Raw genomic sequence first — 114284 nt, 5'->3', positions numbered from 1 at the left:
AGGGGCTTCGCCACACATTTTCAACTGCTTGTCAAGTTCTTTTAATCTTTTTCACGCAAAAAAAGAGCAGGCTATCTTTCGATAACCTGCTCTTTTACATAGTTATTTGGTTCAGCACCTTAACTTAATGACATTGGCCAGAAAGCTCGGTCTTTTTAGTTAACGATGAAGGAGAACTATTATCTGGATCAACATCTGATCAAAGTGCTAGTGAGATCATCGATCAAGTAAAACTTGAGAAGCTGAAAGGTTCCGAAGTGATAATTCGAAAAACCGATCATCACTATCTTTTCATGAAAAGGGTCGACGATGGCGAGCTTAAATTAATTAAAGCATTACCAATTACGACAATTACGAATAGCGCTCGGAATACCGTTCGGGCCGGGATTTTGACTGGTCTTCTATTTGCCGCTGTTTCTATCCTTTTATCGGTCGCCGTATCACTTCGAATTAGCAGACCGATCGTCAGCCTTGCAAGAACTATGCGAATGGCGCCGATCCATCAGTTTGAACTGACATCAGTAAAAAGCAATGATGAAATCGGACTGCTGGAACGCGGCTATAATTCCATGATAAAGCGGATGAAGGAACTCATTGAAAACGAGTATCAGAAAGAAATTGAAGTGAAGAATGCGCAACTAATGGCATTACAGGCACAAATTAATCCTCATTTTTTAAATAACACACTAAACTTAATTGGGGGAATGGCTCTTACTAAAGGAGCGCCTGAAATTTATAAAATCACTAAAAGCATTGGTGACTTGCTTCGCTATTCAATTAGTTCCGGGTCTGACTCAGCCACTCTCTATGAAGAGTTGAAGCATATTCGGAACTATCTTTTTATTCAAGAACAACGCTTTATGGGTCGGTGCAGCATTATTATTGCTAACGATGGATCGGGAGAAAATCTCAGACTTCCAAGATTTACGCTTCAACCTCTCGTAGAGAACGCATTTGAACATGGTCTTCAGCCGAAAGAAGGAGCTTGGCATGTTGAAATTCGGATCAAAAAGATAGGTAAGCATCTTGTTATTATGATCAAGGATGATGGAGTGGGGATCGAACAAGTACGGCTGCGGCTGCTTAGGATGGAGTTAAAGGAAGGGATTCCTTTGAGAACGGCTGCGACCGACCTGTATAAGGAGATACCGCGGATGCAAAAGGGAATAGGGATTCAAAATGTGGATTCGAGATTGAAACTGCATTTTGGGCTAAAAGCAGCCGTACGTGTATGGAGCAGACCTGAAAAAGGAACGGTTATATTACTGAAGTTACCTATGCAGGACGGGAGGCAAACCGTTGAATAACGTGTTGATCGTAGACGATGAGCCATGGGCAAGGGAAGTTATTAAGGCGCTGGTTGATTGGGATAGGCTAGGGCTGGCAATAGCAGGGGAAGCGGAGGATGGCAGCCGAGCGGTTCTTTTCATTAAGGAGCATAAGCCTCAGATCGTAATTACAGATATGAGAATGCCAGGCTTAGACGGTGTGGAGTTCCTCAAAGCGTTGAATGAACAATTCCCTTCTATAAAAATTATCGTTATGAGCGGATATGATGATTTCGTTTATTTAAAGCAAGCCATTCGTTCCCGGGCAGTAGAGTATTTGCTAAAACCTGTCGATGAAACAGAACTGAACGAGGCATTACAAAAATGTATTTTCGAATTGGAGAACGAGAAGCAGACGGTACACACGGCATTGATATCTCCGATCGTTTTTCCTAACGCCCAATCGATGGATCGTTATGGTGGATTGCGAAAACGAGTTTTTGGCACGCTGTTTGAACTTAGCAAACCGGCGCTTTTGCAGGCACTTGATAAGTTGGAAGCGCTTTTAAAGGATACGTTCTCGAATGGGATAGACTCGGCATTGTTGGCAAAGATCGGAGACGATTTTTTACGTATGCTTGGAGAGTTTGTAACCGAGAACGGTACTGAATGGGTAGCAACGGATTTGGAGTTAGAGCAATCCAAGCGTTATGAAAATGTAAGGGAGCTGATGAGATCGGTCGCGAATGCCTACGGAGCGGTAATCGACAAGATGGAGTCGATAAGGAAATCGAAAAATCGGCTAGTTATTTTAGAAGTTCAGCATTATATCGACCAGCATTATATGGATCCTATTTCGCTTGAAACGGTAGCGTACCGGTTTTATGTGACGAAAGAGCATTTAAGCCGAGCATTCAAATCAACGATAGGAGAGAATTTGACCGAGTATATGACTCGCAAACGTATGGAAAAGGCGAAGCATTTGCTTATGCAATCTGATGTCTCGATTAAACAGGCAGCCCAGATGACCGGTTATTCGGAACTTGCCTATTTTCATCGGGTTTTTAAAAAACACTTTGGAGTAACACCAGGAGAAATCCGAAGTGGCAGTCGATAAGTAAGTGTTATCAATATTGTGCAATAAATGTTGCTAATTGGCTCTAATGATCCTCCTTCAAACCTACTCTATACTTAGGATGTACGAATCATATAAGGGGGTTAAGCACAATGATGAAAGCGTTTTATTTGGGTCTTGTAAGTGTAATGTTGATGGTATCAATTACGGCTTGTAGCACTAATAACGCTAAAAACAGTGGAAGCAGCTCAGGCTACCAATGAAGGTGCATCTGGCGGAAACACGGAAGAACCAAAAGGGGAGGCACAGAAAGTCGAACTGAAAGTGCAAATAGGATCACCGCGTTTCAAGGTTCAATTTGAAAAATATTTTGAACAGTTTAAAGCCAAAGAATTAGCAGAGAAAAATATCAATGTTACGATTGATCTCGAAATGCCGAATCCAGATCAGGCTAAACAAGTACTTCAAGCGCGCCTGGCTTCCAATGATGCACCAGACATCTTTGATATACATGCCAACGATCTCCCAACGTATGAAAAAGCTGGTTATCTGGAAGATCTTACAAGTCAACCAGCAATTGCAACCTTATATGATAGCGTGAAAAGCACCGTAACGCTTGACGGCAAGGTTGTGGCCCTTCCACTTGAGAGTTTGGCATGGGGGTACTTGTACAACAACAAAATCTTTAGTGATGTGGGAATCACGCCTCCACAAACGCTTGATGAAATGAAAGCAGCTGTAGAAAAATTAAATGCGGCTAAAATAAAGCCATTCTTGCTTGCTTTCCAAGAGTCATGGGTGCCTCAGCTGATGACAGCTCTTTCTCTTGGTGGAATTATATCCTCTGAGAATCCGGACTGGATCGAAAAAATGAACAAAGGCGAAGCTTCTTATGCAGATGTTCAAGGGATATTCAATATTATCGACCTCATTAACGCAAACGGAACAGATAAACCTTTTGAAGTAGGCAATGAAGCGGGTTCCACAGAATTTGCGAGCGGAAAAGCTGCGATGTGGATACAAGGACCATGGAATGCAGAAACGCTCCTAAAAGTAAATCCGGATTTTGAATTTGGCGTAGCTCCACTTCCGGTTAGCAACAATGCCAGTGGAACGATGATCAACTTGTCAACCTCCACAACGCTTGCTGTATCGAAAACCAGCGAGAATAAAGAAGTGGCGCTTGATCTCTTGAACTATATCTTGGATGAGAAAGATTCGTCGGCATTGTTCCAAGAACTTAAGTTCAATCCCGTGTCCAGCGTTCACCAATATGAAGTATTCCCTTGGGTAAATGAAGCTTCAGAATATGTGGAGCAAGGTAAAGCCTATCAAGATCTTAAACTGCCTAATGGCGTAACAGACGAACAAGCCAAATTGCTTCAAAGCTATTACGTTAAAGAGGTTACCAAAGAGCAATTCATCAGTACGATGGATAAGGCATGGGCAAACGCAGTTAAAGCAGCGCAATAGGCATGACAAACGGGTGACCGGGAGTGAGGAATATGAACTATACAAAAATAAACAAGCAAACGGTCATCCTTCTCGCCTTCGTATTTCCGGCATTATTATTCTATGCTGTATTTACCATCGCCCCGACAATCGGAGGCGTGTTGTACAGTCTGACGAACTGGAATGGATTGGATCCCACCTATGAATGGGTGGGATTCTCCAATTATACTGAGGCGTTGAAGGATGCTTATTTCATTAAATCAATTTGGTTTACATTGAAATATGTGATTTATATGGTTGTGCTGCAAAATGTGATTGCTTTGCTCTTGGCAGTCTTCGTGGAATCAAGGAAAAGGAGCAAAGTATGGTTTCGGACCATATTTTTTATGCCGAACATGCTCAGCTTGATCATCGGCGGATTCATGTGGGTGTTCATCTTTACGAAAGTGTTGCCTTCTCTTGTTGAATCTACTGGTATCGGCTTTCTTGACCAATCCTGGATTGGTGATCCGGACTATTCCTTCTATTCCATCATCATCCTTTCATTATGGGGCGGGGTAGGGTATCAGATGGTTATCTATATAGCCGCTCTACAAGGTGTACCTGTGCAATTGAAAGAAGCAGCAGCTATAGATGGGGCTAGTGGAGTTCAGATCTTTCGTCATGTTACGTTCCCTATGATATATCCGGCATTAACAATCGGTATTTTCCTAGCGCTTAGCACTTCATTTAAAGTGTTTGACGCCGTATTTGCATTAACCGGGGGAGGGCCGGGAAGGTCAACGCAGGTAATCGCGATAAATATCGTGGAAGAAGCCTTTCGTTTCAACCAGCGTTTCGGATATGCAAGCGCAAAAGCTATTATCCTTTTCTTGATTGTCCTCTTCATTACACTCATCCAATTGTTAGTAATGAAAAGAAGAGAGGTTGAGGCATAATGGCACAGAGGCAATCGGGCAATAGATCGATCGGACGCGGGGCCGGAAATGCTTTTATTTTTCTCGTTTTAATTATTGCTTCTATTTTCACGCTTTTCCCCATTTACATGGCGCTATTAAATTCTTTTAAGCCGGATGGGGAAATGCTGTCGAATATCATGTCCCTTCCTACCCGATTAGATTTTGGGAATTATATTGATGCATACCAAAAGATCGATTATCTGAACAGTTTTAAAAATACAACTGTCGTAACCATTATCGGAGTAACAGGGATCATTCTTTTTGCTTCCATGGCCGGATATAAGATGTCGAGGACGCCAGGAAAGTTAAGCAGCTTTCTGTTCGGATTATTTGTTTTATCGTCATTAATCCCGTTTCATTCCATAATCATTTCACTGGTCAAAATCGCTAAGGAACTGAGAGTGCAAGGAACCTCTTACGGTCTGGGATTAATTTATATTGGTTTGGGAGTAGCTCTTGCGATATTCCTGTACCATGGATTCGTAAAATCGATTCCTAGGGATCTGGACGAAGCGGCGTTGATGGATGGGTGCGGTGAATTTCGGCTTTACTTTTCTATTATTTTGCCATTGCTTCTACCAATAACGGCTACAGTAGCTATATTAAATGCTCTATGGATGTGGAACGATTTCCTTTTGCCGCTGCTTATGTTAACGGACTCCAACTATTATACACTTTTGATTTCTACGAATATGCTATTTGGCGAGTATAACAACGACTGGTCGGCTATTCTATCCTCTTTGGTGCTGACGATGCTACCGATTATTGTCTTGTACCTGCTCCTGCAGAAATATATTTTAAGCGGCATAGCAGAAGGTGCAATTAAAGGCTAATAGGAAAGGATGAGGGTAGAGACAATGGGACAATCCATAGAAGTACAAGGTTTTGTAAAAGCCATCGGAAAAAAAATCATGAATGGCAACGGCCAAGAAATCCTGTTACGGGGTGTCGGCTTAGGCAGTTGGATGTTGCCTGAAGGCTATATGTGGCGGTTTCCTAATCAAGGTGACCGTCCACGACGAATCGAACGTATGATTAAAGAATTAGTCGGAGAAGAAAAATCCGCACAGTTCTGGGATAATTATTACGCAAATTATACATCGGAAAAAGATATACAAAAAATAGCGGCTGAAGGATTCAACTCCATTCGTGTACCTATTAACGCTAGATTCCTTATCGAGGATGGAATGCGTCTTATCAATGGACGTATCGAGATCATTGATAGAGTGATTGATTGGTGCCGTGAACACTCGCTTTATGTCATCCTTGATTTACATGGTGCTCCAGGTGGACAAACGGGGACGAATATAGACGATTCTGAAGAAGATAAGCCGGAACTGTTCATGGATGATAAGTATAAACGGTTAACGGTTGCATTATGGAAAATGCTCGCGGAACGCTATAAAGATGAATGGATCGTCGCAGGATATGACCTGCTGAATGAGCCGTTACCGAATTGGTTCTCCGTATATAACGATCAAGTTATGCCGCTTTATAAAGAGATCGTGAACGCCATCCGAGAAGTGGATGATCGGCATATGATTATTTTGGAAGGTGTGCACTGGGCTACCGATTGGTCGATTATCGACGAGAAGATTGACGACAATCTCATGTTGCAATTCCATAAATATTGGAATAACCCGGATACGGAAAGTATTCAGACATTTTTGGATACACAGGATGAGTGGAACGTACCGATTTTCATGGGTGAAGGCGGGGAGAACAACTGCGATTGGTTTGCAGGAGCATTCCGCCTATATGAAGATCACAATATATCCTGGAACTTCTGGACATGGAAAAAGATGGACTGTACCAATTCTCCTTGTTCTATAAATACGCCATATGACTGGCAGTTGCTTATTGACTATTTGGAGGGCGGCATTAAACCGAATGCGGAAACTGCAGAGAGGATTCTGTGGGAATACCTAAACAATATGTTGTTTGAGCATTGTATGTATCGATCAGAAGTCGTTAATGCTTTATTCCGTAGGCCTCCCGTTCGTATTCCTGCAATCTTTTATGGTTACAAAGGTGAGGGTGTAAGTTTCGGCATTGGGAAACCATGTGTTAAGAAGATTGGTTTTAGAGTAAATGACGGGGTAGATATCCGATTTGTTAAAGAACAAAGAGTAAAACCTCATTTTCAACATATGAAGGGTGAGGAATGGCAGCCGGATGAGCTTTTATATGTACAACTTGCTCCGAATGACTGGCTTGCTTATGAATTTACTGTTCCTTTATTCAGTTTTACATGGGAGTTCACCTTAGAATTATGTGTTCAAACAGGAGAATTTGGGGAAATTGAAGTTACTGTGGATGACGTCTTTATCAGTGTAGTCGATACGTGTGGAGATTCCTGGAACTCAATCAAACTTCACAAACATTTCAGAGCTAATGATGGTCTACATCGGTTAGTATTGAAGGCAAAAGGACAGCCGATTGCCATTCAATGGCTTCGAATAGTACCGAGCGGACAATAATCTCCAAACGAAAGAGCCCCGGTCAATCAACCAGGGCTTCTTTCGTTTTCTATGTTATGATCACGAGGACGTACGCACGCGGCCTTTGCCGCGAGGAACGCATAGCGGAGTGCCGAACAGAGGATCAGCAATAATCTCGCAATCGAGCTGAAACACGCTCAACATCAGCTCTGCATTAATGATTTCTTCGGGTTGGCCTTGTGCGGCAATGGTGCCTTTGCGGATAGCGACGATATGGTCCGCGTAGCGGCATGCCAAGTTAATATCATGCAGGACCATGACGATTGTTCGCTGCTCCTGTTGATTCAGATCATAGAGCAGATCCAATACCTCAATCTGATGCGTGAGATCAAGATAGGTTGTAGGCTCATCCAGCAGTATAATTGGCGTCTCCTGAGCAAGTGTCATCGCAATCCAAGCCCTCTGGCGCTGCCCCCCTGACAAGGAGTCGACCTCGCGCTCCTTGATTTCACTAAGTCCGGTAGACTCTAGTGCGGACAAGACAGCCTTCTCATCCTCATGAGACCATTGCTTCAGCCAATTCTGATAAGGGTAACGTCCTTGCTTGACGAGCTGCAGCACGCTCAGACCTTCCGGCGCTGATGGGCCTTGCGGTAATATCGCAAGCTTGCGGGCAACTTCCTTTGTCGTCATGCTCGCGATTTCGGTGCCATCTAGCACGACTGAACCGCGCTGCGGCTTCAGTAATCTAGCCATGGAACGCAGCAGTGTAGACTTGCCGCAGCCGTTGCTGCCGATTAGAACGGTGATTTTCCCCTGTGGTACAGCCAAGTTCATATTCTCAAAAATATAGTCGCCTCCGTAAGACAACCCTAGGTCCTTCGCTACTAATGTACTCATGGTGGTTATCCTCCTGTTCCTAGAATTGGTTCCGATTGCGATATAGCTGATATAAGAAGAATGGGGCGCCAATGGCTGCAGTTAACACTCCGGCAGGGATGTCCCTAGGCAGGAAGATAGTACGCGCTGCCAAATCCGATAGCAGCAAGATGATTGCACCAAGCAGAGCACTTACCGGCAGTACGCTGCCGAAGGAGGAGCCAACAAGCTTGCGTGCCATATGCGGTGCCATGAGGCCGATAAAGGCGATTGCTCCACCAATGGAGATTGCTGCTCCAGCAAGGGCAACGCTTAAGGCTAATAGAATGAAACGCTGGAGCTGGACTCGTGAGCCAGCACCATTAGCCACATCGTCGCCGAGCATCTGGATGTTCATGTGGCGGGCTTGCAGCCATGTAAGAGGCAGAAGAACACAAACCCAAGGAAGCAGCGTCATCACATCTTTGTCCCATGAGGCGCCGTAGATCGTTCCGGTCATGAAGGTAAGCGAGCGTTCGGCTAGCTGCATAGGACCACCAATAATGAACATATAAGAAATAGATTTAACGGCAGCAGATACCCCGATACCAATCAATACGAGTCTTAGGGGAGCGACTCCCTTCTTCCAAGCAAGAACATATAGAAGAGCGGTAATGGCAAAAGCTCCGATCATAGAAGCGACTGGCATCCAGAAGATGGATAACGTTCCGTTGAACAGAAACAGGAACAATACTGCTCCAAGTGAAGCTCCTTCCGTAATGCCTGTTACATCAGGCGAGGCCAGCGGATTGCGGATAATGCCCTGCAAGACAGCACCAGCAACAGCAAGCGATGCTCCGATAAGAACAGCTAGGATGACACGCGGCAGTCGAAGCTTGGCTACGATGACTTGGTTCATCGGATCAGCTTGACCGAATAATACTTTTATAACCTGCAGTGGTGAGACGAACTGGCTTCCAAGGCCAGTAGAAATGATGATTGCAGCAAGGCATATTAGCAATAACATCAAGGTCACCTTTACGGTTCGCTTCTCGATAAGCAAGGAAAATTTAGCATTCGCTGATCGCAGCGATTGGTATTTACTCATGATTGTTGTCTGCCTTTCCTTGCAATATAGACGAAGAAAGGAACGCCGATGACGGCTGTCATCACGCCTACAGGCACTTCCTTCGGCATGGCGATATATCTGGAGCCAAGATCTGCAGCAACCAGCAGCAATGCGCCAAGCACAGCACTGAAAGGTAGAATCCATCGGTAGTCACGCCCAACGAGGTGGCGGACGATATGTGGAATAATAATGCCAACGAAAGCAATTGGCCCCGCTGCAGCTACGGAAGATCCGCCTAGCAATATAATAGAAACAGCTGCGAATATTTTAATGTGGGCGGTTTGCTGCCCGAGCCCTTGAGCGACATCATCCCCCATAGCTAACACGTTCAAATGCCGAGTCAGTAGGAAGGCAATGACTAGCCCTACTCCCATGTAAGGAAGTACAGTTATAAGCTGATTCATCTCCCTGCCGGCTACGGAGCCGACAAGCCAGACCAGTACTTGATCGAACATTTTGCCATCCGATAGCATAAGCCCTTGTGTCAGCGAGCTGAAGAATGCGGTCATGGCCGCACCTGCAAGTGTAATTTTGACCGGAGTCATACCGTCTCTTCCGATGCTTCCGAGAAAGAATACAATTCCGCCGCTCACGGCTGCACCAAGCAGGGCGACCCATGTCGAGGCCTGCATACCGGATAAGCCGAACCAGCCTGTTGCGAGCACGATAAAGAAGGCAGCGCCGGAATTAACCCCAAGCGTACTAGGGGAAGCGATTGGATTACGAGTGATAGCCTGCATAACGGCTCCGGCCACAGCCAGGCTTGCACCTACGCAAGCGGCAATGAAGGCTCGGGGAACTCTTGCCGTGCGAATAATGAGATGCTCATTGCTGCCATTATTATGAAGGAAAGAATCCCAGACCGTCCGAATAGGAATATCTGTGACGCCGAAGGCGATACTGCACAGCATGGCTGCAGCAAGAATAACTAAGGAAATGAGTAGACCAATCGTTCGTATGATCATCTATGTCGCTCCTAAAATACTTAAATACGTATATGGTCATTATATTGTAAGTTATGAATCTCCATCCTGCATTTTAGTAGACTGGTAGTGGGAAGTCAATTCATTTTGATAATGATTATCAAAATAATCTTGACGTGATTTGGTTTAAGGTTTATAGTTTGTTGGGACAAATTGATAATCATTATCGTTATAATCATAGGGGGAATACTACAGATGACAGAAAAAGCACAACGATCGAACCGTAAATTTGCTTGGTGGGGAGCTCTAATAATGGCTATGGCCATTGTTATTGCGGGATGTGGCAATAATACCTCGAACAATTCATCGACTTCGAATAATAGCGGTGCGGCGAATGCAGGAGCTGCTTCAACTGAAACACGCACAGTCAAGCATGCAATGGGCGAGACTGAAATTAAGGGAACACCAGCCAAAATCGTCGTGTTGACGAATGAAGGAACAGAAGCATTGCTGGCACTAGGCATCACGCCAATCGGCGCGGTTAAATCTTGGACAGGCGACCCTTGGTATGATCACATTAAGGATCAAATGGAAGGCGTAACCGTAGTCGGCGAAGAAAGCCAACCGAACATGGAGCTTATTGCCGGTCTACAGCCTGATCTGATTATCGGGAACAAAATGCGTCAAGAAGAGGTATACGAGCAGCTCAAAGCGATTGCTCCTACCGTAATGGCAGAGGACCTGCGCGGAGATTGGAAGATTAACTTCAATCTGTACGCTGAAACGGTTGGCAAGAAAGCCGAAGGCGACGAGCTAATCAGTGCATACGATGCGCGTATTGAAGATTTCAAAACAAAAGCAGGCGACAAGCTGAGTGAAACGGTATCCGTTGTTCGATTCATGGGCGGGAAAACGCGTGTGTATCACACAGACACCTTCTCCGGCGTTATCTTTAATCAAATCGGAATTACACGTAACGACATGACGATCAATGCCAAAGAACAATTCGTCGATGAGATTACGAAAGAACGTCTTCCTGAAGTAGAAGCAGACCGTCTATTCTATTTCACCTATGAAACTGGTGATGGTAATGGCAATGCACAAGAACAAGAATGGCTGAATGATCCGCTATGGCTCAACCTTAACGTTGTGAAAAATGGAAACACGCATAAGGTTGATGATGCGATCTGGAACACAGCTGGCGGTATCTTGGCAGCTAACCTGATGCTGGATCAGCTGTATGATTTCTATGAAATTACGAAGTAAGCTATTTATATAGCTATATAACAAAAAGAGCTGCTGAGCAAATGAATTGCTCAGCAGCTCTTTTTGCGTTCGGAATGTGTACCTCCCACCCTATTAGCATCCGTCGGCCGCTCCCTTAGAGGGGGCGGCTTTTTGCGTTTGCACAGTGCAATTTGAACCGGAAAAGCTCGAACATTGAAATTAAAGGATAAAGGCCAGAAATAAAATGAATATGAAGCTGTAGCCTGTTGTTTTCCTATACTCCTGTATGTAAATGGAAGGTGAAATTCAATAAACTTAAATGCACGAAGTGAATTGTTGCTTAAGCGCGGAGCTAATGATTTGCGACATCATGAAAAAGGAGGCTTACAGAAATGAATCATCATACATCTGTGTCTGCACAGACTGCAGCTTCATCTACGCGCCTCCCATGGGCGGGCTTGCTCGCTCTGGCCATGGCTGGATTTATTTGTATCCTTACCGAAACGCTCCCGGCGGGTTTATTGCCGCAAATAGGGGAGGGCCTCGGCGTTTCTGAGGCACTTGCTGGACAGCTAGTTACGCTGTACGCGATCGGTTCCTTAGTGGCCGCAATTCCCTTAACGATTGCGACGCGAGGCTGGAGGAGAAGGCCGCTGCTATTATTGTGCATTATTGGTTTCCTAGTGTTCAATATCGTTACGGCATTATCTTTTCATTATGTATTGACGTTAATAGCTCGCTTCTTCGCAGGTGTAGCTGCAGGTGTGCTATGGGGGATGATAGCAGGTTATGCAAGGCGCATGGTACCTGATCCACTTAAGGGAAGAGCTATGGCAATTGCGATGGTAGGAACACCACTCGCATTATCATTAGGTGTACCGGCCGGAACCTTACTTGGCAACCTTGTAGGATGGCGCTATGTTCTGGGGATCATGTCACTGCTTGCGCTGGTATTAATATTCTGGGTGCTGTGGAAGCTGCCGGATTTTGCCGGTGAATCTGTCGATAAGCAGCTTTCTCTCCATCAGGTATTTGTCATCCCTGGTGTACGACCGATCCTGTTCGTCGTTCTAGCGTGGGTACTGGCTCACAATATCCTGTATACCTATATATCACCTTATCTTGCCCAGACGGATCTTGCGCAGAGAGTTGATCTCGTATTACTTCTTTTTGGCATCACATCGGTCATTGGTATTTGGGTTGTAGGTATGCTGATCGACCGCTGGCTGCGTTCATTGATTCTTATTAGTCTTGCCGCTTTTGCCTTGGTGTCTGTCACTTTTGGGATTAGCCAAAGTCAGACGGTTGTAATCTTGTTAGGGGTAGCTTTATGGGGATTAACGTTCGGAGGAGCGGCAACGTTACTGCAGACGGCAATTGCACAAGCGAGCGGCAAGAGTGCAGATGTGGCTCAATCGATGCTAGTGACAGCATGGAACCTGGCTATTGGCGGCGGGGGTGTCATTGGAGGGATTCTGCTAGCAACAGTAGGCGTCAGCTCGTTCCCATGGGCATTGACTATTCTAGTGCTTCTTGCGCTCTGTACAGCGTGGCTCTCTAAACAACATGGCTTTCTATCCAAATGAGGCATCCAATTGTTAGCGGCAGGAATGGAGCTAGCGCTCGATTCCTGCGCTCAACCCTCTTATTGTTAAGTTTCTTCAATAGATCCAATAAGCGATTTATAGTCAATGCTAGACGACATTGCAATTAGAATGGTATAGGTTCCGTATTTATCACATCGATCGCCGAATTCTTCTAGTGACTGAGTAGAGTCCGTCATAATTTTCAATAAATAGTTGTGTTCTCCACTAATGCGCGTACATTCGACGACTTCGGGAGAGGAGTGGGCAAATGCAAGGAACGCATTACAGTCTCTGGTACGGAATAGCATGTAGGCGATAGAACGCTTCCCGAGCTTGTCAGGAGATATAATGGTGCGATATTCCTGAATGGTTCCATTTTCCTCCATGCGCTTTACTCGTTCTGTTACGGCCGGCTGTGACAATCCGACGCATTTGCCCAGCTCAGTCATTGAGATTCTAGCTTGATTCTGAAGATAATAGAGAATTTTTGTGTCTATTTGGTCCATAATAGTTGGTCTCCTTTGAATGAAAGGGAATAGGGATGCACTTATTCGTATGGCTTGGTAACTATCTCGTTCTATAAATAATAAGCACATGTCACATGAATACACAATACTTTGAGAAGCTAGAGAGGATGAACAACATTGAATAATAATATTTCAAGCCATTTGAACATAGATAACTTGCAAGCACGCATTGATGAGGTAATCGATCGTACTCTCGCAGACAAAAGATTGGTAGGCGCTGTCGTGAAAGTGGCCGTTAACGGGGTACATGTCTATAGTCGAGCCGCAGGGTATGCAGACCGGGAGAATCAGCAGGTCATGCAAGGCAATACAATATTCCGACTTGCCTCGGTGTCCAAGCCGATTGTCTCCACTGCTGCTCTCGTACTCATCGCACAAGGACGCCTGCAGCTAGAAGACCGTGTTGACAGCTGGCTGCCCGAGTTTCAGCCCCGCCTGAGCAATGGTGAACCTGCTGTGATAACGATCCGACATTTGCTTACCCACACGGCAGGTCTAACTTATCGCTTCTTCCAGAAGGATCAGGATTCATATGAGATCGCAGGAGTATCGGATGGGATGGATATGTCCCATATTACTCTAGGAGAGAACATTCGCCGGCTTGCTTCTGTACCACTCCTCTACACACCAGGCACGGAGTGGAAATATTCGATTGCAACGGATGTGCTTGGTGCAGTGATTGCTAAGGTGACAGGTACAACTCTCGGCGCAGCTGTAAGTGAACTAGTGACGGTGCCGCTTGGCATGTCGGACACGGGGTTTGCGGCCATTGACCCTATGCGATTATCTGCAGCGTATACGAATGATATGCCGGAGCCGCGTCGGTTGCTTGATTGTGATGAAATTCCATTTATTGAAGGTACGGCGGGCTTCCGTCTGGCTCCAGTTCGAGCGCTTGATCATACGGCGTATCATTCCGGTGGGGCAGGTATGGTAGGCAGCAGCGGAGACTTCATGCGGCTGCTGGAAACCTTGCGGTTGGGTGGGGCACCACTGCTTCCAGAGAGTATGGTTCGTGAAATGACCACCAATCAGATTGGTGATCTTCCTATGGCTTATTGGCCAGGACGAGGGTTCGGCTTAGGATTTACACTCCTCCAAGATCCGATTGCCGCACAAACTTCTGAGTCGCCAGGAACGTGGCGAATGGGAGGGACCTACGGTCATTCATGGTTCGTTGATCCGATTCAGCAGCTAAGTGTCGTTGCCTTTACCAATACGGCTCTGGAGGGAATGTCAGGTCAGTTCACGGTAGACCTATGTGAAGCCATATACGAAGGCTTAGCCACTTAATGATTCTCTTGCTTGGCTGCCTCTTTACGATCGCGATATTGCTTGGGGGTAATGTCCGTATGCTTTTTGAATATTTTGTTGAAGTGGGTCTGGTCATAGAAATTAAGCCTCGATGCGATTGTGGATAGGGGCTCATCAGTCAATTCCAGCAGTCGCTTCGCTTCTTCAACTCTTTCCTTTTGAATGTAGAAGCTGATCGTCATACCGGTTTCTTTCCTGAACAGATGGGATAAATAGTTTCGGTTAAGGCCCACCAGATCGGACAGCTTCTGTAGCGGAATATCCTCAAATAAATGTGCGAAAATATAATCCTGGCAAGCTGCAATTGGCTTAGATGTACTATTCTTCTTGCTCTGGCTTACGCGATCAGTGAAATCGAGGAGAGCATCCTTCAGGGCAACCTCTACAGCTTGAGCATCTCTTAGCTCCTCAATATGTTGGATATGCAAATCGCTTAACGTATAGGAGAGCTCAGCATGCAGACCTCCAGCCATTGCTTCACGTGTTGCAAGTGAAATAGCGCTTATGGCTAGATTTTTAATGTTTCGCAGATGGCTTCGCTTAGAGAGTACCCCGGCATCCTCGAATGATAGCGTATTGATCATGCGAAGGAGGGTAGCTTTGTCACCTGTTCGAATATTTCTCATCAGCTGCTTTTCTGCAACCGGATCTGTATGGAATAGAGAGAGCTCTCGAACATTGGATAGTGTCAGCTCAATATTGTCTGCATAGACGAATCGCCGTTCGAAACGGAAGTTGTATTCAAGCACATCCTGAATGTCCAGCGCGACCCCATTCACGAGCAGATGAGACATCACGCTGATGTGAAACAAACGAAGTTTATGGATACCGGGAAGCTTACGAAGATAATCATTCCAGAGCAGCTGGTGCTTATACGGCACATTATTGTCATTAATGAGATTGCTGATAAGCTCATCAGTCAGCACCTGCGAGATAGCTGGACCAATAACAAGAGTGCCAGTATGCCTGTGATCTCTTTGAATAGGAAGCATAATAAATTGCTCTAGAAAATTCGTTGTATGGATAACCGGGAACGTAAATTCGCGGGATTGTCTAATGAGTGAGCTGATAAGCTCTTCTTGATCAAGGAACAGAGGGCTGGTCTGGAAATCATCATTTGAGGCTGAGAAAAACTCATTGTCATTGCTTTTATAGAAAACCGGCAATTGGATGCTCTCATAGATGAGCTTGCACAAATAGGACAGTTCTGATTCTGGCTGAGTGGCGCTCATGACCACACCTCACAATCATCTTATTTTTCTAACAAATATACCATAAAGATAGATCGTTGCTCATTTATAATCAACTACAGGATAACATTCAGGTTGAGAAATATGGATGAGGAGGATTTATAATATGAAACGTGATATACAACAATTGGTTGCTCAAATGACTTTGGAAGAAAAGGCTGGTATGTGCTCAGGTCTTGATTTCTGGCATCTTAAAGGTGTGGAGCGTCTAGGTATTCCTTCTGTAATGGTAACAGACGGACCCCACGGACTTCGCAAGCAGCAAGAGGGTTCAGACCACTTAGGCCTGCTGGACAGTGTTCCAGCTACTTGCTTCCCTTCTGCAGCTGGACTTGCCGGCTCATGGGATCGAGAGCTGATCAATAAAGTTGGGGTTGCTCTAGGTGAAGAGTGCCAAGCGGAGGACGTAGCTGTTCTGCTAGGACCTGGCGTCAATATTAAACGTTCCCCACTCAATGGACGTAACTTTGAATATTTCTCAGAAGATCCTTTCCTCTCCTCAGAGATGGCTGTTGGTCATATTCAAGGGGTACAAAGCCAAGGCGTTGGTACTTCACTTAAGCACTTTGCTGTGAATAATCAAGAGCATCGCCGAATGTCCGTAGATGCTGTAGTGGATGAGCGTACATTAAGAGAAATTTACTTGGCGAGCTTTGAAGGCGCTGTTAAAAAAGCACAGCCATGGACGGTTATGAGCTCCTATAACCAAGTGAATGGTACTTATGCTTCTGAGAACGAGGTATTGCTTACAGATATATTGAAAGAAGAATGGGGCCATGAAGGTATCGTTGTATCCGATTGGGGCGCAGTGGATAAGCGTGTCCCTGCACTAGCAGCAGGCCTTGAGCTAGAGATGCCAGCGAACAACGGTATCAGCGATAAAGAAGTGGTTGCAGCAGTGAACAATGGCCAGCTGTCTGTTGAAGCCCTTGATCGTGCAGTTACAAGATTGCTTCGTATCATCTTCATGAGCGTTGATCAGAAGAAAGAAAACGCTTCTTATGATAAAGAGGAGCATCACCAGCTGGCGCGTCAAGTAGCGCGTGAGAGCATGGTTCTGCTGAAGAACGAAGCCGGTTTGTTACCAGTTGCTAAAGGCAGCAAAGTAGCCGTAATTGGTGCGTTCGCTGAGAAATCGAGATACCAAGGCGGAGGCAGCTCCCATATTGTGCCTACTCGGCTTGATGTGCCGCTTGATGAGATCAAGGCACTTGCTGGCGATACAGCTTCAGTTGTGTATGCTAAAGGCTTCACTGAGGAGAGCGATAGCGTAGATGGCGTACTGTTTGATGAAGCTAAAAAAGCAGCAAGTGAAGCAGAGGTTGCGATCATCTTCGCAGGGCTGCCTGACCGTTATGAATCTGAAGGCTATGACAGAAGCCATATGAGCCTGCCGGACAACCAGAATCGCTTAATTGAAGAAATCGCTGCAGTACAGAGCAATGTCGTTGTTGTGCTGATGAATGGATCACCTATAGAAATGAAGTGGGTAGATCAAGTAGGTGCAATTCTTGAAGCTTACCTTGGCGGCCAAGCAGTTGGCGGCGCGATTGCAGATGTGCTGTATGGCGAAGCGAATCCAAGCGGCAAGCTGGCTGAGACATTCCCAGTAAGACTTAGCGATAACCCTTCATTCTTGTTCTTCCCAGGATCAGGAGATCGTGTAGAATATCGCGAAGGCATTTATGTAGGCTACCGTTACTATGATGCGAAGCAAGTGAAGCCTTTATTCCCGTTCGGTCATGGACTAAGCTATACGACATTCGAATATTCGAATCTAACGATTGATCGTAAGGACATCAAGGATACTGAAACGGTGAACGTTAGTGTTACGGTTACGAACACAGGACTACGAGCGGGTAAAGAAATAGTACAGCTGTATGTTAAGGATAGCGTAAGCTCGATTGAACGCCCGGAAAAAGAGCTGAAGGGCTTCGAGAAGATAGAGCTTCAACCAGGCGAGCACAAAATCGTATCGTTCCTACTAGACAAACGTTCTTTTGCTTACTACAACGTAGAGCTGAAGGATTGGCATGTTGAGAGCGGTGAATTCGCTGTATGGATTGGAAGGTCGTCGCAGGATATCGTGCTTAGCGATACGCTTCATGTAGAGTCCACTACCCAGTTGAAAGTTACGTACCACCGGAACTCGCTGCTTGGAGATCTGATGGCCAACCCAGCGCAAGCTGCAATCGCTCAACAATTAATGGCAGGCTTCCAAAAAATGCTTCCTATTGATGCGGATGGAGATGCGGCTACAGGCGATATGATGGCTGCAATGATGAAATATTTGCCTCTACGTAATTTGGTTGCATTCAGTCAAGGTGCATTTACGGATGAAATGCTGACGGATTTGCTTGATCAGTTGAACCAAGCTTAGTATTACGATGCCGGCTGACGGCTTTCATGTATTGTTCGCCAATATGGTTTATTACAAGATGATATAGCTTATTGATCGGAAAAAGAGGTATGCTTATCCTTGCTGGTAATTGGTTTAATTACTAATCAATGGGAGTGAGTATATTGAATCTTTTTGAACAATGCATCCATCATACGATGACGAATGAGCTGCAATGGATCAATGAGCCTAAGCAATGGAGCTTCAATGCAGAGGGGGGCTTGGTGGTTGAAGCCCCTCCTATGGGGGACTTTTTCATCGATCCAGCGGGAGGAAACACGAAGCTATCGGCCCCATTTCTATACACAACGGTGAAGGGCGACTTCAACATAACAACTAGAGTTAATGTAGACATGAGAGTAACGTATGATTCGGGATGCATCATGGTCATGTCCGATCTGCAGAACTGGGCGAAGCTTTGCTTCGAATTCTTCGACGGGCTGCCCTCCATTCTTAGCGTCGTAACGAGGAATACGTCAGATGATGCCGTTTCTAGTCAAATAGATGTTACAAGGCCCTATCTGCGATTGGCAAGAGCCGGACAATGCTTCGCCTTCCATTATTCTCTTGACGGGATGAGCTGGAAGCTGGCAAGGTATTTCGGAATGGATGTACCAGAGGAGCTGAAGGTTGGTGTTGCCGCGCAGTCGCCAATCGGTGAAGGGACTCAGGTCACGTTCGAGAGCTTGACGATCGGCACGAACGGAGAGTCGGACATACGGGTTGTAGTCTAGTTGTATAGGAAAAGGTGGAGGTGGAACAGCTGCTAGCTGCTCTGCCTCCACCTTTTCTTATAAATTGTAATTATCGGCAAAGCCTCGGACGAATTCCGATGACATGCTAATTGAGCCTTGGAGTGTGTCGTAGTCCTTCTGCTCTAGAGCCTTGAGAATCATGGCATTAGCAGGAGTGGAGCGGAAATGTGGGGAGAAGGGTGTTCGTCTCCAATTCATAACGGCGAATAGAGTTGCTCTAGCTTGGATGGTCTCTAAGGTGGCCAGCATATGATCGTTGCCGATAGAAGCGACGAAGCAATAGGCGAATTTCATACTGTGATGGATATATGCCAGATAATCATTATTGTCGGTAGCGACGAGCTGATTGCTGTAATGCTCCCTTAATTGCTCCAGACCGTTGAATCCTGTTCGTCTAATAATAGATGCGGCATAATATTGCATCGCGATCATCGATTCAATTAACTCATAAGAATCTTTATAGGACATCTCCTTTACGAGTACCCCTCTTTTTTGAAGTGATTGCAGGAAGCCTTCAACTTCCAGCCGCGAAATAGCACCTCGAACGGGCGTTCTGCTCATCCCGAATTCGACAGCCAGATCATTCTCGGACAGCAGCATTCCGGGGACAATTTCGCCATAGAACATTTTATTGCGCAGCTTCTCATAAGCAGTTTCTACTAATGTTGTTTCTTTCATAACAAGTACGCATTCCTTTCCGTAGCAACATGTGACATGTCGCTAGTATAGAACGAATCATAGGATGCGAAAAGTTAATGTATTGTAAACGAACATGAGTATAAGTGAAAAAAACCTTTACAAAAGGTATATGTGATGATGACACGGCGTTAACACGAAGCATCTAGTATTCTAGTTGTATTCAACGCGTAACAATCCCACAAATCACTGGAGGAAATTGTAATGAAGAAATCGATTAGCTTACTCGTACTTGTTATCTCGGTCGTAGCGCTGTTATCTGCTTGCGGTACGGATTCGGGAGCAATGAAAAAATTTGTTATCGCCTACTTGCCATCAGAATCTAATGATCAGGCTGCCAAATTAAACAAAGATTTCGAGGACAAGCTATCCGAAACGATAGGGCTACCGGTTGAATCGTATAAAGCGACCAGCTATAACGCTGCTATCGAAGCCATGAAGAACGGCAAGGCGGATATGGCTACATTCGGTCCATTCTCTTATATCGTAGCGGTAGATCGTGCGAAGATCGAACCTGTTGTAGGGATTAGTCTTCCATCACTAGAGAATTCGCCGGCATCGGTCATTATTGTGCCGAAGGACTCTGATATACAATCGCTAGCAGATTTGAAAGGCAAGACGATAGGGTTCGTTGATCCAGTATCCACTACGGGCCATTTGTTCCCGAAATCAATGATTGTTGATGAGCTTGGTTTAGATCCAGAAGAGCTCGAGACGAACTTCTTCAGCAGCATTCAATTCGCCGGCAAGCATGATACTGCCGTGCTGGGTGTAGTGAAGGGACAGTATGATGCAGCTGGGGTATCGGGTATGTATCCGGATATGCTCGCACAGAAGGGTCTTATTGATAAAGATTCCTATCGCATCATTGCAAGCTCAGGGCCGCTGAACTCGACGCCAGTAGGTATTCGTTCTACAGTACCGGCTGAAATGAAGGAGAAAGTGAAGTCCTTCCTGCTGGGCTACAATAATCCGGAATATTTCGAGAACCTGTTCGGCATGGCAGATGCCAAGTTCATTGAAGTGCAGGACAGCGACTACGATAATATCCGTGACATTTCCAAACAGCTGAACCTTAGCCCTGAAGAGCTAATGGAATAAGAAATGCGCTTGAATAGGAGGACGAGGCAGAGTGTATAACCAACCGACTATGTACCGGAAACAAAATAAAGCGAAACGGCTAATGTCACTAGCTTTATTCGCAGCAGTGCTGGCCGTCTCCTTCTGGTATATCAAATTCGACATGGTCGAGTTTATTACAGGGATACCGATATTTCTAACGTTCTTGTTTACCGATTTTCTACCACCTAATGTAACGAATATGAGCAGCTATATTGGCCCTGTGCTGGATACACTCATTTTTGCAGTCGTGGGAACCTTCATTTCAGCGACTATCGGACTTGTAGTGAGCTTCCTCATTGCACGCAATACAGCTCCCAATACCGCTGTAAGGCTCGTATTGCGAGGAATTGTCTCCTTCGTACGGAATGTGCCGTTTCTCGTATGGGCAGCACTGCTCGTTATTATATTCGGAGTGGGCTCGATGCCAGGCTTGTTCGCACTCCTCATATTCGGGAGCTGCTTCTTGTCGCGGGTGTATGCAGAGTCTATAGAAGCATTGGACAAAGAGGTGACGGAAGCTCTTGAGGCTAGCGGAGCTACTTACAGTCAAGTGCTTAAGCATGCCATTATTCCGCAGTTCATGCCAGCCTTCTATTCATGGACACTATTCATGTTCGAGATTAACATTCGCGCTTCCGCTATTCTTGGTTTAGTCGGGGCCGGAGGCATAGGAAGCAATCTGAAGCAAGCGATGGATTTGTTCCAATACGGCAGAGCATCCATGATCATTGTTATTCTTATTGCACTCATCTTAATCGTGGAATTTGTCACTCAGAAAATAAGGGAGCGGTTATTATAATGCAGCAGGAATCCCAATTGCGACGCTTTGCCCCGTCCCAGAAAGAGCTCAACCGCTCGGGCAAAAAAATTCCGATCGCTCACCGTGGTACGCAGCGGCAGACGAGGCTTTTCTTCTCCATCACAGTAGTGTTGTTCCTGATCTGTCTTAGCTTCTTGGATCTGAGTGCTAAGCAATTTATGAATGGCTTGTCCAGCTTGCCAGGGATTATGAATAAAGTCATGACGATCTCATTCGCTTCATTCGGAGATTTGGCTGCGGGAATGTTCACCTCGTTGATTATTGCCTTCTTAGCCATCATCATTAGTGTCATTGTTTCTGTACTGCTGTCTTTTCTAATTGCAGAGAATATTATGCCTAACAAGTTTTTCGGTCGTCTACTGCGATATGTGCTCCTTATCATTAGGACGATTCCTACGACGATCTGGGTATTGCTTGCAGTAGCGAGCATGGGCTTCGGATCCATGGCTGGTGTGCTCGGACTATTATTTCCGACAGCATCGTACTTAATCAAATCGTTCGCTGCCCAGATTGAAGAGTCCGGTGACGATACAATAGAGGCGATGCGTGCCGTAGGCGCTTCCTGGCTCCAGATCGTATTCAAGGGCTTGCTGCCAGGCCTGATCATGCCGTTCCTCGGCATTATCTCCTTCCGATTCGAGATGGAGGTAGCAGAGACGGTTATGCTCGGTATGGTCGGTGCAGGAGGAATTGGTGTACTACTGCAGGATTATATCTCCTATTATGAGTTCGCTGATCTGGCGCTAGGCATCGTTATTGTCTTTATTACTATATTCACGGTCGAGCTCGTCTCCAGTCGAATTCGCAGTCGCCTAGCAAGGCAATAACATAGGGAGGTCATCAGGATGTCTATATTGAAGGTAGAAGGGCTTGTCAAAGCGTATAATGAGCATACTCTAGCACTCAAAGGGATCGATTTAACCGTTGAAAAAGGCGAATTCATTGCCGTCATCGGGCCGAGCGGAGCAGGCAAATCAACCTTCCTGCGGACGATTAATCGATTAATTGAGCCGACAGAGGGCACGATTGAGTTCCTTGGCGAGAAGATGGGCTCTGGCAATAAGCGGAGTCTTAGACAATGGAGATCGCAGATCGGAATGATTTTCCAGCATTATAATCTAGTCAATCGATCCAGCGTACTTGAGAATGTCCTTCATGGACGACTCGGTTATATGGGCTCGCTTGCTGGAGTGTTCAGCCGCTATAGCGAGGAAGATAAGCAGGCCGCGATTGAGCTGCTCAGCAAGGTTGGTCTAGAGAAGGAGATATATAAGCGTGCAGATGAGCTCTCTGGGGGCCAGAAGCAGCGGGTTGGAATTAGTAGAGCGCTTATGCAGCAGCCGAAGCTGATTCTTGCGGATGAGCCGATCGCGTCACTTGATCCTAAATCGTCTACTGTCGTGATGGACACGATCTATGACAACTGCGTATCGAGAGGCATTGCTTGTCTAGTCAATCTCCATCAGGTTGATGTAGCCAAGAAATATGCGACACGCATTGTTGGGATTAAAGGTGGAGTGAAGGTGTTCGATGGGACTGCAGATGAGCTGACGGAGGAAATGACTTACTCTATCTATGAGGGCAAAGAGCAGGAAATGCATGCACAAGTAGTGAGCGCTTAATAGGAAGCTGTTATCGGTTATTCATGAGGGAAGTCTTGGCTGCCAAGGCTTCCCTATTTGCGTGCCCCAAATTGAAAGCTTTGTCATTTATATGATGCGGTACTATAATGGAACAGAGGTGAAGAGGTTGTATACCCCTGTTGAAGATCAATTGAATCGTCCGATGCGAGACTTAAGAATATCAGTTACGGACCGCTGTAACTTCCGATGCCGTTATTGCATGCCTGCCGAGATTTTCGGTCCGGACTATGCTTTTTTACCACAAGACAAAGTATTATCCTTCGAAGAAATGACGCGGCTTGCAGCTGTGTTCGTTTCTCTGGGTGTCAATAAATTGCGTATTACTGGGGGAGAACCTTTACTGAGGAAGGGACTGCCTGCTTTTATTTCCACTTTGAATGAAATGGCTGGTGTCGAGGATGTCGCGCTGACGACGAATGGTGTTCTGCTTCCCAAATATGCTGGGCAGCTTGCTGCAGCTGGCTTGAAGCGGGTAACAGTAAGTCTGGATTCACTCGACGATGCGAGGTTCCGTCATATGAACGGAGGCAGAAGCGGGGTGCAGCCCGTGCTTGATGGGATAGAAGCTGCTGCTCAGGCGGGGATGAAAATCAAGATTAATATGGTCGTTCAGAAGGGCGTGAACGATCAGGACATTGTGCCGATGGCAGCTTATTTCCGAGAGCGCAAGCATATTTTGAGATTCATTGAATTTATGGATGTAGGCAACACCAATGGCTGGAAGTGGGATCAGGTTGTGTCGAAGAAGCAGATCGTAGATCTCATTCATGAGTATATGCCGCTTGAGCCTATTGACCCCCACTATAAGGGCGAAGTGGCTTCTCGATATCGCTATATAGGATCTGATGAGGAGATTGGGCTCATCTCCTCGGTAAGCGATGCGTTCTGCTCAACATGCACACGTGCTCGCATATCGGCAGAAGGCAAGCTGTATACTTGCCTGTTCGCTTCGAAGGGTCATGATCTGCTAACACTGATTCGATCCGGGCATACAGATGAGGAAATTCGGTCATTCATCGAGCAGGTATGGCAGGGTAGAACAGATCGATATTCGGAGGAGAGGCTTATGCATACAGGAACACTTCCCAAGATCGAGATGTCGCATATCGGCGGGTGAATCGGTACTATACCGCGAATCGAATATGGAGAATCTGAAGGGAGGAGAGAGTACAATTGTACAAGCTAGTCATATTCCAAGGGCCGAGTGCCTCAGGGAAAAGCTTCCTGCAAGCGCAGCTTGGCTTGCCGAAGGTCGTGACATGGACCTCCAGATTGCCGAGAAGCGGTGAGCAGCATGGAATAGATTATTTGTTCAGTACGAAGGAACATATGGCGGATATGCTGGAACAGGGCTTATTACTGGAGATGACGGAATATCAAGGCCAATATTACGGTACTCATATAGACACTATTGAAGAAATCATGAATAGTGAACGGATTCACTCGATCGTACTTGATCGATCTGGTGTGGCCAAGCTCAAGCAGCGGTATGCCGATGGGATATTCGTTATTGGAATAATAGCGGATCAAGAGGAGTGCCGGCAGCGATTATTGGCAAGGGCTCTCCCTATGGAGGAGATTGACCGCCGCCTGCTGTCGTACGATGTTGAACGCGAGGGGATGTCTAGCTGCGACATGATCATTGTTAATAGCGACGATAATCTGAAGAAGGCAGAGCAGGTTATCCGGTACATGAAAGAGGGAATGGAGAGGGATCGATCGAGCGTGTAAGGATGATCCTATTGCATACTTCTCGATAGACGCACACTCCTGAAGCATTCTGTCTTCGGGGGTGTTTTTTTTGTGAGCAGAATGCTGGAATGTTAGAATAGAGATGGATATGAGATTACATATGAATGACGGGGAGGTGCAGCTAATGAATGTTGAGTTGTATAAAGACATCATCAAGGATGAACGAGGCAATTATTACGTTGCTGTTCAGAAGAGCGGCCGGGAGCTGTCCTTGGTTAACGCCATGCTGGAGCGCTCTTACGCCCATGTTGTGGAACGGAATGAGAATTTCAATAATAAGCTTGCTCAGTACGAGAATCAATACATTGGCAAATGGCTTGTGACGATGATTCCTGACTATGAGAAGCGTCTGCGATCGTATGAGCTAATTGCCGCAGAGCTGTAGTAGAATGGTGGTTATGATACCTATAATGGAATAGAAAAGGTGGGGATACGAATGGCATACAGCTTCGAAGCTATTGTTGATCGTACAGGAACGAATGCTATCAAATGGGATGCTGATGTGCTCAGCCAGTTTTTCGAGTTGAAGGACAAGGAGGACTACTTGCCGCTGTGGGTAGCTGATATGGATTTCAGAACCGCACCAGCTATTATTGAAGCGCTCAAGGCTAGAGTAGAGCATGGTATATTTGGCTACGCCATGCCTAAGGAGGACTACTTCGACTCCTTGAGATGGTGGATGGAGAACAGGCACAGCTGGGCTATCCGCAAAGAATGGGTGACCTCAACGCCGGGGATTGTTCCTGCTATGAATTTTATTATTCGTGCACTAACGGAAATAGGAGATACCGTCATTATTCAGGAGCCTGTATATGGACCTTTCCGCAAGACAGTCACTACGAATGATCGAACAGCTGTCAATAATGCGCTGCTGCGAATCAATGGACGATATGTGATGGACTATGAGGATCTGGAGCACAAAGCGAGTGATCCGAAGACGAAGCTGCTAATTCTGTGCAGTCCACATAATCCGGTAGGCCGAGTATGGCTTCCGGAAGAGCTTAGAAGAATGGGTGAAATATGCGATCGTCATGGTGTGATTGTTGTGTCTGATGAGATTCATCATGATCTGATCATGCCGGGGAATATGCATACGGTATATGCGACGCTAGGTGAGGAATTCGCCAATCATTCGATTATTTGTACAGCGCCTAGCAAAACCTTCAATCTCGCCGGGATGCAGTCCTCTAGCTTAATCATTCCAAATGAGGAGATAAAGAAAAAGATAGATGAGGAGCTGGGCAAATCTTCGTTAGGCAATCCTAATCTTTTTGGAATAGTGGCGACAACAGCCGCTTATTCACCGCAAGGAGCGGAGTGGCTGGATGCCATGCTGCAATATCTCGATGAGAATCTGTCATTCATGCAGAGCTTCGTAGAAACTCATATGCCTGGTGTGACGTACTTGAAGCAGGAGGGCACTTACTTGTCGTGGCTCGACTTCTCGCAATTGAGCATGGCTCAAGATGAACTGGAGAATAGGATTAAGAATGAAGCGAAGGTTGTGCTTGATCCAGGCTCATGGTTCGGGGAAGGCAGCGATGGATTTATGCGTATTAATGCTGCATGCCCCAGATCGATATTGGCAGAAGCGTTAGAGCGTATCGCTCGGGCTATCTACCAATTGTAATAAAAGAGAGGAGCACTTCCCATGCGGGAGTGCTCCTTCTTATGTAAGCAGCCGAATTAGCTGCTTCGCTACTGCCAATTCGCGTTGATAAAAGTGTCCCGACCGGATTGCTCGCGGTCCTCTTTGTAATGCTTTGGATTCTTCTTATGGTAATCCTGATGATAATCCTCCGCTTGGTAGAAAGCTGTCGCCTCGCTTATTTCCACTACGATTGGCTGATCGAATCGCATGCTCTCCTCTAGCAGCTCCATAGAAGCCTGTGCAAGCTTGTGCTGCTCTTCATTATGATAAAAGATGACCGGCCGATACTGGCTGCCGCGGTCCTGGAACTGTCCATCCGCATCAGTAGGATCAATCTGTACCCAATAGAGCTCCAGCAGCTTCTCATAGGAGAACAGCTCGGGATCGAACGTAATTTGGACGACCTCGGCATGGCCGGTTGCTCCTGTTTTTACTTCCTCATAGGTTGGATCTGCTGTGTCGCCGCCCATATAGCCGGATACGATTCCGTGTATGCCAGGCAATTCATCGAATGGGGTAACCATACACCAGAAGCATCCACCACCGAATGTTGCTAACTGTATCATTGACTTGACTCCTTTATGTACTCATCTCGTCTATTAAAAGTAACCTGTCCACCTTGAGAAGTCAATTTGCAGCAGGGACTAGGGAGAAGTAGAGTGTGTTGACACTGTGACTGTACAATAATCGCTGACGAGTAGCTAAAATGTTAGCTTGTTTTGTTATATTTGTTATGTTGACTGGGATGGGAATTCACCGTTGTGTTTGAGTGAGTAAAAGGGAGGCAATGTGCAGTTTTGCAAATTTCGGCTTGTATTACTGAGGTTGAGATACAATAATGTACAAAAAACGATTGACCATAAGTTAGTTTGATAGTAATATTTGTTATGTAAAATAGGGATTAATTATATAACAAAATTAGGTTATTAAAACTGAATCGCTCCATATAACCATTAGCTGCTGCAAAGCATAGGAGGACAAGATGAGAGAGTTGAAACAAGTGATAAATGAGTGGAAGTTCAAAGCCTGCAAGGAAACGGAATGGATGCCTGCAACCGTACCTGGCTGTGTCCATACCGACTTGCTGCACAACGGAGCTATACCTGATCCATTCTATGCGACGAATGAGCATGATCTGCAATGGATTGACAAGATAGATTGGGAGTACGAGAGCCGCTTCGATGTTGCACCTGAGCAGATGAGCCATTCTTCTCTAGAGCTTGTATTCGACGGTCTGGATACGTATGCGGATGTCTATGTGAATGGCAGTCATGTCCTGTCTGCGGACAATATGTTCCGTACTTGGAAGGTCAATGTAAAAGGCCTTGTACAGCAGACAGATAACGTATTGACTATTCGATTCCGGTCACCTGTTCAGGAGGATCTCCTGAAGATCGATAAGCTGGGTTACAACCTTCCAGCAACGAATGACCAATCGGAGCTGGGCGGACTCGGAGAGCAGAAGATTAGTATATTTGCGCGCAAAGCTCCCTATCACTACGGCTGGGACTGGGGTCCGCGGTTCGTAACGAGCGGGATATGGCGTGAGGCAAGACTGGAGAGTTGGTCAGGCAGCCGAATTAATGATGTTTATGTTCAGCAGACCAGTGTCACGACAGAAGCAGCGAGATTATCGGTTCAAGTGGACATTGAATCCGAGCAGGATTGCGAAGGCGTCGTTCGTATTCATACGGAAGGCCAAGTATGGGAACAGGCGGTAAGCTTGCGTGCTGGCAGTAATAGCATACAGGTGCCGGTTGTCATTGCAGAGCCGAAGCTGTGGTGGAGCAGAGGTCTAGGAGAAGCGCATCTGTACACGTTCACAACCGAGCTGTTAAGTGAGCAAGAGCAGGTGGCGGTGAAGACAACCCGCGCTGGTCTGCGCTCGGTCCGCTTGGTTCGCAGCAAGGACGAGGCGGGGGCTTCCTTCTATTTTGAATTGAACGGTGTACAGGTGTTCGCCAAAGGCGCTAACCATATTCCGAATGACAGCTTTATTACAGAGGTTACGGAGGAGCGCTACAGGCATGAAATCGTAACAGCTGTTGAATCCAATATGAATATGCTGCGAGTATGGGGCGGCGGTATTTATGAACAATCCATATTCTATGACCTATGCGATGAATACGGCATCCTCGTCTGGCAGGATTTCATGTTCGCCTGCAGCATGTACCCTGGGGACGAGGCATTCCTGAAAAATGTTCGGTTGGAAGCACAGGAGAATGTGAAGCGTCTGCGTAATCACCCTTCTCTTGCGCTCTGGTGCGGCAACAATGAGATCGACTCTGCTTGGGCGCAATATGATGAAGATGCGGGCTGGGGCTGGAAAAAGCTGTACAATCAAGAGCAGCGCGCTACGATGTGGGAAAGCTATGAGGCTATCTTCCACAGCATTCTTCCTGAAGTAGTCGCTGAGCTTGATCCTGCTGTGGAGTACTGGCCTTCCTCGCCGCTCATTTCCTTAACCGGAGATATCGGCCAGCATGCGCATCCGCTGTCTACAGAAGGGGATGTTCATTATTGGGGCGTGTGGCATAACGTTGAGCCGTTCGAGAACTATAACAAAAAAATCGGCAGATTTATGAGCGAATATGGATTCCAGTCTTTCCCTGAATACGATACGGTTATGACCTTCGCCACGGAAGACGATCTGAAGCTCGATTCCAAGGTAATGAGAGCCCATCAGAAGAACGGTGACGGGAATCGCTTAATCAAGGAATACATGGATATCTATATGAGTGAACCGAAGGATTTTCCTTCTTTCCTGTACATGAGCCAAGTGCAGCAAGCTGAGGCGATGAAAATGGCGATTGAAGCGCATCGTCGGGCGATGCCATATTGTATGGGAACTCTTTATTGGCAGATGAATGACTGCTGGCCGGTTGCTTCATGGGCGGGCATGGACTATTACGGCAAGTGGAAAGCCATGCAGCATTATGCGAGAAAGAGCTTCGCGGATTCGGTGCTTTCCTTCGACCGTACCGATGAAGGCATCATCCGTGTTCATGCCATCACAGACCGGCTGGTGCCTCTGACTGGAGAGCTGAAGGTTGTTTTGTATCATTTCAATGGAGAGCGCTTGAAGGAAATGACGGTGCCTATACAAATAGAAGGCAATAGCGCGTCCGTCGTATTTACTGCTGATGAGCAGACATTCCTTGGGGATCATGATCCCGGCTCCGTAGTCCTGTATGTGGAGCTGCAGCAGTCGTCACAAGAGGTGAACAGTGCGGAGTATTATTTCGTTAACTCGAAGGCTATGAAGCTTGCTCCCGCCTCGATTCGGGTAACCGCAGTCGAAGGCAGCGCTGGAACCAAATTTACTATAGAGACAGATACGCTGGCTAAGCAAGTATGGTTAACGGCAGAGTATGCAGGTAATTTCTCCGACAATTATTTTGATCTTATTCCTGGTGTTGCCAAGGTTGTGGAGTTCCGTCAACGCACAAGCGGTGAGCTTAAGAGCAAGCCAACGGCTGCAGGCCACATCAATGCTCGTTCGATGGTGGAGTTTATTGCATCTAATCATTCCTGAATCATCGTGTAAAAGAACAGGGCTGTCCCTAAAGTTATCGCAGATAACAAGGGACAGCTTCTTTTGAACGGGTGGATAGAGCAGGATTATGGGTCGCCGAAAAAAGTTGTAACTTTTTTAAATTAGCTATTGCAATCTAGAACATCATGCTGTATATTATTACAAGTAAGCGGTTTTCACACAGGTTTCTAACCTGACAAGCTACATGCGCGTATGGCGGAATTGGCAGACGCACCAGACTTAGGATCTGGCGGGCGACCGTGGGGGTTCAAGTCCCTCTACGCGCACCATACTTCATAAGATAAGCCCTTGAGACGAAAGTCTTAAGGGCTTTTATTTGTTTTCAGAGGAGATTAGAATATAGAAAGAAAGGATAGAGCGCTGTGAAAATTGACCGTTTATTAGCGATGACGGTTATGCTGTTGAACCGGGAACGTGTCACTGCGAAGGAGTTCGCAGAACGGTTCGAGGTATCGACGAAAACAGTCTATCGGGATATGGATACTCTGAATCAAGCGGGTATTCCGATTGTAGCCTATCAGGGCATTTCGGGCGGCTATGGGATTATGGAGAGATTTACGATGGACAGACAGCTGGTGTCGGTAAAAGAGCTGTCTGTGCTGCTTGCCGCTGCCAAAGGCATTCAACATGTTCTTGAAGACCACACGCTGTCTGAGCTGCTCGAAAAAGTCGAAGCGCTTCTCCAGCAATCAGAGGTAACGGAGCAAGCGCTCGTTCTGGATTTGCTTCCATGGGGACATAGCTCCAACTACAAAGATAGATTGTCGCTGTTAAGAGCAGCGATAGAAGAGCGCCGAATCGTCAGCTTTCACTACATGAAATCAGACAATAATATAAGCAAGAGAACGGTTGAGCCGACTGCGTTGATACTAAAAGGCTCCAATTGGTATATGCAGGCGTATTGCAAGCTGAGAGAGGATTTTCGAGTATTCCGACTGACACGAATTATGGAGCTTACTGTGCTGCCCGAGAGGTTTGAGCAGCGACTGGTGCCTGCAATGGAAGGCTATACATGGAATTCTCAATGGTATGGGCAGGCTGAGACGGAGGTGAGGTTGCTCTGTCATCCAGAGATGCGTCATCGGGTAATCGATTCTTTTCCTACTGAATATATCACTTATTTAGATGATGGTTATATGCGAGTTGAGGGATTGTTTATTGTAGATGAATGGTTCTATGGTATGATTCTCAGCTTTGGTGAACTTTTATTGGTCGAGCATCCGGCTTCCCTTGCACAGGAAATTCTGAGTAGGGCCACAAAAATGATGCTTCGGTATACAACCTAGACAATCAGTTGTCTTATTTCGTAAGGTACAATTCTCTTATACAAACCTAAGAGAAGAGGGAACAAAATGCCAACTAATTATGAGCATAAGGCTGAAATTTCAATAATAGGGCTGAGTACCAGGACAACGAACGAGAATGAAGCAGGGCCGAATGGGCGTCTGCCGGATTTGTGGAAAGCCTATCTGGAGAGTAATAGACTGCCGCTATCGGATGCTGTTAACCCGCATTTGCTCTATGCGTTATATACCGATTATGAAAGTGATCACTCTGGCGCATATACGGTTATTCTTGGGCATGAGCATGATGCAAGTACGACGGGCCATGCAGGCCAAAACTTGAAGCAGTGCAGTGTTCCAGAATCAGATTACATCGTATTCGTGACCAGACAAGGTCCGGTTCAGCAGGTGGTTGTGGAGGCTTGGCAGGAAATTTGGGAGTACTTCGAGCATTCGGCTGACAAGCGTGCCTATACGGGAGATTTTGAGCTGTATGATACACGTAACATGAATCCGGAACAGGCGGTTGTTATATCTATATTGCCATAGTGAAGTAAATAGTGAATGTCTTGATAAGACAGAACAGTCAGGCAGGCAGGCGAAGAAGCTTTTCTTCACCGGCCTGTTTTCTTATTTTTTTGTGATTACTGGGTATGAAATGGAAATTTGATTATATACTAGATGTGGCATTATGAAAGCACTTACAACCGAAAGGATGAGGCGATAATGGGCGATTCCGTTGGGGCTCTTGAATTAGGTTCGATTATGTGCAAGCATTGCGGAACATTAATTGATACGTTGGATACGGAGAGGGTCATTATTTATTATTCGAGATGTGAGCAATGGGAATGTGTGGAGGAAGAATTGAGGAATGAGGCAAACCGATAATTAAGCAATTCCAATAATTCAATATGCAAGGCAAACCTTAGTCCGATGTTGAGGGCTGAGGTTTTTTATTTGGTTAGTAGTGTGTGCTTAGTATCCACCTATCGATTATTACATCAGTCAGTCACTATGACAAACGCTATGAATTTGATTTTTGGGATACCACATCTAAGTCCGATATTTATAAAATGACGTTCGAACAAAATCAGCTTCTACATATTGAGAGAGTGTGGGAAGGGTGATTATGAAGTGGGATATATAATGGAATTGAGGCAATTGGTTGGAAAGAGGCCTATTATAATGGTAGGCGCTTGTGTTCTATTACATAGTGACGAAGGATTGCTGCTCCAGCGTAGGACGGACAATGGATTGTGGGGCTTGCCTGGAGGCTCGATGGAATTAGGGGAATCTGTTGAAGAAGCAGCTCGAAGGGAGCTATTGGAGGAAACGGGACTCGTGGCTAAGAAGCTTGAGCTAATGGGAGTATTCTCTGGACCAGAATTGTATTACAAATATCCCCATGGTGATGAAGTATATAACGTGACTACAGCTTATATGTGCTCTGATTATGTTGGAGAGGTACGGGAATTACGCTTTTTCCTCTATGAGAATATTCCCACAGAGCTGAACCCTCCAGACAAGCTTGTTGTTGATGCTTTTCTATCGAAGCATTGAATACAATGCAAGAATGACCTATGGGATGAATGACGCTCCCGTTGTTTATTGCTAGAAGATTAGAAAAGTTGCAACATAGCAGTCATATATACTATGCTTTTTAATAGGCAATGTAAGTGGACAGCTGAAGAGGAGACTGATTTGATAAGCACACCTTATCCCATGCAACAATTAAAGGGCTTCAAGGATAAAATTACTCGCTTTATGATGATGTATAAATTTGCTCTGAAGGAAATGGAAACCAAAATCGACATCTTAAAAGAAGAATTTCATTTACTTCATGATTATAATCCTATTGAGCATACGAATTCCCGTTTGAAATCACCGGAGAGTATAGTGAATAAGCTCCTTCGCAAGGGCGTGCCTTTAACGCTGACTAATATTAAGGACAATGTGAGAGATATAGCAGGCTTGCGGATAACCTGTTCCTTCGTGTCGGATATTTACCGAATTAGCGATATGCTAAGCAGCCAGGTTGATCTAAGAATCGTAGAGGTGAAGGATTACATTCAGAATCCGAAGCCGAATGGCTATCGCAGCCTTCATATGCTCATAGAGGTGCCAGTGTTCATGTCCGACCGGCAGGAAAGCGTCTGTATAGAAGTACAGATTCGCACTATTGCAATGGATTTCTGGGCCAGCCTGGAGCATAAAATATTTTATAAATACAATCAAGAGGTTCCTGCCCGCCTGCTGATGGAGCTTAAGAGTGCTGCGGATTCCTCTGCTCTGCTGGATCTGCAGATGGAACGGCTGCATAAGGAGATTGGTGAGCTCAAGTCGCTGCAAGAAAGCTCTGCTATAGAGGATCTGAAGCGATTCCTGCCAAGCAGCCAGCCATTCACTATTCCTCCTGCTCTTCTTGAGCTCTTCAATGATGACGAAGATTCCGCCGGGAATAAATAACGTTGTATGCTAACCTAAAGAGATTCTATTCTCTTTAGGTTTTTATTTGTCCATCCCTGCGTTATTCAACTAAGCCCCGTGCTTGCTTCTTGTATTGGCCCGGCGTCATGCCAGCATGCTGCTTGAATACTTTGTTGAAGGTCTGCGTATCTCTATACCCTACGGCTTCTGCGACTGCGGCCACCTTATAGCTTCCGAAGGCGAGCAGCTCGCAGGCTCTGCGAATACGCTCGTATTGGACGAAATGATGGAAGGGCTGGCCTGTACGCTGCTTGAATAGACGGAAGAAATGACGCTCGCTTAAGCTACTTTTCTCGGCCATCATGCTAATGGTCAGGCAATCATGAGAGTTACGCCGGACATAGTCGATGGCCTCTCCTATAGGATCTTCTCCTGCGAATCCTGTAGAGGATTTGCCTGTGCCAGAAGCAAGCTTGCGTGCAATCTGCACAAGCAGCCTAATGAGATGTGCATACAGCATGGCTGAGAATCCTGAGCGCATCGAGGTATGCTCCTCCAGCATGTCAATGAACAGGGGTTCAAGGATCAGCTCTGTATCACGCAGTCCATAGGCTTGCTTGGGATAGTCATCTCGCAGCCGGAGCATCGTTAATAGATCGTCTTCTTGAATAAGTGCGGCAGCATCCGCCATGATTGATGGCGTGAATACACAATTGTAGACAACCAGCTTTTCCTTGGCCGAAGCAGGCCTGAATACATGTGCGGCTCCTATGGGCAGAACGTATAAATCTCCTTTGGATACAGCAAGGATATCCTCTCCAATATGATGGTAGCCCCGTCCTTCGGCGATATAAGAGATTTCGATAAAATCATGAGCATGATAGGCTAGGTCGAAGGTTTCTTCCGCGCGATTGATATAAATAGGCAGACCTTCGCGAAAATGCTGGGAACCGATCAGCTTGTCTGTCCTAGGATGCATAGGATTGTCCTCCCAAGTCAAAAGTCATTAGATTAATAGTCATGTATACCATATAGAAATGTCAAGAATAGCCTTGTTCGGATTGTACCCATGAATGTAACAAGGATAGAAATAAACTGTTCAACTCAAAAGGATATCGGTATACTATGAATTATGGGATTGATAAACAAATTCTAATAACCTCGAAATAGCAAATAGTAGTGACAATAGACATAATGGAGGAGGACATTCAGTTATGAATTCCGTACCCGATCTATTTATTAGAAATGCGAGGGAAGCAGAAATAGCTGCTAGAGCAGATGCTTTGGCCGAGATATTCGCTGCACGCGCATCTGAATACGATCGTGAGGGCTCGTTCCCTTATGAGAACTTTGCTGAGATGCAGGAAAGGGGTTACTTGAAGCTAACGGTTCCTGCTGAATATGGCGGGGAAGAGGCTTCTTTATATGAAATGGTGCTGTCCCAGGATCATCTGGCACGGGGAGATGGCTCTACTGCGCTTGCTGTAGGCTGGCATCTTGGCCAGATCATGCAGCTTCGCCTTAACCGGGCATGGCCAGAGCCGTTATTCGCAAGCTTCTGTGAATCGGTGGTAAAAGAAGGTTCGCTCATTAATCATCTTGCCAGCGAACGGGCGACAGGAAGCCCGAGTCGTGGAGGCAAGCCTGAGACGACAGCGACACGAACGGAAGGCGGCTGGCTGATTAACGGCCGTAAAACATACAGTACATTAAGTCCCATTCTGAAGCATTTTACCCTATGGGCTACGATTGAAGAGGAAGACCGAGCAGGTGATTTTCTTGTGCGAATGGGTCCAGGTGTTTCTATTGAGGAGACATGGGATACGCTTGGTATGCGAGGAACAGGTAGTCATGATCTTATTCTGAATCAGGTATTCGTACCGGATGGACAGACGCTCGAGGGTGCATATATCTCTCAGAAGCCAAGGGCGGCGGATGTTGACGGTGTTCTCCTGCATATTCCCGCTTGTTATATCGGTATCGCTCATGCGGCAAGAGATTTCGCCATACGCTTTGCCCAGAGCCATCGTCCGAATAGCCTGCCTGGACCGATCGCGGATTTGCCGCTTATTCAGAAGCAGATTGGGGAGATTGAAGCAGAGCTGATAACGGCACGAGCTCTGCTCTACAGCATCGCAGATCGCTGGGATCGTGATCCGTCAGGTCGTGCGGCGCTCAAGCAGGAGCTTGGCCTGGCGAAGTACGTGGCGACGAATCATGCCATTCGAATTGTGGATATGGCTATGCGTATTGTAGGAGGAGCAAGCTTGTCGCGAGCACTGCCTCTAGAGCGAATGTATCGTGATGTTCGTGCAGGGCTGCATAATCCTCCGATGGATGATATCGTCCTGCTGGGATTAGCCAAGCGTGCGCTTGCGTCAGAGGGAGGATAAAAAAAGAGGCTGTACAGGTTGAAATCCAATCTGTACAGCTTTTTTGCTTAGTTTGCACTATATTGTGAGTCAGCTTCTTTCTTACCGCCTAGCTTCAACGAAGAGGCTAACAGTACGAGTAGGCTGCCGGCTCCGATTGCTGTTAATACGACAGTCGGATGACTCCAGCTAATCCCTTGATCGAAGAAGAAGATTTCTCTCAGGCCCATGACCATGTAGCGCATAGGAAGCCATGAGAACACATAATCTTGATAGAATGGCGACAGCATCTCTGGTGCCATAGAGAGCAATGGACCTCCGAAGAACAGAAGCAGGATAAAGATAGGCATTCCTGCCAATCCGATCCATGATAGCACTGCCGAGATCATCAGGAAGAAGGCTAAGAAGCTGATTGACAGGAACAGGGCTGTATCGGTGAAACGCTCCACATTCATCCCCATCAAATCAACAATCCATGTAAATACAAATCCGACGATTAGCGCTAAGGCAGCGCCAGCTAATACTTGAAGGATATTGGTCCACAGCTTCTCTTGTCTGCTGAAGAAGCTTAGCTTGTTTTTTACAATGAAGAATAGCACGGCACTTAGGAGACTCGCCATCCACAGCGGCTGGAACATAGCGACTGGCGCATTGCCATTAGCTGTATGGGTGCCGATCTCATTTACGTTGTTCACTTCTTTGACAATGGGTGATGCTAGAGCTGCTGCTTGCTTGGTCGTGACCGTACCGCCTTGCTGATCGAATGCTGCGAGCAGCTCTTGCCGGACATTCACATTGATGCCATCAGACATTTGAATTAGAATCTGCGAGGCTGCGTTCGCAATCGCTGTATTCATTCCTTGATTCACGTATATCGTAAGTTTGGGTTGGCTCGGCTCAGCTGTGCGTAAAGAAGCTTGCTTCTGGCTGAAGTCCGCTGGAATGACTAGCGCTGCATAATATTGCTGATCATTCAGTCCTTCCAGAACCTCGGATTCGCTATTTACCTTAATCCAGTTCACCGCAGGCTCAGCGTCGCCACTTGCAGCTTCAGTTGTGTTCTTCTGGATGGTGTCTACGATTAGCTGACCCATATTCATATTTCCTTGATTAGGAATATCGACCCCTTGATCCTCATTGACGATAGCGATGGGCATATTCTGAGGCACTGGATTGATGGAGGGCAGCATGGTTAGACTGAATATAACAATAACTAGTAGTGCAATAAGTGGTAAGGCCAGAATTAAAGGTTTTTTAAACAATTGCATAATGAAAACTCCTTTATTATTTTAGTTGATTAAACGTACGGTGAATGAAATGGGATAAAAAATACCTTGAAAGCGAATCCTATAAAAAATTCATCCGCTGCTCAAGGATTTTTCCATAAAGCTATCGTATAATCGACAATCTCTTCTTGATCCTTCTTCAGATTATTTGACTCCTCGTTTAGCTGAATACCAATAATGGAAGCGAAGATGGACTGCAGGCCCATTGAAATAAACTGTCTGGTCGCCATCGCGAAGTTAAGCTGCCGGATTTCTCCTCGTTCATGCCTTATTCTAAGGAATTCGATCATAATCTGGTTTTGTTTGAGGAAAAAGTCTGACATCCTGTCGCCTTCCTCCAAAGCAAGCAATTCCTTTTCCCGCATCAATATCTTCGTGAAATCCTTATCTTCCATGAAGAGGGAGTAGAGTCTCTCGTAGATGGTAAGAAGTGCTTCTCGTAATTCCATCTGCTCAATCGTCACTCGTGTCTGTTGAAGAGCTTCGATTCTTAGCTGCATACTTTCCTGAAGCAGCACGGACAGAATTTCACGCTTGCCCCCGGGGAAATAATGATAGAGAATACCATCTCCCATCTTCAGCTCCCGATTAATGGCTCGGACAGGCGTAGCATGGTAACCATTCTCGGCAAACAAAGCTTTAGCAGCCAGAAGCAGCTTCTCTCGCGTCTCAGCGGCTTGTTTTTTACGAGTATTGCGTGCCATTGACCTAACCTCCTCCTTTCATTTCGTTGAGCGATCGTTTAACGAAATTATAGTTGGGGCTATGTGCAAAGTCAAGGAGCTTTCATTCCCAAGAGCAATAAAGCGGAATACTCATCCATCGTATTCCGCACATAGCACTACACGGATTTCTTGGCGGCGTGTACGCCCGTATGCTCCCTAATCATATCAGCAGTCAGCTGGCCAGACAGCGTGACCATCGGAACACCGCCTCCAGGATGCGTGGAGCCGCCCACGAAGTAGAGATTATCGACAAGATCGCTTTTGCTAGGGATTTTGAAGCCGCCATTGCGCTTGCGATCCGTTACGACGCCATAGATGGAGCCGCCATTGGCGCCATATAGCTGCTGGAGATCATCTGGTATGAAGCTGTACTCGAATTCGATGTGCGAGCGCAGATCCTCAAGTCCCATCCTCTCGAGCTTGTCCAGCACAAGATTGCGATAACGCTCTTTGATTGGCTCCCAGCTCTCGCCTGCTTTGAGCGGAGGGACATGGGTCAGCACGAATAGATTTTCTTTGCCAGCTGGAGCTTGTGTGGGATCAGACTTGCTTGATATGCCAATGTATACTGTAGGGTCATCCGATGGAATGCCAGCTACGAATATATCTTGGAACTCTTTGGCAGGATCATTGGAAAAGAAGAAATTATGGTGCAGCAGCTTGTCATATACTTTGTCGATGCCGAGCAGTAGAACGAGCCCGGATACTGTTGGGGCGTATTTCGTCATTTTTTTGACAGTGCCTGCTGAACCGGGATGCTCGCTAAGAAGCGTGAGATGCGCAGGCACAGCTTCCAGATTAGAGACGATAAGATCAGCAGGAACGATTGTACCATCAGCTAGAGTGACACCTGTTGCTAGAGAGCCTTGTAAGTTGATTCGCTCGACAGATGCAGAGGTGCGCACTTCAACGCCAAGCTCATCAAGCAGCTTCAGCATACCTCGAGCAATATTATGCATCCCGCCCTCTACGTAATAAATGCCCAGCCCAAGCTGCACATGAATTAATTGGGACAATACCGCAGGCGCTGCTCTTGGCGAAGAGCCGATGTACATGATGAAGAAATCGAATAGCTGGCGCAGATGCTTGTCCTTGAAGTGGCGATTCGTTCTCTGGTGCATGGATTTCAGCGGGTCCATCGCAAGCAGCTCTTTCACGGAGTGCATACTTCGGAGATCGCCAAGGTCCTTAAGGTTCTTCTTATAAAAGCTCTTCATGCAGAGGTCATACATTTGCTGACAATATTGCAAATAAGAGAGGAAGCTCTGTGCATCCTCCTCAGATACGCTCTGCAGCTGCTCTAGCATGGAAGGGAGGTCACTCGTCACATCAATAGACACGCCATCCTCGAAGAAGGTACGCCACTGCGGCTCTACACGAACGAGTGTCATATAGTCCTCAAGGCGTCTTCCTGCGCTCGCGAACAGCTGCTCCAGCACCCAAGGCATCGTTAAGATCGAAGGCCCAGTGTCGAAGGTAAAGCCTAGTCCACTGCGGACGTTGAGCTTGCCTCCTGCACGCTCGTTCTTCTCTAATATAGTGACTGGATTGCCATCAGCAGCAAGTCGTATTGCTGCGGACATACCGCCTAATCCCCCGCCAATGACCACAATATTGTTCCCCATTCGTAACATCCTTTCTTCACTTCGTGCGATTTCAACAATTAGATATTCCGTCATGTATAGTTGCTGGATAAAATCAGTATAATATGAAAATAACAATATTTTTCCATATTATAATCTTTACTGGTTTAACCAAATATGGTGAATTTAAAACCTATAGACCGCTCTGAATATGACCATACAAGCGAAACTTAGCGAAGAGAATATTCATGTTGTCAGCCTGGTAGAGAAGAAGAGGTGAGGAAGAAGGATGGTCGTTACACTCGCGTTGATTATTACCGGTTGGATCAGTGGTTGGTTCTTGCTGCTGCGCTTCAAAGGCCTGCCTTCTCCAGTGCTTGCGCAAGAGAGTACAGCCGATATACCGATTAGCGTAATTATTCCAGCACGCAATGAGGCAGCTACTATTGCTAGATTGCTTGAATCTCTAAGTCAGCAGACGCTCCAGCCATTCGAGATTATAGTAGTGGATGACAGCTCGGAGGATCGTACAGCGGAGCTAGCTTCTCTTGCAGGGGCACGTGTTGTTGCTGCTGCAGCTCTTCCTGCTAATTGGCAGGGGAAAAGCTGGGCGTGCTGGAGCGGTGCAAGAGCAGCAGAGGGGGAGCTTCTTGTGTTTCTAGATGCGGACACGGAGCTTAACCCAGAGGCATTATCCATGTTAGTAGCTGTTTCTACGACAAGAGGTGGCTTAATCTCAGTTCAGCCCTATCACCGTACAGAGAAGCCTTATGAGAGCTTGTCGGCGTTCTTCAATATCATTGTGCTTGCAGCCATTGGGGAAGGAGATGCCCGCTCTGGCGCCTTTGGTCCGTGCATCGTCTGCCGCAAGGAAGATTACTTCCGTATTGGCGGACATGAGGCAGTCCGGGATAAAGTGCTTGATAATTATGAGCTTGGTCTATTGTTCTTACGCTCTGGCAGCTCCATTGCGAACTATGCTGGAAAAGGAGCGATTGCCTTTCGTATGTACCCAGGCGGGTTGCGCAGCCTTATAGCTGGATGGAGCAAAAGCTTCGCCACAGGCGCTGTCGCAACTCCGCTATTCGTAATGGCTGCTATTGCAATATGGTTATCGAGCATTGGATCATCCATCACTTTGTGGTTCGGCACCTCTGCAATTGCCTCGCTATCGAACATCGCAGCAATTGGGATCATATATGGGGCATTCGTGATCCAGATGTTCATCTGGCAGCGGCGCGCAGGCGATTTCAGATTCGTTGCTGCTCTGCTGTATCCACTTACTCTGCTTGCTTTTCTTCTGATATGTCTATATTCGTTCTACAGCACCTACCTGATAAGACGGGTGCAATGGAAGGGTCGTTCCTTGTCCACGAACAAAGGAGACCGCTCGTGACCTTGGATCTGCCGCTTCCGCTAGTCACGCTGGTTCTGAACGCGGGTGTGTGGACAGCTGTTCATCTTGGTGTGTCTTATATCTGTATGGGAATACCAGATCGCTGGCTCGAAGGGAATAGGGTTGCAGCGGAGCGGACTTCCTCCTTCAGGGACAAAGATTGGGAGGAACGCTTTTACGAGAGGGTGCTGCGCATTCGCGAGTGGAAAGACCAAGTGCCGGACGGAGGAAAGCTGTTCAAGGGCGGTTTCTCGAAGAAGAAGCTAACTGCCTATAATCCGGCCTATTATCATAAGTATAGATTGGAGACTGTACGCGGGGAGTGGGCGCATTGGCTGTGTATTATTCCTGCGCCGCTGTTTTTTATATGGAATGAGGAAGTGTATGGTTGGCTAATGGTTGTCTATGCGCTAGCTGCTAATCTGCCCTTTATAGCTATACAAAGATATAACCGTATCAGGCTGTATAGAGTCAGCTGCCACTATGCCGACAAAGAGAAAAGACGTTATCAGCAATTTATGGTTGATTAATTAACCTTCCGGTATATATAATAAATATTGAGTTCAATGACATACGTATGAATGGATCAATAACACTATATTCATTGGGGCCCCGATGAATGAATAGGCTAATAAATAAGAGGGTTGTACCGTTGATTATATCGAAGTTGCAGAGAACTGCCGTTATGACAAAAATAAGTTTGCGGGAGAGGGGTTAGCTTAGATGAAGCGGAAGCATGCAGCAATTGTAGGAGCCGGCCCGGGTGGATTAGCGGCAGCGATGCTATTGGCAGGGCAAGGCTATAAAGTGTCCGTATTCGAGAAACAGTCCTATCTAGGAGGCAGAACCTCTAGAGTGCAGCTGGGAGAATATAAATTTGACCGTGGTCCAACCTTTTTCATGATGCCAGGTTTGCTAGAGGAGCTGTTCACCGCGGTTAACCGCAAGCTGAGTGATTACGTAGATCTCATAGAGCTTGATCCTCTGTATAGACTCAAGTTCGGAGATGAATCCTTCGCCCCTTCCCGCAATACGGAGAAGACGGTAGAAGAGATTGAACGTCTATTCCCTGGCAATGGGAAAGGCTATCTGAGGTTCATGCAGGAGGAAGAAATCAAGTTCAATCGCGTATCTCCGCTGCTGCAGCGGCCGTTCACTAAGCCATCCGATTATATCGCTCGTGATGTTTTCGCGGCGTTATCGAGATTGCATGCGACCGACACAGTATATAACCGTCTGTCGCGTTATTTCGATGATGAGCGGCTGAAGTACGCTTTTACATTCCAGGCTAAATATTTGGGGATGTCACCGTGGGAGTGCCCTGGAACCTTCACCATTCTGTCTTACATGGAGCATAAATTCGGTCTGTTTCATCCTGTAGGCGGCGTCAATCAGGTATGTGAAGCGATGGCACAGGTGGTGTGTGAATATGGCGGGACGATTACTGCCTCCACTGGCGTGAAGCAAGTACTGACGAAGAATGGCGCGGCAATTGGGCTGCTGCTAGATAATGGAGAGAAGATCGAGGCTGATCATATCGTCTTGAATGCCGATTTCGCTACGGCAATGACAGAGTTGTTCGAGCCCGGTGAGCTGAAGAAGTATGCGCCAGCGAAGCTGGCCAGCAAGAAATACTCCTGCTCCACCTATATGCTCTATCTAGGCGTCAACAAACCGATTGCTATGCCGCATCATAATGTACTGTTCTCTCAAGATTATCGCGCTAATATATCAGAAATTATGGCTAAAAAGGTGTTGTCCAAGGATCCCTCCATCTATATACATAATCCTGGCTCTGTGGATCCTGCGCTTGCCCCTGAAGGTAAAACAGCATTATATGCATTAATGCCCGTGCCGAATTTGACTGGCGATATCGATTGGGAGGAGCAGGGGGAGCGTGTTCGTGAAGCAATGCTTCACCGAATGGAACAGGAGCCTGAGCTGCGCGGAATCTCGAGCGCTATTGAGACTGAAGCATCTATTACGCCGGCAGACTGGCGGGATGAACATGGTGTATACAATGGAGCCACCTTTAACCTCGCCCATTCCTTCGATCAGATGATGATGCTGCGTCCTCATAATAAATTCGAGGAGGTTGGCAATTGCTGGCTGGTAGGCGGTGGAACACATCCAGGCAGCGGTCTTCCGACGATATTCGAATCCGCGCGCATCAGTGTGCGGCTGCTTGTCGAACAGGATAGAAAATCACAGGGTGTAGTAGCAAGAGAAAATAGTTCGGTCGAACATGACATATCGGAAGAGGTGCCTGCTGTATGGGAATAGGAATTGTTGGCGGTGGCGTGGGTGGATTGACGACAGCCCTGCTCCTTAGCCATCAGGGTGTTCAAGTTACGGTGTACGAAAGAAACGATTCACTTGGAGGCAGACTTGCTTATCAGGAGGGTGGGGGTTACCGCATAGATCAGGGTCCGACCATTGTCCTCCTGCCAGAGATGATACTGTCTATTCTACAGGAGGGCGGTATTGAACGATCACGAATTCCTCTATTGGAATGTGACCCGCTCTACAAGATTCATTATGCGGATGGAACGCATCTAGTGAAGCATCGCAGCATGGAGAGGCAGCTGGAAGAGCTGAACGCCAAATTTCCCGGAGAAGCAGAAGGGTTCCGCAAATTCATGCGGGACATGGAGGCTTCATTCATCCAAGGGAAGAAAGCCTTCCTGGATCGGCCTTTTCTTCGTAAAAGCGAATTTTATACGGTGCGGAATCTAACGTTATTAACGAAATTGAAAGCTTACAAGAGTGTGCGCGCATTGGCAGGACAGTATTTCACAAGTGAGAAGCTGCAGGACGCTTTTTCCCTTCAAACCTTATATATTGGCGGTGCCCCATTCCAATCTCCAGGTCTCTATTCACTGCTTCCTTATGCCGAACATGCTTATGGGGTCTGGTATTTAAAGGGGGGCTATGCAGGGCTGGTGGGGTTGCTGGAGGAAGAGCTTGTGAAGCGTGGGGTAGTGATGAAGAAGAATATGGCAGTAGAGAGCCTGTTGATTGAGAATGGAAGCTGTGTGGGAGTTGTTACTGCGCAAGGGAAACAGCTTCACGATGCTGTTGTGTACAACGGGGAATTCCCTTCGATGAATGCTCTTCTTCCGCAAGCGGTACGACCGCCAGCCAAATCCTATAAGCCGTCATCTGGCTGCGTTCTCGTATATTTGGGCTTGAACCGGCAATGGCCGGAAGCTGGGGTTCATCAGTTTTTTCTACCGTCGTCTCTGACGACAGGCCTTCAGCAGATTTTCAATGAGGGTAAGCTTCCTGATGACCCATCGTTCTATGTCTTCTATCCTTCAGCGATCGATCAGGATGCAGCGCCAGCAGGGGAGAGTGTAATGTATATGCTTATTCCAGTTCCTCATGTTGGCAAGGTGGATTGGAGGTATGAAACATCCTCGTTGGTTGAGCATGTGCTAACCGGGGCGGAGCGACGTGGATTCCCGGGTCTGCGCAAGGCTATCCGCTGGATGGATGTAAGAACGCCGGCGGATTCGGATGCGGAGGGACTCTATCAGGGGGGCAGCTTCGGCATTGCTCCGCTGTTAACGCAATCTGCTGTTTTTCGCCCACAAATCGTTCCTTATCCAATTGAACAACTATACGCTGTTGGGGCTTCAGTTCATCCTGGAGGCGGAATCCCGATCGTCATGCAAGGGGCGAAGCTGCTGGCTTCACGAATACTTGAGCAGACAAGCTGCGGAGTGCCGGTTAACGATTCGGTCGCAGTACACTCCATATAACGTTGCGAGCAACACATAAACACATATTACAGCCCTATAGGAGGAGCCTATGGACATAGTAAACAGCCTTGCCCAGTGTGAAAAGATGATTCGTCAAGGTTCATCAAGCTTCTATAAAGCATTCAGCTACTTGCCTAGTCCTAGAAAAGAAGCGGTGTATGTCATCTATGCCTTCTGTCGCTTAATTGACAATTCGGTTGATGAGCCTGAGAGCTCGCCTTATACGATTGATGAGCTCGAGCAGCTATTCACACAGCTCGATAAGGCCGAGGGTCATTTCATATGGCCAGCTCTCAGATGGCTGTTTCATCATTTTCCGATTAGCAAGAACCCGTTCTTCAATCAGATGGAGGGGCAGCGTCGTGATCTGCACTTGACCCAATATGAGACGATGGAGCAGTTCGAGGACTATTGTTATCTAGTAGCTGGAACTGTAGGAGAAATGCTGCTGCCCGTGCTTCATGATGCTCCTAATCATCAGGTGGTAGAAGCCGGCATTTATTTGGGAAAAGCGATGCAGATCGTCAACATTGTGCGTGATGTCGGCGAAGACCGTGAGCGGGGACGGCGATATTTGCCGCTTGAATTGATGAACCGCCATGGTTATAGCATCCGCTCATTCGAGAAGAGCGTAATCGATGACTCCTTCCGCTCGATGGTGCAGGAGCTCGGCAGCCTTGCCAGCAGCTGGTTCGAGCGGGGGCTGCATGATCTTGGCAGCTATCCTGTCTCAAGCGCGTTCTCGGTTGAGCTGGCTGCTGGATTCTATAGAGCGATTCTAGATAAGGTCGAGGAGAACCGTTATCAGGTATTCAAACGTCGGGCAGTCGTTAGTATCGTTGCGAAGATGAGTATATACCAGAACGTCAAGGCCAAATACCCGGTTGTGACTCTAGAAGAAAGCGGAGCGGTTTCGTAATGTTGCGTATCGTCTTTCTATTCTGGTATGTTGTTGGCCTGCTTCTCATGCTTACGGTTGGTGTGCCAGCTCCTCTTGCTTTCTCGAACGGCTTGTTTCTCGTATTCTTTGCTCTCTATGCGATCGATATAGAAGGAAGAATGGGTGAAAAGCCAAGTGTTAGATGGCCTAGAATTGCAATTGTCGCTGTCGTAACCTTCGGAATAGAATGGCTCAGCGTCATGACCGGCTGGCCGTTCGGCTCTTATCATTATTCTTCGATTCTAGGTATTCAGCTAGGAGGCGTTCCCTTAACGATCGCATGTGCTTGGATTGGCGTATTGCTTAGTGCGATTATGCTTGCGCAAGGACAGTCGAGGTGGGTTAGAGCTGTTCAGGCAGGAATGTGGACGGTTGCCTTCGATCTTGTGCTTGATCCGGTCGCCTTCGCAAGAGGGTTCTGGACGTGGGAAGGAGAAGGCTTTTATTTCGGTGTTCCGATCACTAACTTCATCGCTTGGTTCATCATCTCGGCAGGGCTTTCTCTGCTGTTCCCGTCACGCTCCATTCCCCATAAGGCTCGCAAAGAGGCAGTGCGGCTATCGCAGCTCATGCTGCTTATGTTCGGCATACTTGGCTTAAAGGAAGGAATGTTCGTTCCTATGCTTGTAGCCGTTGTTGCAGCAGCCGCAGCAGAAGGGACGGTCATCCGCTATGATACCAGCGCAAAAAAACAAGCGATTTGAAGTGATATTCGTCCGATATAACGAGCGTTATTTATTGCGCCGACAATTCCATACCCTATTCCGCCGGGGTGATGTGAATCAGGTAGAGAATGAAGGCAAGCCTGTTCTCTATATCATGAATCACAGCTCTTGGTGGGATGGGTTAGTTGTCTATCATTTGATTCAACAGGATAAGAAAAGAGAACATTATATGATGATGGATGAGAAGCAGATGAGGCAATATCGGTTCTTTCGCAAAATCGGAGCTTTCTCGGTCGACAAAACGAGTATCAAGGGAATTACTGAATCCCTTCGTTACGCTGTATCTCTGCTGGAGCAGAGAGAGGCTGTATGGTTGTTTCCGCAGGGCGATATCTATCATCAGGAGCTTCGGCCGCTTCAATTCGCTAGTGGCATAGGCTATTTACTGGAGCGCTGTCCCGAGACGATTGTTCAGCCAGTAACTGCTTATTATTCGATGACGGTACACCAGAAGCCTGTCGCCAGTCTTTGGTTGGGAGAGCCGCTGGAGCTGGATTGGGCAGGGCTGGGGCGTAAAGCGGCTGTGGAGCTGCTGCGTAATCGGCTGGAAAGACAGCTGGACGAGCATCGTTCCATTACACTGAAGACGGGAGATGGACATGCTGAAGGATTTGTTCGAGCATTAGCGGGTCGTAGATCCATTAATGAGACTTTTGATCGGTTCGTAAGGAGGGCAGCAAGTTGGAAATCATTCTTTGGGCGATAGCTGGCGGCCTGCTGCTACAGCTTCTGTTCGTACTATGGAATCTAAGCCAATTGCCGCTTCTCGGAGGGGAGACAGATACAGGCAGCAGGTGGCTGCATGCTTCTGGCGTGAAGCCCAGGCTGTCTATTCTTATTCCTGCGCGGAATGAAGTGGATAACATCGAAGCCTGTGTCCAATCCGTTCTCCAAGAGCGATCCTCCCTCATTGAAGTTCTCGTCTTGGATGATCAATCAACAGATGGCACAGGAGCATCGGCTATTGCAGCTGCTAATGGGGATGAGCGCTTCACCCTACTGGCAGGGAAGCCGGTTTCCCCAGGATGGATGGGCAAATCCTATGCCTGTCATCAGCTATCACAGGCTGCGCGCGGTGAATGGTGGCTGTTTCTTGATGCAGATGCACGCCTGGAGCCTGGAGCTCTTACAGAAGCAATGTCTACAGCGTTAGCTCAGGGCGATGGGCTTGTTACCGGATTCCCGTATCAGGAGACAGGCACTTGGCTGGAGCGGTTGATCGTACCGCTGATGACGTTTATGATTGCTTGCCATCTGCCTATTCGTCTAGTTCGTTCATCGTCTGATCCGAGGTTCGTTGCAGCACATGGAGCGTTTATGCTTATTCAAGCAAAGACCTATGAAGCTATTGGTGGTCATGCTGCCTTCAAATCACATTTGGTTGACGATATGCAGCTTGCACGCGCGGTGAAGAAGGGTGGCTACCCGGCTACCTTGGCGGATGTTACGAGCTCTGTGAGGATGCGGATGTATAAAGATACAGCAGGGGTATGGAATGGCTATAAGAAGAATATATTCGCGGGCATTGGCAGGAATGTGGTGCTGCTCTTCTGTTTAGTTCTTTTCTATTCGTTATTTTATTTGCTGCCTCCAGTGGCAGTGTTTATTGGGATGCTTGCTTATTGGTCAGGAGATGCATATTGGCTGACAGCTGCTCATGTATGGCTGCTGCCAGCTGCTATCGGATGGCTGTTAGGCGTCTTCATTAAGCTAGCCATTGATCGTCGTAATGGTCAGCCGCTCTGGCTGGCATTGCTGCTTCCTGCCGCTATAATCGCTCTGATAGGCATTGCTATAGGATCTTGGCGTGATGCGGGAGCTGGGCGCGGCTATATATGGAAAGGCAGGCGTTATTCATGAAGAAGGTCATTGTCATTGGCGGCGGAATAGGCGGCTTGTCAGCCGCTATTCGGCTCTCTCATGCTGGATTCAAGGTTACTGTGCTGGAGCAGCAGGCTGCAGTCGGCGGCAAGCTGCAGCGGATTAAGCTTGGAGACTATCACTTTGACCGTGGCCCAAGTACAATTACGATGCCGCATGCATTCCAGAGTGTGTTCGCTTCCGTCGGCCGCCGAATGGAGGATTACTTGACCATGTACCGGCTGGAGACAGGCACGCGCAATCGATTCGGTGACGGAACGATTGTGAATCTCTCCTCTGATTCTGCCCGGATGGAAGAGCAGATTGCAGCTTATAGTCCGGAGGATGCGAAGCAATATCGAGCTTTTATGAAGGAATCAGAAACTCTATACCGACTTGCCGAGCGGCATTTCATGAACAAGATGCTGCTCTCATGGAAGGATAAGCTGCAGCCGGGGCTAGCTGCGGCCTTTGCGCGGATAAGGCCGTTAACGAAGCTGGATGGCTTATTGAACAACTATTTTCGCCATCCTTACACGCATGCATTGTTCGGCCGTTACGCAACGTATGTAGGCTCTGAACCGAGCCGCTCACCAGCCATATTCGCGATGCTGCCCCATATCGAAGCCGTGCTTGGTATTTATGGCGTTCGCGGAGGGACCTACAGTATTGTTGAGGCATTATTGCGACTTGCAGAGGAGCTTGGTGCAACGGTGCGAACCTCGATCCGTGTAGAACGAATTATGTCGCATGATGGGCATGTGTCCGGTGTGGTGACAGATGAAGGCTTTATGCCTGCGGATGTTGTGCTTGCTAATGGAGATGTGTTGTCTGTCTGTAGGGACTTGATCAGTGAAGAGGCTAGACCTTCGATGCCTAACAAGAGAATGAACAGCTACGAGCCCTCGCTTTCGGGCTTCGTTACACTTGTCGGCATTAAGCGCAAATACGAGGAGCTGGATCATCACACTGTGTTTTTCCCAGAGAGCTATGGCAGTGAGTTTGGGGATATATTCAGACGCAGGGTAGCGGCTTCTGATCCGGCCATCTATATTTGCCACTCGGGACACTCCGAGCAAGGGATGGCTCCAGAAGGAGGCAGCAACTTATTCATATTAGCTAATGCTCCCTATACCTCAGACAAGTGGAAGTGGGACGGAGAAGCAGAGGCATACCGATCCTCCTTAATGGACAAGCTCGCCAGCTGCGGTATAGGAGGGTTGGAGCAAGAGGCAGAAGAGATGGCCATCTATACACCTGAGCAGCTTGAGCGGGACACTTCAGCTTATCGAGGGGCGATATATGGTATTTCCTCGAATTCCGCAAGACAGACTTTCTTAAGGCCTTCCAATCGAGGTGACCTGAGAGGGCTGTGGTTCGCAGGTGGAACGACTCACCCTGGAGGAGGAACTCCAATGGTCGCGATGTCTGGATTACTGACAGCACAGGCGATTATTAGAGAGTCTGTCTATCCTAACTAATCTATTTCTTTCTCGTGTGCATGAATAAGAAATATTATATACTATAGAAGGAAATAGTCGTTTTGTCGGGAAGAGGGATGTTATGAGCTTTGAACTAGTGGAAGCAGCGATTCCAGACATCCAAGAGGCATTAACAGCGGGAGAAATAACGTCGAAGCAGCTCGTGCTGGCCTATCTCGAACGAATAGCCGCACATGATAAGAATGGTCTCACGATCAACTCCGTACTAGAGATCAATCCTGATGCTCTGTTTATTGCAGCTGCACTCGATAGCGAGCGCGCAGCGCGCGGACCAAGGGGGCCGCTTCACGGCATACCGATCCTGCTGAAGGATAATATCAATACAGGGGACAAGATGCACACTAGCGCCGGATCACTAGCGCTCGCAGATTCTTATGCATCTGAGGATGCTTTTATCGTTAAGAAGCTGCGGGGTGCTGGGGCAATTATTCTTGGCAAAGCCAATATGACGGAATTCGCAAACTTTATGACCAGCGGCATGCCATCAGGGTACAGCTCCAGAGGCGGACAGGTGCTGAATCCCTACAATATCTCTGCTCCAACAGGAGGCTCAAGCGCGGGCTCGGGAGTATCAGTCGCCTGCAGCTTCTGCGCAGCGGCAATTGGCACAGAGACGTCCGGCTCAATATTAAACCCTGGTAATTTAAGCTCGACTGTTGGCATTAAGCCGACTGTCGGACTAGTGAGCCGCAGCGGCATCTTGCCTTTGTCGAACAGTCAAGATACTGCAGGGCCGATGGCAAGATCGGTGAGGGATGCCGTTCTTCTGCTTAATGCGATGACAGGTTATGATGAGAATGATGCGGCAATGGGAGCGAGTCGCTGGCGCAAACAAGAGGATTATAGCTCCTATCTGGATATGGAGGGCTTGAGAGGGGCGAGAATTGGAATTCCTCGAGACTATTATTTCGAGGAGGTAACCGAGGAGCAGCTTGCTATCTTCAATCAAGCCGTTGAGCGGATGAGAGAGCTTGGTGCTGTAATCGTCGATCCAGCTGATATCAGCACAGCCAGACAGATCGTCTATTCCTCTGTCGTATTGAACGAATTCAAATCTGCATTGAATGCTTATTTGGCTAAGCTTGGGCCTGGTGCAGGCGCACGATCCTTGAAAGAGATTATTGCATTTAATCATGCTCATCCAGTAGAGGCATTAAGATATGGTCAAACGACGTTATTACAAGCGGAATATACAAGCTCAGGAAACTTAACCGAGACGAATTACATAAGGGATCGAGCAGCAGATCTACGGTTGTGCGCGGAAGAAGGTATTGATAAGGTAATGGAGAGGTACCAGCTTGATGCGCTGCTATTCCCGGCAGACTTCGGTGCGAGGATAACCTCACGCGCAGGATATCCTTCGATAGTCGTACCTGCAGGATATACTTCAGAAGGCGTGCCCTTTGGCGTAACGTTCTCGGCGAGGGCATACGAGGAGCCGCTGCTTATTAAGCTGGCGTATTCCTATGAGCAGCATACTCGAATTCGCAGGGCGCCGTCTTTACGAAGCTTTATATAGAAGGAAGCAGGTGGATGCTGTAGAAGAACAGTGTTCACCTGTATAGCTTAGGTTGAATAGCTAGGAATGCAAAAAAGAAGCTTGAGTTATCAAGCTTCTAGTAAGTGTGTTCTTTATGGTCGGGACGACACGATTTGAACATGCGACCCCCTGGTCCCAAACCAGGTGCTCTACCAAGCTGAGCTACGTCCCGTAAAGATGGTGCCGGCGAGAGGATTCGAACCCCCGACCTACTGATTACAAGTCAGTTGCTCTACCAACTGAGCTACACCGGCGTGTTAGTGTCTCAAGTACATTGTGTTAATGTCTCAGGCACAAGATGTATTATGCCATAGACTATTATGATTATGCAACCCTTTTATTAAAGTAAAATAATTCAGATAATTCAAGCCCCGCAGCGATGCCGTCACCTGAGCTTTGAATGACGAAATCGCGGGTCTTCTTAACTATAGTAATGAATGACTATGGCAGACGTTTGGCCTTGAAATGAACAACGGCGCTATACTGCATTTTGCCTGTGTTCGGATTAAAGACAGCATGATGGTTCACCGAATGAACATCCAGAAGCAGACCTTTATTGTTCTCAATCTGCTGGTCGATTCTGAGCTCCAGTGTACGCAAATCGTAGGCTTCAAAAAACTCTACCTTGTTCTCAATCAAATCTAATCGAAAGTCCATATCCTACCCCCTGATCTAATATGTTCTAATACTGATCTATTATACCGTCCTGTGTGAATGTTTCAAAGAGCTCCAATCGGGTTAATCATTCGTACACTGGTCAAGGCGATCAGCTAACTACCACAATTCGAGAACGATAATCCGAAATGGAGGAATGACACAATGAGACCATCTGTACAAGTAGTAGAAAGTGGCATAGGAGCTTTGAATGCGGTTCGTGAGCTTAACGTAAGAGGCTATGGAGAGGATGATATCTTTGTTCTAGCCCATGAAGAGGACCGTACGAATTCACTGTCCGAATTCACGAATGCGAGTAAAATCGGTGTTACCGAAGAAGGCGTGTTCAATGCAATGGCTAACATGTTCAGGAGCCGAGGGGACGAGCTTCGCTCGAAGCTTGAATCTGTCGGACTGACGGATCGGGAGGCTGAGCATTATGAGCGGGAGCTCGACAAGGGCAGGGTGCTCATCATAACGAAGGCAGATCATCATTGATCTGAAACATTAGTATACTCATAAACGCGAAGAAGGCGGTGGATGAAATGACCATTAAACATCGAATTTCTTGCTTTGACAGTGAGATAATCGTCAAGCAAACCGACGAGGATGGGCAGGCATTTCAATTAAGTATTCAGAGCGCGACGAATCCGCTCGGTTTGGGTAACAAGCTGGCTGGCTATTCTGATGAAGCAGAAGCGATTCGCAAAGCCGGTCAGTTCTGTGCCTTTTATACCATCGCGAAGGAACAAGGCTATTATTTGAAGGATCAGGCTTTTGTTAAGCCGGATTATGAAGACATTCCAGTATCTGAAGTGTTATTAGAGTATAAGGATGAGCAGCAATTGAAACAGCTGATTCATCCCTAGGATAAGGAATAGAGCAAGATGACTATTATAGTCCTCTTGCTCTATTTTTTTGTTTTACAAAATGTAAGAAATAACCTACAATATTAGACAGACATAGACAAAAACATACATAATCTGATAAAAGGCAAAATTACTGAAAAGTAATGACGCAAAGTTATGGGCCTAAGGTTGCAGACTAAGGCTGCCAGACCACCGGATGCAGGACATATAAGCTTATTTAGCTATGCGCCCCTTCTGTGGCTGCATAGCTTTTTTATTTATCAGGGGTGGAGAAAAAGGAGAGAAATGATGAATAAGGTAAGAAAGTGGATGAAGCTGGTAGGAGCACTGGTGGGTAAGCAAAAAGTAGCAACGAAGCTGTTGTTGATCACGACCGTCATAACCTTGTTTAATATCGGTTCTGGCATACTGATCTATTCCCAGAATTTATCTGTTTCTAATGCGTTAAAAGCTTCAGATCGACTTGATGCAGCAGAAAGAGACTACCGCGAAGTGTCCGATACGATGCTGAGAACGATGCTGGTTATGATTAATTCAATAGAGAATCAGGGTGCAGGCTCTGAAGCAATAGGAGAGGATTTGCAAGCTCTTCCGGCTAAGCTTGAGAAGCTGCTGGTTACCTTCGAGCAGCTGGATAAGGAATATCCACCGAGCATAGACCAAGTACTCTACGCGAATCAAGTGAAAGTATTCGAGCTGGCCTATTATGATCTGATAAGCTATAATTCCGATTATTCGAGCATTGATTCGGAGAAAAAATCAGAGCTCGTTAGAAGCTTGACGAATGTCTATAATATTACACTTAGCTATGGCAATACAGCAGTGGAAGAAAGAATGACGATCGACATCGCTGCAACGGATGACAGGCTAAGCAGAAGCGTTCAGACGACTAATATTATCATTATTATCAATATCATTATTCTTGCGATTATACCGTTCCTGATGTCTTATTCGTTAAGTCGCAGTATCAAGAAGGGTATTGTGGGCATTACGGGCCGTATTACTGCCTATAAGAACAGTGACTTTACGTATGATAAGAAGCTGGTGCGTTCTGATGAATTCGGAGATATCGATGTCGCATTGGCCGATATGGGTGAGCAGCTTCGCAGCACAGTCAAGTCAACACTGGAGGTAAGCCAGGTTGTGCTGAACATCTCTTATAATATGGGGGATATGATTGGCCGCAACCGGACGGCATCGGAGAATGTGAAGGGTCAGATTGATCAAGGTAAAGTGGTCCTATTGTCTCAATATGATGATGCATCATCCATATCTGCGGTTACAGAAGAAATCTCAGCAAGCTCGCAGCAGATCGCGGCTTCCAGTGACTATATTAATAGTGATATGCAGCAAATGAGAGATTCATCTCGGGTAGGCTCGCAGGATATGGAAGGCGTCGTTCAGATGGTCAATCAGACTGTAGAGCAGTTCGAACGGGTCACAGAAGCATTCAACCGGATCACAGAACGCTACAGCAACGTATCCAAGTTTCTGGAGGGCATTCAGGATTTGAACACACAGACCAATCTGCTGTCGCTCAATGCGTCAATTGAATCAGCGCGGGCTGGTGTTCATGGCAGAGGCTTCGCAGTAGTAGCAGAAGAAATTCGCAAGCTGTCTGGCCAAACGGATTCTATCTCTAAAAATATTACGAAGGAGCTGCAGCTTATACAAGGCGATGTTGTGTCAAGCAGCCAGCGTCTTGGTGCATTCGGTCAAGTTATCCAAACAACGAAGCAGGCTTCAATTACCGCAAGCGACATGTTCAAAGGCTTAGAGAAGCAGAGCAGCGCTTTGTCTGAGCAAGTATCAGAAATCTCTACAGCTATTAGCGAGATTACGTCGGGAATGACGCATATCGTCACTGCTGTAGATAAATTACTACAAACTTCGTCTGATGTAAATGGCAAGATGGAGCATATGAGCGGAATGTCCTTGGAGCAGAATGAGGTATCAGATCAGCTGCAAGAACTGGCAGAGAAGCTGAAGCAATCATCTAATAACCTTAAGCAAAATGTAGCTGTCTTCAAAATCTAAATTCAGCTGAATAGGTCTCTTCCGCCATCTCCATTGCTTGGCCTCGTCTGTTCCCACAAGGAACAGGTGAGCTGAATGAAGCAGGCCTTGCTTATTATGAAGAGCTTATCGACAAGCTCCTGGCGAGCGGTATCGAACCGTTCGTTACTCTGTACCACTGGGATCTGCCACAAACGCTTCAAGATCAAGGCGGCTGGGAGAATCGGGCTACGATTGAAGTTTTCGTGAGATATTCTGAGACCGTATTTCTTAGATTAAATGGCAAGGTGAAGAAATGGCTGACCTTGAATGAGCCTTGGTGCATTTCAATTCTATCTAATTATATTGGAGCTCATGCTCCTGGCAAACAGGATATGCAGGCAGCACTTGATGTTGCGCATCATATTCTGGTTGCTCACGGCAAGACTGTTAAGCGATTCAGAGAGCTAAATATTGCCGGGGAAATTGGATACGCTCCGAATACAGAGTGGAGAGAGCCCTACAGTACGAGTGAAGAAGATGTGAGAACAGCGATGCTCCGCAATGCTTCCTTCAACGAATGGTTCCTGTCTCCCGTCCTTAAGGGTGAATATCCACAAGAGGTTGTAGAGTGGTATGCAGGCAAGGGCTATTCCGTTAAGATTGAGGCGGGTGATATGGAAATGATTCACCAGCCAATCGATTTCCTTGGTATCAATTACTACACAGGCAGCCGTTCCGATCTATATTACCGAGAACGGAGCATGCTACGAAGCGGATAAAAAAGAAGGCAAAGTACATGACGAAGCCCGTATTGCATTCTTGCACAAGCATATGGTTGCCTTGCATCGTGCGCTGCAGTCCGGCGTTAACTTGAAGGATTACATGGTGTGGTCGCTTATGGATAACTTTGAATGGGCATTCGGCTACACGAAGCCTTTCGGCCTCGTTCATGTCGATTTCCAGACGCTGGAGCGCACACCGAAGAGCAGTTATTATTGGTATAAGAATCTGGCTGCAACGAAGTGGCTGGAAGTATAAATGTGCACTATTTGCTTCATACAGCCGTCTCAGAGGTCCTGACAAGGACAGACTGAGGCGGCTTTTTTGTCGTGGATAGGTGGTGATCCATTTTGAAAAATATACAATATTACCCTTTACAGTCTTAATGAATTAGTGTACTATTTAACTATAACACTGGTGCGGAGGAGATATACTCATGAAGACAGCGATTATTACGAACCCATCTATCGTGCTTAAGCTGGATGGCGTAACGAAGAGAATCCATACAAAGACAATCGTCGACAGCTTATCGTTCGATGTTGCCAAAGGTGAGATTGTTGGCCTGCTGGGTCCTAATGGAGCAGGGAAAACGACGACTATCCGAATGCTTGTCGGGTTAATTAATATGACAGAAGGTGATGTGCAGATAGCCGGACACAGCATACGCCATAACTTCGAGAAGGCAATTCGGCATATAGGGGGCATTATCGAGAATCCAGAATTCTATCCTTATATGACAGGCTACGATAATCTGAAGCAATATCAGCGAATGTCTGATGGTGTCTCGGAGTCTCAGATTAACAGTGTAGCAGAGCTTGTCGGGCTTCAAGATGCGCTTGGTAAGAAGGTGAAAGCTTATTCGCTTGGCATGAGACAGCGTCTCGGCATTGCGCAGGCTCTGCTGCATGATCCTTCTGTACTCATACTCGATGAGCCAACCAACGGCCTTGATCCCGCTGGTATTCGGGAAATGAGGGATTATCTGAAGCGGATAGCAAGGGAGAGAGGAATTGCGATTCTGGTATCCAGTCATCTGCTTAGCGAGATCGAACAAATGTGCAGCCGAGTTATCGTCATCCAAGAGGGGAAGCTCGTAACCGCACGTTCTCTCGGTGGAGCTTCTGCTGTTGAGCAGCAAAGAGTTACCGTTACGGTGCAAGTGGATCAGCTAACCCGTGCGTTAAACGTTCTTGAGAGCGCTGAGAACGTATCTGCGAAGTTGAAAGAGACGGGATCAAATACACTTACGATGGAGCTGGACAATGAGCTCATACCGATGGCTGTTGCAGAGCTGACTAAGGCTGACGTTAAAATCTATCGGATTGAAGAGACGAGAGTATCACTTGAGGATGAATTCATGAAATGGACAGGAGGGAACCGCATTGCATAAGTTCGGTGCGTTATTAATCAATGAATGGATCAAGATGTACAAGAAAAAATCGTTTTTTATCGCTTATGCCATCATGGTGGGGTTCGTAGCTTTGTTCGCTTATGTAATGTATAAGCTGTCGCCTGATGGTGCTGCTTCAGAGAATTTCACAGCAGGCCTGATGTCGATGAATGCTGTTGGTCAACTGCTGCCGTTCATCGTTATTATCTTTACCGCAGGAATTGTATCGCAGGAGCATCGATTCGGTACGATTAAATTCCTTCTCATCCGGGCGCAGAGTCGCTCCAAAATATTAGCATCGAAATATGTTGTGATGCTGCTGTTCTCCTTCTCCTTGCTAGCAGTTACCCTTCTTGCATCACTAGTTGCAGAGGTAATCTTATACGGTATGGGCAGTCTGGGAGAAGCATCATGGGGAAGCATATGGACGAACATTCTGTATGTGGCAGTGTATACGATCGTGTACAGCACACTTACATTTATGGCAGGGGTTCTAACCAAATCAAGTGGCGCTACAGTCGGTATCGGCATGCTCACTATAATGGGTGGCGGAATCTTAACGATGCTGCTCTCCTCCTACTCATTCAGCAAGTTTATTTTATTCCCTAATGCAGACCTCTCTGTCTATAACAGCAGCGGACCGCCTGTTGAAGGGATGAACATGGGGTTCTCAATTATCGTTCTGGTTGTTTATATAGCTGTGTTTCTAACGGCAAGCTTCGTTACCTTCAAAAAACGCGATGTCGCCTAATAGGAACACAAGATTTATTTAGAAAGGAGCCGTACCCATTGTGAGCATAGAATTCGATAACAACATGCCGATTTACATCCAGATTATGAACTATATAAAGAAGCAGATTATTAACGGCAAGCTGAAGCCGGGCGACAAGATTGAGTCTGTGCGGGAACTGGCTGTCGAGCTGCAGATTAACCCTAACACGATCCAAAGAACATTCCAGGAGCTTGAACGGGAAGGTATTGTAGAAACGAGGCGAGGCCTCGGCAGATTTGTCACGAGTGAGGAGTCGACCATTATGCAGATCAAAAAAGAGATGGCTGGGGAGCTGCTGGACAGCTTTGTAAAAGGAATGAAGGAGCTCGGCTTCGAGAATCAGGATATCATTACGATCTTGTCGGATGCCGTGAGCAATGAGTCTAATGGTGGAGAGAGCGAGGGGTCATAATGACGGATTATATTATGCAAATGAATGGCATATCAAAGTCATACGGCTCGAAAAAAGCGCTTAGCAGCGTATCATTAACAATCGAGCCAGGCAGAATCATTGGTCTGCTTGGCAGTAACGGCAGCGGCAAGAGCACGCTGATGAAGATTGCAGCCGGCTTAATTCAGCCAACCTCAGGTACCGTAAGTGTGTGCGGTCAGCCTACTGGTGTCCAGTCGAAGGCAGTAACCTCGTTCATGCCTGATCAGCCGATGACGGAGTCATGGATGCGTGTACGGGATGCTGTGGAGTTCTATAGCGATTTCTACTCAGACTTTAATGTGGAAAAAGCCAAGGATATGTTAGGGTTCATGAGTCTGAATGAGAATGACCGCACAAGCACACTGTCCAAAGGGATGAACGAGCGTCTGCAGCTCACTCTTGCACTGTCTCGTGACGCTAGGCTATATCTGCTGGATGAGCCGATTGGCGGAGTGGACCCGGTAGCGCGCGAGAAAATATTGGATGCTATCGTGCAATATTATAATGAGGATAGCAGCATCATCGTATCCACGCATCTGGTAAGGGATATCGAGCGTATATTTGACGAAGTCATTATGGTTAAGAACGGCGAGTTTGTCCTTCAGGAAGAAGTTGAGAATATTCGGATCAAGCGAGGTAAAAGCGTGGATGAATTGTTCAAAGAGGTGTTCGCAGAATGATGAAAATATTAAAATATGATTGGAAACGGAACGCTAACGCTTTAATTGCAACGGCTGCAGTCCTACTTCTCGTTGAGATCCTTCTGACCGTAATCGGGAGATGGAAGGATTGGCCTTTAGCAGCTATTTATGTGAGCAGTATTATGGCTTACGTGGGCGCATTTGTAATGCTGTGGATAACATTATTCAGAACCTATGCGGGTAATATTCAATCCTTAAGCCGAAGATTGCTCCCGCTCCCGTCGTGGCATGCTATTGTATCTCCTATTGTGATTGGAGTCATAGGGACGATTTTGAATGGCGCTGTCATGGTCCTGCATCTGGTTATTTTCCTTAATGTAATGAATATTGAAACGGAGATATTCTCATTTTTGAAGGAGCATGCTTGGGAAGTGATCACAGCCTTGTCGTGGCTATTATGGATTCTTCTCTACAGTGTGATAACAATCTTTTTCTGTATTACTTTGGCTAAGATGCTAACTGGAAAGGCAGGCACGTGGCTAGGCATTGTCGCTTTTCTGGCAATTACAACCGCGTTGTCATGGCTGGAAGGTGTTCTTTTCGGTCCACTTGATTTAGTCATTGAAGGGCATGTATCTGGTCTGTTCGGTTATTCAGGTGAAATATCCGGTGAGGTGACCAACTATTCATTAACGACAGTGGGGACTTTGCTCTTCGAGGTTGCTATTGCTGCACTCCTTGTCTATGGCATTAACTATTTAATCAACCATAAAGTAAAAATATAATGGACCAAAGTGACGAACACCCTCCTTTTCACTTTTCATAGAGGGTGTTTTGTCATATTTTGATGCTTTATACCTATTCTTTCAGTTGACGATAGGTTGCTCGAAGTGTTTCAATTAGGAGTAAAATGATATTATAGAAGCCGCTGCCTACTAATAGAGACAGCAGAGGAGATTACAGCATGAACAAAACACAGCAATTTATGAAAGCCTCGAGAATTGGCGTTCTTCCGGTCATCCTTATTCCGGTAGCACTTGGTGCGCTCGGCGCTTATGTGTGGAACGATACGTTCCATCCTTGGCTTTTCGTCCTGACATTAATAGGTGCGGGAGCAGCCCATCTTTTCTCCAATATGATTAACGATTTATGGGATTACTATAGTGGTACGGATGACGCGGCAAAAGCAATGGAGGGAGCTATCGGAACGAATTCCGGCTTCTTAACGAATGGTACTTGGAATATTCGAACATTCGCTGTTATAACTTGGCTCTTATTCGCTATTGCTGCTGCCAGCGGTATCGTGCTCTCCATCATTAGCGGCTGGCCTGTTCTCGTATTCAGCTTACTTGGTGCGCTTATTGCGTATTTCTATGTCGCTCCGCCCATCCGGTTCGGATACCGAGGCAAAGGCTACAGTGAAATAGCCATTCTGCTGGCCTTCGGCGTTCTGCCAGTAGCTGGCGCTTATTATGTCCAAGTATCACAGGTGGATTATCGCGCTGTGCTGTTGTCGTTGCCGATTGGATTATTAACGACGCTCATTCTATTTAACCATCATTTTCTCCACTGGCAAGCAGACAAGCAAGCAGGCAAGAAAACATTGGTCGTTGTATGGGGGGAGCGCAAAGCACTTGTATTCTCAAGGTTCCTGCTCACCCTTGCTTGTGTATCACTGCTGCTATGTATCGTGATCGGCGTGCTTCCTATCTATGCGCTGTTTGCCTTGCCTCTGGTCATACCGATTGTTGTGGTATACGGGCGATTGAAGGCGCATAATGAATCTGCGGCTTATTTGCCTCTTATGGCGGCCTCGGTACAAGGAACGACTCGATTCGGTCTCGTATTGATTATCGCTTTATGGATTCAAGGTTTATTCTAGAATAGTTGATTACAACATAGAAATACGAGGGCTTAGGACAATGGACAAACAATGGACGCTTGGCAGCTTTGATACGATTCTGAATGAAGGAGAAGTATGGAAGATTGGCGGTTTTCCACTTCCTGATGGTTCCTTCTGGCAGTATAGAGAGCCGGGTGCAGTCGTTATTGTTCGTAACGGCATTCTTTATGTACGTGCTCCGCTTAGCCGAGAGCATCACCAGGTTCAGATACTGGACAATGCCAAGCATATGTATTACTCGGCTCAGCCTGTAGAAGTGCCACAGACTGGGGAGATCAGCTTCGAGCTGCAGATCCGTGCCCGTTCTGTGAACACAGTGCCAGGAGATTTATATGATGGCTATGTATCGCTGAATCTGCTGGATTTCACTACAGGTGGAGCACTTGATTTCTTCGCAGGGAATGATAAATATGCAAGTGTATATGCGGTTCTTCCATTCCCTGGGGTACCTGTCCCTGAGTCAGACAAAACGAGATTCTTCTGTATCTTCAAAGAAGATACGAACTTCCAGGCTCGTGAATTCAATACGTACAAAATAACCTATAATCGCTCCAAGAATGAGGCTGTCTTCTTCCTTAATGGCACAGAAGTGCGTCGTGAATGCGGAGTGCCGGTCAAATTCAACCAGTTCACTGTAGCTCTTGGTATTATGACAGAGAAGGATTTGACCCCTGAGGGCAGTGTGTCTGTCCATGGTCAGACAGTCATTGGTGAATATTCTCCGATTACGATCACCATAACGGATGCGGATAAGGAGTAACTGTCGCGTACAATTGCAGCTGTCAATAGGGATCGTCCTGCATAAGGATGATCCCTATTTCAAAATATAAGACTTTATATGTTTTACGCGATATATAGGTCTTCTATTTCTACGAGAAACGGATACCCTCCTCTTGCAGAGGGTGGCGAAGCCGTTTCTTCTTGTTAACAAGGTTGACGAAGCAAGGAAAATCCATATATGGTAAGTAGATGAGCTATTACAAGAGGTAAAGGGGCAAAGGTATATGGTGTTCGTACTAATCGCATTGTGGACTATCGCACTGATCATGCTGCTGTCAGATCCGCGCTCAGTGGTCAACCGCCGGTTAAGCGCAATTACTTTTACTGGCGGAGCAGGTGCGCTTGCCGCAGTGCTGGACGGTCAGATCATCCCGTATCTGAATCTGACCTATCCGAATGAAGCAGCCGAGAAGCTGCTCTATATGCTCCAAGCCAGCAGCTCGTTATTGTCCTATTACGGCTTGCCGTATGCTTTCTTGTTATTTGCGTTAGCATATCGACCTGTACGCTCCCTGCGCAAGCAGGATCACTTGATGCCACTGCTGCTAATCGTACCCATAGCACTCTGTCTGCTATTCACACCTGGCTATAACGAAGTGCGTCCCATCAGCTTCAACATCGTTGTCTGGTGGGCGGTTCCGTATATTGTGGTCGGAGCAGTCAATGTGCTGCTGCGAAATCCAGGCTATACCTTGCTTGCCCGAAGGCACTGGATTATGTGTCTGGCTTTGCTGCCGACTGTCTTATTTGTTATGATCATGAACTATATATTGCCTAGCTTCGGGTATTTGCGAATGTGGGTATATAATACCTGGATTGTGGGACTAGGCGTCACAGTGTTCATCATCGGATTGTTTACGTATGGCTTCTTGGGCGTGAGAATTCTGATTGACCGCAGAAGGCTCGATTCTACATTAAGAGCCGTTACTTCTGGAACAGCGATCTTAAATCATGCGATCAAGAATGATGTAGGCAAAATGAAGCTGTTCGGCGAGAAAATTAAAAGCTATGCGGAAGCGACGAATCAACCGGAGCTTCTAGCTGATGCAGAGACGATGCTCCATACCTCTCGGCATATTGTGGAGATGATCAGCCGTGTCCATCGACGCACGGAGGATCTGGAGCTTCACTACAATATCGTTGATATTGGCGAGCTGATAAAGGACACGGTGAAGCCATTCGAGCCGCTGCTGGGTGGGGTGAAGCTTAAATTAAATGTTGCGGATGGCTGGAGCTGCAGGCTTGACAGAGCCCAGGTAGGCGAGGCGGCTGCCAATATCATTAGCAACGCACTGGAAGCGATGAACGGAGAAGGAGAGCTATCGGTTGCCATGAGAGAAACGAAGCGGGAGCTCATTGTCGAGATTCGTGATACAGGTGCTGGTATGAGCAAGACGCAAGCAGCGAAAGCATTGGAGCCGTTCTATACGACGAAGAGCGGCAGCAGCATCAACTTTGGACTCGGTCTTCCCTATGCTTATAACGTTATGAGGAAGCATGGCAGCCTTCTGCAGTTAGAAAGTAAGCCAGCACAGGGGACAGCTGCTTTGATGATTTTCAAGAAGCGCGCTGTCCGCGCGTTAGATAGGGGCAAAGCTCCTGGTGCTGCAGCGCCTTCAAGGACAGAGGGGATGGAGCTTCATGAATAACCTGCCTAATATTCAATTGTGGATTGTTGAGGATGATAAAGATTGGCTGCGTGGGCTCTCTGCGTATTTGGGAGCTCAGAGCGGCATAGAGGTTGTCTTCACAACCGATCAGCCAGAAGAGCTTGAGAACAAGCTTGTTAGTGGGCATGCCGCCGCCGATGTGGTGCTAATGGACATTATGCTGCATGGCCAGCCAGAGGGAATTAGACTGGCAGAGGCGACTGCAATGGCAACTGGAGCCAGAGTTATTATGCTGACCTCGATGGAGGAGCGCGATCTTATTCTGCGTTCTTTCCAGGCGGGAGCTATCGACTATCAGATCAAATCAGACTTCGAGGCTCTTCCCGATGCCATAAGGGCAGCAGCGATTCGAAAGTCCCCGATCAGTCCAGCTGCCGCTGAGCAGATGCGTGAGGAATTCCGACGGCTGAAGCGGCTTGAGCGGGAATTCGAGGCGAAGAAGATGAGCGATAATATAACGCCATCGGAGCTTGCACTGCTTGAGTTAATTGATGATGGCTACTCCCAATCACAAATTGCGGATAAGCTTGTTGTATCGATTCGAACAGTGAAGAATCATGTGAGCAATATATTGAAGAAGCTGCAATATAACAGCTCCAAGGAAGCTGCCCGCGAGGTCAAGGCAATGGGGCTGTTCACGAAGCAGGATCAATCAGATAAGCTGGATAGAGATGGTACCAAGTAAAGTTGGTACTATTTTTTTTTGTCCATTTTTCTAAAATAGAGCTATAAGGGAGGCAGTGAACAGCTGCTCATTGCTTATGAATTTCGCTAAATGGGGGATATGGATGGCATTCGAGATGTGGTCTATCGCACATGCTGCGGGACTCGCCTTCATGATGGTCTGGATTGGACTGATTATCGGATTCCGCCAGAGGCTGAGGCAGCCAAAGGCTAATCGATTGTTTAGATGGGGATTGGCATGGCTGCTGATTGCTTGCGAGCTTTCTCTGCAGGTCTGGTATGGGAGTACAGGCAGCTGGGATAAATATGCCTTGCCCTTCCAGCTATGCAGCATGATGGTCCTGTTATCCGCAGTACAGTTAATGACTCGACATACTAAGCTAGGTGACATCGTCTTTTTCCTTGGTATATTAGGAGCCGTGCAAGCGATGCTGACACCGAATCTGGACTACAGCTTCCCTAGCTTTCGATACTTTCAGTTTTTCGCTGCGCATAGCGCAATAATCGCAGCTTGTGTATTCATGGCTGCTGTAGATCGCTATCGTCCCACCATCAAGTCTGCAGGAAACGCGTTAATATGGCTTCATGTACTCGCTATACCCGCTGCTGCAGCGAATTTTCTGCTGGATACGAATTATATGTTTCTTGCGGGGAAGCCTTCGACGGCATCTTTATTGGATGTTCTTGCTCCATGGCCGTGGTATTTGCTGCAGCTTGAGCTTGTGGCTGTTGGCTTATGCTTGATCCTGCTAGGACTAATGAGCTTGAATAAGGTATTTCACTTAAGGAGGATGGACCAATGAATGTGTCATTGAAGAAGCATTGGACTTCACTGCTAGGCGTGTTGTTCGTTCTATCGGCATTCGTTACTTTGTTCAAATATACGATCGACCAAGGCTGGCTGACGGATTGGATGAAAATTGGCGTAGGGCTGCTATGTGGTATTGGCCTTAGTATCGCTGGAGTTAAGCTTGCTGGGAGGGAAGGATGGACAGCAGCTGGTCAGATTGTAATCGGGCTTGGCTCATCTCTTCTGTATGCTACGATTGCTTTCTCGGGTATCTATTATAAGCTCTGGGATTCCATGACTGTGCTGCTCGGTATGACGGCAATTACCGCAGCGCTTGTCTTGTATGCCTATCAGTTCCATTCAAGACTGTTGATCAATATTGCCCTGTCTGGAGGCCTGCTGTCACCGCTGCTCATGCGTCCGGATACGGATCAGGTGTTCACCTTGTTCCTGTATATGCTCATCATTAATACAGCCTTCCTTTATATGAGTATCCAGAAGGGCTGGAGCGAGCTGAGAATTGTTTCATTTGTCGGAAGCTGGATCATGTATATCGTCTATTTCTTTCTCTTCAACCCTGCCATGGATGGGATATGGAGCAAGCCTTTCCGCTATGCGCTAGCCGCCTTCCTGTTCTATCACCTTGCGTTTCTATTATCCTCTTGGAAAAACAAGCTAAGCTTCGACGGGCTGAATATGTACCTCTGTCTAGCGAACGGCGTGTTATTCAGCTTCTGGGCGCTTCTTCTGCTTCATGGGGAGATTCACTACGGATTCCCATTAGCGTTCATTGGTGCTATGTTCGCAATTACCGGCGGAGTCGTTCATTATCAGGTTGGTCGGATTAATTCAGCTGCTGTCGTATATTGGTCTGTAGGGGCTCTGCTTATTCTGCTTGCTGTGAATCAGGTAGGGAGCGGCTCTGATCTGCAGCCGATTGTACATGTATGGCTATGGGGAAGTGTTGCGGCACTGCTCGCGGGTCTCGGTCAATTCAAGCAGTGGACACTGCTCAAAGTTTTCTCCATCGGTATATGGGTAATTACAGGATTATATTGGTATATAGTGACGTGGCATGTACCGCGGGGCGAATGGTTCGGCATGTATCTTCCATTCCTGAACTGGGGGGCTCTAGCTTGGATGCTGCTGGCTGGCCTCGGCTTCTACTACTCGGTGTGGTTCAAATTCGAAGCTTGGAAGCCATCTAGTAATCATGCTTTGTCTAATGTGTATGCTCTATTGTCCCATTGTATCGTGGGTGGATTATTAACTCGTCAAATCGAGAACGTATTCTGGGAATATTACGAGCATCTTCCGGATTTGTACATGAAGCTAACCCTGACGGTTAGTTGGGGAGTGTATGCGCTGCTTCTGATCATCTGGGGAGGCTATCGGAGTCAATCGCTGTTCCGCTGGTTCGGCTCTGTTATCCTAGTTCTAGTCGCGATTAAGGCTATCTTCATGGATCTGAGTGGACAAGAAAGCTTATATAAAGTCGCTGTTCTGCTAGTGCTAGGCGGCATTTCCTTCTTCATTACATGGCTTAACGGCAAGTGGGCAGCTCCCAAGGTGTAAGCTGCAGCTCCTCTCCCTTAATTTGGGTGCTTATACAACTTAGAGGATGAGGGATTAATAAGCGGGAGAGGTTGACATCTTTGTTGATGTAATATAATGTTACTTACGTAAGTATAGCAACATACAACTAGGAGGCTGAATCAAAAATGTCTACATTTCTGGATGCAGTAAAAGCAAGACGTTCTTACTATGGTATTAGCAAAGACTCTGTAATCTCCGATGATAAAATTGTTGAGCTAATCAGTGAAGCGGTTAAATACACGCCTTCTTCATTCAATTCCCAAAGCGCACGTGTTGTCGTGCTTTTGGGTGAGAATCACGATAAATTATGGGATCTTACGACACAAACACTAAAAGCAATCGTTCCAGCAGACAAATTCGCTCCTACAGAGGAGAAGATGGGTTCCTTCAAGAATGGATACGGTACAGTGCTGTTCTTCGAGGACAATGCGGTTGTAGCGGGCTTGCAGCAAAGCTTCCCGTCCTATGCGGACAACTTCCCGAAATGGTCACAGCATTCATCGGGTATGCTTCAATTCGTCGTGTGGACATTGCTTGAAACAGAAGGCTTCGGCGCTTCCCTTCAGCATTACAACCCGCTCATTGACGAGGAAGTGAAACAAACGTTCGATGTGCCGGATTCATGGAATCTAATTGCCCAAATGCCATTCGGCAAACCAGTTGCTCAGCCTGGAGACAAAGAATTCCAGCCGATTGAAACACGCGTTAAAGTATTCAAATAATCTTAAATTTATAGAAGACAAGCCTCTGAACATCCGTTCGGAGGCTTTTTTTGACAACCTGCCCAATGAAACGCCCACTTCTTGCAATTTGAGAAATGATCTTTTATAGTATGGGGTGGCATATTAAATGCATAACAATCGAAGGGACTCGATGAAGATGGTAGCTGCAATTGCCGTCCTATGCTGTTTGTTGATCCTCGTTATCGCCGGACTCCTACTGGGCAGCCTATACTTTTATCGTTTGGCTTTTTCCCGCCGAAGCAAGAGCTTTCTGACAGGCAACAGTGATCTGATTGAAGTGCCGCATCAACAGAATCCATGGCTGGCGGGACAGGGCTTAGTGAATGTGGAGATGGTGACCTACGATGGGCTGCTGCTGAAGGGGCATTGGCTGCCTGCGAGCAAACCTTCGGGCAAGACGGTCATTATTGCACACGGCTACAGCGGACATGGCATGCAGATGGATTCTCTTGCTAAGCTGTACCATGAGGAAATAGGCTACAACGTGCTTCTGCCAGATAATCGGGGGCATGGCGAGAGCGAAGGGAACTATATTGGGTTCGGCTGGGATGACCGCAAGGACTATGTCAGATGGATCGAATATGTGATTAAGCGTCAGGGCGAGAGCGAACAAATAATACTGCATGGTGTATCCATGGGCGGAGCAACAGTTCTCATGACGAGCGGGGAGTCACTTCCAGAGCAAGTGAAAGGGATTATATCTGATTGTGCCTATACCTCTGCAGATGAAGAACTTCGTTATCAGTTAAAAAGAATGTTCAGCCTTCCTGCCTTTCCTTTCCTTCCGCTTACCAGTCTTCTCACGAAGCTTCGTGCGGGATATGCCTTCAAAGAGGCGTCAGCGCTCAAGCAGGTGTCCAAGGCGGACAAGCCCATTCTATTCATACATGGAGATATGGATACCTTCGTACCGACCTACATGGTCTATCCTCTATATGAGCAGTGCTCGAGCCAGAAGGAGCTTCTGGTCGTGCCGGGAGCGGGACATGGCCTTGCTTATTTCACAGATCCGGCTGCTTACGGCGGTGCGGTCCGCTCGTTTCTTCAAAGATGGGTAGTCAGTTAATTGGTATTCTAAGTATAATTAATTAGCCAGATATGCAATTAAGGGTAAAAACCTGTACAATAAAAGCCGATACATCATTATAACCGATAATAACAGCTCGGAATGTTAACCGCCAGGAGGACAATATGAGTATCGATCCGCGTACAATTAAACAAATGATTCAAATACAGCTTGCACCTAGCCTGGATTTTCAATCAGCCTCGAATCCGCTGGACGTGAACAGCGGTGACGGTACGACAACCTTATTCGACACGCTGCTGTCCCAATTAATGAACACCAGCACTGCAGCTGATCTGACTGACGCTTCATCTCAGGCTGCAGATCCGCTTGCTATATTAGCGAGCATCCCGAATCTTTACATTGGAACTGATACCGAAGCAGTTGAAGCTGCTGCATCAGGCACTTCCGATTACGAATCGCTTATCTCGCAAGCGGCTGCCAAGTATGGTGTCGATCCTGACCTAGTAAGAGCAGTCATTCAGACGGAATCCAATTTCCAAGCTGATGCAGTCTCCTCTTCCGGTGCGAAGGGCCTTATGCAGCTGATGGATGCAACAGCAAGAAGTCTAGGCGTATCCAACTCCCTTGATCCTCAGCAGAATATCGAAGGCGGAACACGCTATCTGGCCTATTTGCTCGGCAAATACGGCGGCAATGAGCAAGTGGCGCTGGCCGCATACAATGCTGGACCAGGGCGAGTGGACAGGCTTGGCATTAAGACAGATCACGAGCTTCAGGCTAATCTAAGTCTGCTTCCAGAGGAAACGCAGCATTACGTCTTCAAAGTACAGCAAGCACGTCATTAAGTTTACTTCCAGAACAGATCACGATAAGCTTGCCGCAGACTGCGGCTGCCATCGTTGATCTTTTTATTTTTTGTCATCTTATTTATAAGAAGGGTTGATTGCTATGCTTTATTTCGATCACTCTGCATCAACTCCGCCCTATGATGAAGTGATTCAGACCTTGACGGAAGTCATGAAGGCTCATTATGCCAATCCATCATCGATTCATCGAGCGGGGGCGGAAGCAGATAAGCTGATTAGCCGTTCCCGCAGCTTACTGGGGCAGCTGCTAGGTACGAAGCCGGAGGAATGGCTGTTCACCTCAGGCGGCACAGAGAGCAACAACCTGGCTATCAAAGGGGCAGCGAAGCAATATCGCAGCCGAGGCAATCATCTTATTACGACACAAATCGAGCATGCTTCGGTTCATGATGCCTTTAAGCAATTAGAGCAAGAGGGATATCGGGTTACTTATTTGCCTGTTACCTCCACCGGACATATCGATGTAGAGCAGCTGAGAGCTCATCTAACCAATGACACGATACTCGTCAGTGTGATGCATGTGAATAATGAGGTAGGCTCTATTCAGCCGATTGCGGACATTGGACAGCTTCTGAAGAAGAGCTATCCTCGTATTATTTTCCATGTGGATGCTGTTCAGAGCATCGGAAAGCTGCCTGTGCAGCTGCAAGAGTGGGGGATTGATCTCCTAAGCGCATCAGCGCATAAGCTTCGTGGACCTAAGGGGATTGGCTATCTCTATGTTCGTGAAGGAGTACAGCTGTATTCCTTGCTCTCAGGAGGCTCTCAGGAGCGAGGAATGCGTGCAGGCACGCCCAATGTGCCTGGCATAGTTGCTTCTGCGAAAGCGGCACGGATGGCGCTTGAGAGTGCCGCAGAGCGCAGGGGGCGGATGGCTGTCTTACGGAACCAGCTCATTGGCCTCATATCGGAACTTCCCGAGCTTATCGTGAACGGCGGAGAACCGCCTGTCATGGCCCCACATATCGTTCATTTCTCTTATCCTGGCATGAAGCCGGAGGTTATTGTGCATATGCTTGAGGAGCATGGTGTCATAGCTTCGACCAAATCAGCATGCTCCTCTAAGGACAATAAACCGAGCCGAGTGCTTCTCTCGATGGGGCTTGGCTTGGAGCGTGCTTCGGGCGGCGTACGAATCAGCTTCGGTGATGAGCATACAGAGCATGATATTGACCAGCTTGGCCGCATTCTGAAGTTAACCATTGAGAGGCTCAAACCGCTTGAAAGGAGCTTAAGCTAACGTGATTTACGATAAAATAATTATTCGTTACGGCGATTTGGCTATGAAAGGGCGCAATCGTTCGCAATTCGAGAAGAAGCTGCTGCTGCAGCTGACCCAGTCGCTAGGAGCTTATACAAGGCTGACTTATGATAAATCATTCGGCAGGCTCTACATTACTTTGAATGGGGAGCCTTTCGAGCCGATAGCATCGCGGATAAAAGAAGTATTCGGCATCTGGTCCTTCAGTCCAGTCGTATGTGTGAGCTCTGAGCTTGAAGCCATACGGGAAGCGGCATTGTCATTGATGAACCAATTGTCCCGATCGCCGGAGACATTCAAGGTAAGTGTGAAGCGCGGATGGAAGAAATTCCCTCATAATTCACAGGAAATGAACCATCTCGTGGGCTCCCATGTGCTTCGTGAGCTGCCTGGACTCAAAGTCGATGTGAAGCAGCCAGAAGTAGAGCTGCGGGTCGATATTCAACAGGAAGCTGCTTATGTGTTCAGCGAAGTCATTCCGGGGGCCGGCGGGTTTCCATTTGCTTCTAATGGCAAGGCGATGCTGCTGCTGTCAGGCGGTATTGATAGTCCGGTAGCAGGCTGGCTGGCGATGCGCAAGGGACTGGAGCTGGAGGCTGTACACTTCCACAGCTATCCGTTCACAAGCGATAAAGCGAAGGAGAAGGTAATTGAGCTTGCGAAGAGACTTTCCTATTATGCTGGAGCGCCTCTCAAGCTGCATCTGGTTCCTTTTACCGAGATTCAAACTACGCTTGCACAGGCGAATCAGGAGCCGCTGATCATTACGTTAATGCGGAGGGCGATGCTGCGAATTACCGAAGCGCTTGCACTCCAGCAGGGGGCGGGAGGAATCGTAACAGGGGAAAGCCTTGGTCAAGTAGCTAGTCAGACTCTGCCCAGTATGGACGTAATTGGGCGTGCAACGACTCTGCCTATGCTGAAGCCGCTCATTATGATGGATAAGCAGGAAATTATAGATATAGCTCACCGAATCAATACCTTTGCTACCTCTATTTTGCCGTATGAGGATTGCTGTACCTTGTTCTTGCCTAAGTCACCAAGCACCAATCCCAATCTACGCATCGTTGAACGCACCGAATCGTATTTGAAGGATATGGATCGTTTGCTGGCGGAGGCCGTCGCAGGTACGGAAGTGCTCATTCTGAGCCCTGATCAACAAGAGGAAGCAGCAACAGACGAGGATCGTTGGTTCTAATGGAACAAAAAAGCGGAGAACCCTTAATGGGATTCTCCGCTTTTTTGTTGTTGAATGGCTTGCTTTCGGCGATTAGCTAGAATACCTGCACCAACAGTCAATACGATAACGACAATCAAGAACAGCCAGTAAATCGCTGAGTTGTCTTCGAAAAACTGCTTGAATGCAATCTCGCCTGTAATCATTTTGGCTGCTGTATAAGCTAACACGGCAGATCCCAGATATACAATCCATGTGTACTTGTTGATAAGCTTAATGAATAAGGTACTGCCCCATACGATAACAGGCACGCTGATCAGAAGCCCTAGAATAACGAGTGTCATGTTGCCATGAGAAGCTCCAGCCACTGCGATCACGTTATCGATGCCCATAGCGGCGTCCGCAATAATAATCGTTCTGATCGACTGGCCGAGGGTTGCGCCGGCTTTGATATCGCCATGCGAATCCTCCTGTATAAGCAGCTTGTATGCGATCCACAGCAAGAGAAGGCCGCCAATCAAATGAAGCCATGGCAGATCAAGCAGCTGTACGACGACTACCGTGGCAATAATTCGAATACCTATTGCTCCGGCTGTTCCCCATAATACGGCTTTTTTCTGTTGATGCGCTGGCAAATTACGGGCTGCCATTCCGATAACGATGGCGTTATCGCCTGCTAAAATAAGGTCAATAAATATGATATTTAGCAGTGCTAGCCAAAAATCAGTGGAGGTGAAATCCATCGCTTGTCTGCCACTCCTCTCATCGTGCAGTTGGTTCTGACTAAGATGAAATTAACTTACGACACAATCGGAAAATAGATGCAAAATTCTTTTTGGACATATTCTCCTCCATTTGGACATACAGGTGGTAGGAGAGGAGGCGAGAGAATTGGACAGCTTCATTACATTTCTTGAGATCGTATTAATTAATGTTTTGCTTAGTGGTGATAATGCTGTAGTAATAGCAATGGCAAGTCAGAATTTGCCTCCCGCCCAGCGCAAGAAGGCGGTCTGGTGGGGAGCGACAGCAGCTGTGGGGCTGCGCTGCATATTGACGGTTGCAGCCATTTCCTTGCTCCAAATTCCTTATCTGCAAGCGGTCGGGGCACTATTTCTGCTCTATATTGCAATTAAGCTGCTCGCTGATGCAGGGGGCGGCGGCGAAACGCATACGATGAAGAAAGTAACCACCTTGCAGCAGGCGATAAGAACGATTGTGTTCGCCGATTTCATTATGAGCCTCGATAACGTGCTTGCTATTGCTGCAGTAGCAAATGGAGAGCTCGTTCTTATTTTGCTCGGAATTGCGCTGAGCATACCTATGATTATATGGGGGAGCCAGCTGCTTGGAACTCTGCTCCAGAAGTTCCCGCCAATTGCCTATATCGGTGCGGGACTATTGGGCTTCGCAGCAGGAGGCATGCTTGTTCATGATCCGGGAATGGACCAGCTGTTGTTCCATTCCTCCAGAACCTTCGCGGAAGCCATCCCGCTGTTTTGTATTCCACTGGTACTGTTTTTGGGTGTATGGAAACGGAGGTTTTAGGGCAATATTTGGGAAAATGTAACAATCCGTTCACTACATTTTCAGTGAACGGTATTTTTTTTGCAATGTTCCTTCTGTTCCCGCTGGTATTTTGACCGCACTTCCTATAAACTAGTAAAGATAAAAACTGTCGTCTTTCGTCATTAACTGCGGTAGACGTTGTAAGGAGCGGAGTGCGAATGCCTAATAACAAATATTCCGCTGGAATTATAGTGCTGCTAGCTGGGGTCGTTATTTTACTGGGCAAGCTTGGTGTATTCAGTTTTCTGGGAGCCGTCTTCTGGCCAATGCTGGTCCTTATACCGGGAATTCTTCTGCATGTTTTTTACTTTGGCAGATTGTTACCGGCAGTCGTGCTCGTCCCAGGTGGAATACTGACCGTATATGCACTGGTATTTATGGTCTGCAACCTTTTTGGGTGGGATGCCATCAAATATTTGTGGCCTTTGTTTATACTCGGTATAGCCGTAGGCTTGTACGAATATTATTTGCTTGGCTCTTCACGCCCGCGTGTTGTACTTACGGCGTCTATTGCGCTTGCCGCTGCTTCCGCCGTATTTCTGGTGCTGGTGCTGTTATGGAGCTGGGGGATTTATGCCATCGCAATCGCGCTAATCGCTGCTGGAGCATGGATGATGTTTGGCAGACGCGCACGTTGGTAATTAGCAGTACAAGTAGTGAAAATTAGACAAAATGGAGTGGATTACAAGTTATGCAAGCAAGAGAGAACATCCGGAACATCGCGATTATCGCCCACGTTGACCACGGTAAAACAACACTGGTTGACAAACTGCTTCAGCAGTCAGGTACATTCAGAGAGCACGAAGCTGTACAGGAGCGTGCGATGGATTCCAATGATTTAGAGCGTGAGCGCGGTATTACGATCCTTGCGAAGAACACCGCTATCACGTACAAAGACTATTTGATTAACATTGTCGATACACCAGGGCATGCTGACTTCGGTGGTGAAGTTGAGCGTATCATGAAAATGGTAGACGGTGTATTGCTCGTTGTTGATGCATTCGAAGGCTGTATGCCGCAAACGAAATTCGTATTGCGCAAAGCGCTTGAGAGCAACCAGACTCCAATCGTAGTCGTTAACAAGATCGACCGTCCGAATGCACGTCCAACTGAAGTTATTGATGAGGTTCTTGATCTGTTCATCGAGCTTGGTGCTAATGATGAGCAATTGGAGTTCCCTGTAGTATATGCTTCGGCACTCATGGGTACATCCAGCCTTGATCCGGAGAAGCAAGAAGAGAACATGCAAGACTTATACGAAACGATTATCAGCAATATTCCACATCCAACTGAAGTTCTGGATGCACCGCTTCAGTACCTCGTTACTCTGCTTGACTACAATGAATACTTGGGTCGTATCGCGGTTGGCCGTGTGAACCGTGGTGTTGTCCGTCAAGGACAATCCGTAGCTGTTATGACTCGCGAAGGCGGAATTAAGCAAGCTCGTATTGAGAAGCTATTCGGCTTCCAAGGACTCAAGCGTGTTGAAATCGAAGAAGCAGGCGCAGGGGATATCGTTGCCATCGCTGGTATCAAAGAAATTAATATCGGTGAGACAATCGCAGATCCTTCCAATCCAGAAGCATTGCCAGTACTCAAAATCGATGAGCCTACGCTGCAAATGACGTTCATCGTTAACAACAGTCCATTCGCAGGCCGTGAAGGCAAATGGGTTACTTCCCGTAAACTGCGTGAGCGTCTATTCAAAGAGCTTGAGACTGACGTTGCTCTTCGCGTAGATGAAACAGACAGCCCAGATGCTTTTATCGTATCAGGCCGTGGTGAGCTTCACCTTGGTATCTTGATCGAGAACATGCGTCGTGAAGGCTACGAGCTTCAAGTATCCAAGCCTGAAGTTATTATCAAAGAAATTGACGGTGTGAAGTGCGAGCCTTACGAGCGCCTGCTAATTGACCTGCCTGAAGAGAGCATGGGCGCAGTTATGGAGAGCCTTGGAACTCGCAAAGCCGAAATGGTTAACATGATTAACAACGGCACAGGCCAAGTTCGTCTGGAATTCATCATTCCTGCACGCGGTTTGATCGGATACCGTACTTCGTTCCTTACACTTACTCGTGGTTATGGTATTATGAACAACGCGTTCGACAGCTATGGTCCACTTGCAGGAACTGGTGTTGGCGGACGTCATCAAGGGGTTCTGGTAGCGAGCGAGACAGGTACGACAACGATGTACGGCATGATGGGTGTTGAGGATCGTGGTATTCAGTTCCTTGAGCCAGGTACAGAAATTTATGAAGGTATGATCGTTGGCGAGCACACGCGCGAGAACGACATCATCGTAAATATTTGTAAAGAGAAGCAGCTCAACAACATTCGTTCTGCTGGTAAAGACGATACCGTTAAGCTCAAAACTCCGCGTCTGTTCTCTCTAGAGCAAGCACTTGAGTATTTGAATGATGACGAATATTGTGAAATTACGCCGAAGTCGATTCGTCTTCGCAAAAAAATCTTGAATAAAAGCGAGCGCGAGCGTGCAGAAAAGCAACGCAAAACGTCGCAAGCAAGCGTATAATTGCCGAAGCTTAACTAGGAGGTTTGTGGTATGCAGCAATGGCTGAGCGAACATCCCGTCATTTCCTATTTACTAATATTGGGCTTCACCATTTATATTTTCAATAAGGTGTTCAGAGCAAATAACGAGAAGCTTCCGCTGATCAAAGAAATTCTCGTCTATGTCGTGATGGTCATTGGAGCATTCGTGCTTATGATTCTACAGATCGACAAGCTTCCTATCATTCAATGCATGGGAATTGCCGTGCTAATGATGCTGATGCTTCGAGGCAGGCAGCTGTACGACCAATTGAAGAGCAGACGTGCCGGCAACGGGCCAGTTAAAGAAGCGGATCCAGGCAAATGACGCTGGAGGATGCTCTGCTTAACTGGCTGCAAATCCAGATTGTTGCGGATAACCGGCCGGATGATCATGCCGCAGCAGATACCCGTGATTTCTTCGTCGAAATATTGACGGAGGATCACGGGGTTTCTGCGCTTCATATATCCAAAACGGATGAGACGATGGTTCATGTCAAATATGAACGTAACGGCAGCACGAAGCTTAAGCTGTATCCACGTGAATTAGCAGGGCAGCTGCTCACTGACATCCGTTCGAATCCGAAATATAACTGACTTGAAGGTGATTGCTATGTCTCAAGGATCGACATCTTTGCCTCCCAGAGGTGGTTCAGCACGTAAGCCAGCTTCATCCCAGGCCTCTCCCAAGCCACCCAAGAAGCCGAAGAAGAAACGCCGTGTACTGCGTACATTCTTGCTGCTTCTGCTGGCGGGACTGATCATAATCGCTGCGATATTGGGTTATTTCGTTTGGAAGGCTACACAAGTAATTGATGATATTGGAACGGACACGGAAACGCCTATTCCGGTCTCTGAATCCGTTAAGAAAAAGTCAGTTGCTATGGTGCTGCTTGGCCTTGATGCCAGAGAGAATGCCAATGGCATGAATACGGACGTGATGATGGTCGCGGCGTTCAACCCTGACACCAAATCAGCAACAGTTGTCTCTATTCCAAGGGACTCCCTGCTGCTTCTTGATGGCTACGGTGAGCGTAAAGCGAATGCGAACTATGCTACCTTCTTCAGTCAGGCTCGCAAAGACAAGGGGCTCGACAAAGAGGCAGCAGAAGCGGATGCGAAGCGCGCAATGAGTGAGATGATGGGCAAATATTTCGGCATTGATGCGAAATATACGGCCGTTATCAACTTCAAAGGCTTTACAGACGTTGTTGATGCGCTTGGCGGTGTTGAAGTCAATGTAGATATGGATATGAAGTACAAAGACTCGATTGACGGCACGAACATTGATCTTAAGAAGGGCCTTCAAGTGCTCGATGGCGATAATGCCCTTGATTTTGTACGCTACCGCAAATCGAATGACGGCAAGAACATGTCGAGCGATTTCGACCGTAATAGACGGGAGAGCGAGGTCGTAGCGGCAATTGTCGACAAGATGAAGTCATTGGGTGGCATTACCAAGATGGGTAACGTATTCGATGCTGTGGGAGATAATCTGAAGATTGATATGCCATCCAAAGAAATCACGAATTTAATTTCAACCTATTTGGGGATCAGCAGCAGCGATGTGGAGTTTATTTCACTCGAAGGAACATGGAAAAGTCCTTATGTTTACTTGGACGAAGCAAAGCTTGAGCAGGCTCGTGCCGCTATCCAAGCAAAAATGGCTGAATAGCCGTAGACTAGCGATACATTAATGGATATAATAAGCGTACGGATACCATTTTGATTCCCATCAGAAGGAGGTCATGCCGATGACCGAACCCGTAATCGCAGTATACTTATTCGCAGTATCTATTGACCTTATGCTGGTGGAGGCTCTACGTACTCCGAAGCTCGAGGAATTGATTGTGAATGCGGCTTGCGGTGCCTTGTGGGGAAGCTCATGGCTATCCATGCATCCAGAGTTTTTTTGTGAGCAAAGATACAATAAAAGTGCGGCGTATACGAGAGCAGGACAAGTGTTGCCGCGTGTGGAAAAGCCTAGTGATCTATTCACTAGGCTTTTTGTGTCTTCTCCAGCTACTTGCCATGGTTGTGCGTGAATGGAGCAGGTTGTTTATCTGGCTCCATCGGTGTCACCTCGCGAGGCACCTGTGGGACGATACGTCCGATGATGTCAGCCATTTCCTCGGCAAACCCGCTGATTGGCTTGCCATTCCGGACGTCGGACCCGATTTCGTTCAGCCGCTGTGCTAGATCGACATCGGCTGTTACGATAGCATCAATGCCGTAAGGATCCTTGTGGAATGCTTCAGCAACCGAATATTTAATCGTTCCTACTCGGGAGCGATCAAGCGTGCTGTCGACATCGACTCCGACTACGGCGGTATTACCCAGTATGACGCAATGTGCACTCTTTACACCATTAATGCCCATGGCCAACTGTTCAAGATGCAGCGCAACTTCTTTGTTATTCTTAATTTCTTTTTTACCCGGCTGCGTCTGCTGTGCACGAACAGTGCCATTATTTTGTGGAGAGGGTGATGTTTCATTCTTTGCGACGGTGCTGCAGCCTGCCGCTATAAGAGAAATCGCTATTGATGTAACCAGCCATTTGTACAAATTTCGCCACCTCGTCTTTCTAATGCATATCGTCTTCTGTCCAACTGTAGTGTACCCGAAGCCAAGTATGGCTATGTATGCCTTTCTATGAATGACCGACGCTGGGAGGTTTCTCATGAAAAAAATATTCGTGCTCGACACTAATGTGCTGCTTCATGATCCACAAGCGATCTTTGCCTTTGATGATAACGAAGTTATCATTCCCGCGGTGGTGCTCGAAGAGATTGATTCGAAGAAGAGGCTGGCTGATGAATTGGGGCGCAACGCACGCTCCGTATCCCGTCTGCTTGACGGAATGCGGGAGAGTGGACGTCTACATGAAGGAATTCTGTTACCGAGAGGGGGGTTGCTCAAGGTTGAGCTGAATCACCGGAGCTTCATGAGAGTGCAAGAAATGTTCGGTGAGATGTCCAATGACAATCGGATTCTTGCAGTCGCGCTCAACTACCATCTGGAGCAGCTGGAGCGTCAAGAGGCGAGCAGTGTAGTTCTTGTTAGTAAAGATGTGCTGGTTCGTATTAAGGCGGATGTGCTCGGGTTGATGGCTCAGGATTATTTGTCCGATCATACGGTGTCTACGTCAGATTTGTATGCTGGCTACGGGACATTGTTCGTTCATCCATCCATCATAGACGAGTTTTATACGTACCGTTTCCTAACGGTCAGCAATTTGCAGCTCGGCAGCAGACTGAAGCCGAATGAATTCGTTATATTGCGTGACGAGATGGGAACGTCTAAGTCGGCACTGCTCAAGGTGAGTCAGGATGGAGCCAAGCTTGAGCCGCTCTTCCTTAGCAATGATCCGATATGGGGAATTACAGCGAGGAATGCACAGCAGCGTATGGCGCTTGAGCTGCTGCTGAATGATGATATTCCGCTTGTTACGCTTACAGGCAAAGCTGGTACCGGCAAGACGCTGCTGGCGCTTGCAGCCGGCCTACTGAAGGTAGAAGATGAGCATAAATACAAAAAACTGCTAATTGCAAGACCTGTCGTACCGATGGGGAAGGATATCGGGTATTTGCCCGGAGAAAAGGAAGAGAAGCTGCGACCGTGGATGCAGCCTATCTACGATAATCTGGAGTACCTGTTCGATACCAAAAAAGCCGGTGACATCGACAAAATATTAATGGGACTTGGAAGCATCCAGGTCGAGGCATTAACCTATATTCGCGGACGCTCCATTCCAGGTCAATTCATTATTATCGATGAAGCTCAGAACTTGACGAAGCATGAGGTGAAGACGATTGTCTCGCGGGTCGGCGAAGGCAGTAAGATCGTGCTCATGGGTGATCCGGAGCAGATCGACCATCCTTATCTGGATTCTATCAGCAACGGACTTACTCATATTGTCGAGCACTTCAAGAGTGAGGGACTTAGCGGTCATATGACCTTAGAGAAAGGCGAACGCTCGAAGCTTGCTCAGCTAGCAGCAGATCTTCTCTAAGAAGTAAACAAAGGACGGTAAACGCCATAGCTGCGTTTGCCGTCCTTTTGTTGTGTCTCCAGCTTTATTTGGACAAATTTACTAGAAATTGCTATTATATTGCTGATCTCAATAATGAAGTTGTCAGAGAGGAAGAAGACTGTGTCTGTGCATGCAAGGAAATATTTTCTTGTTCTCGCGGTAGTCGCTGTATTATCACTCTTCCGAATTATGCCTGATCTGAATCAATCAAGACCCACTTCCTCTAGTGAAGAAGGCAGCTCCACAGATGTCTTGCCGGCAATCGGTCTGCTGGCAGATGAACCACTTCGAACCATATTCGTAACCGTTTCCATGACTGATGCTGAATTCGATCAAATCTCCGAAGCAAGCAACCGTTTCATGATGAAGTATCCGCATATCACTGTTGTCTTGAGCAATACCCAATCCTCTGAATCAGCTTATAAACAATGGAAGGAGGATGCACAGGTAGGCACCGCATCTGATGTCATTCTACTCGACAGTGGATTAGTAGGGGAGCTTGCGGTCAAAGGCTTCTTGAAGCCCGTAGATAGCCTGAGCTCACCGGGGACATTAGCTGATCATCCAGCAAGGCTGCTTGATGCTCTGAAGTGGAATGGCTATTTGTGGGGGATTCCAAGTGATGCAGATCCTTATCTGCTGATCTGGAACAAGGAGCTATTGGCAGCTGCAGGGCACACTCAGCCTCCCAGCATATGGAGCGAATATATACGAATAGCTGACAATCTAACAGCACAGGATGAAGCTGTGAAGGCCGTACAGTTCACCCCGGGAGACGTGGAGCAGCTTATTGCCTGGCTGGATGTCTGGACATCTTCTGAGGAGGATGAGGCTGTCTATTTGACGACTCATTCTAATCAACTATGGAAGGATAGATTGCGTTACGTCGGCGCCTTGAAGGAGCCTATGCCAATAGAAAGGGAATCGGGGGCTCGCTTGCTTGTCGCAGAGATGCAACAGCAGAAGCTGCTGTCTGCCGTAATCCCTTGGTCCACTTATAATGAGCTATCAGAGGTGGAGAGGAGCAGGCTGATTATCGACAGGAGCAAGCACACACCTCTATGGTTTAATAGTCGCAGCTATGCTGTTTCCTCAACTACCGCAGCAGCAGAAGAGGCGTTCATGTGGATTAAGGAAATGACAAGTATGCATGAGCAGCAGCAATCTTCTAAAGTTTCCTTCAAGCTGCCTGCTAAGAACGGATTATATGAGAACAGCGGGTTAACGGCCGAAGCTTCCGTTAACCCGCTGCAGTGGTGGCTGCCGCTTCTGAATGATGAGCCGGTAGATGAGGCTCCAGATCCCGCATGGCAAGCGAGGTGGCAGCACTGGGATGAGCGATGGCGTCAATATTCAGCAGGAGCTATAGACATGGAGACGTTCATTGCATGGATTGAATCGGACTAAGGACAGACTATAGCTTCACTCGCAGCTGTACGACGAGCTCTCCATCCTCGATCTCAACAGAGGTTGCCTGCAGGAATGAAATAATAAGACTCGGATAAAAACCAAGATCGAATTGCTTCTCTAGCTCAGCACGAGTCGTATCTGGCAGAGCGAAGCCGTTGAATAACAGCTTATCCACATGGAAGATCAGTCCATTCTGCGGTTCATCCTCAACGGTGTAATGACCGCTTACACTCAGCTCCATACCGTCCTTATCACCTTGTGCAGTAACCTGACCGTCCTTGAACACAAATTCAAATTGCTTGAATCGCTCATCCTGCTCGCGTAAGAAGGCATTGAGTGCTTCTTGGGGAATATGCAGTGTATAGTTAAAGCCATCGATGTCCAAATATTGCTTATTGTCGGTTACCCAAGAAGGAAGCTTCTGCATCGCCTTGGACAAGGCGATGAAATACTGCTTCACTTCATTCATGCCTTGGGTTTCCCAGTGGCTCGTCAGTTCTTTCATGAGAAGTCTGAGCCGATCTGCATCTGAGCGTCCAGCAAGCTCCCCATCTATTTGCTGCTCTAACGCAAGAACTCGCTCCCGCTGGATATGTAGTCGTTCTTCAACCTCAGCAAGCTCTTGCTGCTTCGTTTCTTGCTTGGCATAATTATCTTGCAGAAGCTGATATTGCTTCTTGTACGTATCTAAGGCAAGCCTGTCTTGGGCGAAAATAATATCGATATAATCCGTCATTGCGAATAAATCGGATAATGAATTGAATGATAGCAAGGCGCTGAGCAGGGCATCTCTCTCGCCCATATAATAGGCTCGCAGCACTTTGCCGGCTGCTTCTTTTTTGTCAGCTATCTGGAGCTCTTGCTCGGCCAGCTGCTGCTTCGTCTGCCCCATATCCTTAGTGAGAATAAGCTTCTGGGCTTGTATACGTTCAATTTCATGGTCGATTTCGACGACATTCAGACTTTTTTCCAGGAGCTGTTGAATCGCTTCATCCTCTGTTAGCTGCGGCTCAGCCATAACGGGCAGCTTCATGAATAATAATGCTGCTAATAGAAGGACGATGAAGGCGGATCTGCCAGGAACATGTCGCAATTTCACATGCAGCCTCCTCTCGGGCAATCGTATCTGCTAGGCCTGTACAGCATTCATTGTATGCGACGGATTCATCTATTATATCTTACATTCGAAAAGGATGAACAGGTTAAATGGTCATTAATAGCTTGGAAGTAAGAATAGAACGATTGATCGCACAGCAAGCAGCCTTAGGCTTATCTATCTTGGAATCTAGCCCGCAAGCATCACCGGTTCCTTGCATAACCTTCAAGGCGTATATGAGTCTATGCCTATATGACGAGCAGGGAGGCTACTACCGCTCTGGTCCGATACGTGTAGGAAGGGGCGGCGACTTTTATACGAGCTCGGGGGTCGGTACGGTGATGGCCGAATGCTTGGCGAAGCACTTGGCTGGCTATTCTCACGGTTCCCAAGAGGAATTGGTCGTGGTCGAATGGGGCGCGGGCACAGGAATACTATCTATGCAGCTGAATGAAGTGTGGAACCGCTATGGCAGCCAGAGCGGTGAAATAAGGCAAATACTCATCGAGGATCATCCGGCGCATAGGACAGAAGCGCAGGAGAATTTCAAGAAGCAGGGTGAGAGGCTGCCACTGAAGGCAGCATTCCTAACATCAGATGAAGCTATGGAGGAGGAGCAGCTGTGGCTAGCGGGACGAACGGTAGTGCTGGCTAATGAGCTGCTTGATGCTTTTCCTATTCATCGCGTAGTTAAGAAGAACGGTGAGCTGGTTGAGCTGGGAGTGGCGGGTACAGCAGGAGGAGGCTTTTATTACGTTTATATGCCATTAAGTGACGCTCGTATAGCCGAAGAGATGAAGCTTGCGGGAATTTGCTTGCTGGAGGGTCAGGTTACGGAGGTTAATCTTGATGCTGGGAGGTGGCTGTCTGCGCTTGCCGAGCGCATGGCAGCAGGGCGAATTATTATTATTGATTATGGTCATGAGGCGAAGGAGTATACGGCGGAGCATCGCATGCAGGGGACCTTCCTGTGTTACGCGGACCACACGGCATCAGACGATCCGTTCATCCGAATTGGCAATCAGGATATGACAGCTCATGTGCCGTTCACTCTCGTCAGGCAGGCAGCAGAAGCTGCTGGCTGGGAAGTTAGCTATTATGACACGCAGAAGCAATTCCTTATTGATCATGGCGTGCTGGACCTGCTATGTGATCATGCTGCAGCAGATCCCTTCAGTGAAGCGTCGCGGATGAACAGGGCGGTCAGACAGCTGCTGCTTAGTGATGGGATGAGTGAGGCCTTCAAAGTGCTGATTCTGGACAAAAAATGATAAAAAACGGTGCAGCCTACAGAGGCTGCACCGTTTTTTGTGTTCTCTTTTTTTAGAAAGGCATACCCATCTTGAAAACCGTCCAATAGGTAAAGCCTACGAAAGAAATGACCATATATCCCCAGAACATGATTATGTACGTTTTTTCGGAGAAATTCAGATATCCCAAAAAAACGAAAGCAATGGTTTGGGCAAAAAATAGAAGTGCGAATTCAGTCATGCCTCCAGCAAAAGCCATTAAACCGATTACCAGAGTCCAAAAACCGAGTACCCGATACATACGTGCCATGAAAACATCCCCCCTTCGTTAGACCCGATTTTCTATTGACCATTATAACGTTTGCAGATAACAGTGTAAACAAGGAACAGATAAGATTTTACAATTTTTTATGTAGCTTTATCTGCTTTTGATATAAGTTTGCACTTTCATTCAATTAAATATGTATGAGCATCAAAAAAAATGGTTATACAAATTAGTATCCAATAGATTCTATGAACTCTACCAAGGGCATAGAGATAAAGTAAGCGCCTTTACGTTAGGAGGTTTTGGTTGCATGACAGCAGTTAGACAAGATGCGTGGAGTCCGGACGATGATCTTATTCTCGCCGAAGTCACACTACGCCATATTCGCGAGGGCAGTACCCAGCTTGCAGCGTTCGAAGAGGTTGGCGAACGAATAGGACGCACATCAGCGGCATGTGGATTCCGTTGGAACAGCTGTGTCCGCAAGCGTTATGAAGAAGCTATACAAATCGCAAAGCAGCAGCGTCAGAAACGCAACTATTTGAAGAAACAAGCGATTATGGCTACTCCGCATGTATCTTCCATAGCCGTATTTGAAACAGATGAAAGATCTTTCAGAGCCGATCATGTAACAACGGAAGAAGGATTGTCAGTAGACTCGGTTATTCGTTTCTTAAGGCAGTTCAAGACGACCTATCAGGACGTGAACCGCCAAATCAAATCGTTCGAAAAAGAGCTCAAAGAAAAAGACGATGAGCTCGAGCGGCTGCGTGAGCAGAATGAGAGATTGTCTAAAGAAGTTAATAATGTTCAAACCGATTACCGGGCTGTTAATGATGATTACAAAACATTGATTCAGATTATGGACCGGGCACGACGGCTCGCCGTACTCAACCATGAAGAAGAAACGAAACCACGCTTCAAGATGGATGCGAACGGAAATTTGGAACGAATTGAATAGCATGAACGCCCTGTCATCTCATATGGCAGGGCGTTTGTGTTTAACAGGAGCTGTGAATGGCTGCTTTGCTTCAATGGAAAGATTAGGTATGCTATATAGAAAGGGTGTCTATCAATTAAGCTAACAGGGACAAGCTGATTATTCTTGATATTTAAGACAGGCTAATAGCATGACAGCTAGAATATCATTTGAAGCTGAGGGTGAATAGATTGAGGATTGACGTTGTAGGGGGCGGAGCTATCGGACTGCTGCATGCAGGGAAGCTTGCGCTTGCAGGGAAGCAGATAACGGTATGGACAAGGACGGAGAGCCAAGCGGAGCAGCTGAACAGGGAAGGCATTCGGATTGTTGCAGACCCGCAGGAGGATATGGCTGCTGTGGTTACAAGCAGATGCTTGTCCAGCCTAGAACAGCAGCCTCCAGCTGCGGATGAGCCTCATTGGATTATATTGACTGTGAAGCAGAGTCACATAGATGCGGAGCTGATGCAGGATCTCGGACGTCTGGGCAGTGAGGGGACAGGGTTGTTGTGCTTGCAAAATGGAATCGGACATATGGACAAGCTTGAGGCAGCGCTGCCTCAGTACAATCTATATGCAGGAGTGACAACAGAAGGCGCGAAGCGGATTGACGCTTCTACAGTTCAGCATACGGGCCGAGGAGAGCTATGGTTCGGAGCTGCGGATGAAAAGGAGAGTAAGCAGGACCAAAAGGAAGAAATTCGGCAAAAAATGTTGCTGAGATCGCTGGAATCGGCAGGATTCAGTGTTTTTCTGTCGAATGAGTCGAATAAGATGAAAGATCGGATTTATCAGAAATTATTAATTAATGCTGTTATTAATCCGCTTACAGCTATTTTTGATGTGACGAATGGAGAGCTTCCGAGGCACCCGGCAAGGCTAAAGCTGATGAAAGCTTTATATAAGGAAACTGAGATGATTGTACGGGCTGACGGAATGAGTAACTGTTCTTCGAACGGCTGGCAGCGAATATTGGATGTATGCGAGTCTACCGCAGTCAACGTGTCATCTATGCTAAGTGATGTGAGGGCAGGACGCCCTACGGAGATTGAATGGATTAACGGCGGTGTTTCCCTGCTAGCAGAGCGACTAGCCATTCCATCACCGCTCAATGATGCAGTGAGCGTCATGGTGCGACGAATGGAAGCAGACTAAACCTAGGAAGGAGCATGCTAATGGGTTTTATATGGGAGAGCCTTTCACATGCCTATGCTTATCTGGCCGTCATTCCTGTCATTCCTTTTTTTATCATTTATTATGGATACAGGGCATACAGTCAGGATAATAAAAAAGCTTTTCGCCTTGCAATGGATGTGACGACGGCTCTACTGATCGGATGTGTGGCTGTATTGTTCGACCATCTATTCGATAGCCACTTCGGTCTTTATGGGATTCTGTTGTTTATGCTGATTGGCGGCGGGCTGCTTGGTAACGCCCAGTTCCGCAAGCGCGGGAATGTAGATGTGAAGCGGGTATTCCGTGCTATCTGGCGTCTTGGTTTTTTTACGATGAGCATGCTCTATCTGCTGTTAATGTTCATTGCAATTGGACAATCTATATTCACGGCGTAATCATACATAACTGTTGTGTAATCGATCGATCAGCGGCAGCGAGTAATACGGTCCTTCGAACGAAGGGCCGTTTTTCTTTTTGACGTTTGCCATATCCTTTGTGTACAATCAATTTGTTACACATTCTATTCTATGCCACACACTCAGGAGGTACTGGTCACGCAATGTCAACAGAACAATATAACTTACCAAGTGCCCAGCCATTAGCTGAGGCCTATATAAATCGGACGGATGAATTAACAGAATCGTTGTACGGCTATCATCCAGAACGAGAGCAGGATTGGATCAGAAGGATGAAGCGTCTGGATGAAACCGTAGCTACTCGTGCCGATGCCGTTGCAGTTGCTGGTGTACTTAGAAGCTATAACAGCCGATTCGATGCAGCGCCGGCAGGTCTTGCATCTATTGCGGCAATCGCAGACGGAGCTCCGGTTATCGTAGGTGGCCAGCAGGCTGGTCTATGGACAGGGCCGATTCTTGTCATACACAAGGTCATCTCGATTATTGGAGCAGCCAAATATGCTTCGCATCTGCTCGGCCGAACAGTTGTCCCGGTATTCTGGATTGCTGGGGAAGATCATGACTGGGATGAAGCGAATCATACTTATGTATTGACAGCAGAGCAGGAGCTGCGCAAGCTCAGCGTACAGCGTCCCGAAGGCGCTAGAACGGCTGTTAGCCGCACAGCGCTGAATCAAGAGGTATGGAAGGGATTGCTTGAGGAGCTAGAGCAGGCTTTGCCGCATTCAGAGTTCAAGCCGCTCATTCTTGAGCAGCTGACTAAGTCGGCGGAGCAGGCGGGCTCTTTGTCTGAGCTGTTCGCTAGCGTTCTTACTTACTTGTTCAGCAAGGAAGGGCTGGTCGTTATGGACGCGGATGATGCCCAGCTTCGCAAGCTGGAATCCCCGATGTTCCGCAGTATCATTGAGCGCAATGATGAGCTGGAGCAGGCCTATCTCGAGGCAGCCGAGCAAATCCGCAAAGGCGGCTATGATCTGCAGGCTGATGTCGTGCCTGGCAGCGCGAATTTGTTCGTCTTTCAACAATCGAAAGGCCATGAACGGACTCTTTTGCATAAGCTGGATGGAGTGTATCAGGATCGTAAAGGGACTGTCTCTTATACGAAGGAGCAACTGCTTCAATTGGCTGACGAACAGCCCGAGCAGCTTAGCAATAATGTGCTGACAAGACCGCTTATGCAGGATTATGTCCTGCCTGTGCTTGGAGCGGTGCTTGGTGCGGGGGAGATCGCCTACTGGGGCTTGACAGGTGGAGCCTTCCGCAAGCTAGGAATGGAAATGCCAATTCTATTGCCGCGAATGTCCTTCACTCTCGTGGAAGGAACAATTGCGAAGCATATGCAGAAGTACGAGCTTTCGTTCGAGGATGTAGCTGTTCGATTCGAAGCGAGGAAGAAGCAGTGGCTAATGGAGCAGGATGAGCTGTCGATCGATGAAAGATTCGCAGTTGTGAAGAGCTCATTCAACGATATGTATGGGCCGCTCCTGGATTTGGCAGCGTCCGTGCAGCCAGGGCTTGCTAAGCTAGGTGAGACGAACCGCCAGAAGATCGTCGAGCAGATTGAATATTTGGAGTCCAAGACCAAGGATGCGTTCAGCAAGCAATATGATGCATCCATACGCCAGCTTGACAGAATTGCGCTGTCACTATGGCCCTCAGGCAAGCCGCAGGAGCGTGTAATCAATATGACGGGTTATTGGAACCGTTATGGAACAGCATGGCTGGAGAAGCTTCTGGAAGTGCCGTATAGCCGAAGCGGCCGCCATGAAATCGTCTATTTATAAATCATACATTGGAGGCAATTACACACAATGAGTACGATTGAGCAAAGCATCATTCACGATATCGCCCTTGCACCTGAAGGACATCTCAAAATTGACTGGGTAAGTGCGCATATGCCGGTATTGAACCGGATTCGCAAGCAGTTCGAAGAGGAGCTGCCATTCAAAGGACTAAAAGTAACAATCTGTCTACACTTGGAAGCAAAGACAGCTTATCTTGCAAAGGTTATTCAAGCTGGCGGAGCAGATGTGACAATTACAGGAAGCAATCCGCTCTCCACTCAGGATGATGTATGTGCGGCGCTTGTCGAGGACGGTATTAAGGTATTCGCCAAATACAATCCAGATCCTAAGGAATATAAGGCATTAATCGTGAAATCTCTTGAATCCAAGCCGGACCTTATTATTGATGATGGCGGCGATCTCATGCACCTTCTCCATACGGAACACCAGGATTTGCGTGTTAACATCCGCGGCGGTGCAGAGGAAACGACAACAGGAATTATTCGCTTGAAAGCGATGGAGAAGGATGGTACGCTGCAATATCCGATGGTTGCCGTTAATGATGCCTATTGCAAATATTTGTTCGATAACCGTTATGGCACTGGTCAATCGGTATTCGACGGTATAATGCGGACGACTAACCTGATGGTAGCGGGCAAAACCGTTGTTGTAGTTGGCTACGGCTGGTGCGGCAAAGGCGTTGCTATGCGGGCCAAAGGCCTCGGAGCAAACGTAGTCGTAACAGAAGTCGATCCGATTAAAGCGGTTGAAGCTTATATGGATGGCTTCACGGTATTGCCGATGATTGAAGCAGCCAAAGTAGGCGAGATCTTCATCACGGTAACAGGAAACAAAGACAATATCCGTGCTGAGCATTATGCCGTGATGAAGGATGGCGCAATCCTGTCCAACGCGGGTCACTTCGATGTTGAATTCAATAAGCCTGAGCTTGCGGCTATGTCTAGCAGCATTCGTACCGTTCGCAAGAACATTGAAGAATATAAGCTGAAGGATGGACGCAATATTTATGTGCTTGCTGAAGGCCGACTGGTTAACTTAGCAGCAGGCGATGGCCATCCTGCAGAGATTATGGATACAACCTTCGCGCTTCAAGCGCTTGGGCTGAAATACGTGAATGAGAACTACTCATCAATTGGAAGCCATGTGGTTAACGTTCCTTATGAGCTGGATCAGCAGGTAGCACGCTACAAGCTTGATTCACTCAATATTACGATTGATACGCTCACACCAGAGCAAATTGCTTACCAAGACAGCTGGAACGATAACTAATACATGTAATCATAGGAAGAGGCTGTCCCCTTACATCATCGTAGATGACAGGGGGCCGCCTCTTTTTTGTTGACTGAATGGCTGCTGCATAAGCGAATATAGTTGCGCAGCATCACGGTAACCATTTTTTGTCATGGGACGTCCCTCAAGCGCCGTAGTTATAGTAAAGGAGGGATTACGATGAGTAGCTCCAATGAAACAATACGTCTAATGAGCCGCTACGGTGCCCGCAATTACAGTCCGCTTCCTGTTGTTATAGCCAGAGCTGAGGGGGTGTGGGTAGAGGACCCCGAAGGCAGGCGTTACCTCGATATGTTAAGTGCCTATTCGGCGTTAAATCACGGGCATCGCCACCCCGTTATTATTCAAGCATTGAAGGAGCAAGCTGATAAGGTAACCTTAACGTCCAGAGCCTTCCATAGCGAGCAGCTCGGCCTATTGTCTAAGAAATTAGCTGAATATACAGGTAAGAAAAAGATACTAACCATGAATACCGGTGCCGAAGCCGTCGAGACCGCACTTAAGGCAGCGAGGCGCTATGGGTACAGAGTGAAGGGAATAGCTCAAGATGCTGCGGAGATTATCGTCTGCAGTGGCAACTTTCATGGACGCACGATTACGATTACCTCCTTCTCGTCGGATGAGAGGTACAGAGAGGACTTCGGGCCCTTTACGCAAGGATTCAAGATCGTACCTTACGGAGATACCGAAGCTTTGGAACAAGCTATTACGAGCAATACAGCTGCTTTTTTAATAGAGCCCATACAAGGAGAAGCGGGAGTGATACTGCCTCCGGATGGATATTTGAAGAAAGCATACGACATATGCAAGAGTAATCATGTCTTGTTCATCGCTGATGAAATTCAGACTGGATTCGGTAGGACGGGCAAAAGGTTCGCCTGTCATTGGGATGCTATTGATCCTGATGTGCTCATTGTAGGCAAGGCGCTAGGTGGTGGTGTTATCCCTATATCGGCGATAGCTGCCAGTGAAGAGGTCATGAGTGTATTCGAGCCAGGCTCTCATGGCTCTACGTTCGGGGGCAATCCTCTTGCTTGTGCGGTTGCGATTGCTGCTCTGCGGGTACTTGAGGATGAGCGTCTTGCTGAACGATCAGAACGGCTTGGCACTTATTTCAAGACGAGGCTTCAAGCTCTGCGTCATGAGGATATTATTGAGGTGCGCGGCAAAGGGCTGCTCATAGGGCTCCAGCTGGCAATTCCGGCAAGGCCGTATTGTGAGGCATTATTCCAGATTGGCTTGTTATGCAAAGAAACGCATGATACGACGATACGCTTTGCACCGCCGCTGACGATTACAGAAGGGGAGATCGACTGGGCCATGGAGCGCATAGAGGAAGTATTCCGCTCATAACCGGCATAAGTTCTACTACTGTGCAACATTTAACCAACCTTTACGTCTAGAGGATAAAAATGTAAAGGGGGAGTCAGGGTGCTTCATATAAAGAGATGGCATCTCATGTTGATTGTGGTATGGCTTGTAGCTCTTATTGCTGCAGGCTGCTCGTCTAGCGATTCGAATAGCGCGAGCAGTGGTGGTCATGATGGAGAGCTATTGTCAAATCAAGCGACAGTGGAAACTGGTGTGCAAGATATGAAGGAGACCACGGACTCTGATTCAGGTACAACTGCTTCCAGTGAATCAGCTGTAATTGGATCAAGCACAAGCTCGATCGGGCAAATAGCGGTCTCTGGCAATGAGGGCTTTAATCAGAAGCTGATCTACAAAGCGAACCTAACGATAGAGGTCGTGACCTACGAGAAAGCAGCAGAAGAGCTGCGGAATGCGATTCATCAGAGCAGCGGCTACATTTTACAATTCGAGGATGGACAGTATGAGGCGGAGAAAGGCTCTACCTACACCATCAAGGTGCCTGCGTCAAGCTTTATGGCTTTTATCGATCGGCTAAAGGGGATTGAGCATAAGCGATTCGAGAGACAGGTAAGCGGAACAGATGTGACGGAGGAATATGTCGATCTGGAATCACGTCTCAAGGCGAAGCAGGTCGTTGAGGAAAGACTGCTGGGCTTCATGGATCGAGCGGAGAAGGCAGATGATCTTGTGAAATTCTCTCAGCAGCTGTCGAGTGTACAGGAGGATATTGAGCAATTAAAAGGTCGAATCCGTTATCTGGACCAGAACGTAGCCTATTCGACGATTGAGCTTAGAATGTATCAGACCTCAGCAGCAGCTGCCGATATCGCCCAGCCAGCTACACTAGGCGGCAAGATGTCATCAGCCGTGAAAGGAAGCATAGATACGCTGCTAGTAATCGTCCAAGGCCTGCTTATATTTGTATCGGGTGCACTGCCGGTGCTGCTATTCCTGCTTATAGTTGCCATTCCTGTGGCGGCGATATGGCGCTACATGAGACGTAGAAATGCAGGAGTCATTAAGCCCGATACAGATAAAAACAACCAAGTCGATGGAAATGATCACCATTAACGGTTAATCCCGTGAAATAATTTTTCAAAAATCCTGCTCATGGAGCAGGATTTTTATTTTAGGTGGCGAACTACTGTATCTTAGTGGGGAAAAGTGGGTCAAAGTGGAGGAAATAGGGGAAGGGGTGGGTCAATCTCATGTTTATGGGTGAATATCAACATAGCATCGATGAGAAGGGCCGCATCATTATCCCGTCTAAATTCCGTGAATCACTAGGAACTACATTTATTGCAACCCGTGGTTTGGATAATTGCTTGTTCGTTTATCCGATGAGTGAGTGGAGCGTGCTTGAGCAGAAGCTGAAGACACTGCCGCTGATGAAGTCGGATGCACGTGCTTTCACTCGCTTTTTCTTTTCGGGGGCAACGGAATGCGAGCTGGACAAACAGGGAAGGGTAAACTTACCCGGTCATCTTCGTGAATATGCGAAGCTGGACAAGGATTGTATGGTGCTTGGCGTATCCAGTCGCGTGGAAATTTGGAGCAAGCAGACATGGGAAGGCTATTATGAGCAATCCGAGCAAACTTTTAACGAGATTGCTGAAAAATTGGTTGATTTCGATTTCAACTTCTAGACTAGACAACAAGAATGGGAGGACAATAACGTGTTTCAGCATATTACAGTGCTTATGGAAGAGGCGGTTGACGGCCTGGCAATTAAGCCGGACGGCATATACGTCGACTGCACGCTAGGCGGCGCAGGTCACAGTGAACGTATAGCGTCCCGTTTAGGTGAAGGAGGGCGGCTAATCGCATTTGACCAGGATGATTCGGCGCTGGATAACGCACGCGTTAGGCTTGCTCCCTATATGGATAAAGTAACGCTTGTCAAAAGCAACTTCCGCTACTTGGAGGAAATGCTGCTTACGTGCGACGTCCCGACTAAGGACGGAGTACCTCAGGTTGACGGGATTTTATTCGATCTTGGCGTTTCCAGCCCTCAGCTGGATGAAGCGGAACGGGGATTCAGCTACAATCATGACGCACCTCTCGATATGAGGATGGACCAGGATGGAGCGCTTACTGCCTACGATATTGTCAACGGCTGGGATGAAGGCGAAATCTCACGGATCCTTTTCCGCTATGGGGAAGAGAAATTCGCAAGATCGATTGCTCGCAAAATTATTCAAGCAAGAGAACAAGCTCCAGTCGAAACAACCGGTGAGCTTGCTGAGCTAATTAAGTCAGGCATACCTGCCGCTGCAAGGCGGACAGGCGGCCATCCTGCCAAACGCTCGTTCCAAGCGCTGCGAATTGCAGTGAATGATGAGCTTGGAGCAGAGGAAGAAGCATTGGAACAGACAGTAAGATGCCTAGCCCCAGGAGGCAGAGCTTCTGTCATCACGTTCCATTCGCTTGAGGACCGCATCTGTAAGCAATTATTTGCGAAATTTATTGAAAAATGCACTTGTCCGCCGGATTTTCCATTGTGTGTATGCGGCGGCACAGGAACGCTGCGGTTAGTTAACCGCAAGCCTATTGTTCCAAGCGAGCAAGAGCTGGAGTTAAATCCACGAGCTCGTTCGGCCAAGCTGCGTGTCGCAGAAAAATTGTGATCAAGAGGGGGTTCCATCATTGGCTTATATCAATGGTAATCTGGCTTTGCAGCCGAAGCGGAAACCAGATCAGAAACCGACTTTCCGTGAGTCCAAGCATGTATTGGTTAAACGAAAGTCGATTCCAATGCAAGAGAAGCTGCTCTATATGTTTACCGTTGTCGTGTGTGTGATCGTGGCGGGGGTTATTATTTTTCGTTATGCCCAAATCTATGATATGAGCACGCAGATCAAGCAAATGACGAATGAGTATGAGACCTTGAACGTTGAAATGAAAGATTTAAAGAGACAAGTAGAGATGCTGAGCGACCCTGAACGAATCCGGGAGATGGCTGTGAAGCAAGGAATGGTGAGTACTGACCAGCCGGATATTACCGTGAATACAGGGACAGACAATCCGCAATCCGCAATGGGTGAGTAGGTGAAGCATGATGATAAAAAGAATTAGGGTTCGCACGTTGTTGTTTGGAGGGATAATGACCCTCCTTTTTCTTATTCTCATTAGTAGAATCTATTATGTACAAGTAGTCAAAGGCGCGGAATGGTATGAAATGGCGAAAACGAGATGGGCAGCGGAAGAGAAACTCGTAGCGAAGAGGGGGACAATTACGGATCGGGACGGCAGCGTCCTTGCTATGGATGCCCTGGCATATAACGTAGCGGTGAACCCAGACCTTATTAACAAGCTGGATATAGCAGATGAGGTGACAGAAGGACTTCAGAAGCTGCTGGATAAGCCGGAGAACGAGCTGTATAAGCTTGTAACTGCGCAGAAGGACGGGGAATTCTATCAGCAACGGGAGATTCGTCAAGAGGGCTGGAAGATAGAGAAGGAGCTGGCGGATAAAGTCAAGGCATTCCGTGATGAGCTCAAAGAGAAGCATGATGTAAAAGATGTCGGCATTTATTTGATGGAAGATCAGAAGCGTTATTATCCTCGCAACTCTATGGCTTCACAGCTTCTAGGCTATGTTAGCAAAGAAGGTGAGGCGCTGGCTGGCATTGAGGTTTACTTCGATGAACAGCTCAAGGGTGAAGATGGAGAGATCAAATATCAGAAGGACGGCAAACGAGTACAGCTTGCTGAAGGTGAAGTGGAATATAAGCCTGCCAAGGATGGACAGGATATTTCACTGACGATAGACACGAAGATTCAGGATTATGTGGAAGAAGCCATAAAAAGTATTGACGAGAAGTACAAACCGAAAAGCATTACCGCAATTGCAGCAGATCCAGATACGATGGAAATACTAGCGATGGCCAATTATCCGACTTACAATCCGAATACGTATTGGGACAGCAACTACGAGAATGCATATAACCATGCGATCAAATCCCTGTATGAGCCGGGATCAACGTTCAAGATTATAACGCTGGCGGCAGCTGTTCAGGAAGGGATATTCAATCCTAACGCTACATACAAGTCCGGCAGCATCAACGTTCCCGGCAAGCCCGTTAATGACATTAACAAGGTCGGCTGGGGAACGATCACCTACCTAGAAGGCCTCAAGCATTCCAGTAACGTCGCATTCGTTAAGCTGGGCTGGGAGCAGCTGGGCGGAGAGAAGCTAACGGAGTATATTAATAAGTTCGGCTTCGGCCAGAAGACAGGCATCACGCTGGGCGGAGAGCTTGCAGGTAAGATTAATATCAACTTGTCCCGGCCGAGTGATATTGCCCGTGCATCCTTCGGTCAAGGTGAGGTGCAGGTAACAGCTCTGCAGCAGGTTGCAGCTGTAGCGGCGGTAGCTAATGGCGGGAAGCTGCTCCAACCGCAGATTGTGAAGTCCATCTATGATCCGGTTACGCAGACGACAGAGAAGTTCGAGCCGAAGCTCGTTAGACAAGTAATCTCGGAGGAGACCTCTACCAAGGTAGGTGAATACTTGGAGCAGGTTGTATCTGACCAAGTTATGGGTACAGGTAGGAATGCTTATATCGAAGGCTATCGTGTTGCAGGTAAGACAGGTACGGCTCAGAAGGTTATTAATGGCCAATATTCGAAGAACAAATTCGTCGTATCCTTTATCGGCTATGCGCCAGTAGAGAACCCTAAGATCGTTCTGTATATCGTCGTGGACGAACCGAATGATCCATTAGCCGGGGGCGGCTCTGTAGCTGCTCCTGCTTTTAAGGATATTGTATACAAGAGCTTGAAGCATCTAGGAGTAAGTCCAACCTATACAACTACAGAAGAGGATGCCAAAAAAGAAGTAACAGTACCGGTTCCGACTCTGACAGACCTGAAAGTGTCACAGGCCAAAGCGATGCTCAAGGAGAAGGCTCTAGCCTACGAGGTCGTTGGCAGTGGGACGACCGTCATTCAGCAAATTCCGGCCGCAGGGGCAACGGTTCACCCGACTCAGCGGATTTATCTCATTACGGAGCAGCGGGATAAGCTGAAAATACCGGATATGATCGGCATTTCATTGCGGGATGCGATCGAGATTGCATCCGTGCTCGACATTCGTCTACTAATCGAGGGAGAGGGCTACGTCGTCTCGCAGAAAGAAGAGCAGAGTGACGGCCAGAGAGTGCTCAGGCTGGCGCTTGAGCCCCCACTAGGCAAAGAGGATGCTGTACTGGGAAGTAGCTCGGAAGATGATTCATCGGATGATAGTGCTGACGCCGAATCGTCTGAGTCTGCCGATTCCACGGATAGTGCTAACTCCACTTCCACGGATGAGGGACAGTCTGATACGGAAGCTGATTCCACGGAAACACAATAACGTTATGTTCTGCTGCCCGATCAGCAAAGCTTGTTCTATCCCCGGCTTGTCTTGAATAATCTGGGAATGAGCGTCAACGTACGCTCTGCCGATTAAGAAGGCGGAGGGGGAACAAGTGATGAAAGTATCGAATGTAACGGTGCGCCGCCGGCTATTCATGCTGTTGATTGTCGGTGTAATAGCATTCGCTGCTCTTGCACTAAGACTTGCATATGTGCAGCTGTGGCAAGGCGGGGAATTAACAGCAAAGGCGGAAAACTCATGGCGGCGTGATATACCTTATATGGCTAAACGGGGAGAGATCTGGGATCGTAATGGCACTAAGCTGGCTTACAATATCAGCTCTCCGACCGTTTGGGCTATTCCTGCGCAAATTAAAGACAAGCAAGCTACGGCAGCTGTACTCGCTCCGCTGCTTGATATGACGCAGGAGGAGCTTTTCAAAAAAATCAACACGAAAAAATCGATGCTGGTTCAGCTCAAGCCTGGCGGACGCAAAATGACAATTGAGAAATCCCAGCAGGTGAGGGAATTGGCACTATCCGGTATCGTCGTTGCGGAGGACAATAAGCGATTCTACCCGTTCGGCAGCTTGGCAGCGCATGTACTAGGCTTTACTGGCATTGATAATCAAGGCTTGACCGGTGTGGAGGCCAAATACAATGATGAGCTAAGCGGGATACAGGGCAATGTATCGTTTCTCTCTGATGCGAAGGGGCGTCAAATGCCGAACTCCTCAGATACGTATGTGGAGCCTAAGGAAGGCTTGACGATGCAGCTGACCATTGATAAGCAAATACAGACCATCATGGAACGGGAGCTTGATCAGGCGATGACAGCGCTGCAAGCCGATAATATTATTGCGATTGCAATGGACCCGAATAACGGTGAAATTCTGGGTATGGCAAGCAGACCTTCCTATGAGCCGGATAAATACAAGGAAGTTTCTAGCGAGGTATATAACCGTAATCTACCGATCTGGATGACTTATGAGCCAGGCTCGACATTTAAGATTATTACACTTGCTGCAGCATTAGAGGAAAATAAAGTTAATCTAACGAATGAGTTTTTTTTCGATCCAGGCTCGATTGAGGTAGGCGGGGCGAAGCTTCGCTGCTGGAAGAAGGGCGGCCATGGCAGTCAAACCTTCCTTGAGGTTGTGGAAAATTCATGCAATCCGGGTTTCGTTACACTTGGGCAAAGACTTGGCAAGGATAAGCTTTTTGAGTATATTAAAAACTTCGGCTTCGGTACGAAGACAGGTATTGATATCCCTGGAGAAGAGAATGGCATTATGTTCAAGATGAGTCAGGTAGGACCCGTAGAGCTCGCTACTACCGCTTTCGGTCAAGGTGTCTCTGTTACGCCCATTCAACAAATAACGGCAGTCTCGGCTGCGGTTAACGGGGGGACGTTATATAAGCCTCACGTAACTAGTGCGTGGATTAATCCAAGCACAGGAGAGACGGTGGAGCAGACGAAGCCGGAAGTTGTGCGGCAAGTGATCTCTGAGGAGACATCGGCGAAGGTACGGGAAGCTCTCGAGAGTGTCGTTGCAAAAGGAACAGGACGAAATGCTTTTATAGACGGATACCGCGTTGGCGGTAAAACCGGTACAGCTCAGAAGGTTATTAACGGACGTTATTCGCCTAATGAGCATATTGTATCTTTTATTGGATTCGCTCCGGCAGATAAGCCGCGAATCGTGGTGTATGTGGCCGTTGACAATCCACAAGGCATTCAATTCGGGGGAGTTGTAGCAGCGCCAATCGTCCGTAATATTATGGAGGATGCGCTTACTGTACTCCAGATTCCGCCGCGTGAGAAGCAAATTGACAGAGTATACAAATACGGCGACACGCCGATCGTAGCTGTTCCGAACTTAGTAGGCAAAACCGTATCGGACATTTATGAGGATATGAATATGAACTTCAACCTCACTTCTGCTGGATCCGGCAATACCGTAATTCGGCAAGCTCCTGCCGCAGGCACAAGAGTGGATCGGGGATCGACAATCCGGATTTATTTGGGCGATGAGGATGATATATCACATTCCCATTGACTATAATGATAGGGAATAGGAATGGCAGTACGCATTCTAATGTGCGGCACAATGTTTAGGAGGAACGACAAATGCGATTAAGTGAACTAGCGAAGAGACTTATAACATCAAGATTGAACGAGGCTGACGAGGTAGAGGTGACTGGCATAGAGACGGATTCACGGGCCGTGCAATCGGGCGATCTGTTTATTTGTCTCCCTGGCCATACGGTTGATGGTCATGATTATGCACCTCAAGCGATAGACAAGGGAGCAGCAGTATTGGTCGTGGAGCGAGAGCTGCCACTGCCAATTCCCCAGTTAATCGTGAAGGACAGCAGGCTTGCTATGGCCGTACTAGCTGACTACTTCTATGGGCATCCGAGTCAATCAGTGAACTTGATCGGAGTAACAGGAACGAATGGGAAGACGACAACAACTTATCTAATTGAACAAATACTTAATGATAACAGCAAGAGTGCAGGTGTAATTGGGACGGTTGAGATGCGTTATAGCGGACACACCGTGCCAATGTCGGGAACGACGCCGGAATCGCTGCAGCTGCAGCGATATTTGGCCACTATGCGCGATGCCGGCACAGCCTATTGTGCGCTCGAGGTATCTTCACATGCACTTGAGCAAGGGCGTGTGAAGGGCTGTCGTTTCCGCACAGCTATCTTCACCAATCTAACGCAGGATCATCTGGATTATCACGGAACAATGGAGCGTTATGCCGCGGCGAAGGGATTGTTCTTCTCCAGACTAGGCAATGAGTATCTAGACGCTCAGAATCGGTCATTCGCCGTGCTTAATAGCGATGATCCTCTGTCTAATGAGTACGCCAAGCTTACTGCCGCTGAGACGATTACGTATGGTATCGATAAGGAGGCGGATGTTCAAGCCTCGAATATTCAGATTACAGCAGCAGGAACATCATTCCATCTTCGCACCTTCCGTGGAGACGCAGACATTACGCTGCAGATGGTTGGCAAATTCAATGTATACAATGCACTGGCTGCTATATCTGCTGCATTAATTGAAGGGATTAGCATCAGTCAGATTAAAGCAAGCCTAGAAGCATTGCCTGGTGTGCCAGGTCGAGTGGAATCTGTGCAGGCTGGACAGGATTTTGCCGTCGTTGTTGATTATGCGCATACCCCGGATGGTCTGGAAAATGTTCTTCGAGCGGTTAAGGAGCTGGCACCGCCGCGCATGATCTGCGTATTCGGCTGCGGAGGGGATCGCGACCGGACGAAGCGGCCTCTGATGGGCTCAATAGCTGCCCGTTATGCGGATTATGTCATTGTTACGTCCGATAATCCTCGTACAGAGAATCCGGAACTCATTCTGAAGGATATCGAAGCAGGATTGATTCAAGACGGAGTTAAGCAGGAGAGCTATGAATTACTGGCTGATCGCCGTGCTGCAATTGAAAAAGCGGTTGAAATGGCAAGCTCCGGCGATGTAGTATTGATTGCGGGGAAAGGTCATGAAACGTATCAGGATGTCGGTGGTGTGAAGCACTCATTCGACGATCGTCTAGTGGCCAAAGAAGCGATAAGGGGATTAGTACAGTGATTAATCGTACATTGGAGCAAATTGCAGAAATGTGCAATGCCAAGTTTGAAACAAAGGATGCCTCTATCCGAATTCACGGTGTTGGTACAGACTCCCGCCGTGTTGCGGCAGGTCAGCTCTTCGTACCTATCGTTGGAGAGAAATTCGACGGGCATCATTATGTGGAGCAGGCTTTGCGTGACGGCGCAGCAGCGGCGTTCTGGGAGAGGAAGCGCGAAGTGCCCAAGGAGCTGGCGGATGCACCTTTGCTTAAGGTGAAGGACACGCTAGAGGCACTGCAGCGGCTGGCCTCTGCTTACCGTGATGAGCTGTATGTCCGGGTAATCGGCATTACAGGCAGCAATGGCAAGACGACTACGAAGGATATGGTTGCAGCTGTGCTAGGCACGTCGCTGCGTGTTCATAAGACGGAAGGAAACTTGAATAACCACATCGGACTGCCTTTGACCGTCCTTCAACTCGATGAGGATACGGATGCAGCTGTGCTTGAGATGGGGATGAGCGGTTTCGGTGAGATCGAATTACTAACGAATATAGCGAAACCGGATATCGCGGTTATTACGAATATAGGTGACGCTCATCTGCTGCAGCTTGGCTCCAGAGAGGGAATTGCCAAGGCGAAGCTTGAGATCGGGCAAGGGCTGGCTTCTGGAGGCCTGCTGCTGTACAACGGTGATGAGCCGCTTCTCGCATCGGAGCTTAAGCATACGGTGCTGCCTGAGGGGCTGGAGAAGCAGACGTTCGGCTTAGAGGACTCAAATGACTGGTCGGCTGCGAATATTACTATAGGCGCGGTTTCCTCTTCATTCATGGCTAAGAAGCAGGGAGCAGCGATCAGCTCAGAGTCTTATACGATTCCAGTGCCAGGCCAGCATAACGTAAGTAATGCCTTAGCTGCAATCGCAATCGGCCGCCGGCTGGGCATCACTGAGGAACAGATAAGGATCGGTCTTGCCGGACTAACGCTTACGGGGATGCGTATTCAGCCCGTTGCTGCCCATAATGGGGCGATGATTCTGAATGATGCCTATAATGCCAATCCGACGGCCGTCTATGCGGCGGTAGATCTCGTGGAGGAGCTTAAGGGCTTCCGGAAGAAATGGATTGTTCTCGGAGATATGCTGGAGTTGGGACCTGAGGAGGCAGCACTGCATTATGAGGTGGGTGCCTACGTAACGCCTCTTAAGGCAGATGCGGTTCTGACTGTCGGAGAGCTCTCGAAGCATACGGCTGAAGGTGCGAAATCTGCATTCCCTGATCAATCAGTAGAGCCATGCGTTATTCATTTTGATGATAAAGAAAAGCTTGGAGAATGGTTGAAAGAACAGCTAGACCCTGCAGACCTTGTATTGGTCAAAGGCTCACGCGGTATGCGTATGGAACAGATTGTCCAAACTTTGGAAGAGGGGTGAGGAAATGGACATGATGGTCATCTTATTTTCATTGGGTGCTTCTTTTCTGATAGCGGTTCTACTCGGACCATTGTTCATTCCGCTCCTAAGGCGATTGAAGTTCGGACAGCAGATTCGTACGGACGGCCCCCAGAGCCACTTGAAGAAAAGCGGTACGCCAACGATGGGCGGCATTATCATTATGCTTGCGCTGCTCATATCTTTTCTGAAATTTTCGGATAAAACAGCAGATTTTTGGGTGCTTATTACAGCTTCATTAGGTTTTGGACTTGTCGGTTTTCTTGATGATTATATCAAAATCGTATTCAAGCGCTCGCTGGGCCTGACGGCTCGTCAGAAGCTGTTCGGCCAGCTATTGTTCTCCGTCATCGTATGCGCGGAGCTCTACAATATGAATCATAGCACAGCAATTACTGTTCCAGGCACAGGCTGGGGCTTCGATCTCGGATGGTTCTATTATCCATTCGTCGTTATTATCCTGTTCGCTGCCAGCAACTCAGTTAATTTCACTGATGGACTCGACGGCCTGCTGGCAGGCACAAGTGCTATTGCCTTCGGCGCATTTACGATCATTGCCCTGCAAGCATCGGCGCATGAATCGGCTATCTTCTCGGCTGCCATGATTGGTGCGGTGCTCGGGTTCTTAATCTACAACAAGTATCCTGCCAAGGTATTCATGGGGGACACAGGCTCTCTAGGAATTGGCGGCGGGGTTGCTGCAGTCGCTATTCTAACGAAGACGGAGCTGCTGTTAATCGTAATCGGCGGCGTATTCGTCTTGGAGATGCTGTCTGTTATTCTTCAGGTAGGGTCGTTCAAGCTGCGCGGCAAACGCATATTCAAGATGAGCCCAATTCATCATCACTTTGAATTGTCGGGGTGGTCCGAATGGCGCGTCGTTACGACGTTCTGGTTCGTCGGACTGGTACTGGCTGCTGTCGGTCTTGCGCTTGCAAAAGTGTTCTAAGTAAATAGGGAAGGACGGGGCGGGATCGTGATCATCGTCCCGTCCTTGTCCCATATAATACTACAATTCAACATCATTATATCGGCTGTGTAAAAAAGGAGCTGCTACTCATGAATCATCCGGACTCATACCGGAACCGCCGCGTCGTTGTACTCGGTTTAGCGAAGAGCGGGGTAAGTGTTGCAAAAGTATTCCATGCCTTAGGAGCCGAGGTTATCGTCAACGACAAAAAAGAGCGTGATTTATGCCCCGAAGCGGACGAATTAATCGCTTTGGGCATTTCTGTGCTATGCGGCTATCATCCGGACGATCTGGTCACACAGGATACAGCGCTGCTTGTCAAAAACCCGGGTATTCCCTATACCGCTGGACCCGTGAAGCAGGCTGAGGAGCTTGGAGTTGAGGTTGTAACGGAGGTTGAGGTAGCCTACTTTCTGTCCCCAGCTCCGATTATTGGTATTACCGGCTCTAACGGTAAGACGACAACGACAACCTGGATTGGCGAGCTGCTAGAAGCAGCAGGACTGAGCCCTATCGTTGCAGGCAATATTGGCACTCCACTCTGTGAAGCGGCAGCAGATGCTTCAGAGAATAACTGGATTGTTGCGGAGCTTAGCAGCTTCCAATTGAAAGGCACTGCTGCCTTTCGACCACGTGTCGCCCTGCTGCTAAATGTTATTGAGACGCATCTTGATTATCATGGGGGTATGGACGACTATATTGCATCCAAAGCGAAGCTGTTCCAGAACCAGACTAAAGAGGATATTGCAATACTCAACTGGGACGATGCGGAGTGCAGGAAGGTTGCAGCAAGCTTAACCGCACGATTATTCCCATTCTCACTGTACACAAGTCTGGAGCATGGTGTATGTATAGAGCCGCCTTATCAACACGTCGTGGCTGGGAAGCCTGCTGAGGAGCAGCAGGTGGTCAGAAACATCGTCTGGCGCAGAGAGAATGGCGAGGAGACGGTTGTTATGTCGGTTGATGAGCTAGGCATCCCTGGCCGTCACAATGCGGGTAATGCTCTTGCTGCTATCGCTGCCTGTCTAGCTGCAGGAGCTGAGCTTGCAAGTATGCTTCCTGTATTGCGAGGATTTAACGGTGTCGAGCATCGCTTGGAATACGCAGGCGAGGTGCATGGCGTTAAATATTATAATGATTCAAAAGCGACGAATCCTACGGCCACTACGATGTCTGTTGGCTCCTTATCCGCTCCCATTGTATTAATTGCAGGAGGGCTTGATCGGGGCTCGGATTATATGGAACTGCTTCCAGTATTCCAGAATCGACTCAAAGGTCTTGTTGCCCTTGGGGAAACGAGAAGCAAGCTGCAAGCTGTTGCTGAGCTGGCAGGTTTAACGAATGTCCGTTTAGTCGAACCTGTGGAGGACGCCGAGTCAACGCTGCGCGAAGCCGTAAGGCAGGCAGCTGCTCTTGCTGCCCCAGGAGATATCGTTCTGCTGTCTCCTGCCTGCGCCAGCTGGGATATGTTTAAATCCTATGAGCAGCGCGGGCGCATTTTTAAAGAATCGGCGCATACCTTGTAAGTAGAGGGCTAGTCCCTACTTACGCATGCTAAGAGGTGTGTTCGCTATGGCCAAAGCCAAGTCTGCTCCGGATGTGTGGATGCTCGTATCCATTGCGCTTATTTTGACGATTGGATTAATTATGGTGTACAGTGCGAGTGCCGTTCTCGCCTTCCATGAATTCGGCGACAAGTTTTATTACGTGAAGCGCCAGCTCATATTTGCTGGTCTTGGCGTCGCTGCGCTGATCTTTACGATGAATGCGAATTATTTGGCATGGAAGCAATGGTCCAAGCCTGCCTTGCTTATCTGCTTTGTACTGCTTATTCTCGTATTAATTCCAGGCGTCGGTGTATGGCGCGGAGGCGCGCGAAGCTGGCTCGGTATCGGCTCATTCGGCATTCAGCCATCTGAGTTCATGAAGCTGGCGATGATTCTGTTTCTTGCGAAGTGGTTGTCTGATAAGCAGCAGACCATTACGCATTTTACAAAAGGACTGCTTCCGCCGCTGGGTCTTGTTGGGCTAGCGTTCGGCTTGATCATGCTTCAGCCGGATCTCGGCTCGGGCGGGGTTATGGTTGGCGCGTCGCTGCTTCTTATTTTCACCGCGGGGGCCAAGCTTAGCCATTTGGCTTCGCTAGGATTAACCGGTGCAGTGGGGCTAGTTGGCCTCATCATTGCAGAGCCGTATAGACTCGCGCGAATTACTGGATTTCTAGATCCGTGGTCAGATCCGCTTGGCTCGGGCTATCAAATTATTCAATCGTTATATGCCATTGGTCCAGGTGGCCTTGTAGGACTTGGTCTTGGCATGAGCCGGCAGAAGTTCAGCTACTTGCCAGAGCCGCAAACTGACTTCATCTTCTCCATCATAGCGGAGGAGCTTGGTTTTATTGGCGGAGCAACGCTTATCTTCTTATTTATGATTCTCGTATGGCGTGGAATTCGAACAGCTATTGCGGCTCCTGACACGTTCGGCAGTCTGCTTGCTGTAGGTATAACTGGAATAATTGGGGTTCAGGTTCTTATTAATATTGGAGTTGTTATTGGTGCAATGCCTGTAACGGGTATTACGCTTCCTCTAGTTAGCTACGGCGGTTCATCATTAACGCTGTTATTAACAGCACTGGGCATATTGCTTAATATATCCCGATATTCAAGATAAGCCGAATTAACCCGATTTCTGGAATGGACGGTTATTCAGTTCCTAGCTCCGCATGAGATGGATGAATGAACAAGTGGTCGACATGGTGCCGATTGGAAGACGGCTGCCTGACGTCCATTTTGTGTTTATCACCTTATTGAAGGTACACTAGAAGTTCAGACAGTGAACATACGCAGCTATGCGGGTTAGTCTTATGCGAAGCATGGACTGATTAGTGCATTATAGCGATAGACTGCTTGATTGATACACGATTATATTTTTTCTTCATCTATAAGTGGATTGTATAGTGCTAGAACACATACGCTTTCTTGAGAATCGGCTAACGGATTCGCTGACTCGGTGTACCTTCGTGTATAGGCTTCTGTCACACTCCGGTTACACAGGGCATAAGATACTCTATAAATCGTGACCGTCACCCAAGTGCAGGATGATCACACGCAGCGAAGATAGCCTAGTTCTCATCATGGAAGCAAAAGGAGGTACGACAAATGGAGCAATATATTGCGGAGCTCGAGCAAGCTGGCGTAGGCCGGCTGTTATACAATGAGCCGCTTGCCAATCATACAACATGGAAAATCGGTGGTCCTGCTGATGTTCTGCTTATTCCTCATAGCAAGGAACAACTCGTGTCGGCCATCAGCTTGCTTCATAAGCATCAAATCCCATGGACCAATCTTGGTCGGGGCTCTAATATGCTGGTGAGTGACAAAGGGATTCGCGGTGTCGTGATTAAGCCTCGCGATGGGCTGGATTATGTGCGCTTTGACGGAACAACCGTGTATGCAGGTTCCTCATATTCGTTCATTAAGCTAGCTGTTATGGCTGGCAAGCAAGGATTGACTGGTCTTGAGTTCGCGGGGGGAATTCCAGGAACAGTCGGTGGAGCAGTCTATATGAACGCAGGCGCACATGGATCGGATGTGTCACGTATTTTTAGATCAGCTGAGATTGTGCTGGAGACAGGTGAATTGGTTCGATTCGAACGAGAGGATATGCAATTTTCCTATCGCCACTCCGTGCTTCATGAGAAGCGAGGCGTCGTCCTGGAGGCCGTATTTGATCTTGCCGCAGGAGATCGCGAGGAAATAGCCGCTGCCATGGCTTCGCATAAAGAACGAAGACTTCGTACGCAGCCTCTACAATTGGCTTGCGCAGGCAGTGTGTTTCGTAATCCGCCGAATGATTTTGCAGCTAGGCTGGTACAAGAGGCTGGATTAAAGGGCGTTCGTATCGGGGGAGCAGAAGTTTCCGAGCAGCATGCCAATTTCATAATCAATACCGGGCAAGCGACAGCTGAAGATGTTCTCGCCCTCATGTCACATATCCAAGGTGTTATTCAGGACCATTATGGTATTCGTTTAGTACCGGAAGTTTTGGTGGTGGGTGAGCGGTAATTCGGAGGTGATACATTGGACAAATTGGTGATTGAAGGCGGGAAACCTCTATCAGGATCCATTGTTATCCAAGGAGCAAAAAATGCCGCTTTGCCGATATTGGCAGCCAGCTTGCTTGCTGAAGGCACAACAACGATTGAACATGTGCCGAAGCTGCTCGATATCGACGTTATGCTTAACATTTTGCGCGAATTAGGATGCCATGCAGAGCATGTTGGGGATACAGTGGTGCTGGATACTAGTGGCGCACACACTTCCCATGTGCCGGAATCATTGATGGGGCAGATGCGCTCTTCTATTTTTCTAATGGGGCCATTACTAGCGAAGTTTGGAGAAACACAAGTGTATCAGCCGGGTGGCTGTGCAATCGGCGAACGTAAAATCGACCTACACCTGAATGGGCTGCAGGCGCTTGGGGCGGAAATCGAGGAAGCGGGAAACCGAATTATATGCCGGGCGGATAAGCTGCTCGGAGCAGATATCCATCTCTCATTCCCAAGTGTTGGCGCGACGGAGAACATTATGATGGCTGCCGTGCTCGCTGAAGGGCTTACGACGATTACGAATGCTGCACGTGAGCCGGAGATTCAAGATTTGCAGCGTTTCCTGAATGCAATGGGCGCAAAAATAATCGGTGCTGGAACGGATACGATTACCATTGAAGGGGTGCAGTCACTTACACCATGTCGGTATAAGATCATTCCGGATCGAATCGTTACTGGCACCATTATGGTTGCTGCCGCTGCTACGCGTGGGCAAGTCACGCTTTTGAATACGTATCCTGCGCATTTATCTTCATTAATTCATATCCTGCGCCGTGCAGGTGTTCAAATCGTCGTTGACGGTGATATAATTAAAGTAGGAAGCTCTACGAGGCCCAAGTCGATTGAAAGAATCGTTACGGCTCCTTATCCTGCTTTCCCAACTGATCTGCAGTCACAATTGATGGTGCTTCTAGCGCTGGCAGATGGGGTTAGCATAATGAAGGAAACGATATTCGAAGGTCGTCTGAAGCATGTGGATGAACTATCAAGAATGGGCGCTGACATTCGAGTAGATCTCAATGCTGCATTCATTCGAGGTGTACCAAGGCTATACGGTGCGACAGTGGAAGCAACAGACCTGCGTGCAGGTGCAGCACTGGTCATCGCTGGATTAGCGGCACACGGCAAGACGGTTGTTGAACAGATTCATCATATTGATCGCGGTTATGATCAGATTGAATCGATGCTGAGCCGGCTAGGTGCGCGTATATCGCGCTACTCTCCCGTACCTAATAACTAGAATATGCCGATTCGCAGCAGGATAGAAACTCCCGGCTCCTCCTAATGTTAGGAGGACCGGATGTTTTTTTAGAAAGAAGGGACAAGTTATGAGTGAGCATATGCCTGTACTGAAAGAGCCGGTCCGTAATAAGAAGGGCAGTCGCAAGCTGCTAGCTGTTCTTTTTTTACTGTTTGCTACTCTTTTATCTGTACTATTTTTTAATTCATCTATAAGTAAGATCACGTCTATTAAAATCGAAGGTGCACAATACGCTACTGAAGCTGATATTATACAATCTGCTGATATTGCTATAGGTGATGCTTTTTTCGGGGCTTCAACGGAAAAAATCGAGAATCGGATACGAGCGCTTAAGCCTATTAATGAAGTGGCCGTCTCCAAAACGTTCCCAGGTGCAGTCAAAATAACGGTCAAAGAGTTCCCTGTCGTCGCGTTCGAGCTAGCATCGGATGGTGAAATGACAGCGATTATGTCGAACGGTACAAGTGTTAATGCTCTTAGCAATGAGGTATTGCTGGACAAGCCAGTCCTATCAGGCTGGACGCAAGGAGATGCACAGCGTTCTGAGCTTGCGAAGCAATTGGGACTGATATCAGCCAAGCAGCTATCTGATCTTTCAGAGATTATTCCGTACCCCTCGAAAGCTTATCCGGACCGCATCAAGATCTATACGAGAACGAAATTTGAGGTTGTGACTTCGGTTTCGGTGCTCTCCAGTAAAATAGAAGCATTGAATGCTGTTATAGAAACGCAAGAACCGGGTAAGATTACTATGCTTCTTGCAGACACCTATGTTCCTTTTGATGGAAATTCTACAGAAAATATGGAATCAGATTAAAAAGAGACTACTCAATAGCTTCAAAGAATGGTAGAATTTTATCCATGGATTTATTAAGGTAGAAGCAGCATCATGACTGAGAATCCGTAAGCGCTTCAAGGTGCTACAGCGCGCAATTATAAGATAAATGAAAATTTTGTCTAAAAAAGAGGGAAAATATCAACTGCGTTGAATATGTAGAAAGACGTTTTCATGGAACCCGATAAGTGCTCAATATATTATTTAAGTTGAAACGGAGGTGCCGCGGGTTGAGCAGCAACGACATCATCGTCAGTTTGGACATCGGTACATCCAAAGTTCGTGCTATTATTGGCGAGGTGAATAACGGAGCCATTAATATTATTGGAGTTGGATCTGCCGACTCGGAGGGTATTCGCAAAGGTGCTATTGTAGATATTGACCAGACCGTTCAATCCATTCGCAATGCTATTGAGCATGCGGAGAGAATGGTGGGCATTCAAATATCAGACGTTTATGTTGGCATTCAAGGCAATCACATTGGACTGCAGACTAATCATGGCGTCGTGGCCGTATCCAACGAGGATCGCGAAATAGGTGAGGAAGATATAGAACGGGTGCTGCAAGCAGCAAAGGTCGTCGCCCTTCCGCCTGAACGCGAGATTATTAATTTGGTCCCGAAACAATATTTGGTTGATGGTCTGGAGGGAATTTCTGATCCAAGAGGTATGATCGGTGTTCGGCTGGAAGTTGAAGCAACGATTGTAACCGGTGCGAAGACGGCAATACATAATTTAATGCGTTGTGTGGAGAAAGCCGGACTTCGAATTTCAGGTGTCATCCTCATGTCACTCGCTTCAGGCGTCATGTCATTGACGAAAGACGAGAAGACGATGGGAACAGTTCTAACTGACATTGGAGCAGGCTCTGTCACGATTGCGATATTCGAGCAGGGCGGTCTAGTTGCAACCTCCACATTGCCTATCGGCGGAGAGTATGTAACGAATGATATTGCTTATGGTTTGCGTACACAGAGCGATCAAGCGGACAAGATTAAGCTGAAATACGGCTGTGCGTTCGTGAATGATGCCGCGGAAGATGTGAAGTTCAAAGTAACACGCATGGGTAGCAACATGGAAAAAGAATTTTCACAAGTCGATCTGGCCAGCATTATTGAGCCGCGTATGCAGGAGATTTTCCAGCTTGTACGTCAAGAGGTTCGTCGTCTGGGCTATGGTGATAAAGTGAGCAGTTACGTTCTTACCGGAGGCTCAGTGTCAATGCCTGGTACGTTGGCTCTTGCTCAAGCAGAGCTTGAAGCTACAGTACGCATCGCATTGCCTGATTATATCGGCGTTCGCGACCCTGCCTTCAGCAGCGGCGTAGGAATGATTCAATACGTATCGAAGTATATGGGAGTACGCGGAACAAGTACAGTGAAGAAAATGGCAAGCCGCAAGACGGGTTCCACCGCTTCATCCAAACCCGGTATGTTCGAACGGTTAAAAAACATGTTTAACGAATTTATTTGATCGGGGGATATGAAAGATGTTGGAATTCGATATGGATCTGGAGCAGCTTGCTCAAATAAAAGTAATAGGTGTAGGCGGAGGCGGCAGCAACGCTGTTAACCGTATGATCGAGAATGGCGTCAAAGGCGTCGATTTCATTACAGTAAACACAGATGCTCAGGCGCTTCATTTGGCGAAATCAGAGCATAAGCTTCAAATCGGCGACAAGCTGACTCGTGGACTAGGTGCAGGTGCTAATCCTGATGTTGGTAAGAAAGCGGCTGAGGAATCCCGTGAGCTCGTTATGAACCAGCTTAAGGGCTCAGACATGGTATTCGTAACTGCTGGAATGGGCGGCGGTACAGGTACTGGTGCAGCTCCTGTTATCGCTGAGATTGCACGTGAGTGCGGCGCTCTTACAGTAGGTGTTGTTACACGTCCATTCACATTCGAAGGACGCAAGCGTGCAGCTCAAGCTGAGCTGGGTATCGAAGCGTTGAAAGAAAAAGTAGATACGCTCATCGTCATTCCTAATGATCGTTTGCTTGAAATTGTAGATAAGAAGACGCCAATGCTGGAAGCATTCCGTGAGGCAGATAATGTTCTTCGTCAGGCTGTACAAGGTATTTCCGATTTGATTCAAGTACCTGGTCTGATCAACCTTGACTTCGCTGACGTGAAGACGATTATGACTGAGCGCGGATCTGCACTGATGGGTATCGGTATTGCAACCGGTGAGAACCGTGCAGCAGAAGCAGCTAAGAAAGCGATTATGAGTCCATTGCTAGAGACTTCTATAGATGGCGCTCGTGGTGTCATTATGAATATTACTGGTGGCAGCAACCTGTCCTTGTATGAAGTGAACGAAGCAGCAGAGATCGTAATCTCGGCTTCCGATCCGGAAGTGAATATGATCTTCGGAGCTATTATCGATGAAGACCTTAAGGATGAGATCAAAGTAACAGTTATAGCAACTGGCTTTGAGCACAAGCCATCCGCAGCCGTAAGACGTGCACCTCAGCCTCAAGCTGAGCCGGAAGCTCGTCCTACATCGACAGCTGCAACACCGTCAACGGCTCCTAATGTGAAGCCTTTCGGCAATACTTCGAGCGATCAGCTCGAAATCCCAGCTTTCCTGAGGAACCGTCCTCGTAACGAACGCTAAATCATGCATTTCCGCTTAATCGGTTATCCGATTAAGCGGTTTTTTTGTTTAATGCATAATCAGAAGATGCTGGCATGAGAGCTCGAAACGCATCAACAAGCTCAAAAACGACCTAAGATGCTGGCATGACAGCTCGAAACGCCCAAACAAGCTCGAAAACGACCTTAGATGAACTGAGACAAGCTAGTCTATGCCCGAGAACGCCCATCTAAGCTCAAAAACGACCTTAGATGCTGGCATGAGAGCTCGAAACGCATCAACAAGCTCGAAAACGACCTTAGATGAACTGAAACTAGCTAGTCTATGCCCGAGAACGTCCACCTGAGCTCAAAAACGACCTTAGATGCTGGCATGAGAGCTCGAAACGCATCAACAAGCTCGAAAACGACCTTAGATGAACTGAAACTAGCTAGTCTATGCCCGAGAACGCCTAAGTAAGCTCAAAAACGACCTTAGATGCTGGCATGAGAGCTCCAAACGCATCAACAAGCTCGAAAACGACCTTAGATGAACTGAAACTAGCTAGTCTATGCCCGAGAACGCCCATCTAAGCTCGAAAACGACCTTAGATGCTGGCATGACAGCTCCAAACGCATCAACAAGCTCGAAAACGACCTTAGATGAACTGAGACAAGCTAGTCTATGCCCGAGAATGTCCACCTAAGCTCAAAAACGACCTTAGATGCTGGCATGAGAGCTCCAAACCCATCAACAAGCTCGAAAACGACCTTAGATGAACTGAAACTAGCTAGTCTATGCCCGAGAACGCCCATCTAAGCTCGAAAACGACCTTAGACGCTGGCATGACAGCTCCAAACGCATCAACAAGCTCAAAAACGACCTTAGATGCTGGCATGAGAGCTCGAAACGCATCAACAAGCTCGAAAACGACCTTAGATGAACTGAAACTAGCTAGTCTATGCCCAAGAATGTCCACCTGAGCTCAAAAACGACCTTAGATGCTGGCATGAGAGCTCGAAACGCATCAACAAGCTCGAAAACGACCTTAGATGAACTGAAACAAGCTAGTCTATGCCCGAGAACGCCCATCTAAGCTCGAAAACGACCTTAGATGAACTGAAACTAGCTAGTCTATGCCCGAGAACGCCCATCTAAACTCGAAAACGACCTTAGATGCTGGCATGAGAGCTCGAAACGCCCAAACAAGCTCGAAAACGACCTTAGATGAACTGAGACAAGCTAGTCTATGCCCGAGAATGTCCACCTAAGCTCAAAAACGACCTTAGATAGTCACCATATCTTTTTACAAACTCCGTTCATTAAGCTTCTCACGATTAATGATGTAACAGTAAATGCGTTGTTCACCTTTACTATAGGGCAGTAACCGTTTAGAAGCTGCCATCGCATGAAGAATTTTGACAGCGCGGCCTCTTCCAATCTGCAAATAGTTTCTCACATCAATGGGCTTGAGAGGTCTTCCGAGGCGCAGTGCCAGTCGGATTACTTCCGTCTCCAAAATATCTACGGCACTAGATTCTGTTCCTTGTTGAGTTAGTCTGCTACCTAGAAACTGTTGAAGCATTTGAATGCAGGTATTTGGCTTTTCTTTCACATCATCATAAGAGAAACGTAAGATCGTCCATCCATCTAATACAAGATGATTCTGTCTTGTTAGTGAGTCGGAAAACTGCCAGCGGGACACTCCAGCAGCATGAGAGCGATAGCCGTCAATCTCGATGGCTAGTCGGAGCGGATAGCGAAGATATGCAAAGTCTAGGAACCGAGTGCCATCACGGAAGTCAAACACCTCATATTCAGGATGCAGATGCTCGAATTGCTGAAAAGCAGGATACCATACGTTTTCCAAAAACAGCTTTTCAGCATGGCTATGACCTTCTAGTAGCCGTCTTTTATTTTCTCCTGTCCGCTGGCTCAAATGACTTGCTAACCATTTCTCGTAAATCATTTTAAATGTCATTATCCCTCACTCCTCCAAAATAAATAAAAAACACCGCATCACCCGGAATTCCAATCCCAGGTGAGCGGTGTGTGCTTCACAACCATATATGTAATTATTGGAATCCTACCATATTATGAAGATCGAAACAATAGCTTGGAATGCTACCACACTATCAACCATCCTAAGCAACAGTTTGTCCCCCCCAGTTCCTTGCCGTTTTTTATTCTTGAACTCGACAAAAAAAGATATGTCATCCCGTCATGATTAGACAGACTTTGAAATAGGATTTTAATATACTAGTGTCAATCGTTCTCTCCGGGTGTCGGTTGCCGGCCTGACGACCGAACCCGCAGGAAGGTGTTGCCGTGGCTGTATATGTCGATGTTATGTTTCTGAGAGAGCTGCTGGTTGATGGAAGTATATTACTAACGACAGCATGGGTACGCAATATTAGAGCCAAGCCGTTCCGTGTACTCGCAGCTTCTGCTATTGGGGCTTGTTATGTCGTATTAATGCTGTTCCCGCCGTTATCTATTTTATTTACGCTGTTGGTGAAGGTGCTGATCTCTCTCATCATGCTATGGGTGGCCTTCGGATATGCATCTCTTCAGCATTTTCTGCGGAATACAGCGGCGTTCTATACGATTAACTTTGTAGCAGCAGGAGCTATTATAGGCATTTACTATTTGCTTATGCAAGGCTCGGGGAAGATGTGGCGAACGATCACGTTCATTAACGGCGGTATACAGGTTGAGCTGAAAATGGGACTAATCTACTTATTAGCCGCATTTAGCATCGGTCTATATGTGTACCGTACTGTGCTAACGCAACGGCGTGAAAGGGAGCTGGTTCAAACTCATCTAGCGCATGTACTTATTCAGATTGGCGACCAGGAGCGCTCCTGTATTGGACTAATCGATACAGGCAATCAGCTCTATGACCCGCTCACTCGAACACCCGTAATGGTCGTTGAAGCTTCTGTATGGCAGGATGATCTGCCGGCATCATGGCTGCAAAGCATACGAGAAGCACAGGTTGATCGTCTTGTTGCAGGAATTGGGGATGACACGTTTATCTGGCAGGATCGGCTGCGTCTTGTACCCTATAGGGGG

Annotated in this window: 107 protein-coding genes, 3 tRNA genes and 1 riboswitch (1 of these 111 only partly in view); of the genes, 91 read left to right on the top strand and 19 right to left on the bottom strand. The window is 47.4% G+C overall.

Annotated features, from left to right (window positions below; all coding sequences use genetic code 11):
- Nucleotides 1–293 precede the first annotated feature (293 nt).
- The 6 genes from AC6ESP_RS16645 (at nt 294) to AC6ESP_RS16620 (ending at nt 7234) form a co-directional block, all read left to right on the top strand.
- Nucleotides 294–1307: a sensor histidine kinase gene (locus tag AC6ESP_RS16645; protein ID WP_497097840.1), complete on the top strand. Its 1014-nt coding sequence runs from the start codon at nt 294–296 to the stop codon at nt 1305–1307.
- Nucleotide 1308: 1 nt separating this feature from the next.
- A complete protein-coding gene (locus AC6ESP_RS16640) occupies nt 1309–2385 on the top strand; it encodes a response regulator transcription factor (RefSeq protein ID WP_497097851.1) in 1077 nt (358 codons plus the stop codon).
- Nucleotides 2386–2580: 195 nt separating this feature from the next.
- Nucleotides 2581–3816 carry an ABC transporter substrate-binding protein gene (locus AC6ESP_RS16635; RefSeq protein ID WP_497097839.1) on the top strand — a complete coding sequence of 412 codons (1236 nt, stop codon included), beginning with the start codon at nt 2581–2583 and terminating at the stop codon, nt 3814–3816.
- A gap of 32 nt (nt 3817–3848) precedes the next feature.
- Nucleotides 3849–4733 (top strand): carbohydrate ABC transporter permease, encoded by an 885-nt coding sequence (locus AC6ESP_RS16630; protein WP_497097838.1) that lies wholly within the window; start codon nt 3849–3851, stop codon nt 4731–4733.
- Nucleotides 4733–5587, top strand: a complete 855-nt coding sequence (locus AC6ESP_RS16625) for a carbohydrate ABC transporter permease (RefSeq protein WP_497097837.1) — start codon at nt 4733–4735, stop codon at nt 5585–5587. The genes AC6ESP_RS16630 and AC6ESP_RS16625 overlap by 1 nt, the downstream gene beginning before the upstream one ends.
- A 24-nt stretch (nt 5588–5611) precedes the next feature.
- Nucleotides 5612–7234 (top strand): glycoside hydrolase family 5 protein, encoded by a 1623-nt coding sequence (locus tag AC6ESP_RS16620; protein WP_497097836.1) that lies wholly within the window; start codon nt 5612–5614, stop codon nt 7232–7234.
- 60 nt (nt 7235–7294) lie between these two features.
- Here AC6ESP_RS16620 and AC6ESP_RS16615 read toward each other — a convergent pair whose 3' ends face one another.
- The 3 genes from AC6ESP_RS16615 to AC6ESP_RS16605 are packed head-to-tail and all read right to left on the bottom strand — an operon-like array spanning nt 7295 to nt 10141.
- The gene (locus AC6ESP_RS16615) at nt 7295–8095 is read right to left on the bottom strand and encodes an ABC transporter ATP-binding protein (RefSeq protein WP_497097835.1); all 801 of its coding nucleotides are present in this window, start codon (nt 8093–8095) and stop codon (nt 7295–7297) included.
- Between the two features lie 19 nt (nt 8096–8114).
- On the bottom strand, nt 8115–9161 hold the full coding sequence (locus AC6ESP_RS16610) for a FecCD family ABC transporter permease (RefSeq protein ID WP_497097834.1): 1047 nt from the start codon (nt 9159–9161) through the stop codon (nt 8115–8117).
- Nucleotides 9158–10141, bottom strand: coding sequence for a FecCD family ABC transporter permease (locus AC6ESP_RS16605; protein WP_497097850.1), 984 nt, complete (start codon nt 10139–10141; stop codon nt 9158–9160). The genes AC6ESP_RS16610 and AC6ESP_RS16605 overlap by 4 nt, the downstream gene beginning before the upstream one ends.
- 219 nt (nt 10142–10360) lie before the next feature.
- Here AC6ESP_RS16605 and AC6ESP_RS16600 point away from each other — a divergent pair, with 219 nt between their 5' ends.
- Both AC6ESP_RS16600 and AC6ESP_RS16595 read left to right on the top strand, forming a co-directional pair.
- The gene (locus AC6ESP_RS16600; protein ID WP_497097833.1) at nt 10361–11371 is read left to right on the top strand and encodes an ABC transporter substrate-binding protein; all 1011 of its coding nucleotides are present in this window, start codon (nt 10361–10363) and stop codon (nt 11369–11371) included.
- Nucleotides 11372–11724: 353 nt separating this feature from the next.
- On the top strand, nt 11725–12918 hold the full coding sequence (locus tag AC6ESP_RS16595; protein WP_497097832.1) for an MFS transporter: 1194 nt from the start codon (nt 11725–11727) through the stop codon (nt 12916–12918).
- 65 nt (nt 12919–12983) lie between these two features.
- Here the strand turns inward: AC6ESP_RS16595 and AC6ESP_RS16590 are convergent, their stop codons facing one another.
- Nucleotides 12984–13424 carry an Lrp/AsnC family transcriptional regulator gene (locus AC6ESP_RS16590; RefSeq protein WP_497097831.1) on the bottom strand — a complete coding sequence of 147 codons (441 nt, stop codon included), beginning with the start codon at nt 13422–13424 and terminating at the stop codon, nt 12984–12986.
- A 138-nt stretch (nt 13425–13562) separates the two neighbouring features.
- Between AC6ESP_RS16590 and AC6ESP_RS16585 the strand changes: the two genes are divergently transcribed.
- On the top strand, nt 13563–14738 hold the full coding sequence (locus AC6ESP_RS16585) for a serine hydrolase domain-containing protein (RefSeq protein WP_497097830.1): 1176 nt from the start codon (nt 13563–13565) through the stop codon (nt 14736–14738).
- Here AC6ESP_RS16585 and AC6ESP_RS16580 read toward each other — a convergent pair.
- Nucleotides 14735–15991, bottom strand: coding sequence for a helix-turn-helix domain-containing protein (locus AC6ESP_RS16580; protein ID WP_497097829.1), 1257 nt, complete (start codon nt 15989–15991; stop codon nt 14735–14737). The two genes, AC6ESP_RS16585 and AC6ESP_RS16580, sit on opposite strands and share 4 nt — an antisense overlap.
- A 124-nt stretch (nt 15992–16115) precedes the next feature.
- Between AC6ESP_RS16580 and AC6ESP_RS16575 the strand changes: the two genes are divergently transcribed.
- Together AC6ESP_RS16575 and AC6ESP_RS16570 are read left to right on the top strand one after the other, a co-directional pair.
- The gene (locus AC6ESP_RS16575) at nt 16116–18389 is read left to right on the top strand and encodes a glycoside hydrolase family 3 C-terminal domain-containing protein (RefSeq protein ID WP_497097828.1); all 2274 of its coding nucleotides are present in this window, start codon (nt 16116–16118) and stop codon (nt 18387–18389) included.
- A 134-nt stretch (nt 18390–18523) separates the two neighbouring features.
- Nucleotides 18524–19141, top strand: coding sequence for a DUF1349 domain-containing protein (locus AC6ESP_RS16570; RefSeq protein ID WP_497097827.1), 618 nt, complete (start codon nt 18524–18526; stop codon nt 19139–19141).
- A 57-nt stretch (nt 19142–19198) separates the two neighbouring features.
- Here AC6ESP_RS16570 and AC6ESP_RS16565 read toward each other — a convergent pair whose 3' ends face one another.
- A complete protein-coding gene (locus AC6ESP_RS16565; protein WP_497097826.1) occupies nt 19199–19840 on the bottom strand; it encodes a GntR family transcriptional regulator in 642 nt (213 codons plus the stop codon).
- A 222-nt stretch (nt 19841–20062) separates the two neighbouring features.
- Here AC6ESP_RS16565 and AC6ESP_RS16560 point away from each other — a divergent pair, with 222 nt between their 5' ends.
- From AC6ESP_RS16560 to AC6ESP_RS16525, 8 genes are all read left to right on the top strand, one after another.
- Nucleotides 20063–20959: a phosphate/phosphite/phosphonate ABC transporter substrate-binding protein gene (locus AC6ESP_RS16560; RefSeq protein WP_497097825.1), complete on the top strand. Its 897-nt coding sequence runs from the start codon at nt 20063–20065 to the stop codon at nt 20957–20959.
- Nucleotides 20960–20990: 31 nt separating this feature from the next.
- Nucleotides 20991–21779 (top strand): phosphonate ABC transporter, permease protein PhnE, encoded by a 789-nt coding sequence (gene phnE, locus AC6ESP_RS16555; protein WP_497097824.1) that lies wholly within the window; start codon nt 20991–20993, stop codon nt 21777–21779.
- Nucleotides 21779–22627, top strand: a complete 849-nt coding sequence (locus AC6ESP_RS16550; RefSeq protein ID WP_497097823.1) for a PhnE/PtxC family ABC transporter permease — start codon at nt 21779–21781, stop codon at nt 22625–22627. Before phnE ends, AC6ESP_RS16550 begins: the two co-directional genes overlap by 1 nt.
- An 18-nt stretch (nt 22628–22645) precedes the next feature.
- Complete coding sequence (gene phnC, locus AC6ESP_RS16545) at nt 22646–23422, top strand: phosphonate ABC transporter ATP-binding protein (protein WP_497097822.1); 777 nt, start codon at nt 22646–22648, stop codon at nt 23420–23422.
- 94 nt (nt 23423–23516) lie between these two features.
- Nucleotides 23517–24560: a GTP 3',8-cyclase MoaA gene (moaA, locus tag AC6ESP_RS16540; protein ID WP_497097849.1), complete on the top strand. Its 1044-nt coding sequence runs from the start codon at nt 23517–23519 to the stop codon at nt 24558–24560.
- Between the two features lie 56 nt (nt 24561–24616).
- On the top strand, nt 24617–25174 hold the full coding sequence (locus tag AC6ESP_RS16535) for a guanylate kinase (protein ID WP_497097821.1): 558 nt from the start codon (nt 24617–24619) through the stop codon (nt 25172–25174).
- Between the two features lie 145 nt (nt 25175–25319).
- Nucleotides 25320–25580: a hypothetical protein gene (locus AC6ESP_RS16530; protein ID WP_497097820.1), complete on the top strand. Its 261-nt coding sequence runs from the start codon at nt 25320–25322 to the stop codon at nt 25578–25580.
- 51 nt (nt 25581–25631) lie between these two features.
- A complete protein-coding gene (locus AC6ESP_RS16525) occupies nt 25632–26825 on the top strand; it encodes a MalY/PatB family protein (protein ID WP_497097819.1) in 1194 nt (397 codons plus the stop codon).
- Nucleotides 26826–26893: 68 nt separating this feature from the next.
- On the opposite strand, the gene msrA is transcribed toward AC6ESP_RS16525, so the two are convergent.
- Nucleotides 26894–27409: a peptide-methionine (S)-S-oxide reductase MsrA gene (msrA, locus tag AC6ESP_RS16520; protein WP_497097848.1), complete on the bottom strand. Its 516-nt coding sequence runs from the start codon at nt 27407–27409 to the stop codon at nt 26894–26896.
- 419 nt (nt 27410–27828) lie between these two features.
- On the opposite strand from msrA, the gene AC6ESP_RS16515 reads away from it, so the two are divergent.
- The 7 genes from AC6ESP_RS16515 to AC6ESP_RS16485 all read left to right on the top strand — a co-directional run bounded on the left by AC6ESP_RS16515 (nt 27829) and on the right by AC6ESP_RS16485 (nt 34151).
- Nucleotides 27829–30381: a glycoside hydrolase family 2 protein gene (locus AC6ESP_RS16515; protein ID WP_497097818.1), complete on the top strand. Its 2553-nt coding sequence runs from the start codon at nt 27829–27831 to the stop codon at nt 30379–30381.
- Between the two features lie 207 nt (nt 30382–30588).
- Nucleotides 30589–30671: transfer RNA gene (locus AC6ESP_RS16510), tRNA-Leu, on the top strand.
- 93 nt (nt 30672–30764) lie between these two features.
- Entirely contained in the window at nt 30765–31688 is a 924-nt protein-coding gene (locus AC6ESP_RS16505; RefSeq protein ID WP_497097817.1) for a helix-turn-helix transcriptional regulator, read from the top strand.
- 66 nt (nt 31689–31754) lie between these two features.
- Nucleotides 31755–32234: a GyrI-like domain-containing protein gene (locus AC6ESP_RS16500; RefSeq protein WP_497097816.1), complete on the top strand. Its 480-nt coding sequence runs from the start codon at nt 31755–31757 to the stop codon at nt 32232–32234.
- A gap of 132 nt (nt 32235–32366) precedes the next feature.
- Entirely contained in the window at nt 32367–32573 is a 207-nt protein-coding gene (locus tag AC6ESP_RS16495) for a GapA-binding peptide SR1P (protein ID WP_497097815.1), read from the top strand.
- Between the two features lie 246 nt (nt 32574–32819).
- Nucleotides 32820–33245 carry an NUDIX hydrolase gene (locus AC6ESP_RS16490; protein WP_497097814.1) on the top strand — a complete coding sequence of 142 codons (426 nt, stop codon included), beginning with the start codon at nt 32820–32822 and terminating at the stop codon, nt 33243–33245.
- A 162-nt stretch (nt 33246–33407) separates the two neighbouring features.
- The gene (locus AC6ESP_RS16485) at nt 33408–34151 is read left to right on the top strand and encodes a GTP pyrophosphokinase (RefSeq protein WP_497097813.1); all 744 of its coding nucleotides are present in this window, start codon (nt 33408–33410) and stop codon (nt 34149–34151) included.
- 61 nt (nt 34152–34212) lie between these two features.
- Here AC6ESP_RS16485 and AC6ESP_RS16480 read toward each other — a convergent pair whose 3' ends face one another.
- Nucleotides 34213–35091, bottom strand: a complete 879-nt coding sequence (locus tag AC6ESP_RS16480) for a helix-turn-helix domain-containing protein (RefSeq protein ID WP_497097812.1) — start codon at nt 35089–35091, stop codon at nt 34213–34215.
- Between the two features lie 235 nt (nt 35092–35326).
- On the opposite strand from AC6ESP_RS16480, the gene AC6ESP_RS16475 reads away from it, so the two are divergent.
- Nucleotides 35327–36505, top strand: coding sequence for an acyl-CoA dehydrogenase family protein (locus AC6ESP_RS16475; protein ID WP_497097811.1), 1179 nt, complete (start codon nt 35327–35329; stop codon nt 36503–36505).
- A gap of 47 nt (nt 36506–36552) precedes the next feature.
- Here the strand turns inward: AC6ESP_RS16475 and AC6ESP_RS16470 are convergent, their stop codons facing one another.
- The 3 genes from AC6ESP_RS16470 to AC6ESP_RS16460 form a co-directional block, all read right to left on the bottom strand.
- Nucleotides 36553–37746: a YhgE/Pip domain-containing protein gene (locus AC6ESP_RS16470; RefSeq protein ID WP_497097847.1), complete on the bottom strand. Its 1194-nt coding sequence runs from the start codon at nt 37744–37746 to the stop codon at nt 36553–36555.
- A 107-nt stretch (nt 37747–37853) separates the two neighbouring features.
- Nucleotides 37854–38474 carry a TetR/AcrR family transcriptional regulator gene (locus AC6ESP_RS16465; protein ID WP_497097810.1) on the bottom strand — a complete coding sequence of 207 codons (621 nt, stop codon included), beginning with the start codon at nt 38472–38474 and terminating at the stop codon, nt 37854–37856.
- Nucleotides 38475–38611: 137 nt separating this feature from the next.
- On the bottom strand, nt 38612–40120 hold the full coding sequence (locus tag AC6ESP_RS16460; protein WP_497097809.1) for a phytoene desaturase family protein: 1509 nt from the start codon (nt 40118–40120) through the stop codon (nt 38612–38614).
- 247 nt (nt 40121–40367) lie between these two features.
- Here AC6ESP_RS16460 and AC6ESP_RS16455 point away from each other — a divergent pair, with 247 nt between their 5' ends.
- The 10 genes from AC6ESP_RS16455 to AC6ESP_RS16410 all read left to right on the top strand — a co-directional run bounded on the left by AC6ESP_RS16455 (nt 40368) and on the right by AC6ESP_RS16410 (nt 51784).
- On the top strand, nt 40368–41474 hold the full coding sequence (locus tag AC6ESP_RS16455; protein WP_497097808.1) for a glycosyltransferase family 2 protein: 1107 nt from the start codon (nt 40368–40370) through the stop codon (nt 41472–41474).
- Entirely contained in the window at nt 41471–42004 is a 534-nt protein-coding gene (locus AC6ESP_RS16450; RefSeq protein ID WP_497097807.1) for a glycosyl-4,4'-diaponeurosporenoate acyltransferase CrtO family protein, read from the top strand. Before AC6ESP_RS16455 ends, AC6ESP_RS16450 begins: the two co-directional genes overlap by 4 nt.
- Nucleotides 42005–42197: 193 nt before the next feature.
- Nucleotides 42198–43757 (top strand): phytoene desaturase family protein, encoded by a 1560-nt coding sequence (locus tag AC6ESP_RS16445; protein WP_497097806.1) that lies wholly within the window; start codon nt 42198–42200, stop codon nt 43755–43757.
- A complete protein-coding gene (locus AC6ESP_RS16440) occupies nt 43748–45238 on the top strand; it encodes a phytoene desaturase family protein (protein ID WP_497097805.1) in 1491 nt (496 codons plus the stop codon). Before AC6ESP_RS16445 ends, AC6ESP_RS16440 begins: the two co-directional genes overlap by 10 nt.
- Before the next feature lie 49 nt (nt 45239–45287).
- On the top strand, nt 45288–46157 hold the full coding sequence (locus tag AC6ESP_RS16435) for a phytoene/squalene synthase family protein (RefSeq protein ID WP_497097804.1): 870 nt from the start codon (nt 45288–45290) through the stop codon (nt 46155–46157).
- Complete coding sequence (locus AC6ESP_RS16430; protein ID WP_497097803.1) at nt 46157–46882, top strand: carotenoid biosynthesis protein; 726 nt, start codon at nt 46157–46159, stop codon at nt 46880–46882. The genes AC6ESP_RS16435 and AC6ESP_RS16430 overlap by 1 nt, the downstream gene beginning before the upstream one ends.
- Nucleotides 46851–47609 carry a lysophospholipid acyltransferase family protein gene (locus AC6ESP_RS16425; RefSeq protein ID WP_497097802.1) on the top strand — a complete coding sequence of 253 codons (759 nt, stop codon included), beginning with the start codon at nt 46851–46853 and terminating at the stop codon, nt 47607–47609. Before AC6ESP_RS16430 ends, AC6ESP_RS16425 begins: the two co-directional genes overlap by 32 nt.
- Nucleotides 47585–48763: a glycosyltransferase family 2 protein gene (locus AC6ESP_RS16420; RefSeq protein ID WP_497097801.1), complete on the top strand. Its 1179-nt coding sequence runs from the start codon at nt 47585–47587 to the stop codon at nt 48761–48763. Before AC6ESP_RS16425 ends, AC6ESP_RS16420 begins: the two co-directional genes overlap by 25 nt.
- Nucleotides 48760–50244: a phytoene desaturase family protein gene (locus AC6ESP_RS16415; RefSeq protein ID WP_497097800.1), complete on the top strand. Its 1485-nt coding sequence runs from the start codon at nt 48760–48762 to the stop codon at nt 50242–50244. Before AC6ESP_RS16420 ends, AC6ESP_RS16415 begins: the two co-directional genes overlap by 4 nt.
- Nucleotides 50245–50326: 82 nt before the next feature.
- Nucleotides 50327–51784, top strand: coding sequence for an amidase family protein (locus AC6ESP_RS16410; protein WP_497097799.1), 1458 nt, complete (start codon nt 50327–50329; stop codon nt 51782–51784).
- A 116-nt stretch (nt 51785–51900) separates the two neighbouring features.
- Here AC6ESP_RS16410 and AC6ESP_RS16405 read toward each other — a convergent pair.
- The 3 genes from AC6ESP_RS16405 to AC6ESP_RS16395 all read right to left on the bottom strand — a co-directional run bounded on the left by AC6ESP_RS16405 (nt 51901) and on the right by AC6ESP_RS16395 (nt 52462).
- Nucleotides 51901–51977: transfer RNA gene (locus tag AC6ESP_RS16405), tRNA-Pro, on the bottom strand.
- Nucleotides 51978–51983: 6 nt separating this feature from the next.
- Nucleotides 51984–52059: transfer RNA gene (locus tag AC6ESP_RS16400), tRNA-Thr, on the bottom strand.
- Between the two features lie 187 nt (nt 52060–52246).
- On the bottom strand, nt 52247–52462 hold the full coding sequence (locus AC6ESP_RS16395) for a YrzA family protein (RefSeq protein ID WP_497097798.1): 216 nt from the start codon (nt 52460–52462) through the stop codon (nt 52247–52249).
- A gap of 162 nt (nt 52463–52624) precedes the next feature.
- Here AC6ESP_RS16395 and AC6ESP_RS16390 point away from each other — a divergent pair, with 162 nt between their 5' ends.
- The 21 genes from AC6ESP_RS16390 (at nt 52625) to thiI (ending at nt 71860) form a co-directional block, all read left to right on the top strand.
- Nucleotides 52625–52957, top strand: a complete 333-nt coding sequence (locus tag AC6ESP_RS16390) for a YflT domain-containing protein (RefSeq protein WP_497097797.1) — start codon at nt 52625–52627, stop codon at nt 52955–52957.
- A gap of 47 nt (nt 52958–53004) precedes the next feature.
- Nucleotides 53005–53328 carry a hypothetical protein gene (locus tag AC6ESP_RS16385; RefSeq protein ID WP_497097796.1) on the top strand — a complete coding sequence of 108 codons (324 nt, stop codon included), beginning with the start codon at nt 53005–53007 and terminating at the stop codon, nt 53326–53328.
- Between the two features lie 113 nt (nt 53329–53441).
- Nucleotides 53442–53525, top strand: a riboswitch (cyclic di-GMP riboswitch).
- A gap of 91 nt (nt 53526–53616) precedes the next feature.
- Complete coding sequence (locus AC6ESP_RS16380) at nt 53617–55365, top strand: methyl-accepting chemotaxis protein (RefSeq protein ID WP_497097795.1); 1749 nt, start codon at nt 53617–53619, stop codon at nt 55363–55365.
- A gap of 26 nt (nt 55366–55391) precedes the next feature.
- Nucleotides 55392–56105 carry a glycoside hydrolase family 1 protein gene (locus tag AC6ESP_RS16375; RefSeq protein ID WP_497097846.1) on the top strand — a complete coding sequence of 238 codons (714 nt, stop codon included), beginning with the start codon at nt 55392–55394 and terminating at the stop codon, nt 56103–56105.
- Nucleotides 56032–56364 (top strand): family 1 glycosylhydrolase, encoded by a 333-nt coding sequence (locus AC6ESP_RS16370; RefSeq protein ID WP_497097794.1) that lies wholly within the window; start codon nt 56032–56034, stop codon nt 56362–56364. Before AC6ESP_RS16375 ends, AC6ESP_RS16370 begins: the two co-directional genes overlap by 74 nt.
- Before the next feature lie 178 nt (nt 56365–56542).
- Nucleotides 56543–57496, top strand: coding sequence for an ABC transporter ATP-binding protein (locus tag AC6ESP_RS16365; RefSeq protein ID WP_497097793.1), 954 nt, complete (start codon nt 56543–56545; stop codon nt 57494–57496).
- A complete protein-coding gene (locus AC6ESP_RS16360; protein ID WP_497097792.1) occupies nt 57489–58247 on the top strand; it encodes a DUF2705 family protein in 759 nt (252 codons plus the stop codon). The genes AC6ESP_RS16365 and AC6ESP_RS16360 overlap by 8 nt, the downstream gene beginning before the upstream one ends.
- 40 nt (nt 58248–58287) lie before the next feature.
- The gene (locus AC6ESP_RS16355; RefSeq protein ID WP_497097791.1) at nt 58288–58680 is read left to right on the top strand and encodes a GntR family transcriptional regulator; all 393 of its coding nucleotides are present in this window, start codon (nt 58288–58290) and stop codon (nt 58678–58680) included.
- Entirely contained in the window at nt 58680–59381 is a 702-nt protein-coding gene (locus AC6ESP_RS16350) for an ABC transporter ATP-binding protein (protein WP_497097790.1), read from the top strand. Before AC6ESP_RS16355 ends, AC6ESP_RS16350 begins: the two co-directional genes overlap by 1 nt.
- On the top strand, nt 59378–60127 hold the full coding sequence (locus AC6ESP_RS16345; RefSeq protein ID WP_497097789.1) for a hypothetical protein: 750 nt from the start codon (nt 59378–59380) through the stop codon (nt 60125–60127). Before AC6ESP_RS16350 ends, AC6ESP_RS16345 begins: the two co-directional genes overlap by 4 nt.
- Before the next feature lie 179 nt (nt 60128–60306).
- Entirely contained in the window at nt 60307–61224 is a 918-nt protein-coding gene (locus tag AC6ESP_RS16340) for a prenyltransferase (protein WP_497097788.1), read from the top strand.
- 40 nt (nt 61225–61264) lie between these two features.
- The gene (locus AC6ESP_RS16335) at nt 61265–62005 is read left to right on the top strand and encodes a DUF6081 family protein (protein ID WP_497097787.1); all 741 of its coding nucleotides are present in this window, start codon (nt 61265–61267) and stop codon (nt 62003–62005) included.
- 244 nt (nt 62006–62249) lie between these two features.
- Nucleotides 62250–63674: a sensor histidine kinase gene (locus tag AC6ESP_RS16330; protein WP_497097786.1), complete on the top strand. Its 1425-nt coding sequence runs from the start codon at nt 62250–62252 to the stop codon at nt 63672–63674.
- Nucleotides 63667–64380, top strand: a complete 714-nt coding sequence (locus tag AC6ESP_RS16325; RefSeq protein WP_497097785.1) for a response regulator transcription factor — start codon at nt 63667–63669, stop codon at nt 64378–64380. The genes AC6ESP_RS16330 and AC6ESP_RS16325 overlap by 8 nt, the downstream gene beginning before the upstream one ends.
- Nucleotides 64381–64456: 76 nt before the next feature.
- A complete protein-coding gene (locus AC6ESP_RS16320; protein ID WP_497097784.1) occupies nt 64457–65182 on the top strand; it encodes a YwaF family protein in 726 nt (241 codons plus the stop codon).
- The gene (locus AC6ESP_RS16315) at nt 65179–66744 is read left to right on the top strand and encodes a DUF2339 domain-containing protein (RefSeq protein WP_497097783.1); all 1566 of its coding nucleotides are present in this window, start codon (nt 65179–65181) and stop codon (nt 66742–66744) included. Before AC6ESP_RS16320 ends, AC6ESP_RS16315 begins: the two co-directional genes overlap by 4 nt.
- Nucleotides 66745–66890: 146 nt before the next feature.
- Complete coding sequence (locus tag AC6ESP_RS16310; RefSeq protein ID WP_497097782.1) at nt 66891–67487, top strand: nitroreductase family protein; 597 nt, start codon at nt 66891–66893, stop codon at nt 67485–67487.
- 127 nt (nt 67488–67614) lie between these two features.
- Nucleotides 67615–68574, top strand: coding sequence for an alpha/beta hydrolase (locus AC6ESP_RS16305; protein WP_497097781.1), 960 nt, complete (start codon nt 67615–67617; stop codon nt 68572–68574).
- A 125-nt stretch (nt 68575–68699) separates the two neighbouring features.
- Nucleotides 68700–69380: a lytic transglycosylase domain-containing protein gene (locus AC6ESP_RS16300; protein WP_497097780.1), complete on the top strand. Its 681-nt coding sequence runs from the start codon at nt 68700–68702 to the stop codon at nt 69378–69380.
- 103 nt (nt 69381–69483) lie between these two features.
- On the top strand, nt 69484–70641 hold the full coding sequence (locus AC6ESP_RS16295) for a cysteine desulfurase family protein (protein ID WP_497097779.1): 1158 nt from the start codon (nt 69484–69486) through the stop codon (nt 70639–70641).
- A 1-nt stretch (nt 70642) separates the two neighbouring features.
- Nucleotides 70643–71860: a tRNA uracil 4-sulfurtransferase ThiI gene (gene thiI, locus AC6ESP_RS16290; protein WP_497097778.1), complete on the top strand. Its 1218-nt coding sequence runs from the start codon at nt 70643–70645 to the stop codon at nt 71858–71860.
- Between the two features lie 23 nt (nt 71861–71883).
- On the opposite strand, the gene AC6ESP_RS16285 is transcribed toward thiI, so the two are convergent.
- Complete coding sequence (locus AC6ESP_RS16285) at nt 71884–72582, bottom strand: TerC family protein (RefSeq protein WP_497097777.1); 699 nt, start codon at nt 72580–72582, stop codon at nt 71884–71886.
- Nucleotides 72583–72730: 148 nt separating this feature from the next.
- On the opposite strand from AC6ESP_RS16285, the gene AC6ESP_RS16280 reads away from it, so the two are divergent.
- The 7 genes from AC6ESP_RS16280 to AC6ESP_RS16250 all read left to right on the top strand — a co-directional run bounded on the left by AC6ESP_RS16280 (nt 72731) and on the right by AC6ESP_RS16250 (nt 78003).
- Nucleotides 72731–73387: a TerC family protein gene (locus AC6ESP_RS16280; protein ID WP_497097776.1), complete on the top strand. Its 657-nt coding sequence runs from the start codon at nt 72731–72733 to the stop codon at nt 73385–73387.
- A 179-nt stretch (nt 73388–73566) separates the two neighbouring features.
- Nucleotides 73567–74049: a hypothetical protein gene (locus tag AC6ESP_RS16275; RefSeq protein WP_497097775.1), complete on the top strand. Its 483-nt coding sequence runs from the start codon at nt 73567–73569 to the stop codon at nt 74047–74049.
- 50 nt (nt 74050–74099) lie between these two features.
- On the top strand, nt 74100–75941 hold the full coding sequence (typA, locus tag AC6ESP_RS16270) for a translational GTPase TypA (protein ID WP_497097774.1): 1842 nt from the start codon (nt 74100–74102) through the stop codon (nt 75939–75941).
- 30 nt (nt 75942–75971) lie between these two features.
- Nucleotides 75972–76286, top strand: coding sequence for a YlaH-like family protein (locus tag AC6ESP_RS16265; protein WP_497097773.1), 315 nt, complete (start codon nt 75972–75974; stop codon nt 76284–76286).
- Nucleotides 76283–76555, top strand: coding sequence for a hypothetical protein (locus AC6ESP_RS16260; RefSeq protein ID WP_497097772.1), 273 nt, complete (start codon nt 76283–76285; stop codon nt 76553–76555). The genes AC6ESP_RS16265 and AC6ESP_RS16260 overlap by 4 nt, the downstream gene beginning before the upstream one ends.
- 16 nt (nt 76556–76571) lie before the next feature.
- Nucleotides 76572–77633, top strand: a complete 1062-nt coding sequence (locus AC6ESP_RS16255) for an LCP family protein (protein WP_497097771.1) — start codon at nt 76572–76574, stop codon at nt 77631–77633.
- A gap of 79 nt (nt 77634–77712) precedes the next feature.
- Complete coding sequence (locus AC6ESP_RS16250) at nt 77713–78003, top strand: hypothetical protein (protein ID WP_497097770.1); 291 nt, start codon at nt 77713–77715, stop codon at nt 78001–78003.
- Here AC6ESP_RS16250 and AC6ESP_RS16245 read toward each other — a convergent pair.
- A complete protein-coding gene (locus AC6ESP_RS16245; RefSeq protein WP_497097769.1) occupies nt 77981–78523 on the bottom strand; it encodes a YhcN/YlaJ family sporulation lipoprotein in 543 nt (180 codons plus the stop codon). The genes AC6ESP_RS16250 and AC6ESP_RS16245 overlap by 23 nt on opposite strands.
- A 115-nt stretch (nt 78524–78638) precedes the next feature.
- Between AC6ESP_RS16245 and AC6ESP_RS16240 the strand changes: the two genes are divergently transcribed.
- Both AC6ESP_RS16240 and AC6ESP_RS16235 read left to right on the top strand, forming a co-directional pair.
- Complete coding sequence (locus tag AC6ESP_RS16240) at nt 78639–79970, top strand: PhoH family protein (protein ID WP_497097768.1); 1332 nt, start codon at nt 78639–78641, stop codon at nt 79968–79970.
- Between the two features lie 141 nt (nt 79971–80111).
- Nucleotides 80112–81398, top strand: a complete 1287-nt coding sequence (locus AC6ESP_RS16235) for an extracellular solute-binding protein (protein ID WP_497097767.1) — start codon at nt 80112–80114, stop codon at nt 81396–81398.
- Nucleotides 81399–81405: 7 nt separating this feature from the next.
- On the opposite strand, the gene AC6ESP_RS16230 is transcribed toward AC6ESP_RS16235, so the two are convergent.
- On the bottom strand, nt 81406–82500 hold the full coding sequence (locus AC6ESP_RS16230) for a coiled-coil domain-containing protein (RefSeq protein WP_497097766.1): 1095 nt from the start codon (nt 82498–82500) through the stop codon (nt 81406–81408).
- Between the two features lie 107 nt (nt 82501–82607).
- On the opposite strand from AC6ESP_RS16230, the gene AC6ESP_RS16225 reads away from it, so the two are divergent.
- The gene (locus tag AC6ESP_RS16225; protein WP_497097765.1) at nt 82608–83768 is read left to right on the top strand and encodes a class I SAM-dependent methyltransferase; all 1161 of its coding nucleotides are present in this window, start codon (nt 82608–82610) and stop codon (nt 83766–83768) included.
- A 52-nt stretch (nt 83769–83820) separates the two neighbouring features.
- On the opposite strand, the gene AC6ESP_RS16220 is transcribed toward AC6ESP_RS16225, so the two are convergent.
- Complete coding sequence (locus AC6ESP_RS16220; protein ID WP_497097764.1) at nt 83821–84057, bottom strand: DUF2626 domain-containing protein; 237 nt, start codon at nt 84055–84057, stop codon at nt 83821–83823.
- Between the two features lie 265 nt (nt 84058–84322).
- On the opposite strand from AC6ESP_RS16220, the gene AC6ESP_RS16215 reads away from it, so the two are divergent.
- The 22 genes from AC6ESP_RS16215 (at nt 84323) to ftsZ (ending at nt 111251) form a co-directional block, all read left to right on the top strand.
- The gene (locus tag AC6ESP_RS16215; RefSeq protein ID WP_497097763.1) at nt 84323–84973 is read left to right on the top strand and encodes an RsfA family transcriptional regulator; all 651 of its coding nucleotides are present in this window, start codon (nt 84323–84325) and stop codon (nt 84971–84973) included.
- 200 nt (nt 84974–85173) lie between these two features.
- Complete coding sequence (locus AC6ESP_RS16210; protein ID WP_497097762.1) at nt 85174–86148, top strand: ketopantoate reductase family protein; 975 nt, start codon at nt 85174–85176, stop codon at nt 86146–86148.
- 20 nt (nt 86149–86168) lie between these two features.
- On the top strand, nt 86169–86564 hold the full coding sequence (locus AC6ESP_RS16205; protein ID WP_497097761.1) for a DUF3397 domain-containing protein: 396 nt from the start codon (nt 86169–86171) through the stop codon (nt 86562–86564).
- A gap of 164 nt (nt 86565–86728) precedes the next feature.
- On the top strand, nt 86729–88369 hold the full coding sequence (bshC, locus tag AC6ESP_RS16200) for a bacillithiol biosynthesis cysteine-adding enzyme BshC (protein WP_497097760.1): 1641 nt from the start codon (nt 86729–86731) through the stop codon (nt 88367–88369).
- A gap of 27 nt (nt 88370–88396) precedes the next feature.
- A complete protein-coding gene (locus tag AC6ESP_RS16195; RefSeq protein ID WP_497097759.1) occupies nt 88397–89659 on the top strand; it encodes an adenosylhomocysteinase in 1263 nt (420 codons plus the stop codon).
- 180 nt (nt 89660–89839) lie between these two features.
- Nucleotides 89840–91033 (top strand): ornithine--oxo-acid transaminase, encoded by a 1194-nt coding sequence (locus AC6ESP_RS16190; protein ID WP_497097758.1) that lies wholly within the window; start codon nt 89840–89842, stop codon nt 91031–91033.
- A gap of 105 nt (nt 91034–91138) precedes the next feature.
- Nucleotides 91139–92125, top strand: a complete 987-nt coding sequence (locus tag AC6ESP_RS16185; protein ID WP_497097757.1) for a DUF4349 domain-containing protein — start codon at nt 91139–91141, stop codon at nt 92123–92125.
- 137 nt (nt 92126–92262) lie between these two features.
- Nucleotides 92263–92700: a division/cell wall cluster transcriptional repressor MraZ gene (gene mraZ / locus AC6ESP_RS16180; protein ID WP_497097756.1), complete on the top strand. Its 438-nt coding sequence runs from the start codon at nt 92263–92265 to the stop codon at nt 92698–92700.
- Between the two features lie 30 nt (nt 92701–92730).
- Nucleotides 92731–93681, top strand: a complete 951-nt coding sequence (gene rsmH / locus AC6ESP_RS16175; protein ID WP_497097755.1) for a 16S rRNA (cytosine(1402)-N(4))-methyltransferase RsmH — start codon at nt 92731–92733, stop codon at nt 93679–93681.
- A 19-nt stretch (nt 93682–93700) separates the two neighbouring features.
- A complete protein-coding gene (gene ftsL, locus AC6ESP_RS16170; RefSeq protein WP_497097754.1) occupies nt 93701–94102 on the top strand; it encodes a cell division protein FtsL in 402 nt (133 codons plus the stop codon).
- Nucleotides 94103–94157: 55 nt separating this feature from the next.
- On the top strand, nt 94158–96410 hold the full coding sequence (locus tag AC6ESP_RS16165; protein ID WP_497097753.1) for a penicillin-binding transpeptidase domain-containing protein: 2253 nt from the start codon (nt 94158–94160) through the stop codon (nt 96408–96410).
- Nucleotides 96411–96528: 118 nt separating this feature from the next.
- Entirely contained in the window at nt 96529–98472 is a 1944-nt protein-coding gene (locus tag AC6ESP_RS16160; RefSeq protein ID WP_497097752.1) for a stage V sporulation protein D, read from the top strand.
- A gap of 71 nt (nt 98473–98543) precedes the next feature.
- The gene (locus tag AC6ESP_RS16155) at nt 98544–100028 is read left to right on the top strand and encodes a UDP-N-acetylmuramoyl-L-alanyl-D-glutamate--2,6-diaminopimelate ligase (protein ID WP_497097751.1); all 1485 of its coding nucleotides are present in this window, start codon (nt 98544–98546) and stop codon (nt 100026–100028) included.
- On the top strand, nt 100025–101440 hold the full coding sequence (locus AC6ESP_RS16150; RefSeq protein WP_497097750.1) for a UDP-N-acetylmuramoyl-tripeptide--D-alanyl-D-alanine ligase: 1416 nt from the start codon (nt 100025–100027) through the stop codon (nt 101438–101440). The genes AC6ESP_RS16155 and AC6ESP_RS16150 overlap by 4 nt, the downstream gene beginning before the upstream one ends.
- A gap of 4 nt (nt 101441–101444) precedes the next feature.
- Nucleotides 101445–102407, top strand: coding sequence for a phospho-N-acetylmuramoyl-pentapeptide-transferase (gene mraY, locus AC6ESP_RS16145; RefSeq protein WP_497097749.1), 963 nt, complete (start codon nt 101445–101447; stop codon nt 102405–102407).
- A 110-nt stretch (nt 102408–102517) separates the two neighbouring features.
- Complete coding sequence (gene murD / locus AC6ESP_RS16140) at nt 102518–103957, top strand: UDP-N-acetylmuramoyl-L-alanine--D-glutamate ligase (RefSeq protein ID WP_497097748.1); 1440 nt, start codon at nt 102518–102520, stop codon at nt 103955–103957.
- Between the two features lie 46 nt (nt 103958–104003).
- Nucleotides 104004–105101, top strand: coding sequence for a stage V sporulation protein E (gene spoVE, locus AC6ESP_RS16135; RefSeq protein WP_497097747.1), 1098 nt, complete (start codon nt 104004–104006; stop codon nt 105099–105101).
- A 488-nt stretch (nt 105102–105589) separates the two neighbouring features.
- Nucleotides 105590–106495 carry a UDP-N-acetylmuramate dehydrogenase gene (gene murB, locus AC6ESP_RS16130; protein WP_497097746.1) on the top strand — a complete coding sequence of 302 codons (906 nt, stop codon included), beginning with the start codon at nt 105590–105592 and terminating at the stop codon, nt 106493–106495.
- A gap of 15 nt (nt 106496–106510) precedes the next feature.
- A complete protein-coding gene (gene murA / locus AC6ESP_RS16125; RefSeq protein WP_497097745.1) occupies nt 106511–107779 on the top strand; it encodes a UDP-N-acetylglucosamine 1-carboxyvinyltransferase in 1269 nt (422 codons plus the stop codon).
- 88 nt (nt 107780–107867) lie between these two features.
- Nucleotides 107868–108617 carry a cell division protein FtsQ/DivIB gene (locus AC6ESP_RS16120; RefSeq protein ID WP_497097744.1) on the top strand — a complete coding sequence of 250 codons (750 nt, stop codon included), beginning with the start codon at nt 107868–107870 and terminating at the stop codon, nt 108615–108617.
- 248 nt (nt 108618–108865) lie between these two features.
- A complete protein-coding gene (gene ftsA / locus AC6ESP_RS16115) occupies nt 108866–110107 on the top strand; it encodes a cell division protein FtsA (RefSeq protein WP_497097743.1) in 1242 nt (413 codons plus the stop codon).
- Between the two features lie 16 nt (nt 110108–110123).
- A complete protein-coding gene (gene ftsZ / locus AC6ESP_RS16110; RefSeq protein WP_497097742.1) occupies nt 110124–111251 on the top strand; it encodes a cell division protein FtsZ in 1128 nt (375 codons plus the stop codon).
- A 1264-nt stretch (nt 111252–112515) separates the two neighbouring features.
- Here the strand turns inward: ftsZ and AC6ESP_RS16105 are convergent.
- Nucleotides 112516–113190, bottom strand: a complete 675-nt coding sequence (locus AC6ESP_RS16105; protein ID WP_497097741.1) for a DUF559 domain-containing protein — start codon at nt 113188–113190, stop codon at nt 112516–112518.
- A gap of 347 nt (nt 113191–113537) precedes the next feature.
- Here AC6ESP_RS16105 and spoIIGA point away from each other — a divergent pair, with 347 nt between their 5' ends.
- A protein-coding gene (spoIIGA, locus tag AC6ESP_RS16100; protein ID WP_497097740.1) for a sigma-E processing peptidase SpoIIGA crosses the window boundary here: on the top strand, nt 113538–114284 show its 5' portion. It continues 177 nt past the right edge of the window; the window shows 747 of its 924 coding nt (coding positions 1–747); it begins with the start codon at nt 113538–113540; its stop codon lies off the right edge, out of view.

Source organism: Paenibacillus xinjiangensis (assembly GCF_059686975.1).
The sequence above is the reverse complement of the archived record's forward strand: the minus strand, read 5'-3'. Positions and strand labels throughout refer to the sequence as shown.

What these genes read in the sequence shown, in the direction of transcription:
- AC6ESP_RS16645 (WP_497097840.1), top strand. Translation starts at nt 294, where the DNA reads ATGAAAAGGGTCGACGATGGCGAGCTTAAATTAATTAAAGCATTACCA.
- AC6ESP_RS16630 (WP_497097838.1), top strand. Translation starts at nt 3,849, where the DNA reads ATGAACTATACAAAAATAAACAAGCAAACGGTCATCCTTCTCGCCTTC.
- AC6ESP_RS16625 (WP_497097837.1), top strand. Translation starts at nt 4,733, where the DNA reads ATGGCACAGAGGCAATCGGGCAATAGATCGATCGGACGCGGGGCCGGA.
- AC6ESP_RS16620 (WP_497097836.1), top strand. Translation starts at nt 5,612, where the DNA reads ATGGGACAATCCATAGAAGTACAAGGTTTTGTAAAAGCCATCGGAAAA.
- AC6ESP_RS16615 (WP_497097835.1), bottom strand. Translation starts at nt 8,095, where the DNA reads ATGAGTACATTAGTAGCGAAGGACCTAGGGTTGTCTTACGGAGGCGAC.
- AC6ESP_RS16610 (WP_497097834.1), bottom strand. Translation starts at nt 9,161, where the DNA reads ATGAGTAAATACCAATCGCTGCGATCAGCGAATGCTAAATTTTCCTTG.
- AC6ESP_RS16600 (WP_497097833.1), top strand. Translation starts at nt 10,361, where the DNA reads ATGACAGAAAAAGCACAACGATCGAACCGTAAATTTGCTTGGTGGGGA.
- AC6ESP_RS16595 (WP_497097832.1), top strand. Translation starts at nt 11,725, where the DNA reads ATGAATCATCATACATCTGTGTCTGCACAGACTGCAGCTTCATCTACG.
- AC6ESP_RS16590 (WP_497097831.1), bottom strand. Translation starts at nt 13,424, where the DNA reads ATGGACCAAATAGACACAAAAATTCTCTATTATCTTCAGAATCAAGCT.
- AC6ESP_RS16580 (WP_497097829.1), bottom strand. Translation starts at nt 15,991, where the DNA reads ATGAGCGCCACTCAGCCAGAATCAGAACTGTCCTATTTGTGCAAGCTC.
- AC6ESP_RS16575 (WP_497097828.1), top strand. Translation starts at nt 16,116, where the DNA reads ATGAAACGTGATATACAACAATTGGTTGCTCAAATGACTTTGGAAGAA.
- AC6ESP_RS16565 (WP_497097826.1), bottom strand. Translation starts at nt 19,840, where the DNA reads ATGAAAGAAACAACATTAGTAGAAACTGCTTATGAGAAGCTGCGCAAT.
- AC6ESP_RS16560 (WP_497097825.1), top strand. Translation starts at nt 20,063, where the DNA reads ATGAAGAAATCGATTAGCTTACTCGTACTTGTTATCTCGGTCGTAGCG.
- AC6ESP_RS16550 (WP_497097823.1), top strand. Translation starts at nt 21,779, where the DNA reads ATGCAGCAGGAATCCCAATTGCGACGCTTTGCCCCGTCCCAGAAAGAG.
- phnC (WP_497097822.1), top strand. Translation starts at nt 22,646, where the DNA reads ATGTCTATATTGAAGGTAGAAGGGCTTGTCAAAGCGTATAATGAGCAT.
- moaA (WP_497097849.1), top strand. Translation starts at nt 23,517, where the DNA reads ATGCGGTACTATAATGGAACAGAGGTGAAGAGGTTGTATACCCCTGTT.
- AC6ESP_RS16530 (WP_497097820.1), top strand. Translation starts at nt 25,320, where the DNA reads ATGAATGTTGAGTTGTATAAAGACATCATCAAGGATGAACGAGGCAAT.
- AC6ESP_RS16525 (WP_497097819.1), top strand. Translation starts at nt 25,632, where the DNA reads ATGGCATACAGCTTCGAAGCTATTGTTGATCGTACAGGAACGAATGCT.
- AC6ESP_RS16515 (WP_497097818.1), top strand. Translation starts at nt 27,829, where the DNA reads ATGAGAGAGTTGAAACAAGTGATAAATGAGTGGAAGTTCAAAGCCTGC.
- AC6ESP_RS16500 (WP_497097816.1), top strand. Translation starts at nt 31,755, where the DNA reads ATGCCAACTAATTATGAGCATAAGGCTGAAATTTCAATAATAGGGCTG.
- AC6ESP_RS16495 (WP_497097815.1), top strand. Translation starts at nt 32,367, where the DNA reads ATGTGGCATTATGAAAGCACTTACAACCGAAAGGATGAGGCGATAATG.
- AC6ESP_RS16485 (WP_497097813.1), top strand. Translation starts at nt 33,408, where the DNA reads ATGCAACAATTAAAGGGCTTCAAGGATAAAATTACTCGCTTTATGATG.
- AC6ESP_RS16480 (WP_497097812.1), bottom strand. Translation starts at nt 35,091, where the DNA reads ATGCATCCTAGGACAGACAAGCTGATCGGTTCCCAGCATTTTCGCGAA.
- AC6ESP_RS16475 (WP_497097811.1), top strand. Translation starts at nt 35,327, where the DNA reads ATGAATTCCGTACCCGATCTATTTATTAGAAATGCGAGGGAAGCAGAA.
- AC6ESP_RS16465 (WP_497097810.1), bottom strand. Translation starts at nt 38,474, where the DNA reads ATGGCACGCAATACTCGTAAAAAACAAGCCGCTGAGACGCGAGAGAAG.
- AC6ESP_RS16460 (WP_497097809.1), bottom strand. Translation starts at nt 40,120, where the DNA reads ATGGGGAACAATATTGTGGTCATTGGCGGGGGATTAGGCGGTATGTCC.
- AC6ESP_RS16455 (WP_497097808.1), top strand. Translation starts at nt 40,368, where the DNA reads ATGGTCGTTACACTCGCGTTGATTATTACCGGTTGGATCAGTGGTTGG.
- AC6ESP_RS16445 (WP_497097806.1), top strand. Translation starts at nt 42,198, where the DNA reads ATGAAGCGGAAGCATGCAGCAATTGTAGGAGCCGGCCCGGGTGGATTA.
- AC6ESP_RS16440 (WP_497097805.1), top strand. Translation starts at nt 43,748, where the DNA reads ATGGGAATAGGAATTGTTGGCGGTGGCGTGGGTGGATTGACGACAGCC.
- AC6ESP_RS16435 (WP_497097804.1), top strand. Translation starts at nt 45,288, where the DNA reads ATGGACATAGTAAACAGCCTTGCCCAGTGTGAAAAGATGATTCGTCAA.
- AC6ESP_RS16430 (WP_497097803.1), top strand. Translation starts at nt 46,157, where the DNA reads ATGTTGCGTATCGTCTTTCTATTCTGGTATGTTGTTGGCCTGCTTCTC.
- AC6ESP_RS16425 (WP_497097802.1), top strand. Translation starts at nt 46,851, where the DNA reads ATGATACCAGCGCAAAAAAACAAGCGATTTGAAGTGATATTCGTCCGA.
- AC6ESP_RS16415 (WP_497097800.1), top strand. Translation starts at nt 48,760, where the DNA reads ATGAAGAAGGTCATTGTCATTGGCGGCGGAATAGGCGGCTTGTCAGCC.
- AC6ESP_RS16410 (WP_497097799.1), top strand. Translation starts at nt 50,327, where the DNA reads ATGAGCTTTGAACTAGTGGAAGCAGCGATTCCAGACATCCAAGAGGCA.
- AC6ESP_RS16395 (WP_497097798.1), bottom strand. Translation starts at nt 52,462, where the DNA reads ATGGACTTTCGATTAGATTTGATTGAGAACAAGGTAGAGTTTTTTGAA.
- AC6ESP_RS16390 (WP_497097797.1), top strand. Translation starts at nt 52,625, where the DNA reads ATGAGACCATCTGTACAAGTAGTAGAAAGTGGCATAGGAGCTTTGAAT.
- AC6ESP_RS16385 (WP_497097796.1), top strand. Translation starts at nt 53,005, where the DNA reads ATGACCATTAAACATCGAATTTCTTGCTTTGACAGTGAGATAATCGTC.
- AC6ESP_RS16380 (WP_497097795.1), top strand. Translation starts at nt 53,617, where the DNA reads ATGAATAAGGTAAGAAAGTGGATGAAGCTGGTAGGAGCACTGGTGGGT.
- AC6ESP_RS16365 (WP_497097793.1), top strand. Translation starts at nt 56,543, where the DNA reads ATGAAGACAGCGATTATTACGAACCCATCTATCGTGCTTAAGCTGGAT.
- AC6ESP_RS16350 (WP_497097790.1), top strand. Translation starts at nt 58,680, where the DNA reads ATGACGGATTATATTATGCAAATGAATGGCATATCAAAGTCATACGGC.
- AC6ESP_RS16345 (WP_497097789.1), top strand. Translation starts at nt 59,378, where the DNA reads ATGATGAAAATATTAAAATATGATTGGAAACGGAACGCTAACGCTTTA.
- AC6ESP_RS16340 (WP_497097788.1), top strand. Translation starts at nt 60,307, where the DNA reads ATGAACAAAACACAGCAATTTATGAAAGCCTCGAGAATTGGCGTTCTT.
- AC6ESP_RS16335 (WP_497097787.1), top strand. Translation starts at nt 61,265, where the DNA reads ATGGACAAACAATGGACGCTTGGCAGCTTTGATACGATTCTGAATGAA.
- AC6ESP_RS16330 (WP_497097786.1), top strand. Translation starts at nt 62,250, where the DNA reads ATGGTGTTCGTACTAATCGCATTGTGGACTATCGCACTGATCATGCTG.
- AC6ESP_RS16325 (WP_497097785.1), top strand. Translation starts at nt 63,667, where the DNA reads ATGAATAACCTGCCTAATATTCAATTGTGGATTGTTGAGGATGATAAA.
- AC6ESP_RS16320 (WP_497097784.1), top strand. Translation starts at nt 64,457, where the DNA reads ATGAATTTCGCTAAATGGGGGATATGGATGGCATTCGAGATGTGGTCT.
- AC6ESP_RS16315 (WP_497097783.1), top strand. Translation starts at nt 65,179, where the DNA reads ATGAATGTGTCATTGAAGAAGCATTGGACTTCACTGCTAGGCGTGTTG.
- AC6ESP_RS16310 (WP_497097782.1), top strand. Translation starts at nt 66,891, where the DNA reads ATGTCTACATTTCTGGATGCAGTAAAAGCAAGACGTTCTTACTATGGT.
- AC6ESP_RS16305 (WP_497097781.1), top strand. Translation starts at nt 67,615, where the DNA reads ATGCATAACAATCGAAGGGACTCGATGAAGATGGTAGCTGCAATTGCC.
- AC6ESP_RS16300 (WP_497097780.1), top strand. Translation starts at nt 68,700, where the DNA reads ATGAGTATCGATCCGCGTACAATTAAACAAATGATTCAAATACAGCTT.
- AC6ESP_RS16295 (WP_497097779.1), top strand. Translation starts at nt 69,484, where the DNA reads ATGCTTTATTTCGATCACTCTGCATCAACTCCGCCCTATGATGAAGTG.
- AC6ESP_RS16285 (WP_497097777.1), bottom strand. Translation starts at nt 72,582, where the DNA reads ATGGATTTCACCTCCACTGATTTTTGGCTAGCACTGCTAAATATCATA.
- AC6ESP_RS16275 (WP_497097775.1), top strand. Translation starts at nt 73,567, where the DNA reads ATGCCTAATAACAAATATTCCGCTGGAATTATAGTGCTGCTAGCTGGG.
- typA (WP_497097774.1), top strand. Translation starts at nt 74,100, where the DNA reads ATGCAAGCAAGAGAGAACATCCGGAACATCGCGATTATCGCCCACGTT.
- AC6ESP_RS16265 (WP_497097773.1), top strand. Translation starts at nt 75,972, where the DNA reads ATGCAGCAATGGCTGAGCGAACATCCCGTCATTTCCTATTTACTAATA.
- AC6ESP_RS16260 (WP_497097772.1), top strand. Translation starts at nt 76,283, where the DNA reads ATGACGCTGGAGGATGCTCTGCTTAACTGGCTGCAAATCCAGATTGTT.
- AC6ESP_RS16255 (WP_497097771.1), top strand. Translation starts at nt 76,572, where the DNA reads ATGTCTCAAGGATCGACATCTTTGCCTCCCAGAGGTGGTTCAGCACGT.
- AC6ESP_RS16250 (WP_497097770.1), top strand. Translation starts at nt 77,713, where the DNA reads ATGACCGAACCCGTAATCGCAGTATACTTATTCGCAGTATCTATTGAC.
- AC6ESP_RS16240 (WP_497097768.1), top strand. Translation starts at nt 78,639, where the DNA reads ATGAAAAAAATATTCGTGCTCGACACTAATGTGCTGCTTCATGATCCA.
- AC6ESP_RS16225 (WP_497097765.1), top strand. Translation starts at nt 82,608, where the DNA reads ATGGTCATTAATAGCTTGGAAGTAAGAATAGAACGATTGATCGCACAG.
- AC6ESP_RS16220 (WP_497097764.1), bottom strand. Translation starts at nt 84,057, where the DNA reads ATGGCACGTATGTATCGGGTACTCGGTTTTTGGACTCTGGTAATCGGT.
- AC6ESP_RS16215 (WP_497097763.1), top strand. Translation starts at nt 84,323, where the DNA reads ATGACAGCAGTTAGACAAGATGCGTGGAGTCCGGACGATGATCTTATT.
- AC6ESP_RS16205 (WP_497097761.1), top strand. Translation starts at nt 86,169, where the DNA reads ATGGGTTTTATATGGGAGAGCCTTTCACATGCCTATGCTTATCTGGCC.
- bshC (WP_497097760.1), top strand. Translation starts at nt 86,729, where the DNA reads ATGTCAACAGAACAATATAACTTACCAAGTGCCCAGCCATTAGCTGAG.
- AC6ESP_RS16195 (WP_497097759.1), top strand. Translation starts at nt 88,397, where the DNA reads ATGAGTACGATTGAGCAAAGCATCATTCACGATATCGCCCTTGCACCT.
- AC6ESP_RS16190 (WP_497097758.1), top strand. Translation starts at nt 89,840, where the DNA reads ATGAGTAGCTCCAATGAAACAATACGTCTAATGAGCCGCTACGGTGCC.
- AC6ESP_RS16185 (WP_497097757.1), top strand. Translation starts at nt 91,139, where the DNA reads ATGTTGATTGTGGTATGGCTTGTAGCTCTTATTGCTGCAGGCTGCTCG.
- mraZ (WP_497097756.1), top strand. Translation starts at nt 92,263, where the DNA reads ATGTTTATGGGTGAATATCAACATAGCATCGATGAGAAGGGCCGCATC.
- AC6ESP_RS16165 (WP_497097753.1), top strand. Translation starts at nt 94,158, where the DNA reads ATGACCCTCCTTTTTCTTATTCTCATTAGTAGAATCTATTATGTACAA.
- AC6ESP_RS16160 (WP_497097752.1), top strand. Translation starts at nt 96,529, where the DNA reads ATGAAAGTATCGAATGTAACGGTGCGCCGCCGGCTATTCATGCTGTTG.
- AC6ESP_RS16155 (WP_497097751.1), top strand. Translation starts at nt 98,544, where the DNA reads ATGCGATTAAGTGAACTAGCGAAGAGACTTATAACATCAAGATTGAAC.
- mraY (WP_497097749.1), top strand. Translation starts at nt 101,445, where the DNA reads ATGGACATGATGGTCATCTTATTTTCATTGGGTGCTTCTTTTCTGATA.
- murD (WP_497097748.1), top strand. Translation starts at nt 102,518, where the DNA reads ATGAATCATCCGGACTCATACCGGAACCGCCGCGTCGTTGTACTCGGT.
- spoVE (WP_497097747.1), top strand. Translation starts at nt 104,004, where the DNA reads ATGGCCAAAGCCAAGTCTGCTCCGGATGTGTGGATGCTCGTATCCATT.
- murB (WP_497097746.1), top strand. Translation starts at nt 105,590, where the DNA reads ATGGAGCAATATATTGCGGAGCTCGAGCAAGCTGGCGTAGGCCGGCTG.
- AC6ESP_RS16120 (WP_497097744.1), top strand. Translation starts at nt 107,868, where the DNA reads ATGAGTGAGCATATGCCTGTACTGAAAGAGCCGGTCCGTAATAAGAAG.
- ftsZ (WP_497097742.1), top strand. Translation starts at nt 110,124, where the DNA reads ATGTTGGAATTCGATATGGATCTGGAGCAGCTTGCTCAAATAAAAGTA.
- AC6ESP_RS16105 (WP_497097741.1), bottom strand. Translation starts at nt 113,190, where the DNA reads ATGACATTTAAAATGATTTACGAGAAATGGTTAGCAAGTCATTTGAGC.